The 111,950-nt window shown below is 70.7% G+C and carries 111 protein-coding genes and 3 tRNA genes (1 of these 114 running past the window's edge); 43 read left to right on the plus strand and 71 right to left on the minus strand.

All coding sequences use genetic code 11. The features are described from left to right. Positions 1-518: 518 nt before the first annotated feature. From tyrS to infC, 15 genes are all read right to left on the minus strand, one after another. A complete protein-coding gene (gene tyrS / locus EDF48_RS00005; RefSeq protein WP_123338478.1) occupies positions 519-1,832 on the minus strand; it encodes a tyrosine--tRNA ligase in 1,314 nt (437 codons plus the stop codon). Positions 1,833-1,959: 127 nt separating this feature from the next. After that, the gene (locus tag EDF48_RS00010) at positions 1,960-2,655 is read right to left on the minus strand and encodes a DNA-3-methyladenine glycosylase (protein ID WP_131877367.1); all 696 of its coding nucleotides are present in this window, start codon (positions 2,653-2,655) and stop codon (positions 1,960-1,962) included. Continuing rightward, positions 2,652-4,088: an argininosuccinate lyase gene (gene argH, locus EDF48_RS00015; RefSeq protein ID WP_131877369.1), complete on the minus strand. Its 1,437-nt coding sequence runs from the start codon at positions 4,086-4,088 to the stop codon at positions 2,652-2,654. Before argH ends, EDF48_RS00010 begins: the two co-directional genes overlap by 4 nt. Positions 4,089-4,130: 42 nt before the next feature. Beyond that, positions 4,131-5,327, minus strand: a complete 1,197-nt coding sequence (locus EDF48_RS00020; RefSeq protein WP_131877371.1) for an argininosuccinate synthase — start codon at positions 5,325-5,327, stop codon at positions 4,131-4,133. A gap of 9 nt (positions 5,328-5,336) precedes the next feature. Next, positions 5,337-6,287, minus strand: a complete 951-nt coding sequence (gene argF, locus EDF48_RS00025; protein ID WP_131877373.1) for an ornithine carbamoyltransferase — start codon at positions 6,285-6,287, stop codon at positions 5,337-5,339. After that, positions 6,284-7,507 (minus strand): acetylornithine transaminase, encoded by a 1,224-nt coding sequence (locus tag EDF48_RS00030; RefSeq protein WP_131877375.1) that lies wholly within the window; start codon positions 7,505-7,507, stop codon positions 6,284-6,286. Before EDF48_RS00030 ends, argF begins: the two co-directional genes overlap by 4 nt. After that, positions 7,504-8,556: an acetylglutamate kinase gene (gene argB / locus EDF48_RS00035; RefSeq protein WP_123293376.1), complete on the minus strand. Its 1,053-nt coding sequence runs from the start codon at positions 8,554-8,556 to the stop codon at positions 7,504-7,506. Before argB ends, EDF48_RS00030 begins: the two co-directional genes overlap by 4 nt. Beyond that, entirely contained in the window at positions 8,556-9,764 is a 1,209-nt protein-coding gene (gene argJ / locus EDF48_RS00040; protein ID WP_243649977.1) for a bifunctional glutamate N-acetyltransferase/amino-acid acetyltransferase ArgJ, read from the minus strand. The genes argB and argJ overlap by 1 nt, the downstream gene beginning before the upstream one ends. After that, the gene (locus EDF48_RS00045) at positions 9,761-10,858 is read right to left on the minus strand and encodes an NAGSA dehydrogenase family protein (protein WP_123293375.1); all 1,098 of its coding nucleotides are present in this window, start codon (positions 10,856-10,858) and stop codon (positions 9,761-9,763) included. Before EDF48_RS00045 ends, argJ begins: the two co-directional genes overlap by 4 nt. Before the next feature lie 78 nt (positions 10,859-10,936). After that, positions 10,937-13,429, minus strand: a complete 2,493-nt coding sequence (pheT, locus tag EDF48_RS00050; RefSeq protein ID WP_131877377.1) for a phenylalanine--tRNA ligase subunit beta — start codon at positions 13,427-13,429, stop codon at positions 10,937-10,939. Further along, complete coding sequence (pheS, locus tag EDF48_RS00055; RefSeq protein ID WP_111086283.1) at positions 13,429-14,469, minus strand: phenylalanine--tRNA ligase subunit alpha; 1,041 nt, start codon at positions 14,467-14,469, stop codon at positions 13,429-13,431. Before pheS ends, pheT begins: the two co-directional genes overlap by 1 nt. 92 nt (positions 14,470-14,561) lie before the next feature. Next, positions 14,562-15,425 (minus strand): RNA methyltransferase, encoded by an 864-nt coding sequence (locus EDF48_RS00060; protein WP_131877379.1) that lies wholly within the window; start codon positions 15,423-15,425, stop codon positions 14,562-14,564. Between the two features lie 65 nt (positions 15,426-15,490). Continuing rightward, positions 15,491-15,874, minus strand: coding sequence for a 50S ribosomal protein L20 (rplT, locus tag EDF48_RS00065; RefSeq protein ID WP_111086285.1), 384 nt, complete (start codon positions 15,872-15,874; stop codon positions 15,491-15,493). Between the two features lie 27 nt (positions 15,875-15,901). Beyond that, the gene (gene rpmI / locus EDF48_RS00070) at positions 15,902-16,096 is read right to left on the minus strand and encodes a 50S ribosomal protein L35 (RefSeq protein WP_111086286.1); all 195 of its coding nucleotides are present in this window, start codon (positions 16,094-16,096) and stop codon (positions 15,902-15,904) included. A 60-nt stretch (positions 16,097-16,156) separates the two neighbouring features. Further along, positions 16,157-16,852, minus strand: a complete 696-nt coding sequence (gene infC / locus EDF48_RS00075) for a translation initiation factor IF-3 (protein WP_123293372.1) — start codon at positions 16,850-16,852, stop codon at positions 16,157-16,159. 288 nt (positions 16,853-17,140) lie between these two features. Between infC and EDF48_RS00080 the strand changes: the two genes are divergently transcribed. Beyond that, positions 17,141-17,497, plus strand: coding sequence for a DUF1844 domain-containing protein (locus EDF48_RS00080; RefSeq protein ID WP_173170823.1), 357 nt, complete (start codon positions 17,141-17,143; stop codon positions 17,495-17,497). Positions 17,498-17,599: 102 nt separating this feature from the next. On the opposite strand, the gene EDF48_RS00085 is transcribed toward EDF48_RS00080, so the two are convergent. Continuing rightward, positions 17,600-18,952: a phosphotransferase gene (locus EDF48_RS00085; protein ID WP_131877381.1), complete on the minus strand. Its 1,353-nt coding sequence runs from the start codon at positions 18,950-18,952 to the stop codon at positions 17,600-17,602. A gap of 141 nt (positions 18,953-19,093) precedes the next feature. On the opposite strand from EDF48_RS00085, the gene EDF48_RS00090 reads away from it, so the two are divergent. The 4 genes from EDF48_RS00090 to EDF48_RS00105 all read left to right on the plus strand — a co-directional run bounded on the left by EDF48_RS00090 (position 19,094) and on the right by EDF48_RS00105 (position 24,390). Then, positions 19,094-20,554 (plus strand): CHAD domain-containing protein, encoded by a 1,461-nt coding sequence (locus EDF48_RS00090; RefSeq protein ID WP_131877383.1) that lies wholly within the window; start codon positions 19,094-19,096, stop codon positions 20,552-20,554. A gap of 49 nt (positions 20,555-20,603) precedes the next feature. Further along, complete coding sequence (locus tag EDF48_RS00095) at positions 20,604-21,059, plus strand: MaoC/PaaZ C-terminal domain-containing protein (protein WP_131877385.1); 456 nt, start codon at positions 20,604-20,606, stop codon at positions 21,057-21,059. Positions 21,060-21,146: 87 nt separating this feature from the next. Beyond that, positions 21,147-23,009: a glycoside hydrolase family 2 TIM barrel-domain containing protein gene (locus tag EDF48_RS00100; RefSeq protein ID WP_131877387.1), complete on the plus strand. Its 1,863-nt coding sequence runs from the start codon at positions 21,147-21,149 to the stop codon at positions 23,007-23,009. A gap of 151 nt (positions 23,010-23,160) precedes the next feature. After that, positions 23,161-24,390 (plus strand): hypothetical protein, encoded by a 1,230-nt coding sequence (locus EDF48_RS00105; RefSeq protein WP_207913206.1) that lies wholly within the window; start codon positions 23,161-23,163, stop codon positions 24,388-24,390. A gap of 61 nt (positions 24,391-24,451) precedes the next feature. Here EDF48_RS00105 and EDF48_RS00110 read toward each other — a convergent pair whose 3' ends face one another. Further along, complete coding sequence (locus EDF48_RS00110; RefSeq protein WP_243698000.1) at positions 24,452-25,501, minus strand: amidase domain-containing protein; 1,050 nt, start codon at positions 25,499-25,501, stop codon at positions 24,452-24,454. Positions 25,502-25,611: 110 nt separating this feature from the next. Here EDF48_RS00110 and EDF48_RS00115 point away from each other — a divergent pair, with 110 nt between their 5' ends. Continuing rightward, complete coding sequence (locus EDF48_RS00115) at positions 25,612-25,995, plus strand: hypothetical protein (protein ID WP_123293366.1); 384 nt, start codon at positions 25,612-25,614, stop codon at positions 25,993-25,995. An 87-nt stretch (positions 25,996-26,082) separates the two neighbouring features. Here EDF48_RS00115 and EDF48_RS00120 read toward each other — a convergent pair whose 3' ends face one another. The 5 genes from EDF48_RS00120 to galU form a co-directional block, all read right to left on the minus strand. Beyond that, positions 26,083-26,910, minus strand: coding sequence for a hypothetical protein (locus EDF48_RS00120; RefSeq protein WP_131877388.1), 828 nt, complete (start codon positions 26,908-26,910; stop codon positions 26,083-26,085). Between the two features lie 196 nt (positions 26,911-27,106). Beyond that, positions 27,107-27,182, minus strand: a tRNA-Ala gene (locus EDF48_RS00125). A 73-nt stretch (positions 27,183-27,255) separates the two neighbouring features. After that, a complete protein-coding gene (locus tag EDF48_RS00130) occupies positions 27,256-28,347 on the minus strand; it encodes a hypothetical protein (protein WP_131877389.1) in 1,092 nt (363 codons plus the stop codon). A gap of 99 nt (positions 28,348-28,446) precedes the next feature. Further along, a complete protein-coding gene (locus EDF48_RS00135; protein ID WP_111086296.1) occupies positions 28,447-29,106 on the minus strand; it encodes a GNAT family protein in 660 nt (219 codons plus the stop codon). A gap of 87 nt (positions 29,107-29,193) precedes the next feature. Beyond that, positions 29,194-30,084: a UTP--glucose-1-phosphate uridylyltransferase GalU gene (gene galU, locus EDF48_RS00140; protein ID WP_111086297.1), complete on the minus strand. Its 891-nt coding sequence runs from the start codon at positions 30,082-30,084 to the stop codon at positions 29,194-29,196. A 115-nt stretch (positions 30,085-30,199) separates the two neighbouring features. Here galU and EDF48_RS00145 point away from each other — a divergent pair, with 115 nt between their 5' ends. From EDF48_RS00145 to mscL, 3 genes are all read left to right on the plus strand, one after another. Further along, a complete protein-coding gene (locus tag EDF48_RS00145; protein ID WP_123293363.1) occupies positions 30,200-30,784 on the plus strand; it encodes a 5-formyltetrahydrofolate cyclo-ligase in 585 nt (194 codons plus the stop codon). Between the two features lies 1 nt (position 30,785). Beyond that, positions 30,786-31,070 carry an FmdB family zinc ribbon protein gene (locus tag EDF48_RS00150; RefSeq protein ID WP_131877391.1) on the plus strand — a complete coding sequence of 95 codons (285 nt, stop codon included), beginning with the start codon at positions 30,786-30,788 and terminating at the stop codon, positions 31,068-31,070. A gap of 71 nt (positions 31,071-31,141) precedes the next feature. Further along, complete coding sequence (gene mscL / locus EDF48_RS00155; RefSeq protein ID WP_123293361.1) at positions 31,142-31,642, plus strand: large conductance mechanosensitive channel protein MscL; 501 nt, start codon at positions 31,142-31,144, stop codon at positions 31,640-31,642. A gap of 141 nt (positions 31,643-31,783) precedes the next feature. Here the strand turns inward: mscL and EDF48_RS00160 are convergent, their stop codons facing one another. Continuing rightward, a complete protein-coding gene (locus EDF48_RS00160) occupies positions 31,784-32,368 on the minus strand; it encodes a CDP-alcohol phosphatidyltransferase family protein (RefSeq protein WP_131877393.1) in 585 nt (194 codons plus the stop codon). A 314-nt stretch (positions 32,369-32,682) separates the two neighbouring features. Next, positions 32,683-36,564 carry an ATP-binding protein gene (locus tag EDF48_RS00165; RefSeq protein ID WP_131877395.1) on the minus strand — a complete coding sequence of 1,294 codons (3,882 nt, stop codon included), beginning with the start codon at positions 36,562-36,564 and terminating at the stop codon, positions 32,683-32,685. 162 nt (positions 36,565-36,726) lie between these two features. Here EDF48_RS00165 and EDF48_RS00170 point away from each other — a divergent pair, with 162 nt between their 5' ends. From EDF48_RS00170 to EDF48_RS00185, 4 genes are all read left to right on the plus strand, one after another. Further along, entirely contained in the window at positions 36,727-37,599 is an 873-nt protein-coding gene (locus EDF48_RS00170; RefSeq protein ID WP_111086303.1) for a CoA ester lyase, read from the plus strand. 10 nt (positions 37,600-37,609) lie between these two features. Beyond that, entirely contained in the window at positions 37,610-38,077 is a 468-nt protein-coding gene (locus EDF48_RS00175) for a DUF6264 family protein (RefSeq protein ID WP_131877397.1), read from the plus strand. Positions 38,078-38,185: 108 nt separating this feature from the next. Continuing rightward, the gene (locus tag EDF48_RS00180; RefSeq protein ID WP_131877399.1) at positions 38,186-39,433 is read left to right on the plus strand and encodes an FAD-dependent oxidoreductase; all 1,248 of its coding nucleotides are present in this window, start codon (positions 38,186-38,188) and stop codon (positions 39,431-39,433) included. A gap of 145 nt (positions 39,434-39,578) precedes the next feature. Continuing rightward, entirely contained in the window at positions 39,579-40,457 is an 879-nt protein-coding gene (locus EDF48_RS00185) for an aldo/keto reductase (RefSeq protein ID WP_131877401.1), read from the plus strand. Between the two features lie 77 nt (positions 40,458-40,534). Here EDF48_RS00185 and EDF48_RS00190 read toward each other — a convergent pair whose 3' ends face one another. Both EDF48_RS00190 and EDF48_RS00195 read right to left on the minus strand, forming a co-directional pair. Beyond that, positions 40,535-41,020, minus strand: coding sequence for a hypothetical protein (locus tag EDF48_RS00190; protein ID WP_131877403.1), 486 nt, complete (start codon positions 41,018-41,020; stop codon positions 40,535-40,537). Continuing rightward, on the minus strand, positions 41,020-41,430 hold the full coding sequence (locus EDF48_RS00195) for a hypothetical protein (protein WP_123936814.1): 411 nt from the start codon (positions 41,428-41,430) through the stop codon (positions 41,020-41,022). Before EDF48_RS00195 ends, EDF48_RS00190 begins: the two co-directional genes overlap by 1 nt. Positions 41,431-41,544: 114 nt before the next feature. On the opposite strand from EDF48_RS00195, the gene EDF48_RS00200 reads away from it, so the two are divergent. Beyond that, complete coding sequence (locus tag EDF48_RS00200) at positions 41,545-42,510, plus strand: NAD(P)H-quinone oxidoreductase (RefSeq protein ID WP_131877405.1); 966 nt, start codon at positions 41,545-41,547, stop codon at positions 42,508-42,510. On the opposite strand, the gene EDF48_RS00205 is transcribed toward EDF48_RS00200, so the two are convergent. Then, positions 42,507-43,166 (minus strand): TetR/AcrR family transcriptional regulator, encoded by a 660-nt coding sequence (locus EDF48_RS00205; protein ID WP_134195304.1) that lies wholly within the window; start codon positions 43,164-43,166, stop codon positions 42,507-42,509. The two genes, EDF48_RS00200 and EDF48_RS00205, sit on opposite strands and share 4 nt — an antisense overlap. A 76-nt stretch (positions 43,167-43,242) precedes the next feature. Here EDF48_RS00205 and EDF48_RS00210 point away from each other — a divergent pair, with 76 nt between their 5' ends. Next, positions 43,243-44,694, plus strand: a complete 1,452-nt coding sequence (locus tag EDF48_RS00210) for a DHA2 family efflux MFS transporter permease subunit (protein ID WP_131877409.1) — start codon at positions 43,243-43,245, stop codon at positions 44,692-44,694. A gap of 66 nt (positions 44,695-44,760) precedes the next feature. On the opposite strand, the gene EDF48_RS00215 is transcribed toward EDF48_RS00210, so the two are convergent. From EDF48_RS00215 to EDF48_RS00225, 3 genes are read right to left on the minus strand one after another with little or no spacing between them, the layout of a single operon-like run. After that, positions 44,761-45,537, minus strand: a complete 777-nt coding sequence (locus EDF48_RS00215) for an amino acid ABC transporter ATP-binding protein (RefSeq protein WP_123936818.1) — start codon at positions 45,535-45,537, stop codon at positions 44,761-44,763. Continuing rightward, complete coding sequence (locus tag EDF48_RS00220) at positions 45,534-46,412, minus strand: amino acid ABC transporter permease (RefSeq protein ID WP_131877411.1); 879 nt, start codon at positions 46,410-46,412, stop codon at positions 45,534-45,536. The genes EDF48_RS00215 and EDF48_RS00220 overlap by 4 nt, the downstream gene beginning before the upstream one ends. 4 nt (positions 46,413-46,416) lie before the next feature. Beyond that, complete coding sequence (locus tag EDF48_RS00225; RefSeq protein ID WP_123293348.1) at positions 46,417-47,238, minus strand: ABC transporter substrate-binding protein; 822 nt, start codon at positions 47,236-47,238, stop codon at positions 46,417-46,419. A 465-nt stretch (positions 47,239-47,703) separates the two neighbouring features. On the opposite strand from EDF48_RS00225, the gene EDF48_RS00230 reads away from it, so the two are divergent. The 3 genes from EDF48_RS00230 (at position 47,704) to EDF48_RS00240 (ending at position 49,543) form a co-directional block, all read left to right on the plus strand. Further along, entirely contained in the window at positions 47,704-48,195 is a 492-nt protein-coding gene (locus EDF48_RS00230) for a hypothetical protein (protein ID WP_131877413.1), read from the plus strand. A gap of 152 nt (positions 48,196-48,347) precedes the next feature. After that, positions 48,348-48,971 carry a hypothetical protein gene (locus tag EDF48_RS00235; RefSeq protein ID WP_123312092.1) on the plus strand — a complete coding sequence of 208 codons (624 nt, stop codon included), beginning with the start codon at positions 48,348-48,350 and terminating at the stop codon, positions 48,969-48,971. Then, positions 48,968-49,543 carry a hypothetical protein gene (locus tag EDF48_RS00240; protein WP_123312089.1) on the plus strand — a complete coding sequence of 192 codons (576 nt, stop codon included), beginning with the start codon at positions 48,968-48,970 and terminating at the stop codon, positions 49,541-49,543. Before EDF48_RS00235 ends, EDF48_RS00240 begins: the two co-directional genes overlap by 4 nt. Before the next feature lie 42 nt (positions 49,544-49,585). On the opposite strand, the gene EDF48_RS00245 is transcribed toward EDF48_RS00240, so the two are convergent. The 3 genes from EDF48_RS00245 to EDF48_RS00255 are packed head-to-tail and all read right to left on the minus strand — an operon-like array spanning position 49,586 to position 53,201. Further along, on the minus strand, positions 49,586-50,083 hold the full coding sequence (locus tag EDF48_RS00245) for a cupin domain-containing protein (protein WP_235035774.1): 498 nt from the start codon (positions 50,081-50,083) through the stop codon (positions 49,586-49,588). Next, the gene (locus EDF48_RS00250; protein ID WP_347812841.1) at positions 50,080-51,516 is read right to left on the minus strand and encodes an amidohydrolase family protein; all 1,437 of its coding nucleotides are present in this window, start codon (positions 51,514-51,516) and stop codon (positions 50,080-50,082) included. Before EDF48_RS00250 ends, EDF48_RS00245 begins: the two co-directional genes overlap by 4 nt. Then, on the minus strand, positions 51,513-53,201 hold the full coding sequence (locus EDF48_RS00255; RefSeq protein ID WP_165932295.1) for an adenosylhomocysteinase: 1,689 nt from the start codon (positions 53,199-53,201) through the stop codon (positions 51,513-51,515). The genes EDF48_RS00250 and EDF48_RS00255 overlap by 4 nt, the downstream gene beginning before the upstream one ends. A 49-nt stretch (positions 53,202-53,250) precedes the next feature. On the opposite strand from EDF48_RS00255, the gene EDF48_RS00260 reads away from it, so the two are divergent. From EDF48_RS00260 to EDF48_RS00285, 6 genes are all read left to right on the plus strand, one after another. Continuing rightward, complete coding sequence (locus EDF48_RS00260) at positions 53,251-53,526, plus strand: glutaredoxin domain-containing protein (RefSeq protein WP_123340820.1); 276 nt, start codon at positions 53,251-53,253, stop codon at positions 53,524-53,526. Positions 53,527-53,913: 387 nt separating this feature from the next. Next, positions 53,914-54,753, plus strand: a complete 840-nt coding sequence (locus EDF48_RS00265; RefSeq protein ID WP_131877419.1) for an amidohydrolase family protein — start codon at positions 53,914-53,916, stop codon at positions 54,751-54,753. 42 nt (positions 54,754-54,795) lie between these two features. Further along, positions 54,796-55,665 carry a fumarylacetoacetate hydrolase family protein gene (locus EDF48_RS00270; RefSeq protein WP_131877421.1) on the plus strand — a complete coding sequence of 290 codons (870 nt, stop codon included), beginning with the start codon at positions 54,796-54,798 and terminating at the stop codon, positions 55,663-55,665. Further along, positions 55,665-56,450: an SDR family oxidoreductase gene (locus tag EDF48_RS00275; protein WP_131877423.1), complete on the plus strand. Its 786-nt coding sequence runs from the start codon at positions 55,665-55,667 to the stop codon at positions 56,448-56,450. The genes EDF48_RS00270 and EDF48_RS00275 overlap by 1 nt, the downstream gene beginning before the upstream one ends. 87 nt (positions 56,451-56,537) lie before the next feature. Continuing rightward, positions 56,538-57,215, plus strand: a complete 678-nt coding sequence (locus EDF48_RS00280) for a FadR/GntR family transcriptional regulator (protein ID WP_111086323.1) — start codon at positions 56,538-56,540, stop codon at positions 57,213-57,215. A 96-nt stretch (positions 57,216-57,311) separates the two neighbouring features. Beyond that, entirely contained in the window at positions 57,312-57,590 is a 279-nt protein-coding gene (locus EDF48_RS00285) for a GlsB/YeaQ/YmgE family stress response membrane protein (protein WP_123936825.1), read from the plus strand. Between the two features lie 91 nt (positions 57,591-57,681). Here the strand turns inward: EDF48_RS00285 and EDF48_RS00290 are convergent, their stop codons facing one another. The 9 genes from EDF48_RS00290 to EDF48_RS00330 form a co-directional block, all read right to left on the minus strand. Beyond that, positions 57,682-58,644, minus strand: a complete 963-nt coding sequence (locus EDF48_RS00290; RefSeq protein ID WP_131877425.1) for an aldo/keto reductase — start codon at positions 58,642-58,644, stop codon at positions 57,682-57,684. Beyond that, entirely contained in the window at positions 58,641-58,967 is a 327-nt protein-coding gene (locus EDF48_RS00295) for an L-rhamnose mutarotase (RefSeq protein ID WP_111086326.1), read from the minus strand. The genes EDF48_RS00290 and EDF48_RS00295 overlap by 4 nt, the downstream gene beginning before the upstream one ends. Next, positions 58,967-60,292: an alpha-L-fucosidase gene (locus tag EDF48_RS00300; RefSeq protein WP_131877427.1), complete on the minus strand. Its 1,326-nt coding sequence runs from the start codon at positions 60,290-60,292 to the stop codon at positions 58,967-58,969. Before EDF48_RS00300 ends, EDF48_RS00295 begins: the two co-directional genes overlap by 1 nt. A 34-nt stretch (positions 60,293-60,326) precedes the next feature. Further along, positions 60,327-61,244, minus strand: a complete 918-nt coding sequence (locus EDF48_RS00305) for a carbohydrate ABC transporter permease (protein ID WP_123936827.1) — start codon at positions 61,242-61,244, stop codon at positions 60,327-60,329. Further along, positions 61,237-62,214, minus strand: a complete 978-nt coding sequence (locus EDF48_RS00310) for a sugar ABC transporter permease (protein ID WP_123936828.1) — start codon at positions 62,212-62,214, stop codon at positions 61,237-61,239. Before EDF48_RS00310 ends, EDF48_RS00305 begins: the two co-directional genes overlap by 8 nt. 107 nt (positions 62,215-62,321) lie before the next feature. Then, positions 62,322-63,560 (minus strand): sugar ABC transporter substrate-binding protein, encoded by a 1,239-nt coding sequence (locus tag EDF48_RS00315; protein ID WP_235035775.1) that lies wholly within the window; start codon positions 63,558-63,560, stop codon positions 62,322-62,324. Positions 63,561-63,607: 47 nt separating this feature from the next. Continuing rightward, positions 63,608-64,945: an enolase C-terminal domain-like protein gene (locus EDF48_RS00320; protein WP_131877429.1), complete on the minus strand. Its 1,338-nt coding sequence runs from the start codon at positions 64,943-64,945 to the stop codon at positions 63,608-63,610. 263 nt (positions 64,946-65,208) lie between these two features. Beyond that, positions 65,209-65,793, minus strand: coding sequence for a TetR family transcriptional regulator (locus EDF48_RS00325; RefSeq protein ID WP_131877431.1), 585 nt, complete (start codon positions 65,791-65,793; stop codon positions 65,209-65,211). Between the two features lie 61 nt (positions 65,794-65,854). Next, a complete protein-coding gene (locus tag EDF48_RS00330; protein ID WP_131877433.1) occupies positions 65,855-67,909 on the minus strand; it encodes an MDR family MFS transporter in 2,055 nt (684 codons plus the stop codon). Between the two features lie 188 nt (positions 67,910-68,097). Between EDF48_RS00330 and EDF48_RS00335 the strand changes: the two genes are divergently transcribed. After that, the gene (locus tag EDF48_RS00335; RefSeq protein WP_131877435.1) at positions 68,098-69,057 is read left to right on the plus strand and encodes a phosphotransferase; all 960 of its coding nucleotides are present in this window, start codon (positions 68,098-68,100) and stop codon (positions 69,055-69,057) included. A 71-nt stretch (positions 69,058-69,128) separates the two neighbouring features. After that, entirely contained in the window at positions 69,129-69,518 is a 390-nt protein-coding gene (locus EDF48_RS00340; protein ID WP_123293330.1) for a hypothetical protein, read from the plus strand. A gap of 34 nt (positions 69,519-69,552) precedes the next feature. Here the strand turns inward: EDF48_RS00340 and EDF48_RS00345 are convergent, their stop codons facing one another. From EDF48_RS00345 to EDF48_RS18950, 3 genes are all read right to left on the minus strand, one after another. Further along, positions 69,553-71,010 carry an SPFH domain-containing protein gene (locus EDF48_RS00345; protein ID WP_123936833.1) on the minus strand — a complete coding sequence of 486 codons (1,458 nt, stop codon included), beginning with the start codon at positions 71,008-71,010 and terminating at the stop codon, positions 69,553-69,555. A 143-nt stretch (positions 71,011-71,153) separates the two neighbouring features. Continuing rightward, a complete protein-coding gene (nadE, locus tag EDF48_RS00350; protein ID WP_131877437.1) occupies positions 71,154-71,981 on the minus strand; it encodes an ammonia-dependent NAD(+) synthetase in 828 nt (275 codons plus the stop codon). Positions 71,982-72,021: 40 nt separating this feature from the next. After that, entirely contained in the window at positions 72,022-72,189 is a 168-nt protein-coding gene (locus tag EDF48_RS18950) for a hypothetical protein (RefSeq protein ID WP_159570252.1), read from the minus strand. A 410-nt stretch (positions 72,190-72,599) separates the two neighbouring features. On the opposite strand from EDF48_RS18950, the gene EDF48_RS00355 reads away from it, so the two are divergent. Then, positions 72,600-73,037, plus strand: coding sequence for a MarR family transcriptional regulator (locus EDF48_RS00355; RefSeq protein ID WP_123340836.1), 438 nt, complete (start codon positions 72,600-72,602; stop codon positions 73,035-73,037). Positions 73,038-73,154: 117 nt separating this feature from the next. Then, a complete protein-coding gene (locus tag EDF48_RS00360; RefSeq protein ID WP_123936834.1) occupies positions 73,155-74,594 on the plus strand; it encodes an MATE family efflux transporter in 1,440 nt (479 codons plus the stop codon). Between the two features lie 233 nt (positions 74,595-74,827). On the opposite strand, the gene EDF48_RS00365 is transcribed toward EDF48_RS00360, so the two are convergent. Both EDF48_RS00365 and EDF48_RS18955 read right to left on the minus strand, forming a co-directional pair. Beyond that, complete coding sequence (locus tag EDF48_RS00365) at positions 74,828-75,433, minus strand: copper resistance CopC family protein (protein ID WP_131877439.1); 606 nt, start codon at positions 75,431-75,433, stop codon at positions 74,828-74,830. Positions 75,434-75,474: 41 nt separating this feature from the next. Next, positions 75,475-75,642 carry a hypothetical protein gene (locus EDF48_RS18955; RefSeq protein ID WP_159570266.1) on the minus strand — a complete coding sequence of 56 codons (168 nt, stop codon included), beginning with the start codon at positions 75,640-75,642 and terminating at the stop codon, positions 75,475-75,477. 213 nt (positions 75,643-75,855) lie between these two features. Here EDF48_RS18955 and EDF48_RS00370 point away from each other — a divergent pair, with 213 nt between their 5' ends. Next, the gene (locus tag EDF48_RS00370; protein ID WP_131877441.1) at positions 75,856-76,587 is read left to right on the plus strand and encodes an alpha/beta hydrolase; all 732 of its coding nucleotides are present in this window, start codon (positions 75,856-75,858) and stop codon (positions 76,585-76,587) included. A gap of 109 nt (positions 76,588-76,696) precedes the next feature. On the opposite strand, the gene argG is transcribed toward EDF48_RS00370, so the two are convergent. Then, positions 76,697-78,139, minus strand: coding sequence for an argininosuccinate synthase (gene argG, locus EDF48_RS00375; RefSeq protein ID WP_131877443.1), 1,443 nt, complete (start codon positions 78,137-78,139; stop codon positions 76,697-76,699). A gap of 110 nt (positions 78,140-78,249) precedes the next feature. On the opposite strand from argG, the gene EDF48_RS00380 reads away from it, so the two are divergent. Together EDF48_RS00380 and EDF48_RS00385 are read left to right on the plus strand one after the other, a co-directional pair. Then, on the plus strand, positions 78,250-78,804 hold the full coding sequence (locus EDF48_RS00380) for an RNA polymerase sigma factor (RefSeq protein WP_123293323.1): 555 nt from the start codon (positions 78,250-78,252) through the stop codon (positions 78,802-78,804). Then, positions 78,801-79,679, plus strand: coding sequence for a hypothetical protein (locus EDF48_RS00385; RefSeq protein ID WP_131877445.1), 879 nt, complete (start codon positions 78,801-78,803; stop codon positions 79,677-79,679). Before EDF48_RS00380 ends, EDF48_RS00385 begins: the two co-directional genes overlap by 4 nt. Positions 79,680-79,699: 20 nt before the next feature. On the opposite strand, the gene EDF48_RS00390 is transcribed toward EDF48_RS00385, so the two are convergent. From EDF48_RS00390 to EDF48_RS00420, 7 genes are all read right to left on the minus strand, one after another. Then, positions 79,700-79,771: transfer RNA gene (locus EDF48_RS00390), tRNA-Arg, on the minus strand. A 13-nt stretch (positions 79,772-79,784) separates the two neighbouring features. Continuing rightward, entirely contained in the window at positions 79,785-80,888 is a 1,104-nt protein-coding gene (locus EDF48_RS00395; RefSeq protein WP_131877447.1) for an epoxide hydrolase family protein, read from the minus strand. Positions 80,889-80,949: 61 nt separating this feature from the next. Continuing rightward, on the minus strand, positions 80,950-81,624 hold the full coding sequence (locus EDF48_RS00400) for a cation transporter (protein WP_131877449.1): 675 nt from the start codon (positions 81,622-81,624) through the stop codon (positions 80,950-80,952). Beyond that, positions 81,621-81,974 (minus strand): metalloregulator ArsR/SmtB family transcription factor, encoded by a 354-nt coding sequence (locus EDF48_RS00405; protein WP_131877451.1) that lies wholly within the window; start codon positions 81,972-81,974, stop codon positions 81,621-81,623. The genes EDF48_RS00400 and EDF48_RS00405 overlap by 4 nt, the downstream gene beginning before the upstream one ends. Positions 81,975-82,141: 167 nt before the next feature. After that, positions 82,142-82,636 (minus strand): HNH endonuclease, encoded by a 495-nt coding sequence (locus tag EDF48_RS00410; RefSeq protein WP_111085210.1) that lies wholly within the window; start codon positions 82,634-82,636, stop codon positions 82,142-82,144. Positions 82,637-83,001: 365 nt separating this feature from the next. Further along, positions 83,002-84,045: a C40 family peptidase gene (locus EDF48_RS19510; protein ID WP_123293317.1), complete on the minus strand. Its 1,044-nt coding sequence runs from the start codon at positions 84,043-84,045 to the stop codon at positions 83,002-83,004. A gap of 177 nt (positions 84,046-84,222) precedes the next feature. Further along, positions 84,223-84,918 (minus strand): metal-dependent transcriptional regulator, encoded by a 696-nt coding sequence (locus EDF48_RS00420; RefSeq protein ID WP_111085212.1) that lies wholly within the window; start codon positions 84,916-84,918, stop codon positions 84,223-84,225. Between the two features lie 174 nt (positions 84,919-85,092). On the opposite strand from EDF48_RS00420, the gene serC reads away from it, so the two are divergent. After that, positions 85,093-86,208: a phosphoserine transaminase gene (gene serC, locus EDF48_RS00425; RefSeq protein ID WP_123340884.1), complete on the plus strand. Its 1,116-nt coding sequence runs from the start codon at positions 85,093-85,095 to the stop codon at positions 86,206-86,208. A gap of 96 nt (positions 86,209-86,304) precedes the next feature. Here the strand turns inward: serC and EDF48_RS00430 are convergent, their stop codons facing one another. Together EDF48_RS00430 and EDF48_RS00435 are read right to left on the minus strand one after the other, a co-directional pair. After that, positions 86,305-87,042, minus strand: a complete 738-nt coding sequence (locus EDF48_RS00430; RefSeq protein WP_131877453.1) for a DUF3027 domain-containing protein — start codon at positions 87,040-87,042, stop codon at positions 86,305-86,307. A gap of 4 nt (positions 87,043-87,046) precedes the next feature. Then, positions 87,047-87,424 (minus strand): cold shock domain-containing protein, encoded by a 378-nt coding sequence (locus tag EDF48_RS00435; protein WP_131846066.1) that lies wholly within the window; start codon positions 87,422-87,424, stop codon positions 87,047-87,049. A gap of 109 nt (positions 87,425-87,533) precedes the next feature. Between EDF48_RS00435 and EDF48_RS00440 the strand changes: the two genes are divergently transcribed. From EDF48_RS00440 to EDF48_RS00460, 5 genes are all read left to right on the plus strand, one after another. Next, entirely contained in the window at positions 87,534-87,779 is a 246-nt protein-coding gene (locus EDF48_RS00440; RefSeq protein WP_123340886.1) for a hypothetical protein, read from the plus strand. Between the two features lie 28 nt (positions 87,780-87,807). Next, on the plus strand, positions 87,808-89,571 hold the full coding sequence (locus EDF48_RS00445) for a helicase-associated domain-containing protein (protein WP_131877455.1): 1,764 nt from the start codon (positions 87,808-87,810) through the stop codon (positions 89,569-89,571). Between the two features lie 48 nt (positions 89,572-89,619). Further along, positions 89,620-91,317 (plus strand): DNA repair helicase XPB, encoded by a 1,698-nt coding sequence (locus EDF48_RS00450; protein ID WP_131877457.1) that lies wholly within the window; start codon positions 89,620-89,622, stop codon positions 91,315-91,317. A 51-nt stretch (positions 91,318-91,368) separates the two neighbouring features. Next, positions 91,369-92,064 (plus strand): response regulator transcription factor, encoded by a 696-nt coding sequence (locus EDF48_RS00455; RefSeq protein WP_017888045.1) that lies wholly within the window; start codon positions 91,369-91,371, stop codon positions 92,062-92,064. Positions 92,065-92,130: 66 nt separating this feature from the next. Further along, positions 92,131-93,855 carry a HAMP domain-containing sensor histidine kinase gene (locus EDF48_RS00460; RefSeq protein WP_123936847.1) on the plus strand — a complete coding sequence of 575 codons (1,725 nt, stop codon included), beginning with the start codon at positions 92,131-92,133 and terminating at the stop codon, positions 93,853-93,855. A gap of 179 nt (positions 93,856-94,034) precedes the next feature. Here the strand turns inward: EDF48_RS00460 and EDF48_RS00465 are convergent, their stop codons facing one another. From EDF48_RS00465 to EDF48_RS00495, 7 genes are all read right to left on the minus strand, one after another. Then, complete coding sequence (locus tag EDF48_RS00465) at positions 94,035-94,931, minus strand: hypothetical protein (protein ID WP_131877459.1); 897 nt, start codon at positions 94,929-94,931, stop codon at positions 94,035-94,037. Between the two features lie 314 nt (positions 94,932-95,245). Beyond that, a complete protein-coding gene (gene groL, locus EDF48_RS00470; protein ID WP_111085221.1) occupies positions 95,246-96,868 on the minus strand; it encodes a chaperonin GroEL in 1,623 nt (540 codons plus the stop codon). Positions 96,869-97,129: 261 nt separating this feature from the next. Beyond that, positions 97,130-97,333, minus strand: coding sequence for a cold-shock protein (locus EDF48_RS00475; RefSeq protein ID WP_111085222.1), 204 nt, complete (start codon positions 97,331-97,333; stop codon positions 97,130-97,132). 181 nt (positions 97,334-97,514) lie between these two features. Beyond that, entirely contained in the window at positions 97,515-98,120 is a 606-nt protein-coding gene (locus EDF48_RS00480; RefSeq protein WP_131877461.1) for a LytR C-terminal domain-containing protein, read from the minus strand. Beyond that, positions 98,117-98,473: a DUF3263 domain-containing protein gene (locus tag EDF48_RS00485; RefSeq protein WP_243698001.1), complete on the minus strand. Its 357-nt coding sequence runs from the start codon at positions 98,471-98,473 to the stop codon at positions 98,117-98,119. The genes EDF48_RS00480 and EDF48_RS00485 overlap by 4 nt, the downstream gene beginning before the upstream one ends. A gap of 96 nt (positions 98,474-98,569) precedes the next feature. Then, on the minus strand, positions 98,570-99,649 hold the full coding sequence (locus tag EDF48_RS00490) for a DUF2332 family protein (protein WP_131877463.1): 1,080 nt from the start codon (positions 99,647-99,649) through the stop codon (positions 98,570-98,572). Further along, positions 99,649-100,122 (minus strand): GNAT family N-acetyltransferase, encoded by a 474-nt coding sequence (locus EDF48_RS00495; RefSeq protein WP_165901127.1) that lies wholly within the window; start codon positions 100,120-100,122, stop codon positions 99,649-99,651. Before EDF48_RS00495 ends, EDF48_RS00490 begins: the two co-directional genes overlap by 1 nt. A gap of 65 nt (positions 100,123-100,187) precedes the next feature. Here EDF48_RS00495 and msrB point away from each other — a divergent pair, with 65 nt between their 5' ends. Further along, positions 100,188-100,595: a peptide-methionine (R)-S-oxide reductase MsrB gene (gene msrB, locus EDF48_RS00500; RefSeq protein ID WP_131846058.1), complete on the plus strand. Its 408-nt coding sequence runs from the start codon at positions 100,188-100,190 to the stop codon at positions 100,593-100,595. Between the two features lie 37 nt (positions 100,596-100,632). Beyond that, positions 100,633-100,708: transfer RNA gene (locus tag EDF48_RS00505), tRNA-Thr, on the plus strand. 104 nt (positions 100,709-100,812) lie between these two features. On the opposite strand, the gene EDF48_RS00510 is transcribed toward EDF48_RS00505, so the two are convergent. The 3 genes from EDF48_RS00510 to EDF48_RS00520 all read right to left on the minus strand — a co-directional run bounded on the left by EDF48_RS00510 (position 100,813) and on the right by EDF48_RS00520 (position 103,653). Beyond that, positions 100,813-101,520 carry a DUF3800 domain-containing protein gene (locus EDF48_RS00510; RefSeq protein WP_165932296.1) on the minus strand — a complete coding sequence of 236 codons (708 nt, stop codon included), beginning with the start codon at positions 101,518-101,520 and terminating at the stop codon, positions 100,813-100,815. A gap of 240 nt (positions 101,521-101,760) precedes the next feature. Beyond that, positions 101,761-102,792, minus strand: coding sequence for an aldo/keto reductase (locus EDF48_RS00515; protein WP_123936853.1), 1,032 nt, complete (start codon positions 102,790-102,792; stop codon positions 101,761-101,763). An 81-nt stretch (positions 102,793-102,873) separates the two neighbouring features. Beyond that, a complete protein-coding gene (locus EDF48_RS00520; protein WP_111085229.1) occupies positions 102,874-103,653 on the minus strand; it encodes an alpha/beta hydrolase in 780 nt (259 codons plus the stop codon). 34 nt (positions 103,654-103,687) lie between these two features. Here EDF48_RS00520 and EDF48_RS00525 point away from each other — a divergent pair, with 34 nt between their 5' ends. Beyond that, positions 103,688-104,386: an NAD(P)H-hydrate epimerase gene (locus EDF48_RS00525; protein ID WP_131877467.1), complete on the plus strand. Its 699-nt coding sequence runs from the start codon at positions 103,688-103,690 to the stop codon at positions 104,384-104,386. 26 nt (positions 104,387-104,412) lie between these two features. Here EDF48_RS00525 and EDF48_RS00530 read toward each other — a convergent pair whose 3' ends face one another. After that, on the minus strand, positions 104,413-105,555 hold the full coding sequence (locus EDF48_RS00530) for a glycerol dehydrogenase (RefSeq protein WP_131877469.1): 1,143 nt from the start codon (positions 105,553-105,555) through the stop codon (positions 104,413-104,415). Positions 105,556-105,667: 112 nt separating this feature from the next. Between EDF48_RS00530 and EDF48_RS00535 the strand changes: the two genes are divergently transcribed. Then, complete coding sequence (locus tag EDF48_RS00535) at positions 105,668-106,561, plus strand: neutral zinc metallopeptidase (protein ID WP_131877471.1); 894 nt, start codon at positions 105,668-105,670, stop codon at positions 106,559-106,561. Positions 106,562-106,564: 3 nt separating this feature from the next. Here the strand turns inward: EDF48_RS00535 and EDF48_RS00540 are convergent, their stop codons facing one another. Further along, on the minus strand, positions 106,565-107,515 hold the full coding sequence (locus EDF48_RS00540) for a thioredoxin domain-containing protein (protein ID WP_123293302.1): 951 nt from the start codon (positions 107,513-107,515) through the stop codon (positions 106,565-106,567). 264 nt (positions 107,516-107,779) lie between these two features. On the opposite strand from EDF48_RS00540, the gene ugpC reads away from it, so the two are divergent. Then, the gene (ugpC, locus tag EDF48_RS00545; RefSeq protein ID WP_123293301.1) at positions 107,780-108,880 is read left to right on the plus strand and encodes a sn-glycerol-3-phosphate ABC transporter ATP-binding protein UgpC; all 1,101 of its coding nucleotides are present in this window, start codon (positions 107,780-107,782) and stop codon (positions 108,878-108,880) included. 88 nt (positions 108,881-108,968) lie between these two features. Further along, on the plus strand, positions 108,969-110,279 hold the full coding sequence (locus EDF48_RS00550) for a DUF4032 domain-containing protein (RefSeq protein ID WP_123293300.1): 1,311 nt from the start codon (positions 108,969-108,971) through the stop codon (positions 110,277-110,279). Positions 110,280-110,718: 439 nt separating this feature from the next. On the opposite strand, the gene rlmB is transcribed toward EDF48_RS00550, so the two are convergent. Beyond that, positions 110,719-111,729 carry a 23S rRNA (guanosine(2251)-2'-O)-methyltransferase RlmB gene (gene rlmB / locus EDF48_RS00555; protein WP_123936859.1) on the minus strand — a complete coding sequence of 337 codons (1,011 nt, stop codon included), beginning with the start codon at positions 111,727-111,729 and terminating at the stop codon, positions 110,719-110,721. A gap of 28 nt (positions 111,730-111,757) precedes the next feature. Further along, on the minus strand, positions 111,758-111,950 hold the end of the coding sequence (cysS, locus tag EDF48_RS00560; protein WP_131877473.1) for a cysteine--tRNA ligase. The gene runs 1,217 nt beyond the window's last position; the window shows 193 of its 1,410 coding nt (coding positions 1,218-1,410); its start codon lies beyond the right edge, outside the window; its stop codon occupies positions 111,758-111,760.

A 111,950-nucleotide genomic window follows, 5' to 3' on the forward strand; every position in this document is an offset into this window, starting at 1 on the left:
CAAAGGGCATCAGACCGAGTTGATTCTGACTGTTGACTGTCTACTGACAATCTTCAATCCAAAAGGAATTGCATCATGACCTGAACAACCGAAGCTGCCCAGGCACGAGGTCAATCAATAAATTGGCATTGACAATGTGCACGCTGTTGAGTTCTCAAGGACCAGACGCACTCGCTCTTCGGCTCAGGTTCGAGCTCCAGCCACGAGGCTTGTGTACTTGGCTTGCCACCGGTGTGTCGTCGGACCCGGAGGTCCTGTGGCTCATCCCCGAGGGGAGAGAACCGGTGGGCTTGTCATCCTAGGCGTCGAAGCGATCGAGCACAAGGCGAGATCTGATCTTCAGTGGAGGATGGTCCCGCTTGAGGGCCGACGCGCTCTGGGCTTTCGCTCCAGCCGCTCCGCCGCACCTTTGGGGTGACGAGTAGGAACTTTACGCAGGCCTGGGCGAGTGTGCCAAGCCAGGCCCGATCCCGGGCGTGTCGCGTTGTGCAACACGCGTCGCCCGGGTGCCGGGGCGATCAGGCCAGCGTCACGCCGGCGAGGGTCTTCTTGCCGCGGCGGAGCACGAGGACTCCCCCGGGCAGGGCGAGGTCCGACAGCGGTGCGGTGGCGTCCTCGGCTCGGACGTTGTTCACGTACACGCCGCCCTGGTCGATCGCCCGCCGGGCTTCGCCGAGGGACTTCACGAGCTCGGTCTCGACGAGGGCCCGGGCCACGTCGGCGCCGGCCTCGATGGTGACCGACCCCGGCAGCTCCGCGATCGCCGACCGCAGGGTGTCCGGGTCAAGGGCACCGAGGTCCCCGTTGCCGAACAGCGCAGCCGCGGCGTCGATCGCGGCCTGGGTGGCGTCGACCCCGTGCACGAGCGAGGTGACCTCGAACGCGAGGGTCCGCTGCGCTTCGCGTCGGAACGGTTCGTCGGCGACCGCCTGCTCGAGTCGCTCGATCTCGGCACGGGACAGGAACGTGAACTCCCGCAACCGGGCGATCACGTCGGCATCCGCCGTGTTGAGCCAGAACTGGTACAGCGCGTACGGCGACGTCATCTCGGCGTCGAGCCAGATGGCGTTGCCCTCGCTCTTGCCGAACTTCGTGCCGTCCGAGTTCGTGATCAAGGGTGTCCCGAGCGCGTGCACCGTCGCACCCTCGGCACGACGGATGAGCTCCGTCCCCGAGGTCAGGTTGCCCCACTGGTCCGAGCCACCCGTCTGCAGCGTGCAGCCGTACTGCCGGAAGAGCTCGCGGTAGTCGAGGCCCTGCAGGATCTGGTAGCTGAACTCCGTGTAGCTGATCCCAGCGTCGGAGTTCAACCGCGCGGCGACGGCGTCCTTCTTGAGCATCGAGTTCACCCGGAAGTACTTGCCGACGTCGCGCAGGAAGTCGATGGCGGACATCGGCGACGTCCAGTCCAGGTTGTTCACCAGCCGGACGCCGTTGTCACCGTCCGGGCTCAGGAACCGTGACACCTGCCCCTGCAGACGCGCCACCCACTCGGCGACGGTCTCGCGGGTGTTCAGCGTGCGCTCCGCCGTCGGACGCGGGTCGCCGATGAGCCCCGTCGATCCCCCGACGAGCGCCAGCGGCTTGTGCCCGGCGAGCTGCAACCGACGCATGGTCAGGAGCTGCAGCAGGTTGCCGCAGTGCAGCGACGGTGCCGTGGGGTCGAAGCCGCAGTAGTACGTGATCGGATCACCGTCGAGGGCCTCTTGGAGTGCGGTCTCGTCGGTCGAGACCTGCACCAGACCGCGCCAGCGCAGTTCGTCCCACACCGAGGCGAAGGTGGGGTCGTTCTGCTGGCGCGTCAGGACGTCTTGAGCGGTATCACTGGACACCCCGCCATCGTAGCGGCGGCGCACCACCGACATCGCGCCGTCGACCGGGAGGCCCGTGGTGCGTCTGGGCCCACGCCGCCGGTTCCGGCGCGACGCGCCAGCGGCGGGCCGGCCGTGCCGGTGGGGATCAGTCGAGGGCACCCTTGTGCCGTCGGTACGTCGAGACCGTCGGGTCGCCCGTCAACCAGAAGCGCCAGGGGTACTGCGCACCGCCGGCGATGCCGCCGACGCCGGTGCGCGGTCCGCGCGAGATGCGCGGGACCGGACCCGTCCCGCCGGGGCCGGGTGCGGTCTCGGTCAGGAGTTCCTCGACGACCTGGGCCGGCGAGGCGGAGGCGAGCCGCGCCTCCAGGCCGGGTGCCAACGTGAGCACGAACGGACCGGACCCGTCGAGCAGCGAGGTGCCGTCGTCCTGTCCGAGCACCGCGCCGAGAGCACCACCGAGGTTGCCGGGGCCACGCGCCAACGCGACGTCGGCGACCGACGGGCCACGTCGTCCGCGTGCGGTGTCGACGCCCTCGATCACCTGCGCACCGCGGAGCAGGGAACCGGAGGAGGTGCCGGCCGGTGCACTCACGACGTTGACGCAGGTGTGGATGCCGTACGAGCGGTACGCGTACAGGGTGCCCGGCGAGCCGAACAGGTGGCGGTTGCGCTCGGTCGGACCGCGGTGGCCGTGCGAGCCGGGGTCGGTGGGGCCGAAGTAGGCCTCGACCTCGGTGATGCGCAGGGTCACGCCTCGGCCAGCGATCGTCGCACCGAGCAGCGCCGGTGCGATGCGCGGCGCCGGCTCGGCGAGCATCGCGAGCAGCCCCTCGGTCATCGCGTGAAGGGTGCGCCCTCGGCCAGGTCGTGGACGCGACGCGTGACGGACGCCAGCTGCTCGGCCACACGGTCCGGAGCGGTCCCGCCGACACCCGATCGGGACGCGACGCTGCCCTCGATCGTGAGCACGGCACGGACCCCGGGGGTCAGGTGCTCGGAGACCGACCGGTACTCGTCGTCGGTCAGGTCGTCGAGCTCGATGCCGCGCTGTTCGCAGTACCGGACCAGCGCACCGGACACCTCGTGCGCATCGCGGAACGGGACACCCTGGCGGACCAGCCACTCGGCCACGTCGGTCGCGAGCGAGAAGCCCTGCGGCGCGAGCTCGGCCATCCGGTCCGTGTCGAAGGTGAGCGTCGCGATCATGCCGGTGAAGGCTGGCAGCAGGACCTCGAGCGTGGCGACCGAGTCGAAGACGGGCTCCTTGTCCTCCTGCAGGTCACGGTTGTAGGCGAGCGGCAGTCCCTTCAGGGTCGCGAGCAAACCCGTCAGGTTGCCGATCAGACGACCGGACTTGCCGCGCGCGAGCTCGGCGATGTCGGGGTTCTTCTTCTGCGGCATGATGCTCGAGCCGGTCGAGAAGGCGTCGTGGAGCCGGACGAAGCCGAACTCCTTCGTGTTCCAGAGGATGACCTCTTCCGACAGACGCGAGACGTCGATGCCGATCTGCGCGAGGACGAACGCGAACTCGGCGACGACGTCGCGGGCGGCCGTGGCGTCGATCGAGTTGTCGGCCGGGCGGTCGAACCCGAGCTCCGCGGCGATCGCGGCGGGGTCGAGGCCGAGCGAACTGCCGGCGAGGGCACCGGCGCCGTACGGGCTCACGCTCGCGCGGCCCGCCCAGTCGCGGAGGCGCTCGAGGTCGCGGACCAACGGCCACGCGTGCGCCAGCAGGTGGTGCGCGAGGAGGACGGGCTGCGCGTGCTGCAGGTGCGTGCGACCCGGCATGATCGCTGCCGGGTGCTCGTTGGCCTGCTGGGTGATCGCGTCGACCAGGTCGATCACGAGCCGGCCGATGCGCCGCCCGTGGTCGAGCATGTGCATGCGGCCGAGCGTCGCGATCTGGTCGTTGCGGCTGCGGCCGGCGCGGAGCTTGCCGCCGAGTTCCGGACCGAGGTCGGCGATGAGGAGGCGCTCGAGGGCGCCGTGGACGTCCTCGTCGGACTCGTCGGGCTGCAGCGTGCCGTCGGCGTGCGCGGCCTCGAGCCGGTCGAGTCCGGCGAGCATGCGCTCGAGCTCGTCCGCCGTCAGGTACCCCGCCGTGTGCAGGGCCCGGGCGTGCGCGCGGGAGCCGGCGATGTCGTACGGGGCGAGCTGCCAGTCGAAGTGCGTCGACTTCGACAGCGCTGCCAGGGCCGCACTCGGGCCGTCGGCGAAGCGGGCGCCCCAGAGGGCTCCGGTGTTGGTGGCGTCGGTCTTCTCGTCGGTCATGTCGTCCTGCGTCGTTGTCGTCGGGCCGGGTGGCGGCGGGTGTCAGTTCGCCGCGTCGCGGCGGGCGGAGATCTTGCTGGGGAGCGACCAGAGTTCGATGAAGCCCTTCGAGAGGGACTGGTCGAACGTGTCGCCGGTGTCGTACGTGGCGAGGTCGAAGTCGTAGAGGCTCTGCTCCGAGCGACGGCCGGTCACCGTCGCCCGACCGCCGTGCAGCTGGAGGCGGACGTCGCCGGAGACGTGCTGCTGGGTGTGGTCGACGAAGGCGTCGAGGCTGCGCTTCAGCCCGCCGAACCACAGACCGCCGTAGACCAGGTCGGCCCACTCCGACTCGACACCGCGCTTGTAGCGGTTCACGTCGCGCTCGAGGGTGAGGCGCTCGAGCTCCTCGTGCGCCGTGATGAGCGCGATCGCCGCAGGGGCCTCGTACACCTCGCGCGACTTGATGCCGACGAGGCGGTCCTCGACGACGTCGATCCGACCGACGCCGTGCTTGCCAGCCACGGCGTTCAGCTCCTGCACGATCCGCAGCACGCTGAAGCGCTGCCCGTCGAGCGCCACCGGGACGCCGCGCTCGAACGTGATGGTCACCTCGTCCGGGTCGCGCGGGACGGCGGGGTCCTGCGTGTAGGCGTAGAGGTCCTCGGTCGGGGCGTTCCACGGGTCCTCGAGGAAACCCGTCTCGACCGCACGGCCCCACACGTTCTGGTCGATCGAGTACGGCGACCGCTGCGACTGCTGGATCGGCAGGGCGTGCTGCTCGGCGTACGCGATCGCCTTGTCCCGGGTCAGGGCGAGGTCACGCACCGGTGCCACGCTCCGCAGGTCCGGGGCGATCGCCGCGACCGCTGCCTCGAACCGAACCTGGTCGTTGCCCTTGCCGGTGCAGCCGTGCGCGACGCTGTCGGCGCCGAGCTGCTTCGCCGTCAGCGCGAGGTGCTTCGCGATGAGCGGGCGGCTCAGCGCCGACACCAGCGGGTAGCGCTTTTGGTACAGCGCGTTGGCCTTGAGGGCCGGCACGATGTACTCGTCGGCGTACTCGTCCTTGGCGTCGACCACGATCGACTCCACGGCCCCGCAGTCGAGTGCGCGCTGTCGGATCGCGTCGAGGTCCTCGCCGCCCTGGCCGACGTCGACCGCGAGTGCCACCACCTCTTTGCCGGTGGCGTCACGCAGCCAGCCGATCCCGACGGAGGTGTCGAGGCCGCCGGAGTAGGCGAGGACGACGCGGTCAGCCATGCGGTGCGCCTACGCGGTCGCGGCGGTCGCCGTCGCGCCGTTCGCGGCGAGGAGCCAGGCCAGCAGCGCCTTCTGGGCGTGCAGACGGTTCTCCGCCTCGTCCCAGATGATGCTGCGCGGCCCGTCGATGACGTCGGCGGTCACCTCGTAGCCACGGTCGGCGGGCAGGCAGTGCATGAACACCGCGTCGTCGGCAGCGTGCGCCATCAGGGCGTCGTCCACGCGGTACCCGGAGAAGGTGTCGAGGCGCGACTGCTTCTCGGACTCCTTGCCCATCGACACCCAGGTGTCGGTGACCACGACGTCGGCACCGGCGACCGCTGCCACCGGGTCGGTGACGACCAGGACGGAACCGCCGGTCTCGGCCGAACGGTGCTCGGCGTCGGTGACGACCTGCGGGGACGGCGAGAACTCAGCGGGAGCCGCGACGCGGACGTGCATGCCCGCGGTCGCGCCGGCGAGCAGGTACGACTGCGCCATGTTGCTCGCGCCGTCGCCGATGAACGCCACGGTCTGGCCCGCCAGCGTGCCGCGGTGCTCGCGGATGGTGAGCAGGTCGGCGAGCAGCTGGCAGGGGTGGAAGTCGTCGGACAGTGCGTTGACGACCGGGACGGTCGTGCCGGCGGCCATCTCCTCGAGACCGGCCTGACCGTAGGTGCGCCAGACGATCGCCGACACCATGCGCTCGAGCACGCGGGCGGTGTCCGACGGGGTCTCCTTGCCGCCGAGCTGGCTGTTCGCCGTCGAGATGATGAGCGGGCTGCCGCCCAGGTCGGAGATGCCGACGTGGAACGACACCCGGGTGCGGGTCGACGACTTGTCGAAGATGACCGCGACGCTCTGCGGGCCGGCGAGGGGCTTCGCACCCCAACGGTCGGCCTTCATCTGGTCGGCGATGTCGAGGATCGCGGACTGCTCGGCCTGGCTGAGGTCGTCGTCCCGGAGGAAGTGGCGGGTCATGCGGAGGTCTCCTGGGCGGCAGCGACGGCCGCGAGGCTCTGGGCGAGGATCGACACGAACTCGTCGATCTCGGCGTCGGACACGATGAGCGGCGGCGCGAGGCGCAGGCTCGACTCGTTCGGGGCGTTGATGATGAGGCCACGCTCGAGGGCGGCGGCGTTCACCGCGGCCGCGATCGGGCCGGTGAGCCCGACGCCGATGAGCAGACCGGTGCCGCGGACCTCTTCGACGAGCGGTGAGCCGATGCCGGCGATGCCGGTCCGGATCCGCTCGCCCTTGACCACGGCGGCAGCGACGAGGTCCGCGCGTTCGATCTCCTCGAGCACCGCGTTCGCCACGCGGGTGCCGAGCGGGTTGCCGCCGAAGGTCGAACCGTGCTGGCCGGCCGAGAACAGGTCGGACGCCCACCCGAAGGTCACGAGCGCACCGATCGGGAAGCCGCCGGCGATGCCCTTGGCCACCGTGACGGCGTCGGGGGTGAAGCCGTGGCCCTGGTAGGTGAACCAGTTGCCGGTCCGGCCGACGCCGGTCTGGATCTCGTCGAGGATCAGCAGCGCACCGTGCTCCTCGGTCAGCCGGCGCGCGGCGAGCAGGAAGCCCTCGGGCAGGTCGACGACGCCGGCCTCGCCCTTGATCGGCTCGATGACGATCGCCGCGACCGTGTCGTCGATGGACGCCTCGAGCGCTGCGACGGTGGAGTCGATGTGCTCGACGCCCGGGATCATCGGCAGGAAGTCCTGCTGCAGCGCGGGCTTGCCGGTGAGCGCGAGTGCCCCCATCGTCCGGCCGTGGAACCCCTGCTTCAGCGCGAGGATGCGGGTCTTCTGCCCGTCGGCGCCCTTGTTCAGGCGCGCGAGCTTGAACGCGGCCTCGTTCGCCTCTGCCCCGGAGTTGCCGAAGTACACCCGCCCGGCGTCGCCCGCACCGGTGATGCGCTTGAGGCGCTCCGCCAGCTCGAGCTGGGGCGGCGTCGCGAAGTAGTTCGACACGTGCACGAGCTTCGCGGCCTGGTCGGCGATCGCCTCGACCAGCACGGGGTGCGCGTGGCCGAGCGAGTTGACGGCGATGCCCGCAAGGAAGTCGAGGTACTCGTTGCCCTCGACGTCCCAGACACGGCAGCCCTGTCCGCGCTCGAGCATGATCTTCGGCGGGGTCAGGGATCGCATGAGCGACGCCCCGAACCGGTCGTTCCAGGTCTCGGTCTGCGTCTCGCTGCTCACGGCTGCTGCCCCTTCTCGGTCGTGCTGGCCACGTGTTGGCCGGTGCTGGTGCTCGTCGACGGTGCTGCGACGCGTCGGCCGATCTCGGCGTGGGTCATCTGGTTCTCGGTGCGTCGGCTCGGGTCCGGGATCACCTCGGTGCCCGCACCGCGCAGGGTGAAGACCTCGAGCAGGATCGAGTGCGGGATCCGACCGTCGATGATCGTCGCGCCGCCGACCCCGCCGACCACGGCGTCGAGGCACGCGGTCATCTTCGGGATCATGCCCGACTCGAGGGACGGCAGGAGCGCGCGGAGTTCCTCGACCGCGATGAGGTCGACGAGCGAGTCACGGTCCGGCCAGTTGCGGTACAGGCCGGGGACGTCGGTGAGCATGATGAGCTTCGACGCACGCAGCGCGATCGCCAGGGCACCCGCGGCTGCGTCGGCGTTCACGTTGAGCGCCTGGTCCGGGTGGGCGTCGTCGATCGCGATGCTCGAGACCACCGGGATGCGGCCGGCCTCGATCGCGGCGAGCACCCCTGACGGGTCGACGTGGGTGATGTCGCCGACGTGCCCGAGGTCGTACTCCTGCCCGTCGACGACCACGCCCTTCTGCTCGCCGGTGAACAGGGACCCGCCGTCACCGAACACGCCGACGGCCAGGCCTTCGCCGTGCTCGTTCATCAGGTCGACGATCTCGCGGTTGACCTCGCCAGCCAGGACGTCGCGGACGACCGAGATCGCCTCGGTGGTCGTGACGCGGTAGCCGCCACGGAACTCGGACTCGATGCCCTGTTCCTTGAGCGCGGCCGAGATCTGCGGACCCCCGCCGTGCACGACGACGGGGTGCAACCCGGCGTAGCGGAGGTAGACCATGTCCTCGGCGAACGCACGCTTGAGGTCCTCGTTCACCATCGCGTTGCCGCCGAACTTGACGACGACGACCTTGCCGGAGAACCGCTTGAGCCACGGCAGGGACTCGATCAGGGTCGCGGCCTTGACGGCGGCGAACTCGTGCTCTTCTTCCTTCGTGAGGGGCGTCCCGGCCCCTTCGGTGTCGTTCGCCATCAGCTGGAGTACGCGCTGTTCTCGTGCACGTAGTCGTGCGTGAGGTCGTTGGTCAGGATCGTCGCCGAGTGCGTCCCGACGCCGAGGTCGATGCGCACGTGGGTGTCCCGCGGCGTCAGGTCGACGGTGTCGCTCGGCTGGTCCGGGGCGCCGGCGTGGCAGACCCGGACACCGTTCATGCTGACGTCGACCGCGTACGGGTCGAAGTCGGCGTCCGTGGTGCCGATGGCCGCGAGGACCCGGCCCCAGTTCGGGTCGTTGCCGAAGACGGCCGCCTTGAACAGGTTGTTGCGCGCGACACTCCGGCCGACGGTGACGGCGTCGTCCTCGGTCGCGGCGTGCACGACCTCGATCGCGATGTCGTGGCTGGCACCCTCGGCGTCCTGCTGCAGCTGGCGGGCCAGGTCGGCGCAGACCGCGGTCAGGGCTTCCTGGAAGTCGCCGACCTCGGGCGTCACCCCGCTCGCACCCGACGACAGCAGCACGACGGTGTCGTTCGTCGACATGCAGCCGTCCGAGTCGACGCGGTCGAAGGTGATGCGGGTGGCCGCGCGGAGCGCCTGGTCGAGCTGGTCCGGGGTCTGCACGGCGTCGGTCGTGATCACGACGAGCATCGTCGCGAGCCCGGGCGCGAGCATGCCCGCACCCTTCGCCATGCCGCCGACGGTCCAGCCGTCCTCGGTCACCACGGACTGCTTCGCCCTGGTGTCGGTCGTCATGATGGCCGTGGCCGCGTCTGGGCCGCCATCAGCGGTGAGCGCAGCGCCCGCGAGGTCGACGCCCCGGAGCACGTTGTCGCGGAACGTCTGGTCGCCCACCCCGATGAGTCCGGTGGAGCAGACGACGACGTCGCCCGCACCGATGCCGAGGGCGTCGCCGACGGCTTCGGCGGTCAGGTGCGTGGTCTGGAAGCCGAAGGGGCCCGTGAAGCAGTTGGCGCCGCCGGAGTTCAGGACGACGGCGCGCGCGACGCCGTCACCGACGACCTGGCGGGACCAGATCACCGGGTGCGCCTGCGCGCGGTTGCTGGTGAAGACCGCGGCCACGGCCGCGTCGGGGCCGTCGTTGACGACGAGCGCCACGTCCGGCTTGCCGCTGGTCTTCAGGCCGGCGGTCACGCCGGCAGCGCGGAAACCCGCTGCCGCGGTGACGCCCTGGAGGCCCGGTTCGCCCTGGGTGGGCTCGCTCACGTCGGTGAGGTCGGTCACGGTGCGACTCCGTCCACGCTGAGGCCCAGGGTCTCCGGCAGACCCAGGGCGATGTTGGTCGACTGGACAGCGGCACCCGCCGTGCCCTTCGCGAGGTTGTCGAGAGCCGTCACGGCGACGACGCGGCCTGCGGCCTCGTCCACCGCGATGCCGACGAGTGCGGTGTTCGCACCGATCGTGTCCGCGACCCGGGGGAACTCGCCCTCGGGCAACAGGTGCACGAACGGCTCGTCGGCGTAGGCCTGCTCCCAGGCGAGCCGCACGTCGCGGGCGCTGACACCCGGGGTGAGCTTGGCCGTCGTCGTCGCGAGGATGCCCCGCGACATCGGGACGAGCACGGGCGTGAACGAGATCGTCACGTCGGCAGCACCCGCCACGACCAGGTTCTGCTGGATCTCCGGGACGTGCCGGTGCGTGCCGCCCACCGCGTAGGCGCTGGCGGAACCCATGATCTCGGACGCCAGGTAGGTGTTGGCGAGCTTCTTGCCGGCACCGCTCGGGCCGACGCTCAGCACGGCGACGATGTCGTCCGACTCGACGAGCCCGGCCTGGATGCCCGGCTGGATGCCGAGCGTCACCGCGGTGACGTTGCACCCGGGGACCGCGATCCGCTTGGTGCCGACCAGGGCCGAACGCTGCTTGCCCTGCGACGCGATGTCCTCGACCTCGCGCCACTCGTCGGCCGAACCCGGGGTCGGGGCGGCGAGCAGGAGCTCCGGCAGGCCGTAGGTCCAGGCGCCGTGGTAGTCACCGCCGTAGAACTGCTCCCAGGCTGCGGGGTCCGTCAGACGGTGGTCCGCGCCGCAGTCCACCACGAGGGCGTCGTCGCCGAGCTCCTCGGTGATCGCCCCCGACTGACCGTGCGGCAGCGCCAGGAACACGACGTCGTGCCCGCGGAGCGTCTCGGCCGTCGTCTTCTCGAGGGTCAGGTGCGACAGCGACCGGAGGTGCGGCTGGGTCGCGATCAACGGCTGTCCGGCGTTCGAGAACGCCGTCACCGTCCTGACGTCGAACTCGGGATGGGCGGAGAGCACGCGCAGGAGCTCACCACCCGCGTAGCCGGAGGCTCCCGCCACGGCGACGGATACGGACATGGGATTCCACCTTTGGTCGGACTGGTCGTCGAGAGAGTCGGAGGCGGCGACCCCGGGCGGTGCTGATCCCGTCGTGGGTCAGTCGCGCAGGGTCGCCCCGAATCGCTCGCCGGCACGTCGGACTGCGCCGTCACGGGCCTCGGTGGCCTCGGCAGCGGTCAGCGTGCGGTCCGTGGCACGGAAGCGCAGGGCGAACGTCAGGGACTTCTGTCCCTCGTCCACGCCGGAGCCCCGGTAGTCATCCACGAGCCGAGCATACTCCAACAGGTCTCCGGCACCAGAGCGGACCGCATCCAACACGTCACCGGCCGGCACCCCGGCGTCGACGACCAGGGACAGGTCCTGCGTCGCTGCCGGGTACGACACGATCGGCGCGACCGCGACGAGGTCGGGGGCCGCGGCCACCATGGCGTCGAGGTCGAGCTCGACCACGGCCACCACGCGGGGCAGCACCGCGGCGGCGGACAGCTCCGGCAGGAGTTCGCCGGCGACGCCCACGACGGTGTCGCCCACGAGCAGCGACGCCGCGCGGCCCGGGTGCAGGGACGGGTGGGTGGTCTGCGCGACGCGCAGTTCCACGCCGACGGCCCACGCGACCTGGCTGGCCGCGTCGATCGCGTCGGCGATGCCGTACGGCTCGGCCGCGACGCCCGCCTGCTTGCCGACGCGGTTGCCGGTGAGCAGGGCGGACACGTGGAACGGCTGTGCGGGCAGGGACGCGTCGAGCGCCTCGAGCGTCGCGCGGTCGGGCAGCGCGGCACCGGCCGGGACCTCGTCGGTGCCGAGCGTCACGCCCGTCACCGGCAGGAACACCCGCGAGGTCTCGTAGAGCGCGACGTCGAGCAGGCCGCGCGAGACGTTCCGGCGGGCGGCGTCGACGAGGGCCGGCACACCACTGCGGCGGAGCAGGTTCTGCTCGCTGTCGAGGGCGTTGGCGAGGACGACGCTCGGGCCGCCCTCCGGGTCGATCCCCGGGTAGGCGTCCTGCGTCGCGGCGGAGACGAACGGCGCCGTCACCGCTTCGACCAGACCCGCGGCGGCGAGGGCCGCGGAGACCCGACGGCGCGCCTGCTGGTGCGGGGTGAGTCCGCGTCCGGGCGGGGCCACGGGCAGCACGCTCGGGATGCGGTCGTACCCGACGATCCGCGCGACCTCTTCGACCAACGTGGTGTCGTCGGTCAGGTCCGGACGCCAGGTCGGCGGGGTGACGGCGAGCTGCGCGCCGTCGGCCTGCACCGTCGCGCCGATCGCACGGAGGGTGTCCACGACCTCGGCGTCGGTGTAGTCCACGCCGATGAGCTCGGCCGGACGCGAGGTCCGCATGGCGACCGTCGCACGGGGCTCGGTGTCGACGAGGGTGGAACCGAGGGCGTCGGCCGTGCCGCCGGCCAGCTCGACGAGGAGGTCGACGGCACGGTTCGCAGCAGCCTCGGCCACGAGCGGGTCGACGCCGCGCTCGAACCGACGGGAGGCCTCGCTCGGCAGCTTGTGGCGTCGAGCGGTCCGCGCGATCGAGACCTGGTCGAAGCCAGCGGCCTCGATCAGGACGTCGGTCGTGCTCGCCGAGATCTCCGTCCGGGCACCGCCCATCACGCCGGCGAGCCCGACGGGGCCGTCGTGGTCGGTGATGACGAGGTCCTCGGGGTCGAGCTTCCGCACGGCGCCGTCGAGGGTCTCGAGCGTCTCGCCTGCAGCGGCACGACGGACGCCCAGGCCACCGCGGACGGTCGACAGGTCGTAGCCGTGCAGCGGCTGGCCGAGCTCGAACATGACGTAGTTCGTGATGTCGACGGGCAGCGAGATCGAACGGACGCCTGCCAGTGCGAGACGCGACACCATCCAGGCCGGTGTCTTCGCGGTGGGGTCGATGCCACGGACGACGCGGGTGACGAAGGTGCTCGCGCCGACGCGACCGCGGATCGGAGCCTGGTCGTCGATCGTGACCGAGAAGCCCTCGGCCGTGCGGGGTGCGACGCGGTCGACGGGGTCGTGGAAGCTCGCGCCGGTGGCGTGGGCGTACTCACGTGCGACACCGCGCATGCTCAGCACGTACCCGCGGTCCGGCGTGACGTTGATCTCGACCGCCGCGTCGTCGAGGCCGAGGAGCGCGATGGCGTCCTGGCCGACGTCGGGCTCCATGTCGAGGTCTGCGAAGCGGAGGATGCCCTCGTGCTCGTCACCGAGACCGAGCTCGCGTGCCGAGGCGATCATGCCGTCGGAGACGTGGCCGTAGGTCTTGCGGGCCGCGATCGGGAACGGTCCGGGCAGCACGGCGCCGGGCAGCGTCACGACGACGAGGTCGCCCACGTCGAAGTTGTGCGCACCGCAGACGATGCCGCGGGGCTCGGGCTCGCCGACGTCCACCTGGCACCAGTTGATCGTCTTGCCGTTCTTCTGCGGTTCCGGGACGCGCTCGAGCACCCGGCCGACCACGACGGGGCCGGTCAGGTCGAAGGTGTGGACGTCCTCTTCCTCGAAGCCGACCGACACGAGCGCCGCGTGGACGTGCTCGAGGGTGACGTCTTCGGGGAGGTCGACGGACTCGCCGAGCCAGCGGAGTGGGACGCGCATCAGACCACCGTTCCGAACTGCTGCGAGAAGCGGATGTCGCCCTCGAGGAAGTCACGCATGTCGTTCAGGCCGTTGCGGAACTGCAGCGTCCGCTCGATGCCCATGCCGAAGGCGAAGCCCTGGTACTCGTCCGGGTCGATGCCGGCGGCACGCAGGACGTTCGGGTTGACCATGCCGCAGCCACCCCACTCGACCCACCGGGCGCCACCCTTGGCGTTCGGCTGCCAGACGTCCATCTCGGCGCTGGGCTCGGTGAACGGGAAGTAGTTCGGGCGCAGGCGGATCTGTGCTTCCGCGCCGAAGACCTGGCGGGCGAAGTGCTCGAGCGTGCCGCGCAGGTGCGCCATCGTCAGGCCCTTGTCGATCGCGATGCCCTCGACCTGGGTGAAGACCGGCAGGTGCGTGGCGTCGAGCTCGTCGGCGCGGTACACGCGGCCCGGGGCGATGACGTAGAGCGGGAGGTCGCGGGACAGCAGGGACCGCACCTGCACGGGCGACGTGTGGGTGCGCATGACCAGGTGCCGGTCGACGGGCTCGACGAAGATCGTGTCCGCCATGGCCCGGGCCGGGTGGTCCTGGTCGAAGTTCAGGGCGTCGAAGTTGAACCACTCGTGCTCGAGCTCGGGGCCCTCTGCCACTTCCCACCCCATGCCGACGAAGATGTCCGCGACGGCTTCGTTGAGCAGCGAGAGCGGGTGGCGCGAGCCGGTAGGGCGGTGGGTCGGCAACGCGGTGACGTCGACGCGCTCGGCCTCGAGCCGCGCGCGCTCTTCGGCCACGGCGAGGACCGACTCCTGCTCCGCGATCGCCGCGTTCAGCCGCCCGCGGGCCTGACCGACGAGCTTGCCCGCCGCGGCCTTCTGCTCCGGCGGGACGCTGCGCATCGACGCGTTCATCCGAGCCAGCGGCGACTGCTCACCGGTGTGCTCGGCCCTGGCCTGCTTCAGTTCGGCGACCGTCGTCGTGGCGCGGACGGCGGCGAGTGCTGCGTCCACGGCGTCGGCGACGGCCGATTCGCTGATCTCGAGAGGTTCTGACACGAGACCCAAGCCTACCGGCCGACGGGATACCACCCGCCTGCACCGGTCGGACTGTGGATGGCCGATGCCGACGACCGACCTGTGGAGGGAGGTCAGCTCCGGAGTGCGAACGCGGACTCGTACAGGCAGACCGAGGCCGCCGTCGCCAGGTTCATCGACTCCGCCTGGCCGTAGATCGGCACCTTCACCGCACGGTCGACGAGCGCGAGGTCCTCGGTGGTGAGCCCGCGGGCCTCGTTGCCGAACACCCACGCGGTCGGACCGTCGAGCATGCCCTCGGCCCGGACCACCGGCAGGTCGTCACCCGAGACGTCGGCCGCGAGCACGGTGTACCCGAGTGCCTTCGCCCGCGCGATCGTGTCGGCCAGGGTCACGCCGACCGACACCGGCACGTGGAACAGCGAGCCCGTGGTCGACCGGACGACCTTCGGGTTGTACGGGTCCACCGACCGCCCGGTGAGGACCACCGCGTCGGCGCCGGCGGAGTCGGCGGCGCGGATGATCGTGCCGGCGTTCCCCGGGTCCCGCACCTCTTCGAGGATGGCGACCAGCCCCGGCAACGCGGCCGGCTCGTCGGCGTCCGCACGGGCCTCCAGGTCGACGGCAGCGGCAGCGTCACCGACGCGACGGTCCGGGAAGACGTCCTTGACCGACGTCGGGAACTGCTGGCAGACGGCGACGACGCCCTGCGGCGTCACGGTGTCGGCCATCGCGTCGAGGACCTGCTCCGTCACGAACCAGGTGTCGACCGGCGCGTCGTCGAGGCCGTAGCGGGCTGCGGCAGTCGGCGTCACGTAGAGCTCGCGCAGGAGCTCCGGGGCGTACTCGAGTGCTTCACGCACCGCCTGCGGCCCCTCCAGCAGGAAGAGGCCCGTTTCGGCACGGACGTCCTTCTTCGACAGGGCCGCGACGGCCTTCACGCGTCCGGCACGGGGGTTCTCGAGGAGTTCGCTCACGACCCAAGTCTAGGAACGACGAAACCCCCGCCGTGCGGCGGGGGTTTCGCGAGCAGAAGAACTGACTACGCAGCCTTCGGGGCCGAGGTGTCGGCCGGGAGGGCCTTCTTCGCGGTCTCGACGAGCGCGGTGAAGGTCTCGGGGTTGTTCACCGCGAGGTCGGCGAGGATGCGACGGTCGACCTCGACACCGGCGAGACCCAGACCCTGGATCAGACGGTTGTAGGTCAGGCCGTTCGCGCGGGACGCAGCGTTGATGCGCTGGATCCACAGGCGACGGAACTCGCCCTTCTTCGCGTGACGGTCGCGGTACGCGTAGACCAGGGAGTGGGTGACCTGCTCCTTGGCCTTGCGGTACAGACGCGAACGCTGGCCGCGGTAACCCTCGGCGCGCTCGAGGATGACGCGGCGCTTCTTGGCGGCGTTGACCGCTCTCTTTACTCGTGCCATTGCACTATTCCTTTACGATCCGGGGGCTCAGTGGCCGAGGAGCTTCTTGACGTTCTTCGCGTCTGCCTTGGAGAGGACCTGGTCCTCGTTCAGGCGGGCCTTGCGCTTGGAGCTCTTGACCTCGAGGTTGTGACGCATACCGGCCTGCTGCTTCATGACCTTGCCGGTACCGGTGATCTTGAAGCGCTTCTTCGACCCGGAGTGGGTCTTCTGCTTGGGCATGGTGGTGCCTTTCCGTGGGATGGATGGGAGCCGCGTCGTTGCGGGGTCGGTCTGGGTGACCTACTCGGCGGGAGCGTCGCTCTTGGCCGGTGCCGTGTCCTGCGCGGGAGCCTCGGCCGGGGCCTCGGTCTCCGTCTCGGCGTCCGAGTGGTCCTTCGCAGCGTGCTCGGTGGCACGACGCTCGGCCTTCTGTGCAGCGCGCTTCGCGTTCTGCTCGCCCTTGACGTCGGACTTGTTCTTCAGGGGGGCGATGATCATCGTCATGTTGCGGCCGTCCTGGGTGGGACGGGACTCGACGACGCCGAACTCGGCGATCTCCTCCGCGAACTTGTGGAGGAGACGGACACCCTGCTCCGGACGCGACTGCTCGCGGCCACGGAAGAGGATCATCGCCTTCACCTTGTCGCCACCGAGGAGGAACCCCTCGGCGCGCTTGCGCTTCGTCTCGTAGTCGTGCACGTCGATCTTCAGGCGGAAACGGACCTCTTTCAGGTCCGTGTTCACCTGGTTGCGACGGGCTTCCTTGGCCTTCTGAGCGGCTTCGTACTTGAACTTGCCGTAGTCCATGATCTTGGCCACGGGCGGCTTCGAGTTCGGCGCGACCTCGACCAGATCCAGTTCGGCTTCCTGCGCGAGGCGCAGTGCCATGGCGATCGGGACAACGCCGACCTGCTCACCCTGCGGGCCGACGAGTCGGACTTCGGGAACGCGGATTCGGTCGTTGGTACGGGGATCGGTGATGCGGAGCTCCTTCAATCAGGTGGTGGTCGTCCGGGACGTTTGCCCTGGACGACAGCACGAGAGAGGAGATCTGACGCACGGATCGGAACCCGTTCGGCAGCCGCCCTGCGTCGGATCCGTGGACCCGACCGACGCGTGCACCCAGTTGCTGTGCACTCGCGGAGCGGTGGTGACCCGGTAGCCTGGTGGAACGCGGCCGCGGGTGGGAGAGACTCCTCTTTCGTGACACCGTCCGAGCGCTTCAGGAGAACCTGATGGCACACGGACAGCATCTGCCGCGAGCGAGTCTAGCAGAGGAGCACCGTGACCGACACCCCGATCGACGACGACGGCAGCGGCATCGACGCCGCCAGGGACATCTCGGAGGTGCCGGCCGTCGAACTCATCAACACCGTGGCCGTGCACCTGCTCAGTGCCGCCGCCGTGAAGGTCGGCCTGGCCGACGACCCCCAGGAGCAGACCGACCTGGACGAGGCGCGCAAGCTCATCACCGCACTGGCCGGACTGGTCACCGCCGCGGCGACCGAGATCGGCGACCACCACGCCCGTCCGCTGCGCGACGGGCTGCGCTCGGTGCAGCTCGCGTTCCGCGAGGCGTCGGCGATCCCGGACGCACCGGGCGCCGGACCGGGCGAGAAGTACACCGGCCCCGTCAACTGACGGCTGGCGGCTGACGCACGACGGGCGCTGTCCGTCACGGCGTTCGACGGGAGGCCCGTGGCGGGATCGCCACGGGCCTCCCGTCCGCCTTCGGGTGCGCGGTCAGGACCCGCTGCGGCCGACCAGGCGCGTGACGGCCGTGAGCGGGATGCCGACCCAGTCGGGTCGGTTCCGGGTCTCGTAGACGACCTCGTAGACGGCCTTGTCGAGCTCGAACGCATCCAGGAGCTCCCGGTGTGCGCCGAGGTCGGTGCCGGTCCCCCGCTGGTACCCGTCGAGGAACCGCACGCGTGCCTCGTCCGCCCAGCCCGCTGCGTCGACCGGTTCCGCGTCGTGCGCCAGGGCTCCGGCGACGTAGTCGAACGACCGGAGCATGCCGGCCACGTCACGGAGCGTGACGTCCGGCAACGAGCGTTCGGCCAGGGGGCGGAGCGGCTCCCCCTCGAAGTCGAGGAAGACCCACCCGCGCGGCTCGGGGGCAGCGAGCACCTGCCCGAGGTGCAGGTCGCCGTGGATGCGCTGCAGGTCCGGCCAGGGCGTCGCCGTCGCCGCCGCGTACACCGCTCGGATCGCGTCTGCGTGCTCGGCGACCGCCGGGGCCTCGCGCGCGGCGGTGTCGAGCCGCTCGTGCATCGTCGCGACGGCGGTCCGTCGTCGCGCCTCGTCGGCGGGCTCGGACGGTAGTGCCTCGGCGAGGGTGCGGTGGACGTCGGCGAGCGCCGCCCCGAGCTGCTCGGCCCGATCGCCGAAGGGCGTGCCGGCGTGCGCTTCCTCGAGGGCCACGCGCCAGGCGTCCTCGAGGCCCGGCAGGAACTCCTGCGCGAACGCGAGGTGACCGGTCGCCGTGCCGCTGCCCTGCCCGACGTCGGGCCAGCTGCCCCGCAGTGCGCCGTAGACCTGGGGGACGCGTGCGCTGCCGGCTGCGGACAACGCGAGCTGCGTCGTGACGTCGGGGTTGTCGCCGTGGTGCAGGACGCGGAACACCTTGATGATGACGCGGGCACCGGACTCGGTGTCGCAGATGACCGAGGTGTTGGACTGCTCGCCGGTCAGGACGCGGGCAGCCGTGACGGTGCCGATGGGGCGGAGGCTCTGCGGGTCCGCGTTGATGCGTGCGGCGAGCGCCGTGATCCACGCGTGGTCGGCGGTGGCGTCGGCGATGGTGCCGTCGGGGCCGCTGGTCACGGGTGACTGGTAGAGGACCGGAGCCGCGGGTGCTGCGGGGGCTTCGTCGAGGACGAGCCGGGTGCCGTCGGCGGTGGAGAGGGTGCGGAGGCGCGGCACGGACCCCTTCGAGGCGTACCACCGGCGGTCGGCGATCCAGGACTCGAGGTCGTGGTCGCTCGCGGCGGTGTCGGTCGGGGCAGTACTGCTCGGGGGTGCGGTGGCGCTCGTGGGTGCGGTGTCGCGGGTGTCGGGTGCGGTGTCGCTGGGGTGGCGGGCTCCGTCGCTCATGCAGCGGACCGTACGCGCCGAGTGCTGGCGAGGTGCCGAGTCCGTCACTCATCCCTGCACAGCTCGCGGTTCTGGGCCGCCCGTCCACAGAACGCGCCTGCGCTCGGACCGCACGGGTGCTGGCGGACGACACTTGCGGACATGCCGAGCCAGCACCCCGCCCCCGACACCGCCCGCACCGATCCCCGCCGGAGCTGGCGGATCCCCGACGACCGCCGACTGCCGGCACTCGAGCCCCTCGCACCCGCCGTCGAACGGCACGAGCCCGTGACGCTCCGCGAGACCGTGTGGGACTCCGACGAGCGCGTGCTCGCGGCCGAAGGGGTGACGCTCACCCGCGCCCAGGACGGTTCCTGGAGCCTCGACCACGGCGACGGCCCGGAACCGGTGGGCGCGGACCTCGATCGACCGGACGGCGAGCAGCCCCCGCGTGACGGGATCGAGGTGTTCCTGCGCGGGCGGGCGATGGCGACGGTCCGCGTCCGGGACACCACGACGACGCTCGTGACCCTGCGCGGCAAGGACGGTCGGGTGCGGGCCGAGATCGCCGACGTCCGCGTGGACGAAGGCGACCCGGACACCTCCGTGCTGCGGTCCGCACGGTGGTGGGCGCTGTCGGACGACGGGCGCGACGGCACCACGGCACGAGCGGCCGAGCGGGCCCTGGACGACGCGGCCACCGAGCCGCCGGCGACCTCGGCGGTCGCGGTCCCGCCAGCACCCGTGCTCGCACCGGAGCGGCGCGGCAACCGGGCGAAGCGACCCCGTTCGGGCACCGCTGCGGCGTTCGTGCTGCGGGTCCTCGAATCGCTGCGCGCCGACCTCGTCGCGGTCGACCCCCGGGTCCGCGCCGACGACCACGAGTCGGTGCACGACTTCCGGAAGGTCATCCGTCGGCTGCGGAGCGTGCTCGCGGCGTACCGCGGGGCGCTCGACCGTGAGGCGACCGAGGCGGTGCGGGCCGCCCTCGCCGAAGCCGGACGGGTCGCCGGTGTCGCCCGCGATGCCGAGGTCCTGCACGGCGGGCTGTTCCGGTCGGCGGCACGGGCCCCCGAGGGCTTCGTCGACGCGCCGGCGCTGGACCGGATCGGCGAGCAGGCGGCGGCACTCCGCAGCGCGGCCGCATCGGAACTCCGCCAGGCGCTGCGCTCGGACGACTGGTTCCGCACCCTCGACGCGCTCGACCAGCTGCTGCTCCGCGCCCCGGCCGGACCGCACGCCGACGACGCGGCCGCTGCCTTCGTGGCGAAGCGCATCGACCGCGAGCGCGCTCGGGTCCGACGACTGGTCGACGGTGGGGCGGCGGGCCTCGACGTCCTGCACGAGATCCGGAAGGCGGCACGGCGCCTGCGGTACGCACTGCAGGCAGCCGGTGACGTCGCCGACCTCGGGAAGCGGCGGCTCGGCCGGCTGCGGCGGGTGCAGGAGACGCTCGGTGACGCCCTCGACGCGGCTCACGCGGCAGATGCCTACCGGCGGCTCTCCGGGCCCGCGGCTCGGGACGGCGCCGACACCTTCGGGTACGGGGCGCTGGCGACGGCCGAGCACGCCGTGCTCGAGCGGGGGCTGCGACGTTCGCGGAAGGTGCTCGCCCGACTGTGAGCGCGGCCGGGCGTGAGGCTCGTCGCGCTCCTCTGCGAGAATCGCGGACGTGCCCCACTACCTCGAGGACCTCGCCGCCGGACAGACCTTCACGACCCCGGGTCGCACGATCACCGAGGCGGACGTCGTGTCCTTCGCCTCGTGGACGAACGACAACAACCAGGTGCACACCGACGTCGAGTTCGCCGGCAAGACCCGGTACGGCCAGCGGGTCGTGCACGGGCTGCTCGGCACCTCGCTCTGCCTGGGGCTGATCGCACGGACCGGGGTGTTCGAGGGGTCGGCCGTGGCACTGCTCGGGATCGACCAGTGGCGGTTCACCGCGCCGGTGTTCATCGGGGACACCGTGACCTGCGAGGTCGAGATCCTGTCGACGCGCCTGACGAGCTCCGGCACGACCGGCATCGTCGAGCGGACGGTCTCACTGCGGAACCAGCGCGGCGACGTCGTGCAGCAGGGACGCATGGACGTGATGGTCCTGACGCGCGGCGCCGCGATCGCCTGACGTCGCCCCGAGCACCCGCCGGGTTCTCCGGATGGCAATCGTTGCGACGCCCTTTACAACGATGTACCGGCGCGGGAGCATGGACCCATGAGCACGCTCGACGGCACCGTGGCCGCACCTGACACCGCATCCGCTCCCGCACTCCCCCTCGCCTCGCGGCAGGACGGCACCTACCCCCGGCCGCAGATGCTCCGCACCGCGTGGGCTGACCTCGACGGCACGTGGTCCTTCCGGAACGACGGCGACGACACCGCCTGGCGCACCGGGTTCCCCGACGCCCGCGACATCGTCGTGCCGTTCCCGCCCGAGTCGGTCGCCTCGGGCATCGACGAGCCCGGCTTCCACCCGGTGGTCTGGTACTCCCGTGCGATCACCCGCGCCGATCTCGAGGCCGCCGGTCTCGGCACCGCCGCACCCCGACTCGTCCTGCACTTCGGCGCCGTCGACTACCGCGCCCGCGTCTGGATCGACGGCCAGTTCGTCGGCGAGCACGAGGGCGGCCACACGCCGTTCTCGTTCGACGTGACCGACGCCCTCGCCACCGACCCCGACGCTGTCCACACCCTGGTCGTCCGCGCCGAGGACGACCCGCACGACCTGACCCAGCCCCGCGGCAAGCAGGACTGGCACGAGGACCCGCACGCCATCTGGTACCGCCGCACCACGGGCATCTGGCAGACCGTGTGGCTCGAAGCCGTGCCGACCGCCTCGATCGAGTACCTGCGTTGGACGAACGTCGACCACGCCACCGTCCGCCTGACGGTCCGGATCGCTGGCGGCCGCACCGGCGGCGAGCGCCTGCGCGTCGTCGCCCGGTGGGACGAGCGCGACGAGCACCTCGCCACCGTCGAGGCCACGCTCGGCGACACCTCGGACGAGTTCGACGTGGTCGTGCCGATCGCGCGCCAGACGAACGGGCAGGCCGAGGACGAACTGCACTGGACCCCGGACGCCCCGCGCCTGGTCGACGCCACGGTCTCGCTCCTCCCCCGTACCGGCACGACGCCGATCGACTCCGTCGCGTCCTACTTCGGGCTCCGCACCGTCGGCGTCGACGGCGGCACCTTCCTGCTGAACGGCCGCAGCTACGACGTCCGCAGTGTCCTGAACCAGGGCTACTGGCCGGACTCGCACATCGCCGCACCGTCGCGCGAAGCACTGCGCCGCGAGGTCGAGCTCATCAAGGAGCTCGGCTTCAACGCGGCGCGCAACCACCAGAAGATCGAGGACCCCCGGTTCCTGTACTGGGCGGACCGACTCGGCATCCTGGTCTGGGGCGAGGCCCCCGGCGCCTACGCCTTCTCACCGCGAGCCGTCCAGCGCCTGATGCGCGAGTGGATGGACGCCGTCGAGCGTGATGCCTCGCACCCGTCGATCGTCACGTGGGTGCCGGCGAACGAGAGCTGGGGCGTGCAGCACATCGCCACCGACCCGGCGCAGCAGGCCTACGCCCGGTCCCTGGCCGACGTCACGCGGGCGATCGACCCGACGCGTCCGGTGATCTCGAACGACGGGTGGGAGCACACCAACTCCGACATCGTCACGATCCACGACTACGAGGGTGCCGGCGACGCACTCGCCCGCACCTACGCCGACGACGCAGCACGCACGGCACTGTTCGCCCACTTCGGCCCGTCGGACCGCTGGGTGCTCGTGGGTGGCGCGCAGGACCTCGGCCAGCCGGTGATGCTCACCGAGTTCGGTGGCGTGAACTACCAGCCGGGTGCACAGCGCGAGGACGGCTGGGGCTACACCTCGGCCAGCGACGGCGACGACTGGGTCACCCGCATCACGGCGCTGTACGACGCGATCCGGGCGAGCTCGTTCCTGGCCGGCTCCTGCTACACGCAGCTGACCGACACCATGCAGGAGACGAACGGCCTGCTCAACGCCGACCGCTCCCCGAAGGTCCCGATCGAGCAGATCCGTCGCGCGGTCACCGGTCGCTAGCCGGGAGGCCCGCACTTCGTGAGCAGTAATGGTCGGGTCCGGTAGACGGACCCGACCACCGCTGCTCACCATGAGGGCAGGTCGGCGCGCAGCCGGACGCACGGCCGCCCGCTGACGCGGGCACGGGCCCTGGTCTGCGAGGATCGGGCGGGTGACGAGCGTGGCGGAGACGAGCCGGGCCTCCCGGTCGGGGGTGCGCAGCCTGCTGACCGGAGCCCGCAGTGCGTGGACCGCGCCCCTGCTCATCTGGGCCGCCTCGCGCCTGGTGAGCACGCTGCTGCTCGCCACGATGTACGTGCTGGCGACCGCGAACGACTGGACGTTCGCGTCGTACCGGCAGGACCCGTCGTTCTTCACGTTCTCCGGATCGTGGGACGCCTCGTTCTACCGGACCATCGCGGAGCACGGGTACCCGGCCACGCTCCCCCTCGACGATGCGGGTCACGTCGCGCCGAACGCCTGGGCGTTCCTGCCGGTGTTCCCGGCCATCGTGCGGGCCGTCATGACCCTGACGGGGGCCTCGTTCTGGGTCGCCGGCGTCCTCGTGGCGACGATCGCGGGAGCCGGGGCCTGCGTGCTGCTGTACCGGTTGGTGCTCGCGGTCGGGTGCTCGCACCGGGCCCGCTGGGCCACCGCACTGTTCGCGTTCGCGCCGACCGGGTTCCTGCTGCAGGTCGCCTACGCCGAGAGCCTGCTGCTCGTGCTGCTGTTCGGAGCGCTGCTGGCGCTGGTCCGGCGGCGGTACTGGCTGATCGCGCCGCTCGGGGTGGTCGCGGCGTTCACGAAACCCGGGGTCCTCGCGTTGGCCGTGGCGCTGGCCGTGCACCTGGTCGTCCGGTGGGTCGGGTCCCGCCGGTCTGCTCGACCTGCCGAGGTGTTCCCGTGGCGTGACCGCATCACGATCGTGGCGTCCGGGCTCGTCGTCGCGGCGGCGGGTCTGGCCTGGCCGGTGATCGCCTCGGCGGTGACCGGGCGGCCGAACGCCTACCTGGACACCGAACTGTCGTGGTGGGTGGGGTTCGTCGGGCGACGACACTTCGCCCCGTTGACGCCGTGGTTCACGATGGCATCGACGTGGCTCGGACCGCTCGGCATCGTGCTCGTCGTCGCGGTGCTCGTCGGCGCGGTGTGGTTCTTCTCTCGCAGGAGTACCCGGACCCTCGGACCGGACGTCCTCGCGTTCACGGCGTCGTACGGGCTGTACCTGGTCGCGGTGTTCCTGCCGCAGCAGTCGTTGCCGCGGCTGCTCATGCCGATGGCGCCGTTGCTCGGGTCGGACGTGTTCGTGCGGACGCGGCGGCGAGCGGTGACGTGGCTCGTGGTCGGGGTGTGCCTGCAGCCCGTCGCGATCGTGCTGCTCTGGTTCCTCGGGTACCCCTGAGGTGCTCGGGGTGTTCCTGAGCTGCTCGCGGTGCTCCTGAGCGCGGCGCGGGCCCGTCGGGCTACGCGTCGAAGGTGTGGAACCAGGCGCTTCCGCCCGGGTGCTGCACCGTGATCATCTCGTCGAGGTCGCGGTACGGGCCGTCCTGGTTGTGGCTCGCCGACTTGATGCGGATGGTGCCGTCGGACTCGGTGAAGACCTCGGACACGATGGTGGTGTGGTCCGGCGACCCGTTCGCGTTCCAGTCGTAGAAGACGATGTCGCCGACCTTGACCTTGTCGCGCTCGTCCGAGGAGCGTCGGGTGAGCCCGAACTCCGCAGCGTTCGTCTCGAGCCACGGGTCCATCGTCGGGCAGTACGTCCACGTGGCGCTGTGCTCGGCGCCGGCGGCCCGGTTGTACCAGTCGGAGCGCTGCTCCCAACCGCGGGCGATGAGCGTCTGGCTGACGTAGTTCGCGCAGTCGCCACCGATCGGGTTCATGGTGCCGTACTCGGACAGGTTGTAGTCCTTCCAGTGCGCCATCGCGTACTGGAGCTGCCGGTCGACGTCGGTCAACGCGACGTAGGCCATCGACGACGTCGCCACCGCGGTGGATGCATCGGGCACCGGCGCTGCCGTGGGGGTCGGCGTCGCAGTGGCCGAGTCCTGCGTCGCGCCGGTCTGCCCGTCGTTCGCGGCGCTGCCGTTGCCGTCGGACGACTGGTTGGCGGACGGGGTCGGCTCGATCGACTCGGTGAAGAGCGCGACGGCGGCGTCACCGGCGGTGTACATCGCCTGGTGTGGAGCCGTGAAGGTGACCTTCGACGCCGTCGCCGTGACGTCGCGGGCGGCGACCCCGCCGACGGTGACGCCCTTGACCGCGGCGAGACCGGTGCCCGCGACGGTGACCGTGACGCCGCCGACGAGCGGGACCTGCGCCGGGGTCAGGGACTTCGCGGCGGGCTTGGGGGTGGTCGTGCTCGTGCCGCCCTCGGCGTTGTCGTCCTTGCCGCTGCTGCCACTCTTCTTGCCGGCATCGTCGCTGCCGGACGAGCACGCGGCGACCGCGAGCCCGATCCCGGCGACACCGGCGAGGGACAGGAGTGCGCGGCGGTTCATCGAGGCAGTCATGACACAGCCAGCGTAAGCGACGCACCTGACGTTCCGACACGGCATGATCGTCTCCGGGGGGCGAGCGTCCTCCGCGTCCGCACGGACGCGTTCGAGAGGATCAGCAGACCATGCCCGAGAGCCACGACTTCTTCGTCGCCACCGACCCCGAGACCGCTCGCGGTCAGGTCCGACTCGCCCTCAGCCGCGAGGGCTACACGGTGGACGACGCCGAACAGGGAGCGCTCCGGGCCACCCGCGGCAGCATGGGCCTGACGCTGCTCATCGGCGGTCTCGCGAACGACCGCACCTTCCACACTCGGCTCGACGTGCAGATCATGGTCACCGCGGACGGCCGCACCGTCGCTCGACTGCTGCGCGGCTCCGGCAAGTCCGCGATCAAGGGCGGGGCGATCGGGATCTCGCGCGGCAACCGCGCGTTCGAGCAGGCCGCGAACGCGATCCACACGTCATTCGCGCAGGCGGGCGTCCTGACGGACAGCTTCGCGAGCTGACGCGGTCGCCGCGGGCGCTGGCACGCGTTTTCCGACAGAACACCCGACGAACGACTCGTGGATCGTCGCGAACCGCGTGTGGCCTCGTCAGGAGCAGGAGACGTTTCGGTCAATCGTGGCTGAGCCGTACCGCACCTCGACCTGCACCATCGCGATCTTGCCGCCGGGCAGCGGCGCGCCAGAGCATGCCTTTCGCGCCTTCGTGACGGTGCTCTTGCCGAGGGCAATCCAGTTCGATCGTCCGTAGAGCGGGCTGTTCGACTTGACCGGACCTGCGATGGTCTTCCACTGCGAGACCGTCGAGTACAGGCCGATCGTCCGGACCCCACCGGCCTTGAGTCCAGTGATCATGCCCTGCATCGCAGCGCGGTTCTGCGCAGTGTTCGACTGGTAGGACAGCCCAGTCTCGACGTCCAGCCACCATCGGTAGGCGGCCGGGCGCCCGGCACCACGGATGGTGACGTCGTCGTACGCCCTCGCGTACCCGTACATGTACGAGCACGCCAGGGTGAGCTGCTTCTTACCGCCCTTGGTCGCGCACCTTCCGAACGGGTTCGACGGCGTCTTGCCGCGGTAGGCGTTCGACGTCGGCCAGACCTTCGCCTTGAGTCCCGGGTTGGCGAACAACACGTACAGCTGTGTCTTGGGCTGAGTCGATCCGCCTACGGACTGTGCAGCCCAGCGAAGCTGTTCGGCGAGGCACGGGTTCGTTGAGTCACCGAGGGAGCCGTTCACCCCGACGATGGCGAAAGCTTGACCCGTCGGCACCTGAGCGCCGCACTGCGGCCAGGAGATGTCGACGCCCAGCGGCGTGACAGCGGCAGAAGCCCCCGAAGCCGGCCCTGCCACTGCGAGGCCCGCAGCCACGACGACGGCGGCCGAGATGGTCGCGACAAGACGACTGAGACGGTTCATGTTCTCCCCCTGACTGGACCTGCGCGTGGGCGGGCCGCGCCCCGTCGACGCACCGTGAGTCTAGAACGATGCGCTCAGCAACACACCACCCCTGTTCGCGAACTGTGCACGACGACACAGTGACGCGAGCCTGTGGAACTCACCGAACGCAGAACGGCCCGGAACCTGTCGGTTCCGGGCCGTTTCGGCATTGCCTTGGTGGAGCTAAGGGGATTCGAACCCCTGACCTTCTCATTGCGAACGAGACGCGCTACCAACTGCGCCATAGCCCCAAGTGCTCGACCACACTAGCACCACCGTTCGGCCGATCCGAAATCGTGGACAGCCGGTCGGGCGAGCCGCGACTCAGACCGCGCGGCGCCGACGCATGATCGCGTCGAGGTCGGCCTGCTGGTACGCGTCGTCGTCCAGGACACCCATGCCGGCCCACTTGCTCGGCGGACCCGTCGGCGTGGTCGGCTCGTCCGGCGTCTCCGCGACGAGCTCCGGTACTGCGGGAGCACGGAGCCCCAGCCGCTCGGCGAGACGCCCCTGGTCGTGGGCGGACAGCGACGCGGCAGCGTCCTCGAGCTCGGGCCGCATGCGTGACACCCGGGCGAGCGACGGGTCGGCCTCGCCCGCTCGGATGGCGGCGGCTTCGGCATCCGCCTCCGCCTTGGCCTCGGCGACGCGCTCCTTGAGTCGCGCAGCGAGCTCGGCGGACGACTCCGGTGAGGCAGCGGGCGCTGTCGGTCGCTCCACGTACAGCGGCTTCGGCACCCGGTTCGGGGTCCAGCTGCGGTCCTGCGCGGGTTCTGCGGACTGCTCGGTCGTCAGCGGCGGTGCCGGGTCCGTCCACGTGCTCGCAGGCCGGGAGGCACGGGTCGCGCCCGCCTCGGCCGCCGCGACACGGGTCTTCCGTGCCGTCGCCACCTGGTGCAGCTGGGCAAGGACGGCTGCGGACCCACCCGCGGCGAGGAGCCCGGCGACACCGACGAGCCACAGGGCGGGTGCTGCGACGAAGACGACGAGCGCGACGACGACGCCGAGCGTGCCGAACAGGGTGGCTCCGAGCCGGGAGCGTCGCATGCGCAGCGCGGTCAGTGCGGGCACCGACGACGCACGCTCGAGGACGGGGGCCTGCTCGGCAAGCCGACGGGTGATCTCGCGCTGACGTGCGGCCTCGTGGGCGCGGACGATCGCGGTGCGCTTGGCCTCTTCGGACCGGGCGACGCGCTGCGCCTCGGCCAGGGACTTCGCGTTCATCTCGACACGGACCTCGTCGGGCAGTTCAGCGGTCTGCGCCAGGATCCGCAGGGTCTGCTGCAGTCGGATCGCGTTGCGTTCGGTGGCCAGGTACTGGCGTCGGGCGGCCCACGACGGCATCAGGTAGACGAGCCAGAGGACGGCCGCGACGAGCAGGACGATGCCGCCACCCCACGAGCCGATTCCTGCCATGGGGACACGGTAGGGGCGGGGGTATCCCCGTCGCGTGATTGCGGAACGCGTGTTGCGCGTGTCGCGGCGGAATCCGTGGGACGTGCCACGGGCCTCCCGTCAGAGACGCGGCGTGGTGGTGATCGGCAGCGCCGCTTCGTCACGGGCCGCGAGCGGCACGGCACCGAGGCCGGGTGGCACCTGCCCGCGGACCCAGCGCTCGAGGACGCCCTCACGGACCTCCTCGGCCACGAGCGCGAAGCAGAAGTGGTCGCGCCAGTCGCCGTTGATGTGGATGTACCGGCGGCGCAGCCCTTCGTACCGGAAGCCCAGCTTCTCGACGACGCGCAGCGACGGGGCGTTCTCGGGCCGGATGCAGATCTCGATGCGGTGCACGCCGACCGCGCGGAAGCAGTGGTCGACGGCCAGGGCGACCGAGATCGGGGTCACGTTGTGTCCGGCGGCGTCCTCGACGACCCAGTAGCCGATCGAGGCACTGGCCAGCGACCCGTAGGTGATGCCGGAGACGTTCAGCTGCCCGACGAACCGGCCGTCGAGTTCCATCGCGAACGGCAGTCCGAGTCCCGCGCGGGCGTTGGCCTGGAGCGCGCGGATGCTGCCGCGGACGTCGGTGGAGACGTGTCCTGAGGGGTTCGTGGCCTCCCAGGTGCGGAGCCACGAACGGTTCGACGCGAGCGCGAGGTCGAGGTCGCGCGTGTCACGGAGCCGGAGGGGCCGGATGGTGACCCGCCCGTGGGACAGGGTCGGGATCGTCGTCATCGCTTGGTTCCTCCGGGATCCCGCCGCTGTGCGGGACGGGGTGTCCCGCCCGGGTCCGTGTGCACGGTCCCGGGCGGGATGGCCGACTCATTCGCCCGCGTTGAACTCCTTCAGCCACGACTTGAGGTCGGGGCCGAGGTCTTCGCGGTCCGAGGCGAGCTGCACGATCGCCTTGATGTAGTCGAGTTTGTCACCGGTGTCGTACCGGCGTCCACGGAACACGACGCCGTACACGCCGCCGGTCCACTCCTCGGCGCTCGCCATCTTCATGAGCGCGTCGGTGAGCTGGATCTCGCCGCCCTTGCCGGGCTCCTGCTTCTCGAGGACGTCGAAGACCTCGGGGCGGATGACGTAGCGGCCGATGATGGCCAGGTTCGAGGGCGCCTCGCCCTGCGGGGGCTTCTCGACGAGCCCGGTGATCTTCACGACGTCGTCGGTGTCGGTCGGCTCGACCGTGGCGATGCCGTACAGGTGTGTCTGCGACTCGGGGACCTCGAGCAGCGCCACGATCGTGGCGTTCTTCTCGCCCTGGACCTCGATCATGCGCTTGAGCAGCGGGTCGCGGGCGTCGATGATGTCGTCGCCGAGGAGCACGGCGAACGGCTCGCGGCCGACGTGCATCTTCGCGCGGAGCACCGCGTGGCCGAGGCCGAGCGGGTCACCCTGACGCACGTAGTGCATGTCGGCGAGGTCCGTCGACTGGTTGACCTTCTGCAGCTTCTCGTGGTCACCCTTCTTCTTCAGGGTCTCCTCGAGCTCCGACACGTGGTCGAAGTGGTTCTCGAGTGCGTTCTTGTTGCGGCCCGTGATCATCAGGACGTCGGTGAGTCCTGCGTCGACAGCCTCTTCCACCACGTACTGGATGGCTGGCTTGTCGACGACGGGGAGCATCTCCTTCGGCATCGCCTTGGTCGCGGGGAGGAAGCGAGTGCCCAGCCCTGCCGCTGGGATCACCGCCTTGGAAATCTGGAAGCCCATGCCCCAGACCGTATCCGATCCGGGTTTCCGGGGCATGTCATCGCTACTGGGGACACGGCATCAGCGCGTTTCCCGGCGGGAAGCCGCAACGGATGCGCTCGGTAGACTCCTGCGCATGATCGCTGATCTCGGGAACGAGAAGCGCGCCCTGCGAGCCGAACTCCGGCAGCGGCGGCGCACCCGGACCACGACGGAACGCGACGCGGACAGTGCGGCGCTCACCGCGACCCTGCAGCGCTTCGCCGAGGAGCGCCAGGTCACCTCGCTGGCGCTCTACCTGTCGGCGTCGGACGAGCCGAACGTCCGGCCGTTCCTGAACTGGGCGTTCGCGCACGACATCCGGGTGCTCCTGCCGGTCACGCGCGAGGACGGCCTGCTCGACTGGGCGGTCGGCGACGGTGAGAGCGAGACCGAGGGCATCTTCGGCATGCCCGAGGTCGTCGGCGAGGTCCTGTCCCCGATCGCCATCAACGACGTCGACGCGATCCTCGCCCCCGCGGCTGCGGTCGGGCACGACGGCGTCCGGATGGGATGGGGTCGCGGCTACTACGACAAGACCCTCGGGTCCATGGCGAAGCGCCCGCCCGTCTATGCTGTGATCTTCGACGCGGAGTACCTCGACGAGGTCCCGCGCGAACCCCACGACGAACCCGTGGACGGCATCATCACGCCGTCGCGCATCATCACGTTCCGGAGCTGACGTGCCCACCTACTCGTACCGTTGCACCGAGTGCGACAACGCGTTCGACATCAAGCAGTCGTTCTCCGACGCCACCCTGACCGAGTGCCCGGTGTGCGGCGGTGTCCTGCGCAAGGTGTTCTCCCCCGTCGGCGTGACGTTCAACGGCGGCGGCTTCTACCGCACCGACTCCCGCCCGGCGCCGAACTCCGAGGGCTCGTCGAGCACGCCGGCCAAGTCGGAGACGAAGTCCGCCCCGGCGAAGACCGAGTCGAAGCCGAGCACGCCGAAGCCCAGCGCCTCCTGACCACGAGCACTCCTCGCCGATAGGTTGATGGGGTCGCCGTCCGGCGACTGTCCTCGACCGGAAGGAGTCCCGTGAAGGGCTTCAAGGAGTTCCTGCTCCGCGGCAACGTCATCGACCTGGCCGTCGCAGTCGTCATCGGTGCTGCGTTCACCGCGATCGTCACCGCGATCGTCACCAGCCTCATCAACCCCCTGATCGGCGCGGTCTTCAACGCGTCGAGCCTCGACAAGGCGCTCGTCTGGTCCATCCCGACGGTGTCCGGCGGAAGCGCGAAGATCCTGTTCGGCGCGATCATCGGCGCGGTCATCAACTTCGTGATCGTCGCCGCGGTCGTGTACTTCGCCCTCGTCGTGCCCGTGAACCACCTGAAGAAGGTGGCGTTCGAGCGTGTCAAGAACGACGAGGAGCAGACCCCGCAGGACGTGCCCCCGACCGACGTCGAGGTGCTGCTCGAGATCCGCGACCTGCTGCGCTCCCAGAACGGCGTCTCCACGAGCACGGGAACCGGCGCGCACATCGCCCCGAACACCGCTCCCGAGGGACCCGGCATCGGCGGCTCGACGAAGCTTTAGCAGGGTCGTCCCCGCCGAAAGCGCCGCGATCGCGCCCCTCCACGGCCATCGCGCCCCGACTCTTCGGGGCGCGATGCCCGTTCGGGGGCGCGATCGTGCGCTACCGGCCGCAGCCGGCGTCACGCTGCGGCAGGGGGCGCGTCAGTCGGCCGTGACCGCTCGCCGCTTGGCGAACATCGCCGTCGCGTACTGGATACCCGCCAGGACGTGGCCCACGGTGCCGAGGTAGACGAAGACCAGTGCGACGACCCGCACCCACGGCGCGTTCTCGTCGACGGCGTGCACGGCCGAGAACAGCAGCACCGGCAGGCCCACGAAGAGCAGCGCGGAGCGGATCTTGCCGGTCCACGTGACGTCGAGGTCCGGGTTGCCGTGGAACAGCACGCTCGACAGCACCACCAGCACCAGGTCGACGAGCACGACGACGGCGACGACCCACCACGGCAGCAGGCCGGTCAGCACGAGCGACAGCACGATGGCGATGATGGCGAGTCGGTCGGCGACGGGGTCGATCGCCTTGCCGAGCTTCGAGCCCTGGTCGAACTTGCGCGCGATGAAGCCGTCCGCCCAGTCGCTCACGCCGATGACGACGAGTGCGACCAACGCCCAACCCGGGTGTCCGGCGACGACGAGCCACACGAAGACCGGGATCAGCAGCAGCCGGAACAGCGAGATCAGGTTCGGCCAGGTCTGCCAGTCGGGGCGCTCCCGCACGGTGTCAGTCATCGCAGGCCAGGCTACCTGCTACCAGTGGGGCGGGACGTCCGCCCGGAGACGGACATCGTTCTCGCCGGATCCGTGCCGCGCCGGCTCCGGCGCGGGGGTGGGGTCTGAACCCGGCACCGGCTGGGTGGTGACGCGTCTGCGGCGCCGCACCGGGCCTCCCGACAGGTCGTCCGTGGCGCGTTCCGGAGACGCTGACCGGACGGGAGGCGCGGCTGACGACGCGTCGTCGGCTCGCGTCCACGTGCCCACCAGCTGGTCCGTCTCCGGCGTCACCGGACCGGCGGGCCGGGAGGCCCGCCGACTCGGCCGAGGAGTCATCGGCGGACGGGGATCGGCGGGATCGAGATCTCCTGCGTGGCGCCACGGTCGACACCGAGCACGGCGGCGACGGTGTTCGCGACACGGTCCGGGTCGGAGAACAGCTGGAACGCGTGCACGCGGACGTAGTGCCATCCGAGTCGGCGCAGGACCTCGGGGCGCAGGCGGAGTGACTCGCGCAGCGATCCCTTGACCAGCGACGCGTCGGTCTCGATCGTGACGCAGACCCCGCCGTGCGCGGCCACCAGGCCGAGCTTGCCGCGGTGTCCGAGCGCGACCGGGATGCCGCGCATCTCGAGTCGGCGGGCCAGGTCGACGAGCAGCGGGTCGGAGTCGTCCGGCACGTACTCGGCGGTGGTGCGCGCACGCACCTCGGCCAGGATCTCGGCGAGGGCGACGGTGCCGTGGCCCATGCGCTCGGCCTCGATGTCGGACGGCTGGAAGCACGTCACGATCACCATCGAGCGGCGCGCACGGGTCATCGCGACCGCGAGCAGCCGCTCGCCGCCGGGCTTGCCGAGCGGACCGAAGTCGCGCAGGACGCGGCCGTGCGGGGTGCGGCCGTAGCCGATGGAGAACACGACGCGGTCGCGGCTCTGCGCGACCGACTGCTCGAGCGTCGCCACGATGAACGGCTCAGCCCGATCGCCGATGACGAACTCGGTCAGGTCCTTGTGGCCCTGCGCCGCGGTCAGCACGGCCTGCTCGACGCGCACGGCGTGCTTCGCCGAGGCGGTGATGACCATGAGCGACTCGGACGGGCGGGTGCGGGCGTGGTCGATGACGAGGCGGACGACGCGGTCCACCTCGGCGTCGACGCTCTCGACGGCGCCGGACTCGGGGTCGGGCACGGCCTTGCCGTCGCTGACGTAGTCGAGCGCGATCGAGCCGTGCCCGAGGAACGAGCCGGCCCACGGCAGCGACTCGATCTTGCCGCCGTAGAAGCGACGGTTCACGAGCTCGGCCAGGTCCTCGCCGCCGGCGCGGTACGACCGCGAGAGCGAGAGGGTCGGCAGCAGCGTGGAGAGCTTCGCCAGGGCGGAGTCGGCGTGGAAGGCGTCGAGGGTGCCCTCGTCGACCTGCAGCGCACGGTGCTCGGGGTCGACGGCGATGCGGAACGGCGACGGCGTCTGCGTGACCGGGTCACCGAAGACGACGGTCTGGCGCGCACGACGGACGGCTCCGACGGTCTCGGCGATGGTCACGGCGCCGGCGTCGACCAGGATCACGGTGTCGAACGGCATCGTGTCGGCGATCTGCGAGACCTCGTACGGGCTCGCGAGCCACACGGGTGCGATCGACCGGGACAGGTGCGGTGCGGAGTCCTGGAGCAGCCGCGAGGTGATCGCACCCTCGCGCAGCTGGGTCTTCAGCGCCGTGGCCTCTTCCGGCCAGTCGACGAGTCCGACCTTCCAGTTCTCGGCGAGCTGCCACGCCAGGCCCTGGGAGACCCCGGCCGCGTGGGCGTCGTCGACGAGGCGGAAGTCGGCCTCGACCCGGTCGAGCATGTCGGTGTTCGCGCCGAGCAGGGCCCGGTCGGACTCGAGCATCGTCTCGAGCGCGGACTGCCACCAGGCGAGTTCGAGCTCGGCCGGCACCTGCAGGTCCGGCACGTGGCGGTTCGCCAGGTCGGTGATGAGCGGCTCGAGCTGCAGGTCGCGCAGGGTCTGCATGAGTTCGGTGCGCTCCTGCAGGTTGTGCAGGACGTCGGACTCGGCTGCGAGCTCGGCGATGGTGGGGACGAGCTGGTCGACCGGGGTGTTCGCGAGCTGCCGGTCGCGCTCGGTCCGGCCGAGCGGCTCGTCGAGGCGCGCGAGGTCCTCGGCGACGTTCGAGAACAGCACCTGCACGTCCGCGATGCCCGTGGGCACCTCGGGGTTCACGCCGGCGGCGACGTAGCGCTGCCACAGCACGCGCTGCTGCTGCACCCGGGTCAGGGCCTCGTGCAGGTCGGAGACGTGCACGCCGGGGCGGACGTACTCACGAGCGAGCTTCTTCAGACGACGGCGGTTCGTCGACGACATCGGAGCGCCCTCGCCACGCGGGGCCGTGGCGGCGACGAGCTCGGACACCGAGCGGTCGAAGACCACCGGCAGGAAGCGGTCGAGGGTGTCACGGATCTCGGTGAGCAGGCGCAGGTAGATGCCGAGCTCGTTGATCGTCGTGAACTGGCGCATGTGTGTCGAGCTCACCAGGTCGTGCGCCCGGCGGAGCAGCGTCGGCAGCCCGTCGGAGTCGAGGTCCTTCGCGATGCGGTGGGCGCGCTGGGCACCGTCGCTGGTGGAGAACTTCGCGCCGTACCAGGGCGAGTCGTCGGGGCCGTAGCGGAACTCACCGAGGTTGGCCGCGCTGACCATCGTCTCGGCGACGCGCGAACGCCCCTCGACCATGGACGCCACGGACTGCTTCGACAGCCGCGCGGTCGTCGACGGCGGGACCGGCAGGAGCGACAGGCGCGAGAGCTCGACCAGGCAGTCGAGCACCGAGACGCCGAAGTCGGCGTCCTTGCGGGTGAGCGAACCGCGGTAGTCCTTCAGGACCTTGCGGAGCCGGACCAGGGCGTCGTCGACCTCGCGCAGGTTCGGACGGGCCGCCTTCTCGTTCCGGGCGATGGCACGGACGACGTCACGGCGCAGGGTCGACGGTGTGACCGCGACGCCGGGCAGCTGGACCTCGCCGAAGCGCGCCGCGATGCCCCGCAGGGTCGCACGGCGCGGGCTCACCACGAGGACGCGCTTGTTCGCGGCGACCAGGCCGCCCAGGGCGTTCACGATCGTCTGGGTGCCGCCGGTGCCGGGCAGGGTCTTGACGACGATGGAGTTGCCGGCCGCGATCTGCGCGATCACGTTCTCCTGCTCGTCGTCGGCGTCGAGCAGCAGGGTGTCGGTCTCCGGGCTGCGCTCGTCCGACGGGGTCTGCTCGACCGGGTGGTACGACTGCTCGACCTGCCACTTGGCGCTCGGGTTGCCGGCCAGGGCGTCGAGCACGGGGTGGGACAGGTCGCCGGTGTCCTCGACCAGACCGGTCGCGACCTCGGCGAACGTGGAGACCACGAGCCGGGCGTGCACGGAGAAGCCGGGGATGTGCGCGGTCAGGCCACGCAGGCGGTCGATGACGGGGTTCGGGGTGAACGAGCCGTCCTGCTGCGCGAGCGCCACGAAGGACTGCGCGTCGAGGATGACGCCGAACTGCTCGTGCAGGGCGTCGGCGAGACCCGGGTTGAGCACCGGTTCGCCGAGGAGCCGGACCTCGAAGTCACGGCCGTGGCGGCGGATCGCCAGCGGGCGCAGGAGCACCGGGCCGCGGAACTGCTCGTCGCCGTGCTTCCAGTCGGCCATGCCGATGCCGAGCTTCACGGCGTCGATCCCGCGCACGGTGGCGAGCTCGGTGCCCTTCGCCTCGACCTGGCCGGCGGCGACGCGGGCGGCACGGAGCGCCACCTCGTCGCGGATCAGGCTGGACAGCAGGGTGGTCTTGCCGGTGATGAACTGGGCGAGGCCGCCCGGGTGCGTCGTCGACAGTTCGATGCGCGCGCGGGGGTGGTCGCTGAAGTGGGTGAGCGGGCTCGTTCCGCCGACGCCGGTGAGCTGGCCGCGCCAGCCGTCCCACGTCGGTTCGGCCGCGTTGCCCGCCTGCAGCCGGGGATCGCCGAGGCTGATCGCCTGCGGGCTGGTCAGCTGCAGTTCCGGGCGGAGCGTGCGGTCCGGTTCGTCGTCGGTCCGGTCCTCGTCCACGTCCTGCTGCTCGTCTCGGTCGTCTCGCTCGTCGCGGTGGTCGCGGTGGTCGCGCTGACCGCGGTCGTCTCGCTCGTCGTCGGGGCGCTCGTGGGCACCCTCGACGGGGACGTCGTCGTTCACGTCGTCCTCACCGTCGGTCACCCTGTCCGCTCGCCACACATCCGACACTGTAGGCGGGAACGAGCGCCCTCTCTGGCAATGAACCGAGGTTTCGGGGTTTCCGACGGACGCACCGCACGTCAGATCTGCGGTGTGACGCGTCGGATCTGCGGTGCAACGCGTCCGATGTGGTACCAACGGGGCATGGCCATCGACGACCGCACCACCCCGTCCGCCCCCACGCCGAACCGGCGTCGATCGGTCCCCGCCGAGATCTCCCGCTCGTGGCTGCTCGTCTCCGGCACCGCGACCGACCGGTTCGAGAAGTCCCAGCGGTCCCGCGCCGACCAGATCATCCTGGACATCGAGGACGCCGTCGACCCCGCCGCCAAGCCCTCGGCACGGCAGGGCGTCGCCGCGTGGCTGGCCGGAGGCGGCGAGGCCTGGGTCCGGATCAACGACGTCACGACCGACTTCTGGGCCGACGACGTCGAGGAGCTCCGCGGCCTGCCCGGATTGCAGGGCGTGATGCTCGCGAAGACCGAGTCCCCGGCCCAGGTCACCGACACGTGGCACCGGCTCGGCGGCCAGACCCCGGTGATCGCCCTGGTCGAGTCGGCGCTCGGCATCGAGGAGTCCGTCTCGATCGCGCGGGCCCAGGGCGCGTTCCGGCTGGCGTTCGGCTCCGGCGACTACCGCCGCGACACCGGCACGAGCGCCGACACCCTGGCGATGGCGTACCCGCGGTCGAAGCTCGTCGTCGCCTCGCGCGTCGGCGACCTGCCCGGCCCGATCGACGGCCCGACGGTGGGGTCGTCGCACCCGATCCTGCGCGAGCAGTCCCAGGTCGCGGTGTCGCTCGGCCTGACCGGCAAGCTCTGCCTGGACACCGAGCAGCTGCCCGTCATCAACGAGGTCATCTCCCCCACGCCGACTGACGTCGCCTGGGCGCAGGACTTCCTCGACGACTTCGAGGCCCGCGGCAAGGTCATCCGCGACGGTTCCGACCTGCCCCGCCTGGGTCGGGCGCAGAAGATCCAGCGGCTCGCACAGGCGTTCGGCGTGGAAGCGCGGTAGGACTGCTCCCATGACCTGGTCCAACGTCCCCGGCGGTCCGCCGCAGTCCTCGCCCGGCCCCCAGGACCCGCAGCGCGCGGCCTGGGAGCACAGCGGCACCACGTTGTTCCCGCCGGCGAAGCTCGCCGACCGGATCTCCACCGTGCTGTTGCTGGCCTTCGGTGCCGTGATGACGATCGTCACCGCCGTCGTCGGCATCATCGCGGTCATCTCGGCGACCGCGACCTGCGATGCCTCGGCCGGGTGCTCGCCCGGCGGGTACATCGGCGGCACGGCCATCGCGGTCGGCGGCGCGTTCGTGATCGGCGTCGCCACGATCGTGCTGGCGATCGGCGCGTGGATCCGTCGGAAGTCGTCGTGGTGGATCGCCGCGGTCGGCTTCGTGCTCGCGATCGCCGTGATCACGTGGGGCGGGGTCGTCTTCGCGAACGCCGCCGACGACGAGACCGCGTCGTCCTCGGTGTCCGCGAGCGCCTAGCCCCGTCGCGCACCACTTCTCCGACAGGACACGAGGTGATCACCTCGTGTCCTGTCGCGTTGTGCGTGCGCACAGTGCGCGGGTCCGACGGGGCGTAGCGTCCACGGCATGGTGACGGTGTCGCGGGCGACGGTCGCGGTGGTCGGTGGCGGCCCCGCCGGGGTCGTCCTCGGCCTGCTGCTCGCCCGAGCCGGCATCGCGGTGCGCGTCATCGAGCAGCACGACGACTTCAACCGTGACTTCCGGGGCGACACCGTGCACGCCTCGACGATCCGGCTGCTCGACGAGCTCGGCCTCGGCGAGCGCTTCCGGGCCCTGCCGCAGTCACGGCTCGACGACTTCTCCCTGCCCATGCCCGACGGGTCACGGCTGCTGCTCGGCGACTTCTCGCGGCTCGATCCCCCGTACGACCACGTGGCGATGGTGCCGCAGTGGGACCTGCTCGACCTGCTCGTGACCGCTGCCCGGCAGGAACCGTCGTTCGACATCGCGATGGCCCGCGCGGCGACCGGGCTCATCGAGGAGAACGGTGTGGTCACCGGGGTCCACCTCCGCTCGCGCGACGGCAGCGGCGAACCCGAGGAACTCCGCGCCGACGTCGTGATCGCGTGCGACGGACGGAACTCGGTCCTGCGCCGGGCGGCGGGGCTCGTGCCGCGGGCGTTCCCGGTGCCGTTCGACACCTGGTGGTTCCGGCTCCCCCGTCGGTCGGGCGACGCGGCGAGCGCCCTGACCCCCGCGTTCTCGGGCAACGACGTGCTGCTGAGCTTCCCGCGGCCCGACTACCACCAGGTCGCGTACTTCGCTCCGAAGGGCTCGGACGCGGCGCTGCGGGCTGAGGGGATCGACGCCTTCCGGGAGCGGGTGGCGCGGCTCCGTCCGGACTTCGCCGACCGGGTCGACGCGATCGGGTCGATGGACGACGTGCACGTGCTCGACGTCCGGATGGACCGGTTGCGGCGGTGGTGGCTGCCGGGGCTGCTGTGCATCGGCGACGCGGCGCACGCGATGTCGCCCGCGGGTGGGGTGGGGATCAACCTGGCGGTGCAGGACGCCGTGGCGACGGCGGCGATCCTGGTGTCGGCGCTCCGACACGGGCTCCGAGGTGCGGGGCTGGACGGTGCGCTGGCCGCGGTGCGGCGTCGTCGGAGGCCGCCGGCAGTGATCGTCCAGTCGGCGCAGGCAGTACTGCACCGTGTCGTGTTCGAGCGGGCCTTCGCCGGACGGCTGCAGGACGGGCCACCCCTGCTGCCCGTGCTGCTCGCCCGGTACGTGCCGCCGTCGCGAAGCCTCTACGCCCGGGGCATCGCGTTCGGGCCGCTGCCGGAGCACGCGCCGAGCTGGGCGCGCCGCTGAACGGAGCGGGCGCGGTGGACGGGACCGGACGGCGGACGGGAGGCGCGGGGCGGAGCCGCCACGGGCCTCCCGGTCGGCGGGCGGTCACCACCACTGCGCGACGCACCCTGTGCGCGACCGCGCACCCCCGGCGCATGCTGGGGCCATGAAGCAACGAGTCATCGGAGACGTGTCGGTCAGCGCCATCGGTCTGGGCGGGATGCCCATGTCGATCGAGGGGCGCCCCGACGAACGACAGTCCATCGCGACCATCCACGCCGCGCTCGAGAACGGTGTCACGCTCATCGACACCGCCGACGCGTACCACCTGGCCGCCCACGACGAGGTGGGGCACAACGAGGAGCTCATCGCCCGGGCGGTCCGCGAGTTCCACGGCGACACCGAGTCGATCCTCCTCGCCACGAAGGGCGGACACCTGCGACCGGAAGCTGGCGCCTGGGCGCAGAACGGCCACCCGGAGTACCTGAAGCAGGCGGCGAAGGCGTCGGCGAAGCGCCTCGGCGTCGAGGCGATCGGCCTGTACCAGTTCCACCGTCCGGACCCCGCGGTCCCGTACGCCGAATCCGTCGGCGCGCTCGGCGAGCTGCTCGACGAGGGCGTCATCCGGATGGCCGGCATCTCGAACGCGGACCCCGACCAGATCCGGACGGCCAACGAGGTCCTCGACGGACGACTCGCCTCGGTGCAGAACCAGTTCTCGCCGAAGTTCCGGTCGAGCGAGCCGGAACTCGAGCTCTGCGACGAGCTCGGGATCGCGTTCCTGCCGTGGAGCCCGCTCGGTGGCATCGCGAGCGCCGCCGACCTCGGCACCGCCTACGAGGACTTCGCGTACATCGCACGCGACCGTGGCGTGACCCCGCAGGTCATCGCGCTCGCGTGGGAGCTGCAGAAGAGCGACGTGGTCGTCCCGATCCCCGGGGCGTCGCGGCCGCAGTCGATCCTCAACTCGCTGACCGCACCGACCGTGAAGCTGCGGCCGGAGGACGTCGCCCGTCTGGACGCGTCGCAGCCGGCGGCCGTCTGAGGCAACCCCTGACGACGACGCCCCGCAGTTCCGATCGGAGCTGCGGGGCGTCGTGGTGTCGGGGCCGGGTGTGGCGACTAGTTGCTCGGGCAGACCGCCGAGACCTCGTTCAGCGAGGACTGCACGTCGGTCTGGGCGTCCTTCGCCTCGGCGGAGTCGCTCGAGCCGCTGGAGGTGAGCGCCGAGGCGTACTCCTTCGCGTCCTCGGTGAAGTCCTCGAAGGCGTCGTGGACGTCGTCGTTGGTGACCTTCGGCAGCGCCGCGTCGAGACGGTCGGTGAACTCGCCGACCAGCTTCGCCCGCGCAGCGGGGCCCGCCGGCGCCGAGGACGACGTCTGCTCGGCGATGAACGACTTGAGCTCGTTCTCGACCAGGGCGCACGCCTCGGCCTTCGTCTGTGCGGGAGCGGCGGCCGAGGTCTTCGACGGCGCGGACGTCTTCGACGTCTCCGTCGAGGCGCCGTCGTCGGACGAGCCGCCGTCGCTGGACGAGCCGCCGGAGCAGCCCGCCAGCAGCGCCACGGCGATGAGCGCCGTGGTCACCGCGGTGAGGGTGCGGCGCATCAGGAGTTGCACTCCTTCTGGAAGGCGTTGCCGGCGTCCTGCACCTTGGTGCTGGACTTCGTGAGCGCCGAGACGTCCGCCGACTGCGGGTCCTTCGCGATGTCCTCGATCTGGTCGACGAGGTCGCCGTAGGCGTCCTCGAACGCCTCGCCCTTGTCCTGCAGGGCGTCGTCGGACAGGTCGTCGACGCCGTCGGAGATCTTCTCGTCGAGTTCCTTGAGCTTCGTGACGGCGGCGTCCGGGTCGGACTGGAGGTTCGCGGCCTCGGACTGCACGCCCTCGGCGGCGGACTTGACCGTCTTCTCGAACTGGGTGCACTGGTCGGCCTTCGACGGCCCGGTCGAGCAACCGGCGAGCAGGGTGAGCGCGAGGCCGGCGGTGGCGAGCGCGATGAACTTGTTCTTTGGCATGGTGGAGAGTCCCCCTCGATCGGTCCGCACTCCCCCGGATGAGGTGCAGATCCGTCATCGAGCGTACATGGGGCACTCACAGGATGACCGGCCGCCCGGCGTACCGTCGAGGGCATGCGCGCCATCACGTTCGACGACACCACCATGTCCGTGACCGATCTGCCCGACCCGGTGCCCGCCGCGGGCGAGGTGCTCATCGAGGTCGCCGCCGCCGGGGTGAACAACGCCGACCTGCAGCAGCGCGCGGGGAACTACCCGCCGCCGCCCGGGGCCTCGGAGATCCTCGGGCTCGAGGTCTCCGGCACCGTCCGGGCACTCGGCGACGGGGTGACCTCGGTGGCCGTCGGCGACCGCGTGTGCGCCCTGCTGTCCGGCGGCGGCTACGCCTCGCTCGTCGTGGCTCCCGCGACGCAGGTGCTGCCGGTCCCCGAGTCGGTCGACCTGGTCGAGGCTGCCGGCCTGCCCGAAGCCGCCTGCACCGTGTACTCGAACATCGGCATGCTCGCCGGGCTCCGCCCCGGGCAGACCCTGCTCGTGCACGGTGGCACCGGCGGCATGGGCTCGCACGCCGTCCTGTGGGCGAAGGCCCTCGGTGCCACGGTGATCGCGACGAGCGGCGGTGACCGCAAGGTCCAGGCGTCGCGTGACCTTGGTGCCGATCTGGTGGTCGACCACCGCACCGAGGACTTCGTCGAGCGCGTCCTCGCGTTCACGGACGGCGTCGGTGTCGACGTGGTGCTCGACGTCGTCGGACCGTCCTACCTGCAGCGGAACCTGCAGGCCCTCGCACCCAACGGGCACATCGCCGTCATCGCCTCGGGCAGCGGCAGCACCGCCGAGCTCGACCTCGGCGCGCTGATGCGCAAGCGGGCGTCGATCAGCGGGACGACCCTGCGCGCCCGGCCGCTCGCCGAGAAGGCCGCGATCGTCGCCGCCGTCCGCGAGCACGTCTGGCCCTTCGTCGCCGACGGCAGCGTCCGCCCGGTGATCGACACCGTCCTGCCGCTCGCCGAGGTCGAGGAGGCGCACCGGAAGGTCCGCGACGGCGAGGTCGTCGGGAAGGTGCTGCTGACGCTCTAGGCGCGTGGGCGGGCTGCGCCCGGGTGTCCTGCGCCCGGGTGCGCTGCGCCCGGGTCTGCCGCGCTCGGCCGCACCAGGTCCAGTACCTGCCCGCACTTCGCGCCGAACGTCGCACGGAGCAGGTCCGCCGCGTCGCGGTCCTCGTCGAACCGTGCGGGCATGTCGATCGCGAGCATGATCGCGAAGATCATCCCGCTGCCGAGGAAGCCCTGCACCTGGTCGTCCGGGATCCCCGCCTCGTCCCGCAGGAACCGGTAGATCTCGAGGAAGCCGTCGCGTGCGGCCGCACCGATCGCGGGCTCGGCACCGGAGACGAACCCCTGCAGCAGCACGGTGTGCAGGCCCTGCTCGGCAGCGAGGTCGACGAACTGCTCACCGATGACGTGCGCCGGCACGTCGTCCGGGCCGAGGGTCGTCAGGGTCTCGCGCCAGGCGTCGAGCAGGATGCCGAGGGTGTCGCGGAAGACCTCGAGGAACAGCGCTTCCTTCGACCCGAACATCCGGACGACGTACGGCTGGCTGATGCCCGCCGCCGAGGCGATCTGGTCGGTGGTGGTGCCGTGGTACCCCTGGCGGCCGAACACCCCGCGTGCGGCTTCGAGGATCATCGCGCGACGCTGCGCTGCCGGCATCCGGACGGCTGTCTCCGTGCTCATGGTTGACATGTTATCAGTCGATTACTACAGTCTGTCGAGACAAGTAATCATCGGATTACCAACGACTGGAGACACCATGTCCCGACGCATCCCCGTGTGGCTCGCGATCGCCGCCGCATCCCTCCCGATGTTCATGGCGACGCTCGACAACCTCGTCGTCACCAGCGCACTCCCCGCCGTGCACGCCGACCTCGGCGCCTCGGTCGAGGAGCTGCAGTGGATCACCAACGCCTACACGCTCGCCTTCGCCGCCCTGATGCTGCTGGCCGTCGGCCTCGGCGACCGCATCGGCCGCCGCCACCTGTTCATCGCCGGCATCGGCGTCTTCACCGTCTCGTCGGCCTTCGCGGCGATGAGCACCGACCCGACCGCCCTCATCGTCTGGCGCGCGGTCGAGGGGGCCGGCGCCGCGGCGATCATGCCCCTGTCGCTGACCCTGCTCGTCGGCAGCGTCCCGGACCGCCTGCGGACCGTGGGCATCGGCGTCTGGGGCGGCATCTCCGGCCTCGGCGTCGCGCTCGGCCCGCTCATCGGCGGAGCCGTCGTCGAGAGCTGGAGCTGGGAGGCGATCTTCTGGCTCAACGTCCCCGTCGGCGTGATCGCGATCCCGCTCGCCCTGTTCGCCCTGCCGAACACCCGTGGCGCCCGGGTCCGGACCGACGTCCTCGGCGTCGTGTTCGCGGGTCTCGGGGTGCTCGGCGTCGTGTTCGGCATCGTCCGCGGCAACGACGCGGGCTGGACGAGCACCGAGGTGCTGGTCGGCCTCATCGGTGGCGGCGCACTGCTCGTCGCGTTCGTCGTCCGCCAGGCCACGACGGCCGCACCGCTCCTGCCGCTCCGGTTCTTCCGCGACCGCAGCTTCACCCTCGCCAACCTCGTCGCCATGACGTTCTCGTTCGGCGCGTTCGGGTCGGTCTTCATCCTGATCCAGTTCCTGCAGGTGGTGCAGGGCCGGTCACCGCTCGAGGCCGGCGTCTGGACGATGCCGTGGACGCTCGCACCGATGATCGTCGCGCCGCTCGCCGGGATCATCGCACCACGGGTCGGCACCCGGGTGCTCATCGCCGGCGGCATGGCGTTCCTGTCCGCCGGACTGTTCTGGATCGCCGCCACGATGTCCGCCGACGTCACCTTCACAGGCCTCCTGCCCGGCTTCCTGCTCGCCGGCATCGGCATGGGCGCCGTGTTCGGGCCGATCTCGACCGCCGTGCTCGCGCGGATGCCGCAGGACGACCACGCGAAGGCCTCCGGCGCGAACTCCACCCTGCGCGAGATCGGCGTCGCACTCGGCATCGCGGTGCTCACCGCCGTGTTCACCGGTGCCGGCGGCCAGCTCACGCCCACCGGCTACGTCGACGCGGCACAGCCCGCCGTGCTGGTCGGAGCGGCCGTCGTCGCAGCCTCGGCGCTCGTCGCCGTGTTCCTGCCGGCGGGTCGCGGATCCCACGTCCCCGACGTGGTCGCCGATGACGACCTGGGCCCACGCCGCCGGTTCCGGGTCGACGCGCCAGCGGCGAGCCGGCCGTGACGGTGGGGAGAGGCCCGGCCCACGCCCGCTGTCCCGGCTCCCGTCGTGTAGTCGCCCGGTCTGGTCCTAGGCGTGGACGCGGGAGAGGAACTCGACCAGCGCCGGGTGCTGCGGGGCGTCGAGGACCTCGGCGGGGACGCCCTGCTCGACGACCTCTCCCCGGTGCAGGAACACGATCCGGTCGGCCACGTTCCGCGCGAAGTGCATCTCGTGCGTGGTCATCAGGATCGTCGACCCCTGCCGCTTCAGCTCGGTGACCAGGTCGAGCACCTCGCCGACGAGCTGGGGGTCGAGGGCGCTCGTGACCTCGTCGAGCAGCAGGAGCTCGGGGTCGGACGCGATCGCCCGGACGATGGCCACACGCTGCTGCTGGCCGCCGGAGAGCCGGTCCGGGTAGGCGTCGGCGAACTCCGCGAGCCCGATCCGTTCGAGCAGCCGACGCGCGGTCGCCTCGGCCTCGGCCCGGCCGACGCCGTGCACCTGCCGTGAGGCGAGCGTCACGTTGTCGAGCACGCGCATGTGCGGGAACAGGTTGAACTGCTGGAAGACCACGCCGATCCGCGCCCGGACGCCGTCGACCGCGACGCGGGGATCGGCGATGTCGGTACCCTGCAGCAGGATCTCGCCGTCGTCGATGCCCTCGAGCAGGTTCACCGTCTTGAGCAGGGTCGACTTGCCCGAGCCGGACGCCCCGATGACGCAGATGACCTCGTGGCGGTGCAGCGTCAGGTCGATGCCGCGCAGGACCTCGTGCTCGCCGAAGGCCTTGCGCAACCCGCGCAGCTCGAGGACCGCAGCGTCCGCACCCGACGCACCACGGGCCTCCTGGCCGACCTCGCTCATACGGTCCCTCCGATCTGCTCGCGCCGCTGCTGGCGGCGCGCGATCGCGTCCGTGACGCGGATCAGCGGCAGGCTGATCACCACGAACAGCAGCCCCGCGACGAAGTACGGCGTGAAGTTGTAGGTCTCCGCCTGCGCGATCTGCGCCGAACGGACCGCGTCGACCGCGCCGAGGATCGACACCAGGCCGACGTCCTTCTGCATCGAGACGAAGTCGTTCATCAGTGCCGGCGTGACCTTGCGGATCGCCTGCGGCAGCACCACGAGCCGCAGGGTCTTGGCGTGCGAGAGCCCGAGCGACCGGGCGGCCAGACGTTGCGAGGGGTGCACGGCCTCCATGCCGGCGCGCAGGACCTCGGCGATGTACGACGAGTACGTCAGGACGATCGCGATGGTGCCCCAGACCTCGGCGGGCAACCGCGGGAACACCCCGAGACCGGGGATCCCGTAGCCGACCAGGTAGAGCACGATGATGAGCGGCAGGCCGCGGAACAGGTCCGTGTAGCCGGTCGCGAGCATCCGCAGCGGGAAGAAGACCGGGTTCCGCAGCCCCCGCACCACTGCGAGCAGGGTGCCGAACACGGCGACGCCGATGGCGCTGAAGAACAGGATCCGGACGTTCAGCCAGAGGCCCAGCAGGATGTCCGGGAACGTGTCGATCGCTGTCTGCGGGTCGAAGAACGACTGCTGGACCGCTGCCCAGCCGGGGGTGTTCACGACGCCGAAGTAGGCGATCGCGATCACCACGAGCGTCGACACCACCGACACCACGATCGACCGGCGTCCGCGCTGCCGGCGGTAGAGCCGACGTTCGAGCTCGACCTGGCTCGGCGCGGCTGCGGCGACCGGGGTCCCGGCGCCTGCTGGCACGGTCATGCGGTTACTTCAGGACCGGGGTGTTGGTCTCCGAGGAGAGCCACTTGGTCTGCAGGTCCTCGAGCGTGCCGTCGTCCGTCAGCGACTTGAGTGCCTTGTCCACCTTGCTCGTGAGCTCCGAGCCCTTCGGCAGGACGAAACCGAACTGGTCGCCCTTGCCGTCCGACGGGAACTGCGCCGACACCGTGCCGTCGTCGAGCTGCGCTGCCGCCATGTAGAACGCCGTCGGCAGGTCGGTGACGATCGCGTCGATCTGGCCCGACTTCAGTGCGAGGACGGCGTCGTCGTTCGAGTTGAAGACCTGCGGGGTGATCCCGAGCACGCTCTTCACGCTCGCGATCGACGTGGACCCGGTGGCGACGCCGATGGCGTCCTTCTTGAGCGCGGCGATGCTCGTGTCGTCGACGGCCTTCGAGGTGCTGGTCGTCACCACGGCCTGCGTGGTCGTGTAGTACGCGCTCGACATGTCGACGGCCTTCTTGCGCTTCGCGTCGATCGAGAACTGCTGGACGTTGAGGTCCCAGTCCTTCGGGCCCGGTGCGATCGCGCTGTCGAAGGTGCTGCGCTTCCACACGACGTCGGACTTGGCGTAGCCCATCTCCTTCGCGACCGCGTAGGCGACGGCGGACTCGAAGCCCTTGCCGGACTCCGGCTTGTTGTCCTCGATCCACGGCGAGTACGCCGGCTCACCGGTGGCGACCGTCAGCTTGCCGTCGGTGACGGTGCCGTCTTCGTTGCTGCCGCTGCCGGCGGCGCACGACGTCAGGGCGAGGGCGGCGACCGCGGCTGTTGCGACGGCGAGGGTGAGGCGGAGGGATCGGGTCACGGTCGGGCCTTCGTGCGAGGGGGGTGGGGGCAGGTCGAAGTGTACTTCGCGGTGGGATACCAACGCGACTCCGGGCGCTCCTCGTGACCCGGTCTCGTGTCACACACCAGTCGACGGGTCGACGTCTGGCTGGTAATCTGGCGACGCGGGCTGAACCGAGCGCATGCTCGGCTGAGGTCTGAGATCAAGGGGCGTCCCAGCACGGGGCGCCCCCTTTCTGCGCTCTGGACCTCCTCCGCTCTGTCCCGCAGAACGACGGCGTCGTGCCGAGCGCACCAGGCGATCAGCCGAGATCTGCAGTCACAGCCGGTCGCGCATCAGCCTCCGATGCCAACCCAACGTCGACGACGCGGGAGGTCACGGCAACGACTTCCCGTCCGGCCAAGAGACGGGTTGCCTAGATCGCTGTCGCCGTGCAGTATGTGTGCATCCGGTAACACTTCACCGGCTACTCAAGGGTGAGAGATGACCAAGAAGAACACATTTTGTGCTGTACTCGTGTCGACCGCGGTCGCGGCTTCAGTGCTGGCACCCGCCGTCCCGGCACATGCAAGCGATGAACTCCTACGGGCCGCGATCCCGCCGCACGTCGTGGTCGATGGGAGCTTTGATCCCGACAGTGAGGTCGTAATGGTCGGCGACGGCCCCACGACCCAGTCCGGTAACTGTAAGGACCGCGCCTTCACGGTGCTACCGGTCATGGGCCAGTCCGTCAACGGCTGCAACGTGATCGGCTGGAACGCCGCAGCGCGGGCCCCGTACAAGTGGTACAAGCACATGGGTACCACCAACCCCTGCATCTGGGGCAAGGGGTTCAACTCCAAGCACGCACCCACCTGGACGGCGATCGGCTGTGGCTCGGGGCAGACGAAGACCGTTCCGTGGGGCAATGTTGCCGGCACCAAGAAGATGAAGGGGCTCACCGCGGTCGGCTGGGCCGGCGTGCAGTGGCAGTGACACGGCACAGCATGCGGCGACGCGGGCTCGGGGTCATCGCCTCGAGCTGCGTCGCCGCAGCTCTTCTGTCGGGTTGCGCATCCGGCGAACTTCGAGCGGCTCCTTCCGGCCCGGCGCCCCGGCCCGACGAGCCTGCGCTCGACGTGGCTTCGATGCAGTCGATCGCTGATCAGCTCCGCGATTCCGTGCCGTGCGACGACGCCGACGCGTTGCTCGATGACCTTGCCTTCTGGGACGCGATGCGGGGATTCGATTGCTTCAACGGTGGTGATGCAACGTTCGTCCGCGCCTACGCTCACACCGCGTCCGTTCCGCAGACGCTTGAGGACTGGGCCGACACGTTCAACGGGGAACGTGCCGTCGCTCGCGGTGAGAACTGGTACGTGATCGGACCACCTGCCATCGTCGCGGCGTTGGACGCTCCTCCAGACGCGCCGAAGATCGCCGGGGATGCCGGGTCCCCCACGAAGCTGACAGCGGAGCAGGACTACCTCACCACCTGCACGCAGTTCGTCGCGAGCGAGGGAGAGCGGTACGTGAACCATCCGAGTGGGCGCAACGAGACAGCGGCCCAGTACGACAGGTTGTTCCCGGCCGTCACTGCCGAAGTGCACGCAGCAGTCGACAGCCTCGGCAGGGACCGCATCCGCAAGGTCCCGGACACGGAGCGATGGGTAGCAGCGCTCTCACCGATCGGTCCTCGCCTCAAGGCGAAGTGCGCGACCGCGTACGAGAAGGTGGCCGCCACCGTGAGTCCAGTCGAGGGAAGCCCATGACGAGCACGTCCAGGCCTGCTTCGGAGCGCACCGCGGTCGCGACCACCGGAACGATCGCATCACTCAGCAGCACCGTCCTGTCCGTCGACAACCTGCTCGGCTTCGGTGGCTCCCACCTGTTCGGCTTCGGCGCGGCGGCGTTCTTCGTCGCGTTGGCCGTGCTCGGTGGATCGGCCTGCATGGTGTTCGCAGTGCGTGGACGTGATCTCGCACCCGGCGTCGCCGCCGCATCCGTGGCGGGGTTCGTCGTGACACAGTCGCCAGCTCTCGGCACCGATCTGTGGCTCCCGCTGTCGACCGCGTTGCACGCGCTCGTGCCGCTGGCGTTCGCGGCCTCCGCGCTCGTCACATGGAGCAGATCTCCGATGAAGGTGCTGCGCGTGGGGTCGTCGCTCACGGCGATCCTGGCGGTGTCGTGGGCGGTGGGCGGGTTCGTGCCGCTGTGGCTCGAGTTGTTCCTGGCCCTGCAGGCGGCAACGCTGCTCGCAACCACGGCCCTCATGGCCGGCCCGTTGCTTCCACGTGTTGCTGGCTTCGTGCGCAACATCTGGGACAACGCAGCAATCCGCTGACCAACCTTCACCACTCGACGCCGCGGTCACGCAAGTGATAGGTCAGTCGGCCATCGTGAAGTCCTCGAACGAGAAGCCCGGCGACACCAGGCAGCTCAGCAGCACCTCGCCGTCGTTCGGGATCGTCCGCTGCCACACGCCGCCGCGCACGAACGCCTGTGCGTCGTTCACCCGGTCACGTCCGGCGTCGGGCCCGAGGGTGATCCGCGCGCCGGGCTCGGGAGCATCGCCGGAGCCGCCGAGTTCGAGCTCCACGGTGTCCGGACCGTGCCACATCCAGATCTCGTCGCTCGTCACCCGGTGCCAGGCCGAGGCCTCGCCCGGGGGCAGCAGGAAGTGGATCAGGGTCGCGGCGGGGCGGTCCCCCGCGGGCGTCGTCACCGTGGCCGGCGAGGTCCAGGTGCGGACGTACCAACCGCCCTCGGGGTGCGGTTCCATGCCGAGGGCGATGGCGCGCTTCGGCACGTCGAGCCACTCGATCAGTTCGCCGTCGACGGTGCGACGGGCGGCCATGCCGGGGCGGGGTGCGGTCTCGGTCATGATTCCTCCACAGGGATGACAGGGCGAGCGGGGCGGTCGGGCGACGACGTGGGCACGCCGGTCAGTGCTCCGTCGACGGCGCGGACGACCCCACGGATGACGGTTGCGGACGCACGCCCGGCCCCGTCCTCGACGAGCTCGGCGAGTGCGTCGGGCACGGTGCGGGCATCGACGTCGAAGGCGGCCAGGTCGGCGCGGGCCCCCACGGCGAGGTGGCCGATGCGGTCCGGCCCGACGGCGAGTCCCATGGCGTGCGCACCACCGAGCGTCGCCGCCGACAGGAGCCGCTCGTGCAGGTCGCGGTGGCCGTACCCCTGAGCACGGGCGATCCGGTGCAACGCCGTGACGTCGGCCATCAGGTCGAGGGACGGTGACGACGACAGCGAGTCGGTGCCGATGGCGATCGGGCTGCCCTCGCGCAGGTAGTCGGCGACCGGTGGCGGATCGAGGCCGATGACGGCGTTCGAACGCGGGCACAGTGCGACTGCGGTGCCGCGAGCGCGCAGGAGCGCCCGGTCGGCAGCGGTCATGTAGACGCCGTGCGCGATGTGGCAGTCCGGGCCGAGCACCCCGAGCCGGTCGACGAACGCGGTGGCGCTCGCCCCGAACCCGAGTGCCCGGAGCGCCCGGAACGAGGGCACGTTCGCCAGGTGCCAGTCGTTGCCGTGGCCGACGCCGTCGACGCCGTCGAGTCCGGGGACCGGTCCGAGGGCGATGCGCTCACCTTCGAAGGCGGCCTCGCCGAGGTGCAGGTGCAGGCGGAGCCCACGCTGCCGGACGATGTCGGGGAGTTCGAGGAGGGGCGCGACCTCGAGCGAGTACGGCGCATGCGGCGACAGACCGGCGCCGGGGTTCGTCGGGATCCGGGCGAGTTCGTCGAGCACCTGGTCGCGGCCGTGCGACTGCCAGGCGTCGTTCTCCCAGTCCATCACCTCCCAGTAGGCGATGCCGCCGAGCCCGGCATCCTCGAGCGCGGTGGAGGCCTCGATGTCGGTGACGATGTCCGCGATGCTCGTGACGCCCCCGCGGATCGAGGCGGCGGCACCAGCGGCTGCTTCGGCCCGCCAGTCGTGCGGTTCGGCGTAGTCCTGGTTGAACGCGGACGCCCAGTCCTCGAAACCGTTGTACTGGCCTCGGCCGACACTGGCCATGCCGGTGTACTGCAGGTGCGAGTGCGCGTTGACGAGGCCCGGCAGGAGGGCTCCGCGCCACTGCCGTTCGGTGAACGTCGCACCCGAGCCGGCGAGCTGGTCGACGACCCAGGACCGGTCGCCGACGTGCAGGATGCGGCCGTCCTGCACGGCGACGGCACCGTCGGCGATCGGGGGCGCGGTCATCGGCACGACGACGCGCGCCGAGTGCACGACGACGGAGTGGTCGGCACGCGGGTGCGTGGCGCTCGGGGGCGCGGTGCTCGGGCGCGACTCGCTCATGCGGGGTCTCCGAAACGGCGCGTCCGGACGTCCGGCTCGCGGTCCGCAGGGTGTTCGGCTGGAAGGCCGGGAGGAACGGGGCGCGCTCCGAACGCGGCGAGCGCCGTGCGGGCGGTCGCGTCGTCGACCGCGGGATCGATGGGCACGACGGCTCGCTCCAGTTCGTCGCCGCGCTCCAGCAGCATGCGGACGGCCCCGAGCTGCGCGGCGAAGGACAGGTCCATGATCTCGATCGGGTTGCCCTCGGCCGCCGTGATGTTGATGCAGCCGCCGCGGTCGAGCACGATGGGTCCGCCCTCGGCGTCGGGGAACACGAGGCGCTCGGCCTTCGGACCCACCGGCCGCAGTTCGGCACCGGCGGCGCGGGCGTCGTCGAGCGCGACCTCGTGGTCGACCCCGCCCGCGACGGCGACGACGGCCCCGTCCGCGCACGAGCGCAGCACGCGCAGGTCGATGGTGTCGGCGACCCCGGTGGCGCTCACCACGAGGTCGGCGTCCTGCACCGCCTCGGCGAGCGGTGCGACGGCGTGGCCGGCGAACAGCGCCTGCAGGGCGCGCACCGGGTCGGTCTCGGCGACCGTGACCCGGAACCCGAGGGCGGAGAGCACCAACGCGACCCCCTCGCCGACGTGCCCGAACCCGGCGACGACCGCCGCGCCTCCCGAGATCGCTCGGTGCGTACCGGACGGGAGCCCGTCGACCAGGTCGAGCATCGCGAACACCGTCGACTGCCCGGTGCCGTACCGGTTGTCGAAGAACGTCTTGGTGCGGGCGTCGTTGACGGCGACCACGGGGATGCCGAGCTCGCCCCGCGACGCCATCACGCGCAGGGGTCGGAGGCCGCTCGTGGTCTCCTCGGCCGCGCCGAGCATCGTCGGCAGCAGGTCCGGACGCTCCTGGTGGGCGAGCCGGATGACGTGGGAACCGTCGTCGAGCAGGATGTGCGGCCGGGTGTCGAGCATCGCGAGGGCGAGCGCCTTCTGCTCCGGCAGCGAGGCCGTGCTGCTCGCGTGCACCGTGAGCCCCGCTGCCCGGAGCGACGCGGCCACGGCGTCGTCGGTCTCGTCGGCGTGCGCGTAGACGACGACCTCGGCACCGGCGTCGCGGAGGAGCAGGCTCAGCACCGCCGTCTTCGGCTCGAGGAACATCGCGACGCCGATGCGGGTGCCGCGCAGGAGTCCGCCGTCGCGGAGTTCGGCGGCGACCGCGCGCGAGACGGGCATCGAGCGCCGTGCCCAGCGCAGCCGGGCGTCGGCGGCCGGGTCGTCCTCGGGGTCGCGGCCGGTGGAGACCAGGAAGACGTCGTCGGAGAGCATGGGGACGCCGAGCACGCCGGGGCGGGCGGTGACGACGGGGCCGAAGGCGTCCTCGTCGACCGCGGGCAGGTGCCGGCCGGCGTCGATCACGATGAGCGTGGCGCCGCGGGGGCGGTCCGCCTCGCGCTCGATGACGGGGGTGGAGTCCTCGGGGGAACCGAGGCACCAGAGCTGGTCGATCGGTTCGTGCTCCGCGGCCGGGCGCGCACCGAGGCCGGTCAGCAGGCCGTCCAGCGCCGACGCGTCGCGGGGGTCGCCACCGACGATGCGGAACCGACGGGCTGCGACGAGCAGGTTCGTGACCGCGGCGAAGCGCCGGACGTCCGCCGACGCCCAGGATCGCGTCTCGGGGTCGGGTCCTGGCGGCATGCCCCAATCGTAGGGAATGCGCGGGGGTCCGCCGACGTACTCTCTGGGCATGAGCGATGCATCCACGACCGAAGTGTTCGACAAGGTGACGATGTTCGGCGCGGACTGGTGCCGCGACTGCCGCCGGTCCAAGGCGCTGCTCGACACCCTCGGCGTCGACTACGAGTACGTCGACGTCGAGCAGGACCTGTCGGCGGCCGACCGTGCCGAGGCGATCAGCGGGCGGAAGAACATCCCCGTCGTGGTGCTGCCGAACGGCAAGCACTTCGTCGAGCCGTCCGACGCCGAGCTGCGCGCCGAGCTCGAGGCCTCCGGCGCCGTCTGAGCCGCGGGCGGCTCGGCCGGCCGGCCGCTTCCGCGAAAGCGACAGTCTGTCGCCGAACATCGGCGGCAGCCTGTCGCGCTGGCGGCACCGACCGTGCGACGGGACGAGATCTGTCGCCTTCGCGGGATGCTCTGGGATCAACCCGGCCGGGAGGCGCGGTGCGCGCCCGACGCGCACCGTGCCTCCCGGCCGTGGTCGTGTCCAGAGCCCACCTGTCGCCGTCGGGCGCGGGTGACGCTTTCGCGAAAGCGACAGTGTGCCGCCGAACATCGGCGGCACACTGTCGCTCTGGCGGACCGGACCGGCAGGTGCGGCGACTTCTGTCGCTTTCGCACCAAGCACATCGAGCACCGGGCGGACATCGGATGAATCGGGCATCATGAGGGCGTGATCATCGACGCTCACCACCACCTCTGGGACCCCGCCGACCGGCCGTACCCCTGGATGGACGACTCCGTCGCCCCGATCCGCCGCCGGTTCGACGTGGACGACCTCCGCGCAGCGACGCAGGACACCGGCGTGACGCGGACCATCGTCGTGCAGGCCGTGCACGATTCCGACGAGACGGCCTGGCTCCTCGAGCAGCCCCGACCGGTCGCGGGCGTCGTCGGCTGGGTGGACCTGACCGCGCCGGACGTGGCGGACCGGATCGCCGCCGTCCGTGCGCTCCCCGGCGGTGATCGCCTCGTCGGCATCCGGCACCTGGCACAGGACGAGCCGGACCCCGGCTGGCTCGGCCGCCCCGACGTCGCCCGCGGGGTGCGAGCCCTCGCCGGTGCCGGCCTGGTGTTCGACTTGCTCGTCCGCGCCCGAGAGCACTCGGCCGCGCTGGCCCTGGTCGACGCCGTCCCCGACGCATCGTTCGTGCTGGACCACGCCGGCAAACCATCGATCGACACGGGTGACCCGGCCTGGCTCGGACGGATGGCCGACTTCGCCGCACGCCCGAACGTCACGTGCAAGGTCTCCGGCCTGCTCACCGAGGCCGGACCGGACTGGCGCGACCGCCCGGTCGGCCGGTACGCCCGCGAGGTCGTGGAGCAGTTCGGCCCCGAGCGGTCGCTGTTCGGCTCGGACTGGCCGGTCTCGACCCTGGCGACCGGGTACGCGGCGGTCGTGCAGCGGACGACGGACGCACTCGCCGACCTGTCGACGACCGAGCACGACGCCGTCTTCGGCGGCACCGCGGCGCGCATCTACCTTGTCCCGAGGACCACGCAGACATAGGATGTTTCTGGTTGCACTGGCGCAGCCGGAGAGCGAGGAACGATGCAGTTCGCACGACTCGGCCCGGCGGGGAGCGAGATCCCCGTGGCCATCGACACCGACGGCGAGGTCTTCGACCTCCGCTCGATCACCAGTGACATCAGCGGGTCCTTCCTGGCCTCGGACCCGGTCGGCCGCGTCGACCACGCCCGCAGCGCCGGCGACCTGACGATCATCGGCCGAGACCGGGCCGACGGCATGCGCCGCGGGGCACCGATCGCCCGCCCCGGCAAGGTCGTCTGCATCGGCTTGAACTACCGCGACCACGCCGCCGAGACCGGTGCCGACATCCCCACCGAACCGATCGTGTTCATGAAGGACCCGATGACGGTGATCGGCCCCGACGACGAGGTCCTGATCCCCCGGAACAGCACGAAGACCGACTGGGAGATCGAGCTCGCGATCGTCATCGGCCGCACGGCTCGGTACTGCGAGACCGATGCGGACGCCGAGGCCTCCATCGCCGGCTACGCCATCGCGAACGACGTGTCCGAGCGGGAGTTCCAGCTCGAACGCGGCGGGCAGTGGGACAAGGGGAAGTCCTGCGAGACCTTCAACCCGCTCGGACCGTGGCTGGTGACGCCCGGGTCGCTCGCCGCCGCCGGCCTCGACCCCGCGGCACTCGCGCTCCGGCTGACCGTCAACGGCGAGGTCCGGCAGGACGGCACCACCGCCGACATGATCTTCCGTCCTGTGGAGATCGTCCGGTACCTGTCGCAGTTCATGGTGCTGTACCCCGGCGACGTCATCAGCACGGGGACCCCGGCGGGCGTCGCGCTGGCCGGACACGCGCCCTACCTGCAGCCCGGCGACGTCGTCGAGCTCACCGCCGACGGGCTCGGCTCGCAGCGCCAGACGGTCGGAGCAGCCTGATGGCGGACGCAACCGGCAGCGCCGGCGGCGCTCGCAGCGCCGGCAGCCACGACGGCGTCCGGGCCATCGTCACCGGGGGCGCGTCCGGCATCGGCGCAGCGATCGCCGCCGCCCTGCGGGATCGCGGTGCGACGGTCGCCGTGCTCGACCTGCAGCCGTCGACCGCAGAGGGGTTCCTCTCCATCACGTGCGACGTCAGCGACGACGCCTCGGTCCGCGCCGCCGTCGCCACCGCCGTCGAGCAGCTCGGCGGCCTCGACGTCCTGGTCAACAACGCCGGCATCGGCGCCCAGGGCACGGTCGAGGACAACGACGACGACGAGTGGCGCCGCGTGTACGAGGTCAACGTCCTCGGCGCCGTCCGGCTGTCGCGGGCCGCGCTCCCCCACCTGCGGGCGTCGGGCAACGCGAGCATCGTGAACACCTGCTCGATCGCCGCCACCGCCGGGCTGCCCCAGCGGGCGCTCTACTCGGCGACCAAGGGTGCGATCGCCGCCCTCACCCGCGCGATGGCCGCCGACCACATCCGCGAGGGCATCCGCGTCAACGCCGTCAACCCCGGCACCGCCGACACCCCCTGGGTCGCGCGGCTGCTGTCCACCGCGGGCGACCCGGCCGCCGAACGCGCAGCGCTCGAGGCCCGGCAGCCGCACGGCCGGCTCGTGCAGGCGGAGGAGGTCGCCGAGGCGGTCGCCTACCTGACGAGCCCGCTCGCCCGGTCCACGACGGGCGTCGACCTGGCCGTCGACGGCGGGATGCAGGCCCTCCGGCTGCGGCCCGCCTGATGGTCGGGCCGTGACGACCGGGAGGCCCGGCTATCGTCGACCTGTCGGCTCGCGTCCGCGAGCTGGCCGGGATCAGGAGGTGGTGACGTGGCGTCGCTGACCGACGATGCGATCGCACGCATCCAGCAGATGATCGTGAGCGGTGAGCTCCAACCCGGGCAGCGCCTCCCGCCCGAGAAGGAACTGAGCGAGTCGCTCGGCCTGTCCCGGAACAGCCTGCGCGAAGCGGTGAAGGCCCTCGAGCTCATCCGCGTGCTCGACGTCCGCCGCGGCGACGGCACCTACGTGACGTCGCTGGAACCCGGCGTGCTGCTCGAGGCGGTGTCGTTCGTCGTCGACATGCACCACGACCGGTCCCTCGTCGACCTGCTCGAGGTCCGCCGCATCCTCGAGCCCGCGTCCGCCGTCCTGGCGACCGCGCGGGCCTCGGAGCAGCAGATCGACGAGCTCGCCACGCTGATGCAGTCCGTCGGCGAGGACACCGGCGTCGAGGACCTCGTCGCGCACGACCTGCTGTTCCACTCGACCATCGCGGGCATCGGCGGCAACCAGTACCTGTCCGGACTGCTCGACGCCCTGTCGAGCAAGACCGTGCGGGTGCGGGTCTGGCGGGGACTGACGCAGAACGGCTCGGTGCAGCGCACCCTCGACGAGCACGCCGCCATCGTGGACGCCATCCGACGCCGGGATCCGCAGCTCGTGCAGGCGCTCGTGGTGTCGCACGTCGAGGGCGTCGAGCGCTGGTTGCGGCGCTCACTCGACTGAAACCGAGAACGCGTGCAGCCGAGTGGGTGTTGTGTCGGTCGTCGGCCCTGACTCCGGCAACCATGCCGCGGCAACCGCACCCACGAGGAGGAAACCGTGCTCGGTCTCATCATCAGCTTGATCATCGTCGGACTCATCGCCGGCGCCATCGCCCGGCTCGTCGTCCCCGGCAAGCAGCACATCTCGATCCCCATGACCATCCTGCTGGGCATCATCGGCTCGTTCGTGGGCGGGTTCCTCGGGTTCCTGATCTTCCAGCACGACCCGATGGACGGCTTCTTCCAGCCGGCCGGCATCATCGGTTCGATCATCGGCGCCATCATCGTGCTGATCATCTACATCCGCTTCTCGGGTCGCAGCGCCAAGACCCGCTAGGCAGGTCTCGGCGGGTACGACTCGCTGCACAACCAAAGTCACCCCGAACCGCGCATCCGTGCGGTTCGGGGTGATTTTGGTTGTGCGGGGCTCAGGCGGTGAGCAGGCCCGCGGCGCGGAGGTCGTCCCACAGGGTCTCCGGAACGACGGCCGCAGCCCGCTCGACGTTCGAGCGCACCTGCTCGGCGGACTGCACGCCGAGGGCGATCGCGGCGACCGCAGCAGCACGACGCGGGAACGCCAGCGCCGCCTCGGGCAGCGTGACCCCGTGCCGCTCGCAGACGTCGGCGATCGCGTTCGCCCGCGCGACGAGTGCCGCCGGTGCCGTGGCGTAGTCGTAGGTCGCCGTGGCGTCCGGCCGGTCCCGCCCGAGCAGTCCCGAGTTGTAGACCCCGACCGCGACGACCGCGACGCCGAGCGAGGCGCACCGGGCGACGAGCTCCGCCGCCGGCTGCTCCAGGAGCGTGTACCGGCCCGCGAGCATGACCACGTCGCACAGCCCGGTGGACACCGCGGCGTCGAGGGCCTCGACCGAGTTCGACCCGACGCCGACGGCCCGGACCACGCCGTCGTCCCGCAGCTCGGCGAGCGTCGGCAGCGCCTGCGTCAGGCCGTCCTCGAGCGAGTAGACGTCGGGGTCGTGCAGGTACGCGACGTCGACGTGGTCGAGCCCGAGCCGTCCGAGCGACTCGTCCAGTGACCGCCGCACGCCCGACGGCGACGGGTCCCACTGCCGCACGGTGTCGTTCGGCACCGCGAACCCGCCGGAGGCCAGGTCGTCCCCGTCGCCACGCCCGGGGACGAGCAGCCGCCCGACCTTCGTCGACACCAGGAACGAGTCGCGCGGACGGTCGGCGAGCGCCGCCCCGAGTCTCCGCTCCGACAGCCCGAGGCCGTAGTGCGGCGCGGTGTCGAACCCGCGCACGCCGGCGTCCCACGCCGCGTCGACGGTGGCACGGGCGTCGTCGTCGGACACCGGGCGCAGCAGGTTGCCGATGCCGGCGCCGCCGAACCAGAACGGGCCGCGGTCGAGGTCGAGGTCGAGGTCCGTCATGCGTCCACCTGGTCCGCCAGGGACCAGACCCGCGGCACGCCGTCGTCGTTCCCCGAGTAGTCGTCGTCGGCCTCGAGCAGCGGGTTGATGGTCTCCTGCCATTCCGCGTTGACGGGGTCGTCGGCGAGCGCCCGGCGCATCGCGCGGTAGTCCTCGACCTCGATGAGGTGGACCAGGTCCTGCCCGTCGCGCCACACCGTCCAGTCGTGCACCCCGGCATCACGCAGCCGGGCCGCGAGCGCGGGCGGGATCGACGCGTGCACGGCGTCGTACGCGGCCTCGTTCCCCGCCCGCAGTCGGGTCCTCGACAGGATGCGCTGCATCAGTCGCGCAGGAACAGCTCGACGACCGGCACGGCGACGTCGGGTCGCACGATCGGCAGCGTGAGCGTCAGCGTCCCCGCCGGCTGCCCGCCGAGCCCGGTGTTCTGCGCACGGGTCCCGGGCGGGATCTCGCGGAAGTGCAGCTCCGACGCATCGTTGAGCAGCTGGGCGTAGGCGACTCGGCCGGCCAGGTCGGGAAGGTGCACGTGCTCGAACGGCCACGCGAACAGGTGCAGGTACAGGCGGTTGCCGTTCTGCGTGTACACGCTGTTGCGCGGTGCGACGAACGACGACGGCCCGGCGCCGTAGACGGAACGGGCGTGCTGGTGCATCCACGTCCCGATGCCGTCGAGGGTCTGGCGCGAGACCCCGTCGAACTCGCCACGACCGGTGGGGCCGATGTTGAGCAGCATGTTCCCGTTGTTCGAGACGCCGTCGACGAGCATGCGGACGAGCAGGTCGACGGGCTTGAGGTTCACGTTGTCGCGGTCGTAGCCCCACGATCCGTTGAGCGTCTGGCAGGCCTCCCACGGCACCTGGGCGCCGTCGACCTCCATCGGCTTGTCGGGCTGGTACTGCTCCGGGGTGACGATGTCGCCCGGCAGGTCGAGCCGGTCGTTGACGATGATGCCGGGCTGGAGCCGTCTGGTCAGTTCGAGCAGCTCCGAGGATCCCCAGTCGTTGCGACCCTTGCCGCCCCAGATGTCCTCGTGGTCGTTGTCGCGGTACGAGAAGTCGTAGAACAGGTAGTCGACCTGCCCGTAGTCGGTGAGCAGCTCCTCGACCTGCCCGTGCAGGTACTCCCGGTAGCGCGACATGTCGCGGCCCTGGTTGAACGCCTCGATCTCCTCGGGCGAGTCGTCGCGCCGGGGGTGCACGCCGTCGACGGTGAAGTCCGGGTGGTGCCAGTCGATGAGCGAGTGGTAGAAGCCGACCCGCAGTCCCTCGGCCCGGACGGCGTCGACGAACTCGCGCACGATGTCGCGGCCGAACGGGGTGTTCGTGGACTTGTAGTCGGTGAGCTTGCTGTCCCAGAGGCAGAAGCCCTCGTGGTGCTTCGTGGTGAGCACGACGTACTTCATGCCGGCTTCGCGAGCACGGCGGGCCCAGTCGGCGGCGTCGAACAGGTCGGGGTCGAAGTGGTCGAAGTACTTCTGGTAGTCGGCGTCGGTGATCCGTTCGCGGTTCTTCACCCACTCGTGCCGTGCCGGCAGGGCGTACAGCCCCCAGTGGATGAACATGCCGAACCGGTCGTGGGTGAACCAGGCGGGCAGGCCGCTCGCGTCGGTCGCGGTCTGCGGCTCTGCAGGTGCGGTGATGGTCATGAGGCCAGTGTTCCTTTCAGAGGGGGGAGGGGTGTCACCGGCCGCCGAGGCCGCTGGTGACGATGCCCTTGACGAGGTGCTTCTGCAGCAGGACGAGCAGGATCACGGTGGGCAGCATCGAGATCACCGAGGCCGCCATCACGAGGTTCCACTCGGAGCCCTGCTGGCCGAAGAACTGCTGCAGGCCGAGTGGGATGGTGCCCCGGGCCTCGACGTCGTTGACGATGACGAGGGGCCAGAGGAACGAGTTCCAGTACGAGATGAACGAGAACACCGCGAGGACGGCCATGGTCGGTCGGGCGAGCGGCATCATCACCGAGAAGAAGGTCCGGATCGCGCCGGCTCCGTCGACCCGGGCGGCGTCGTCGAGTTCCTGCGGCACGGTCAGGAAGAACTGCCGGACCAGGAACGCGCCGAGGGCCGTGAACGCCCACGGGATGATGAGTGCCTGGAACGTGTCGACCCAGCCGAAGCCCTGCATCATCACGTACATCGGGATGACGAGGACGTCCTGCGGGATCATCAGTGTGACGAGGAACAGCAGGAACACCGTGTTCCGGCCGCGCCAGCGCAACCGTGAGAACGCGTACCCGGAGAGCACGGCCACGGCGACGTTGATCGCCGTCCCGACCGCCGCAACGAAGACGCCGTTGAGGATGAAGCGGGCGAACGGCAGGTAGGTGAACGCCTGCACGTAGTTGTCCCACTCGAGCGAGCGACCCCAGAGCGTCGGCGGGGTGGTGAACACCTGGTCGGCGGGCTTGAGGCTCGTCGCGACCATGTAGATGAGCGGCGAGACGAACAGGAGCGTGACGAGGCAGAGCAGGGCGTACCCGATCGCGTGCCGGACCCGCCCCGGTCGTGGCGCGGACTTCGTCCTGGCGACGGCACGGGGGTTGACCGTCCGGTTCGACGTGGTGGCACCGACGTGCCCGCGGACCGCTTCACTCATAGTGCACCCACCGCTTCTGCCCGAGGAACTGGACGGCCGTGATCCCGAGGATGATGACGAACAGCACCCAGGCGCCGGCCGAGGCCAGACCGAGCTGCTGGTTCTGGAAGCCGGTGTTGTAGATGTACTGCACGAGGGTCTCCGTCGCGGTGCCCGGCCCGCCCTTGGTGAGGACGAACGGCTGCACGAACACCTGGAACGAGGTGATCAGCGTCATCATCGTCGCGAAGAACACGGACGGCGAGATGAGCGGGAACTTGATGGCCCAGAAGGTCTGCCAGGCGTTCGCGCCGTCGAGCTGCGAGGCCTCGATCTGGTTCTCCGGCACGGCGTCGAGCGCCGCCGAGAAGATCAGCATGTTGTAGCCGAAGCCTTGCCAGACGCTCATCGCGACGATGGCGAGCATCGCCCAGTGCTCGTCGGCGAGGAAGTTCGGCGCGTGCACGCCCACGGTGGACTGCAGTGACGCGTCGATCGCCCCACCGGGCTGGTACAGCATCCGCCACACCACGACGTTCGCGACGATCGGCGTGATGGTCGGGATGAAGAACAGGACGCGGAAGACGTGCCGGCCGGCGATCCGCGGCGTCAGCCAAGCGGCGAGCCCGAGCGACACGACGAGGTTGAGGGGCACGTAGAGCACCACGAACAGCGCCGTGTTGAGGGCGACGGTGCGGAAGACCGGGTCGGCGAAGAGCCGGGCGTAGTTCTCGATGCCGGCCCAACTGCGCTCGCCGAGCATCGGCCAGTTCATGAAGCTGACGACGAGTGAGGCGACGATCGGGAACGCCGTGAAGACGACGAGTCCGATCGAGTGCGGTGCCGCGAACGCGGCGCCCCACCAGGAGCGGCGCCCGAGTGCGCTCGTGTCCTCGCCGTCCTTCCGCCGCGGGGTGGCGGCTCCGACCGCGATCGCGGTCGCGACCGCGGGGACGGCCGCTTCGGCCGGTGGGTCCTGGATGGTGGTCATGCGACGACCTCCTCGTCGTTCGCGCGGTCCTGAACAGGGGATGGATCGGACGGGAGGCCCGTGGCGGGGCCGCAACGGGCCTCCCGTCCGATCACTGGTTCAGCTGGTCACTGCGTGCCGAGCTGGCCGGCGATGGAGGACATCGTCTCCTTGCCGGAGGTCTGCCCGTTCACCGCCTGCAGCGCGTACTGCGTGAACAGCTGGGAGAGCTGGTCGCTCTGCTTGTTCCCGAGGAGCGGCGAGGACTTCGCGAGCCCTGCCTTGAGCGCGGCCTCGGCGCCGTCGATGCCGGCGCTGGAGTACCACGCCGACTGGGCCGCGGTGCGGCCGGGGAAGGCTCGTCCCGCTTCGGCGAGCGAGGTCAGGACCTTCTCGCTGGTCATCGTCTGGACGGCCTTGAACGCCTGCTCCGGGTACTTGCACTGCTTCGAGACACCGAAGCCGGAGCCGGCGGCGAAGGTCGACGGACCGGACGTCCCCGCGGGGAGCGTCGTGACCCCGAGGTCGAACTTCACCTTGGCCTTCTGGCTGATGAGCGACCACGGACCGTCGGTGTACATCGCGACCTTGCCGGCGGCGAAGTCGTTGCCCGGCGTCGACGCGTCCGACGACGCCTGCGTCGCGTAGCCCTTCTCCACCAGTGTCGAGAGCCAGTCGAGGCCGTCCGCGAACTTCGCGTTCGACGCGTCGAGCTCGCCGTCGGACGTGATCACCCGGCCACCGTTGTAGCCGTAGACCATCGACTCGAGGTTGAGGTCGCCCACCGTCGAACCGAACATGGTGACGCCCTTCGCCTTGAGCGCGGCGCCCGCCGCCTCGAAGTCGTCGACGGTCCATCCCGGCTTCGGCTCGGCCACGCCGGCCTTCGTGAAGACGTCCTTGTTGTAGAACATCATGATGGGGCCGGTGTCGTAGGGCAGGCCGTAGAGCTTCCCGTCGACCTTCATGCCGTCGAGCGCGGTGCTGTCGAACGCGGACAGGTCGGTGCCGTCCTGCTTCGCGAGGTCGTCGAGCGGCAGCAGCGACGACGTGTAGTTCGCGGTGCGGAGCGACTGCATGCTCACGACGCACTGGGCGCCGCCTGCACTCAACTGCGTGCTGAGCTTCGTGAAGTAGTTCTCGAACGGCGCGCCCTGGATCGTCAGGGTGATGTCGTCCTCGCTCTTCACGGTGTCGGCGACCTTCTGCCAGGCGGCCTTGTCCTCCTTCCCGGCGATCCACATGGACCAGGTCAGGGCGTCCTTCGACTGGCTTCCACCGGCACTGCTGCCGGAGGAACAGCCGGTGAGCACGAGGGCCGCGGCAGCTGCTGCCGCGAGCCCGGTGATGATGCGTCGTCGTTGCATCGGAGTCTCCACTTCGTCGTGGTGATGGGGTGTGTGGGGTGGTGGGATCAGGCGACGCGGACCGCGTCGGGGACCGTCTCCGTGTCGACCACGGCCCAGGCCGGGCCGTCCGGGAACGCGTAGGCGTCGAGGGAGTCGGCGAGCATCTCGGTGCCGGCTCCCGGAGCGGTCGGCGGCCAGTAGCGGCCGTCGTGGACGTCCACCGGGGTCACGAAGTGCTCGTGCAGGTGGTCGACGAACTCGATGCAGCGGGTGTCGAGGTCGCCGGTCAGCGCGACGGCGTCGAACATCGACAGGTGCTGCACCGCCTCGCACAGGCCGACCCCGCCGGCGTGCGGGCACACCCGGACGCCGTGCTTCGCGGCGAGCAGCAGGATCGCGAGGTTCTCGTTGACCCCAGCGACCCGGGTGGCATCGATCTGCAGCACGCTCATCGACCCGGCCTGGATGAGCTGCTTCGCGATCACCCGGTTGGCCATGTGCTCGCCGGTCGCGACCGGGATCGGGGCGATGCGCCGGGCGATCTCGGCGTGCCCGAGGACGTCGTCGGGGCTCGTGGGTTCCTCGACCCAGGCAAGGTCGAACGGGCTCAGCCGTTCGATCCAGGTGACGGCCTCGTCGACGTCCCACCGCTGGTTGGCGTCGACCGCGATGCGGATGTCGGGGCCGACCGTGGCGCGGGCGATGCCCATTCGGCGGACGTCCTCGTCGAGGTCGCCGCCGACCTTGAGCTTGATCTGCTCGAAGCCCTCGTCGACGGCCTCGCGGCAGAGCCGGGCGAGCTTCTCGTCGTCGTAGCCGAGCCAGCCCGGGGTCGTCGTGTACGCCTGGTAGCCCTGCGCTTCGAGCCGGGCCCGACGGGTCGCGCGGTGCGGTTCGGCAGCCCGGAACAGCTCGAGCGCCTCGTCCGGGGTGATCGCGTCGGTGAGGTACCGGAAGTCCACCAGGTCGACGAGTTCCTCGGGGCTCAGGTCCGCCAGCAGCGCCCACAGCGGCTGTCCCGCGCGCTTGGCTCGGAGGTCCCAGAGCGCGTTCACCACGGCGCCGATCGCCATGTGCATGACGCCTTTCTCCGGGCCGAGCCAGCGCAGCTGCGAGTCGTGGACCATCGCGCGCCAGGTGCCGCCCATGTCGGCGAGGACCGCTTCGGCGTCGACGCCGACCACGTGCCCGCGCAGGGCGGCGATCGCGGCTTCCTGCACCTCGTTGCCGCGGCCGATCGTGAACACGAAGCCCGTGCCGACGTGTCCGTCCAGGGCGTCGGTCGTGATCTCGACGTACGCGGCGGAGTAGTCGGGCGCGGGGTTCATGGCGTCGGATCCGTCGTGCTCCCGAGAGGTCGGGAAACGGATGTCGCGCACGTGCAGACCGGTGATGCGGCTCATTCGTGTCTCCTGCCGTCCGGTCTCCGTCGACCGAACGAGGCAATCAAAACATCGGATGTCTCGCGCGTCAAGAGAACTCTTCGTCACGTTCTGGTCTCGAACGGGGCCGAGTCGTCGGATGGCTGCGCGGCTTGCGCTTGCGTGGCCGATCCGCCAAAGCGACAGATCCCCGCCAACTGTTCGCGGAGATCTGTCGCTTTCGCGAAACCGTCGACAGCGGAGCACGCGCATCTGTCGCTTCGGCGGGGGCGACCGGTCGCGCCTCAGGCGGAGGCGAGCCGGCCCATCTCGGCCACCACGCCGCGGAGGCGGTCCGCCAGCTCGTCGCGCGAGCCGTCGGCGAAGCGGTGTGCCGACTCGATGAGCGCCGCCATGACGAGCGTCACCGCGGTCCGCGCGGAGTCCACGTCGGTGCGCTCGGCGGCGACCGTGAACACGGCGAGCCGGGCACGCGCCATCCACTGCAGCATCGCGGGCACCATCTCCGGTCGCGCCTGCACGAGTTCCTTCATGCGACGGCGGTCCGCCGGCAGTGTCACCGTGCGGGCGACGAGGTCGCAGAGGTCCGACACGAGCGGGCCCTCCGCGGTCAGGAACGCCTGTCGTGCCACCTCGGGCACCGAGCTCTCGGGGAGCCCGAGTGCCGCGTCGCCCTTCGACGGGAAGTAGTTGAAGAAGGTGCGGGGCGAGACGCCGGCGTCGGCGCAGATCTCCTCGACCGTGACGCCGGCCAGGCCCCGGTCGGAGACCAGGGCCAGCGCGGCCTGGTGGATCGCGTGCCGGGTCTGCTGCTTCTTGCGTTCCCGCAGGCCACTGTCGCCTGCCGGGTGCGATTCGATCGTGCTCACTGCTGCTCCTGGTGCGGGTCGGGGCCTCCCGTCTGGTGACGAGAGGCCCCGGTGGCCAGTCCTACGCGCGGTCCCGCTGCACGGGGATCGATCCGGTGACGGGCGCCGTGGGCGACCCCATCGTGTCGGCCGCCTTGACGGCCTGCACCTCGAGGTCATCAGCGGTGCCGGCCTGGTCGGCCTGCTCCTGCAGGGCCGAGCTCTTGCGGAGCGGCGGCGCCTTGAAGAACCAGCTGAGGATGAACGCCAGCAGGATCACGGCGAAGCCGACCCAGTAGACGGTCACGGCCGACGCGTTGAAGCCGGTCATGAACGGCTTGGTCAGCGCCGGGGTCGCACCGTTGAGGTAGGACGTGTCGCTCGTCTCGCTGCTCGAGCTGCTGCCGTCGCCGGCTCCCTTGTCGATCTGCTTCGACAGTTCGGGGGCGAGCTCGCCGACCCAGTACGAGCGCTGCGAGGCGTCCGACCAGTCGACCACGAGCTTGCCGTCCTGCACGCTGGCGTGCGCCTTGTCGGCTGCGGCGGTGAGGGCCTGCTGCTGCGCGGCCTCCGGGGCGCCGGTCGTCGCAGCGTTGACCTGCGCGGTGGCCTGGTCGAGGCCGGACTGCACCTGCGACTTCACCGGGGTGACGATCGGGTTCCAGATCTGCTCCATGACGCCCGCGTTCGCCTTCGCCGTGGCGACGGTCGGGTTCAGGGCGGCGTCGAGCGCACCGGACAGGTTCTTCTGGTCCGCGGTGGCGTGCAGGATGTTCGCCGGCATGATCGAGAACAGGATGCTGAGCAGCACCGCCGTACCGAGCGTTCCACCGATCTGGCGGAAGAACGTGGCGGACGACGTCGCCACACCCATGTCCCGCGGCTGCACGGAGTTCTGGGAGGCGAGGGTGATGCTCTGCATGAGCTGCCCGAGGCCGAGGCCGATCAGGAACATGCCGATCATCAGGAACCAGAGCGGCTTGTCGATCGTCATGAACGTCAGGACGACGTAGCCGACCGAGACCAGGGCCGTGCCGATCACCGGGAAGATCCGGTAGCGACCGGTGCGGGCGACGATCTGCCCCGAGGCGATCGAGGCGATCATCAGACCACCGATCATCGGCAGGGTCGCGAAGCCGGACTCCGTCGGGGTCAGCCCCGTGACGATCTGCAGGTACAGCGGGATGGTCAGCATGGCGCCGAACATCGCGAAGCCGACCAGGAACCCGAGGATCGTGGCCATCGAGAAGGTGCCCGAGCGGAACAGCTTGAGCGGGATGATCGCGTCGTCCTTCATCAGGGTCTCGATCACCAGGAAGGCGACGAGCCCGAGCGCACCGATCACGTAGCAGGCGATGGCGCCGGCCGAACCCCACCCCCAGGTGCGGCCCTGTTCGGCCACGAGCAGGAGCGGGACGAGCGTCGCGATCACCGAGGTGGCACCCCACCAGTCGATGCGCGGCTTCGCCTTGGCGTCACCGAACTTCGGCAGGTGCAGGAAGGCGATGACCATCAGGAGCGCCGCGACGCCGATCGGCACGTTGATCAGGAAGACCCAGCGCCAGCCGGTGACACCGAGGATCGTGCTCGCGCCGGCGAACAGGCCACCGATGAGCGGCCCGATGACGGACGAGATGCCGAAGACCGCGAGGAAGTAGCCCTGGTACTTGGCACGCTCACGCGGGGCGAGGATGTCACCCATGATCGCGAGCGGCAGCGACATCAGCGCACCGGCACCGATGCCCTGGAAGGCACGGAACGCGGCGAGCATGATCATCGAGGTCGACATCGTCGAGAGCAGCGAGCCGAGGATGAAGACCGCGATGCCGAAGATGTAGAGCGGGCGGCGCCCGAAGACGTCGGAGAGCTTGCCGTAGATCGGCGTCGTGATGGTCGACGCGATGAGGTACGCGGTCGTGACCCACGCCTGCTGGTCGAGGCCGTGCAGGTCGTCGCCGATGGTGCGGATCGCGGTGCCGACGATCGTCTGGTCGAGCGACGACAGGAACATGCCGGCCATGAGGCCGTAGATGACGAGCAGGATCTGACGGTGCGACATGATCGGCTTGCCCGGCGTGCTGGCCGGGGAGTCGTGTCGTCCGCGCGACACCTCGACGGGTGCGGTGGCAGTAGACATGGGGGTCCTTCAGGGGTGCGTGGTGGTCGTCGTGCGGGCAAGGGACGCCGGAGCGTGTGTGGCGGGCCGTCGAACGGCGGGTCAACCTTGCAGACGCTGCAACTTTACATCATCAGCACGTTTGCTGCCAACGCAAACTTGCCGTCCGTGCACGTTCGTGAACGGCTTCTCAGGTAGCGTCGTCGGCCATGGGGCGAACTGCGTGGACGGACGTGCCGGTGATCCTGCGCGACCGGGTGGAACAGATCCTCGGCGGAGCGGTGACGACCACCGAGTCCCAGACCGCCGGGTGGTCGCCGGGGAGTGCCGACCGTGTGGTCACGGCGACGGGGCGACGGGCGTTCGTCAAGACGGTCTCGCGATCGCGGAACGCCGATGCCTTCGCCCTGCACCGCCGGGAAGCCCGCGTGGTGGCGCAGCTGCCGTCGACCGTGCAGGCACCACCCCTGCTGGACGCCTTCGACGCCACCGTGGACGGCGACGAGTGGGTCGTCCTGGTCCTCGACGACATCGAGGGCAAGCACCCCGGGGCAGCACTCGACGGCAGCGACACCGCGGCGGTGCTCGATGCGCTGGACACCCTGCCGCCGGCGACCGGCGACCTCGGCACGCTCCCCCGGATCGCCGACGACCTGCGCCACGAGTTCGGCGCCTGGGACCGGATTCTCGGCGACCCGACCCTGGCCGACCGGGTGGCCGAGGTCGTGCCGGCACACGTCCTCACCGCCGGACCCGCGATCGCCCGAGCCGCCGACCGAGCAGCGGCACTCGTCGACGGCGACCACCTCGTGCACGCCGACTGCCGCGCCGACAACCTGCTCGTCGACGGTTCCGGGGTCGTCTGGGTCGTGGACTGGCCGTGGGCGAGCATCGGCGCGCACTGGCTCGACCCGCTGACCTACCTGATCGACACACTCGTCCGCGGCGAGGACACCGACGTCGAGCACCACCTCGCCACCCATCCGGTGTTCGCCGGCGTGCCTACCGCTACGGTCGACGCCGTGCTCGCCGGTCTCGCCGGACTGTTCTTCGAGCACGCACTGCCCCCGGCACCGCCGAACATGCCGACCATCCGTGACTTCCAACGGCGCGAGGGTCTCGCCGCGGCGGAGTGGTTGCTCCGCCGGTGGGACACGACACCGCACTGACGACGGGCGACAGGCGTCGGGTACCCCGTCTGTCCAGCAAGCGCGGCGCCCCGGAGCGTACGGTCCCCCGCATGACTGATGAGCACCGCACTCCGCGTCCCGAAGACGACGCAGCGCGCCTCGGTCTCGTCGTCGTCGGAGAAGCAGCAGCGCTGCACTCCGGTGACGAGGCGGCACTGGACGCGAGCGAACAGAACATCCGCGACACCATCGACGAGATGATCGACGAGCCCCTGACCCCACGCCAGGAGCAGGTGATCGAACGTCTGGCGTCCGCCGGCGGGACCCTCACCGCCGGACTCAGCGGTGCGCTCGCGGCGCAGACCGGACGGAGCGTCGACGACATCCTCGAGGGTGCGGCCCGCAGCGTCGTGTGGCAGCAGCGGCTCGCTGACCAGCGCGAGGACGCCGGTGGCCAGCAGCGCGAGCGCCGGGACGAGAACGGGCGCGACGAGGACTGATCCTCGCCACGCCCGCCCAGGGTACCGCTGAGGACTACTCGGTCGGCTCCGCGACAGCGGTGGACTGCTCACGCACGACGGCCCGAGCGGCAGCCTGCCCCGTCGTCGAACTCTTGACGATGTCACTCAGGGTGAACCCGGCGGTCGTCCCGAGCAGGGCGTCGACCTCGCTGAACTGGCTCACGATGCTCTTCGACAGGGCGCCGGCGCCGTCGGAGGACACCACGGTCAGCTTGTCGATGTTGCCCATCGGCGCCGCGAGCTCGCGGGCGATGCTCGGCAGGGTCTCGATGGCCTTGACGCGCAGGACGGCCTCGGAGTGCTGTGCGAGCGCGTCGGCCTGGGCCTTCGTGGCGTCCGCCTCGGCCTGACCCTTGGCGCGGATCGCGTCGGCCGCTGCCTCACCTTCGGCACGGGAGGCGTCGGCGGCGAGCTTGCGCGCCTCGGACTCGGCCTTCGCCTCGGCGGCGATCGCTTCGGCGGAGATCCGACGGGCCTCGGCCTGGGCGCGGGCCGTCTCGACCTGGGCACCGGCGGCCGCCTCGGCCTCGACGCGGGTCTTGCGCGCCTGCGCCTCGGCGACGGCGGAGACCTCGGACTCGAGCTCGGCACGGCGCAGCTCGGCACGCTTCTGCGCGGTGATCTGCTCCTGCTCGACGACGCCCTGCGCCGCACGGGCCTGGGCGAGCGGACCAGCGGCTGCGGCCTCGGCCGATGCCCGGTCGGCGTCGAGCTGCAGTGCGGCGCGGCGGATCGCCAGGGTGTTCTCGGCTTCGGCGATGGCCTGGTCGGCGGTGGCACGGGCTTCTCGCGCTTCGCGGTCGGCCTGCGCCTCGGCGTTCTCCGCCTCGAGCCGGACGCGGGCGCGCTCGGCACGACCGAGGTCGCTGATGTACTCGTTGCGGTCCGAGATGCCCTTGATCTCGAAGGAGTCGACGTCGAGCCCCTGGCTGTGCAGGGCCTCCTTCGCCACGTCGAGCACCGCGACGGTGAGCTGGTCGCGGTTGCGGATGATCGTGGACACGTCGGTCGCACCGATCGACGCACGGAGCGATCCCGACAGGACCTCGCGCGCGAAGTCGTCGATCTTCTTCTCCTGCCCGAGGAACCGCTGCGCGGCCGCCCGGATCGAGGCGTCGGTCTCGCCGACCTTGACCAGCGCGACCGCTTCGACGTCGATCGTCACGCCGCGGGAGTCCTGCGCGTTGACGTTGATGTCGATCGCCCGGGAGCTGAGCGAGAGCTTCGCGACCTTCTCGAAGAACGGTCGGACGAGGACGCCGGCGCCGAGCACGACCTTGATGCCGGACTCGACGGTCTCGGTGCCGTCGTCGTTCTTGACCTTGCGCGAGCGCTTGCCGGTGATGATGAGCGCTTCGTCGGCGCCGGCGTTGCGGTACACGACCTTCGCGTAGATCAGTGCGATCACGGCGAGGACGATGATCCCCACGATGATCAGCGGGATGGCTCCGAGTGCGAACAGGACTTCCATGACTCCCCCTCCGGACCAGGCGCCAGCCTGGATTCCGCATCTGTTGTTCCGTCGGCTCCCATCCTAGGAGATCGCGCGGACGGACAGGAGGCGCGGTGCAGGATCACCTGCAGCGCGCCTCCTGTCGATGGTCGCGTCTGCGCCTACGCGCCCGCACGCCACCAGTCGTCGAACGGCGTCGCCGGCACCTGGCGCTTGTGCTCGGTCGCGCGGTACCGCGACTCGATCGCCTCGGCGACCTCGAACGGCACGTCGTGCCCCTGCAGGTAGGCGTCGATCTCGGCGTAGGACAGCCCGAGGTTCGCTTCGTCGGTCTGGCCGGGCGTCTCGTCGAGCAGGTCCGCGGTGGGGGCCTTCTCGTACAGGCGGGCGGGCGCTCCGAGGTGCTCGAGCAGCTGCCGCCCCTGGCTCTTCGACAGGCCGGTGAGCGGCGTCAGGTCGACCCCGCCGTCGCCGTACTTCGTGAAGAAGCCGGTGACCGCCTCGGCAGCGTGGTCGGTCCCGACGACGAGCAGTCCGCGCTGGCCGGCGACGGCGTACTGGGCGACCATGCGCATCCGGGCCTTGACGTTGCCCTTCACGAAGTCGCTCAGCTCGACGCCCGAGGCAGCGGTATCGAGCATGACGCCGTCGACGCCGTGCTCGATGTTGACGGTGATGCCCGGGTCGGCTGCGATGAACTGCAGGGCGAGCTGGGCGTCGTCCTCGTCGGCCTGCACGCGGTACGGCATGCGGACGGTCGTGAACTCGGCGGGGTGGCCCTCGGCGCGGAGGGACTCGACCGCGAGCTGGGTCAGGCGCCCGGCGAGCGTGGAGTCCTGGCCGCCGCTGATCGCGAGCAGGAACCCCTTCGCGCCGGTCGTGAGCAGGTAGTCACGGAGGAACCCGACACGGCGGGCGATCTCCTGCTCCGGCTCGATGGTCGGCTGGACGTTGAGGTCCGCGGCGATGGCGGCTTGGAGTTCACGCACCACCCCAGTATCCCGCTGCACCCGCCGGAGTGCACAGCGTTCAGCGGACGGGTTCTGCGTGCACCGGCCGGATCGTGTTGTCGTGGTCGACGCCGATCGCGCAGGTGCAGACGACGCCGAGCGTCTCGGCGCTCTGCGTCAGTCGGAACCGCTCGACGTGCGGCGGGCCGACTCGACGGTCGAGCGGGTGGGTGTCGTGATCGTGCACGGTGGTCCTCACTGACTCGTGGTGGTGCGGATGTCCGGTGCGGTGGCGGTCCGAACCGCCACCGCACCGGAGGGCCCGAGGCGACCCGAACGCCGCGGCCCCGTGGAGACGCACGCCGGTACCCGCCGGCGCGCGTCGGAGTTCATGGACGCCGGCGGCGTCGCGCTCGGAGCGCAGTGCGAGTCATGGGTCCCTTTCCCGGGCGGAGGTCCGCCGCTGCTGATCCGTCCCCCGGCGGTTCGACGGGAGACCCGAACGGTCCGGTACCGGACCGAGGACGACGGCTGGTGAGGCCGTCTTCCTGTGCAAGCTACCAGCGCCACACCCCGAGGCCATACCCCCGTTCCGGGGCCGAGCCACGGGTCGGACCCTCGTTGACAGTTAGAGATCAAACAGTTAGAGTTCTGATCATGCAGGCACCGGATCTCACCACCCCGCTCGAACTCATGCGGTGGATCGGATGGGCACAACGCAAGGCGGCTGACGAGTGGGTCCGTGATCGGGACCTCACCCGCGAGCAGAGCTTCGTGCTCGGGTACCTGCAGCAGAACCCCGGGGCGATCCAACGCGACATCGCCGAGATCACCCGGACCAGCGCGGCCAGCGTCTCGAGCCTCCTGCAGGGCCTCGAGCGGCGCGGCCTCGTCGAACGGCGACCCGACGCCACGAACGGTCGGACGAAGACGGTGCACGCCACCCCGGCGGGCATCGACCTCATCGCCGGCTTCACCGACGCGATGGTCGCCCTCGACGACACCCTGCTCGCACCACTCGACACGGACGAACGCGCCACCCTGCGGCACCTGCTGCAGAAGGTGACCGCGGAGCTCGCACCGCCGACGCGGTAGCGCCGCCCCGGCACCGACGTCACCGGCGCGCTCGACGCGCCACGGGCCTCCCGGCCCCACCCCCCGCACGCGACGGCATCCCGTCGCGCCCTCAGCCCTGCCCACGAGGAGGCAGTCATGACCACCACCACCCCCGAGAACACCGCCGCGGCCACCAACCGCTGGTACCTCTCCGCCGCCCCGATCGCCCGGGCCCTCGTGCACCTGTGTGTGCCGATGGCCGCTGCGATGGTCGTCAGCGCCCTGTACAACGTCATCAACGCCGGCTTCATCGGCTCGCAGCACGACACGTCACTGCTCGCCGCGATCACCTTCGGCACCCCGCTGCTCGGCATCGTCATGGCCGTCGGCGGCGTGTTCGGCGTCGGCGGCAGTGCCCTGATGTCCCGTCTGCTCGGCGCCTCGGAGCACGACCCCGCCAAGGCGCAGGACATCAAGCACGTCGCCTCGTTCGCGCTGTGGGGAGCCGTCGTCACCGGTGCGGTCCTCGCCGTCGTCGGGCTCGTGCTCCTGCGCCCCCTGGTCGCCGTGCTCGGTGCCGACGCAGCAGCTGTCCCCGCCACGAGCGAGTACGTCGCCGTGATGCTCGCGTTCGTCCCGGTGCTCGCCTCGTCGTTCGCCCTCGAGCAGATCGTCCGCTCCGAGGGTGCTGCACGCCAGGCGATGATCGGCCTGGTCCTGTCGACCATCGGGAACCTGGTGTTCGACGTGCTCTTCATCCTCGTGCTGCACTGGGGCGTCGGCGGCGCAGCGCTGGCGGTCGGACTCGCGAACGTCGTGTCGATCGCCTACTGGGTGACCTGGCTGCAGCGGAACAGCGAGAACGTCAGCTTCGCGCCGAAGTGGTTCACGCTCCGTGCCGACATCCTGAAGCCCGTCTTCGGCATCGGCGTCGGCGAACTGCTGCAGTCCGCCTTCCTGATCGTCACGACGCTCGTGCTCAACAACCTCGCCGCCGCCTACGGCGACGACCCGCTCGCCGCCATGGGCGTCGCGGTCCGCATCGCGCAGGTGCCGGAGTTCCTGGTGATGGGCGTCACGATCGGCGTACTGCCCCTGCTCGCCTACGCGTTCGGCAAGGGCGACGCCGCACGTCTCCGGGCCGCCCTGCGCGGAGCCGCCTTCACGGTCGGCGCGATCGTCCTCGTGTTCTCCGGCGCGGTCTTCACCTTCCGCGAGCAGGTGTTCACGATCTTCTCCGGCGACCACTCGGTCCTCGCGATCGGCCTGACGATCCTGACGGCGCAGCTCGTCGCCGCCATCGTGAACGGGTTCACGGGGTTGCTCACCTCGCTGTTCCAGGCGACCGGCATGGTGCTGCCCGCGATGGTGCTGTCGCTGGCGCAGGGCGTGCTGTTCATCCCGATCGTCATCGTCGGCAACCTGTGGTTCGGACTCGCCGGGATCATCTGGGCGCTGACCGTCACCGAGGTCATCGTGTTCGTCGCCGCGGTGGTGCTGTGGCTGGCGTCGCGCGGGAAGATCGCGCGCGGCCTGGCCGCCGGCAGCGAGGAGCGGGCGGACGCCGCACTCGAGGAGGCGCCCGCCGCCGCGTAGCGCGGTGCGCGGTGCGGTGCGGCGCGCTCGCATGGTGAGCAGAAGAGGTCGGGTCCCGTTCCAGGACCCGACCTCTTCTGCTCACCAAGCGGGGGTGAACGTGGCCAGCGTCTGACGGGAGGCCCGTGGCGGCCGGGTGGCGGGCCTCCCGTCCGGCGCGTGGCCGGGTGGCAGGCACGGCGCATGGTGCGCAGGAATGGTCGCGTGGCGCTCGGCCACCCGACCATTCCTGCTCACGAAGTGCGTCGGGTGCGGCGCAGGAGGAGCACGACGACGGCCCCGGCTGCGAGGACCGTGCCGGCGCCGAGCGCGACCCAGACGCCCGGGGCGATGCCGGGCGCCGAGTCGGGCGCGCCGTCGGATGCCCCGGTGGCGGTCGCCGTCGACGTCGGAGTGGGGGTGACGGGGTCCGACGTGGGCACCGTCGTCGCCGGAGTCGTCGCGGATGGTGCCGCGACCGCGGCCCGGTACTCGAACCCGTACGAGCCGTCGATCGGGTGGCCGTCCGGCGACACGTACCGCCAGAGCACCGTGTACGCGCCGTTCTCGAGGTCGACGGCCTTGCCCATCGTCATGCCGGAGACGGTCACCTCGCCCGTCGACACGTCGGTGCCGTCGGCGTCGGTGACCTGGATCCGCAGTCCGGCGTCGAGACCCGCGAGCGGTGCCTCACTGAACGTCAGGTCGACCCGGTCGAGCGGTTCGGTGACGACCGCGCCGTCAGCGGGCGAGCTGCCGATGAGCGCCGAGTGCGCCGAGGCCGGTTGAACCCCGACGAGCGCCAGGAGCCCTCCGATGACGATCGCGAGGGAAGCTGCCGTCGTTCGTCCTGTCCGCATGCACAGACTCTACAAGCCGTAGAGCAGCGGACCGGGACGGATCAGATCTGCTCGCCGAGGAAGTCGGCGTAGGACGGCTCGCGCCGTGCGTCACCCGTGCTGGTGGAAGCGTGACCGGTTCCTTCGAGGCGCTCGGCCACGAGGGCTTCGAGGTCCTCCGGCGACCGGAGGCCGTGGCGGTGCCAATCGTGCTGCATCCTGGCGGTCATGACGACCAGCCCTTCGTCGAGATGATGCGCATCTCGGATTCGTCCGGATCGACCCGCTGTGCCAGACCCCACATCTGTGAGGAGCATCGTGACGACGGGTCCCTGATGACCGATCCAGTTCCTCCACGGTAGGGGTTGCGTCCGACGCCGTCGAGCGCGGTGCGCTTCTCGGCCGATCGCACGCCGCCGCCCGGATCGCCGTAGCGTCGGGGCATGGAGATCCTGTTCATCCACGGCGCCCTGGTCCGCGACGGTGCCTGGTGGTGGCAGCCCACCGCCGACCTGCTGCACAGTCGCACCGGAACCCGCGGCCGCACCGGCATCCGCAGCCGAGCGGTCTCGTTGCCGTCCTGCGGCGAGGGGCAGTCGGGACACCCCGACGGTGGGCTCGCCGAGGACGCAGCCGCCCTGCGCGCCGCCCTCGACGACAGCGACGGGGCGATCGTCGTCGGGCACTCCTACGGCGGCACCGTCATCGCCGAGGCCGGACGGCACGGCGCCGTCGCTCACCTGCTGTACGTGTCCTCGTACCTGCCCGACGTCGGCTCCGCGCAGGCCGGCATCATGGCCGACGAGCCGGTCCCCGTGTCGATCGGCCCGGCCGGTGAAGGAGTCCTCGCCGTCGCCGGGTACGACGCTGGGTCCTTCGGTGCCCGCTTCCTGCAGGACGCCGACACGAGCACCCAGCAGGCCGCCTGGGACCGGGTGACCGCCCAGTCGGCGGGGGCGTTCGTGACGCCGACGACGGCAGCAGGGTGGCAGGACGTCGACTCGACTTATCTCGTCTGTACCGAGGACCGCAGCACCACCGTGGGGCTGCAGCGCGCGCACGCGGCGCGGGCGACGCGGAGCGTCGACGTGCCGACCGGGCACCACCCGTTCATCACGCGGCCCGACCTGGTCGTCGAGCAACTGGAGCTGCTGCTCGGAGGCGCCGCGGCCTGAGCCGGGGCAAGACGACGGACGGGAGGTGCGGTGCCAGCTGGCACCGCGCCTCCCGTCCGTCGGGTCCGTGCCATCAGGGCACGTGACCAGTCGCGTGGTCTCGCTCTGGTCAGTCGGTGCCGGAGTCGAAGGCTGCGCCCTCGGAGGCGAGGTCCGTCCGGCGTCCGAGTGCGTCCTCGGCGTCCGAGGCGATGACGGCGCCACCGAGGATCTCCTCGGACTCGCCCGCCTCGAGCTCGCCGACGAGCTCGGCCGTCGCACCGCCGATGAGACCGGCGGCCGCGTACTGCTCGAGCCTTGAGCGGGAGTCCGCGATGTCGAGGTTGCGCATCGTCAGCTGACCGATGCGGTCGTCCGGACCGAAGGCGGCGTCGCCGACCCGCTCCATCGAGAGCTTGTCGGGGTGGTACGACAGCGCCGGACCCGTGGTGTCGAGGATCGTGTAGTCGTCGCCGCGGCGCAGGCGCAACGTGACCTCGCCGGTGACGGCCGAGGCGACCCAGCGCTGCAGGGACTCGCGGAGCATGAGCGACTGCGGGTCGAGCCAGCGGCCCTCGTACATCAGGCGCCCGAGGCGGCGGCCCTCGTTGTGGTACGACGCCACGGTGTCCTCGTTGTGGATCGCGTTGAGCAGCCGCTCGTACGCGATGTGCAGCAGGGCCATGCCCGGTGCCTCGTAGATGCCGCGGCTCTTCGCCTCGATGATGCGGTTCTCGATCTGGTCGGACGCGCCGAGGCCGTGTCGACCGCCGATCGCGTTCGCCTCGTAGACGAGTGCGACGGCGTCCGTGTACTCCTGGCCGTTGATCGCGACGGGGCGTCCGGCCTCGAAGCGGATGCTGACGACCTCGGTGGCGACCTCGACGTCGTCACGCCAGGCGGCGACGCCCATGATCGGCTCGACGATGTCCAGGCCGCTGGAGAGCTCTTCGAGGCTCTTCGCCTCGTGCGTGGCACCCCAGATGTTGGCGTCGGTCGAGTACGCCTTCTCGGTGGAGTCGCGGTACGGGAAGCCGCGGGCGACGAGCCACTCGCTCATCTCCTTGCGGCCGCCGAGCTCCTCGACGAACTCGGAGTCCAGCCACGGCTTGTAGACGCGCAGACGCGGGTTCGCCATCAGGCCGTAGCGGTAGAACCGCTCGATGTCGTTGCCCTTGTAGGTGGAGCCGTCGCCCCAGATGTCGACGCCGTCCTCCTTCATCGCGCGGACGAGCATCGTGCCCGTCACCGCACGACCGAGGGGCGTCGTGTTGAAGTACGTCTTGCCGCCGGAACGGATGTGGAACGCACCAGTCTGCAGGGCGACGAGGCCCTCCTCCACCAGGGCGCTCTTCGCGTCGACCAGGCGGGCGATCTCGGCACCGTACTCGTGCGCGCGGCTCGGGACGGCGTCGATGTCCGGCTCGTCGTACTGACCGATGTCAGCCGTGTACGTGCAGGGGATCGCCCCCTTCTCGCGCATCCAGGCAACGGCGCAGGAGGTGTCGAGACCCCCTGAGAACGCGATGCCGACTCGTTCGCCGACGGGGAGACTGCTCAGGACCTTGGACACGGGGTCAATCGTACGGGGAGACCGGGGCACACTACCGTCCAGCGCGACGGTTGTGGAGAACTCGTCCCGCGAACCGGGAACCGATCCGCTGCGCCCGGACAATACAGGGCATGAACCAGATCACGGGGGACCGAGCGGACTGGGCGCTGGGCATCGCCGGCGACGGCCGAGCGGTCGGACGCGTCTTCGACCGCCACGCCCCACGCCTGCGCCGGCACGCCGTCGGCCTCGTCCCCACACCGGCCGACGCCGACGACGTCGTGGCCATCGCGTTCCTCGAGGCCTGGCGGAAGCGCGAACGCGTCCGCTTCGTCGACGACTCCATGCTGCCCTGGCTGCTCGTCACGGCGACGAACACCGCGCACAACCTGACCCGCGCCACCCGCCGTCACCGGCTCTTCCTCGGGAGGTTCCCGGTCGACGACCCCGCTCCCGACCCCGCAGAGTCGTTCACCGACGCCGAAGCGGTCGCAGCATTGCGCGGGCTCCCGATCGCAGACCAGCGGGTCCTCACTCTCTGCGTGCTCGAAGGCCTCGGCGAACGCGAAGCGGCCGCAGCCCTCGGGGTCGCACCGGGCACCGTGAAGTCCCGGCTCCACCGGGCGAAGGCACGACTCCAGCAGCAGTACTCGACGTCAGCGGAACCCCTCGGAGGCACACTGTGAACGACCACATCTCCCCTCGTCTCGCCGCGATGCGCGACGCCCTCGTCGCCGACGTCGACGCAACGGCCCACCCCGCGCGTCCGCGGCGACGACGACCCACTCGCGGCACGGTCGCCGCGGTCGTGACGGCCTTCGCCGTCGGCGCCGGACTCACCGGAGGGATCACGGCTGCGGCGCTCCCCGGCGCCACCGCGGACGCCGCACGCGAGGATCTGCTCGCGACGACGACCCGCTACGGGACGGTCGAGGTCAACCACGCATCGATGCTCGGCTCCCCCGCGTTCACCGTCACCCACGGCGACGCCTCGTTCTCCCTCGGCGCTCGGCCGGAGGGAGCCGACCGGGTGACGCTCACGTGGGAGTGTCTCGACCCCGGCACCTTCACGGTCGAGGTCGGCGGGACGACCGTCGCCGACGCCGTCGCGTGCACGCCGGGTTCCATGCCGCGATGGAGCCTCTCCCCGCTGACCGGATCCGGAGCGGCCGCCGTGTCGGTCTCCGGTGGCGGCGGTGCCCGCTACGCCGTGTGGGCGTCGTGGGCCCGGTCGGCACGGATCGCGCAGCCCTCGCCCCAGCAGCAGGCTGCGATCGCCGACGGGACCATCACCCTGGCCGAGTACACCGCCGCCTTCGACCGGCTCGCGGCCTGCATGGCGCAGGCAGGGCACCCGATCGGCGACGTGGCGCCGTCGTGGTACGCCGACGGCTTGTGGTCGAGCACGGGCCCCGGCGCCGGCCCGTGGTACATCTGGTCGACGCCGACCGAAGCCGTCGACGTCCTCGACACGCAGTGCGCACCGCGCGAGTTCGAGCAGGTCGACACTATTTGGCAGGGCGAGCACCCGATCCCGGAGGACCCGCCGGCCGCGGGGTGATCCGCGGCGCCCGGCTTCGGTGCCCCTGGAGGGACTCGAACCCCCAACCGTTTCCTTAGGACGGAACTGCTCTTCCATTGAGCTACAGAGGCTGGCCCGTCCACTCTAGCGGCGGAACGGCTCCAGGAAGGTCGTCAGCTCGTCGACGTACAGCGCCGGTTGCTCGAACGGCGCGAAGTGCCCGCCGCGCGGCATCATCCGGTACGACACCAGGTTCGTCGTGCGCTCGAGCCACGCCCGCGGCGGCTCCACCAGGTCGCCGGGGAACAGCGAGAAACCGGAGGGCACCTCGACCCGTCGGGCCGACTGCTCCGGCGGGATGGCGGCGTTCGCGTGGTACATCCGCATCGCCGAGCCGATCGTGCCGGTGGCCCAGTACTCGGTCAGGAGTGCGAGCACCTCGTCCTGTGTGTACACGGACCACAGGTCACCGTCGCAGTCGCTCCACGACCGCAGTTTCTCGACGATCCACGCGGCGAGCCCGGCGGGTGAGTCGTTCAGGCCGACCGCGACGGTCTGCGGCTTGGTGCGGTGCATCATCGCGTAGGCACCCTCGGCGTCGCGCCACCGGGCGGTCGCGGCGACGAACCCGCGTTCCTCCGGCGACAACGTGTCGAGGTCGATGCCGGGCCAGGCCAGCCCGCCGTCGATGCGGTGCACGGCGACCACCCGGTCGGCGTGGTCGAGCGCGAGGTAGCGGGCGACGTGGGTCCCGATGTCCCCGCCAGCGACGGCGAACCGTCCGTAGCCGAGCTCGGTCATCAGCTCGGCCCACATGCCGGCGACCGCGCGGGCGTCGATCGGCTGCGGCGGGGCGTCGGAGAACCCGTACCCGGGCATGTCCGGCACGATCACGTCGAAGCCGGCCTCGACGAGCATCGGCAGGACCTTGCGGTACCGCCACCCGGAGTCCGGCCAGCCGTGCGCGAGCAGGAGCGGCAGCGCGTCGGGCGTGCCCGCTCGGGCGTGCAGCACGTGGATCCCGGTGCCGTCGATCGTCAGCCGTCGGCTGGGCAGTGCGGCGAGCTCCGCTCGGTGCGCGTCGAAGTCGAAGCCGTCGGCCCAGTACTCGATGAGCGACCGGAGCTCGTCGACGTCCGCCCCGAGGGACCAGCCAGCGCCGGCGGGTGCGTCCGGCCAGCGCGTGGCCCGCAGTCGCGCGCGGAGGTCCTCGATGGTCGCGTCGTCGATCTGCGGTGTCTCGCCCATGCCCGCGACGCTACTCAGCGGGACCGACACGTGGACGGCGGTCACCGCCCCCGAGCCCGCGTCAGCAGCAGTCGCAGGCGTCGGCCGCGCGCTCGCCGGTCAGGGCGGCGACCGGCTGCTTGCACGCGTCGCCGCGCCAGGCCTCGAGCCCCTCGCGCACCGCGAACACGACGACCACCAGGCCGGCCACCGGATCAGCCCACGACCACCCGAACAGTGTGTTCAGGAGCAGCCCGACCAGCACCGCGGCGGACAGGTAGCTGCACACCAGGGTCTGCTTGGAGTCCGCGATCGCCGACGCCGAACCGAGTTCCTTGCCGGTCCGCCGTTCGACCAGGCTGAGGAACGGCATCACGGCCAGGCTGACCGCCGCCAGCACGATACCGACGGTGCTGTGCTCCGGCTCGCGCACCCCGGTCAGGGTCAGCACCGCGTCGACGCTGACGTACAGCGCCAGTGCGAAGAACGACACCGCGATGACCTTGAGCGCGACGCGCTCCCGCGCCTCGGGGTCCGGCCCGGCGAACTGCCACGCGACCGCCGCGGCGGACAGGACCTCGACGACGGAGTCGAGTCCGAAGCCGATCAGGGCGGTCGACGATGCCACCGAACCGGCGGCGATCGCGATGACCGCCTCGATGACGTTGTACGTGATCGTCGCGGCGACGATCCACCGGATCCGTCGCTGCAGCACCCGTCGACGATCGGGCACGACCGGAGCCATCACCCCGGTCATGCGCCGGGTCCGCAGCAGAGCGGGACGTCGCAGTCCTCGTCGGTGCACGCCTCACCGTCGTCGCTGGCGAGCACGACCTCGAGGAGCGAGCGGATCGCAGCCCCGAGGTGCGGGTCGGCGATCTCGTAGCGGGTGGAGCGCCCCTCGGGCACCGCGACGACGATGCCGCATCCGCGCAGGCAGGCGAGGTGGTTCGAGACGTTCGAGCGGGTGAGCCCCAGGTCGGTCGCGAGCCGGCCCGGGTAGACCGGCGCTTCGAGCATCTCGAGCAGAATCCGGGAGCGCGTCCGATCCGCCATCGCCCGGCCGAGCCGGTGCATGACGTCGAGCCGCGGGGCTATGGTCAGCATGCGCTGACCATACAGCGTTCACTGACCTGTTGCGAGCGAACGGCGGACGGGAGGCCCGTGGCGGGCCCGCCACGTGCCTCCAGTCCGTCATCGAGTGAGCACAAGACGACGGGTCGCCGCCCGCGACCCGTCGCCTTCTGCTCACTGGGCGCCTGCAGCGCAGGCCGCTACGCGGCCACGAGGTACTCGTCCCACTCCGCCTGCGGACGCTCGATGCCGCGGACGACCCACGACGAACCGTGCGGGATCTTCGGACGGAAACGCAGCCGCCACCCCATCTCCTGCGGGGTTCGGTCACCCTTCTCGTTGTTGCACGCCAGGCAGCAGGCCACGAGGTTCTCCCACGAGTCCTGCCCACCGCGCGACTTCGGCTGGACGTGGTCGATGGTCGTCGCGTGCCGGTCGCAGTACGCGCACCGGTTGGCGTCGCGGCGCAGGACTCCGCGGCGCGACACCGGCACGAGTCTCGAGTGCGGGATGCGCACGTACCGGGTGAGGATGATGACGGACGGCCGATCGAAGCTCGAGGTCGACCCGGTGACCGGGTGCTCGAGGTCGGCTGCGACGACGGAGGCCTTCTGGTTCATGACCAGCACGAGGGCTCGTCGGAACGAGATCACCGCGAGGGGCTCGTAACCGGCGTTGAGGACGAGAGTGCGCATTGGTTCCCTTCCGACGTGCCTGGACGGCTTCCAGGCGCTGCGGGTGCGTCGGACCGGGGTCCTTCGCAGGTGACCGTCGCTCGCGCACACGTCCCCTGAACCACGAAGAGCACCACCCGGATGGGCAGTGCTCTGGTCATGCAGGGGCGTGCTCGTGCACGCAGGCGGTGGTCGACCGTATGTCGATGCGCGCGCGCCGACCCATGGTGCGGGTCGTGCGGAACAACGACATGGGGTCTCCCTGCTCGGGGCCTTGCGGACCGGTGCAGCGCCAGGCTACGTCAGAAACCGGCCCGGCACGAGGGTGCACGGGCCGGTTTCGGCGATGTTCACGGGTTCGATGCCCCGCGGTCGGGTCTGATGCCTCAGATGCCGAAGCGGACGATGTGGTAGTCGCTGGTCCAGATCGGACGGATCGACACGGAGCCACCGGGCTTCGGGGCGTCCATGATCATGCCGTTGCCCATGTAGAAGCCGTCGTGCGCCTCGTTGTTGAAGATGACGACGTCGCCGGGCTGCGCCTCGGACTCGGGGATCGTGGTGCCGGCCTGGTCCTGCAGCGGCACGGAGTGCGCGAGGTTGATGCCGTACTGGGCGTAGACGAACATGACATAGCCCGAGCAGTCGAAGCCGGACGGGTCGGCGCCGCCGAAGACGTACGGGGTGCCGATGTACTGCTTGGCGGTGGCGACCACGGCCGGCAGCGAGAACGGGGTGTCCGCGGCACTGGAGCTGGCCACGTAGTCGGCGGCGGACGGGCCGGTGTACGAGGCGTACTGCTCGGCGGTCTGGGCACGCGCCGCCTGCGTGGCCGATGCTGCCTGCTCGGCCTGCTCAGCGGCTGCCTCGGTCGCTTCGGCCTGGTCGGCTGCAGCCTGCTTGGCCGCTGCGCGTGCGTCGAGCGTCGCGGTCGACGTGGCGCCGTAGCCGTCACGGCTGGTGCCGGCCAGCGCGACGGCGTCGGACACCGAGAACTCCTGGCTCTCCGTCGCACGGACCTGACGCTGCGCGTTCGCCGCCTCGGTGCCGGTGGAGGTCTGCGCGGCGAAGGCCGGCGCGACCGCCACGGTGCCGAACATGCCGGCGGCGACCGTCAGGACGATGGGGGCGAGGAACTTGCGCTTGCGCGACGACGAGCTCGCCTTGGCAGCGGTCGCGGTGGCTGCGGCCTGTGCGGCACGACGGCCACCGGGGAGCGGGGCGGAGCGGACCGGGACGACCTTGCGGGTCGGGCGCGCGTCCGCCTGGCGGACGGACCGCCGGGTGAGCGGTGCGTCGGTGGCGTTCTCGGTGTTCGTCGGGTTGGCGGGCGTCTGGTCGTCCGCGGCGGAACCGGTCTGCGTCAAGGGTGTGGTCTCCGGCGTCTCGTCATCACGCTGCCGTGGGTGTCCGGCGACGTGCAACCCCATCCGTTCGTCATCGTTTCCGATCGAGGCAGGAGACGGGTTCGAGACGTCCTGCCACGGGTCTCCGGCTCAGGCGCAGCGCGGGGACTCGACGAGTGTACGGGGCCGTCGTTACCTTGTCGAGATGAAACGGGCCGTTTGTAACGAAACGGTAAAGAAGCCCTGGTCAGGGCCCTGAAATCAGTCCCGCTCGATGTACACGTGCTGCGCGACCTCGACGGGGAGCTCGATGCCCGAGTCCTCACCCTCGACGCGGACGGCGACGTAGGCCCCGGCGCGCTGCACGCTCGCCAGACGACCGGGCATGACGCCGGCCGTGCGGAGCTGGTGCAGGAGCTCGGGCTCGAACTGCACGGGCTCGCCCAGACGACGGATCACACCGGTCGCGACGGCGTCGGTGCCCTCGGTCGCGGCGACGATGTTCTGCACGCCGTCGAGGAACCCGGCGGCTGCGGGGCCGCCGATCTCGGCCAGGCCGGGGATCGGGTTGCCGTAGGGCGACTCGGTCGGGTTGCCGAGCATCTCGAGCAGGCGGACCTCGACCTGCTCGCTCATGACGTGTTCCCACCGGCAGGCCTCGTCGTGGACGAACGCCCAGTCGAGTCCGATGACGTCGGCCAGCAGGCGCTCCGCCAGACGGTGCTTGCGCATGACGTGGGTGGCCCGGGAGCGCCCTTCGTCGGTGAGCTCGAGGTGACGGTCGCCGGAGACGACGACCAGGCCGTCGCGCTCCATGCGGGCGATGGTCTGCGAGACCGTCGGGCCCGAGTGGCCGAGGCGCTCCGAGATGCGAGCGCGCAGCGGAACGATCGCCTCCTCCTCCAAGTCGAGGATGGTGCGAAGGTACATCTCCGTGGTGTCGACGAGATCGGTCACGGTCCGCCTCTCATGTCTGGGCCCAGCGGCCACCACCCTACTTGTTCGGACCGACGAACTCCGACCGACACTTGCACGGGGCAAGAAGAGGGCCGTGGCCGCAGCGCTCCAGGCCTCCCCGTCCGGCCGGTACAGGCGCACCAGCACTGGGATCGCGCTCGGTAGGATCGGTGCATGGCAGACATCGTCATCCCCGCCGAACTCCTCCCCACCGACGGCCGCTTCGGCTGCGGACCGTCCAAGATCCGCGGCGCGCAGCTCGAGTCCCTCGTGACGCGCGGGGCCACGATCCTCGGCACGTCCCACCGCCAGAAGCCCGTGAAGGACCTGGTCGGCAGCGTCCGCTCCGGGCTCGCCGACCTGTTCCAGGTCCCCGAGGGCTACGAGGTCGTCCTCGGCAACGGCGGCTCGACCGCGTTCTGGGACGCCGCCGCGTTCGGCCTCATCGAGCGTCGCGCAGAGAACCTGTCCTTCGGCGAGTTCGGGTCGAAGTTCGCCAAGGCCGCCGGCGCCCCGTGGCTCGAGGCACCGCACGTCGTCGAGGCCCCCGGCGGATCGCTCGCCGCGCTCGAGCCCGTCGACGGCGTCGACGTCTACGCCTACCCGCACAACGAGACCTCGACCGGTGTCATGGCCCCGGTCGTCCGCGCCGCCGGTGACGCCGGAGCACTGACCGTCGTCGACGCCACGAGCGCCGCCGGTGGTGCCGCGTTCGACGTGGACGCCACTGACGTCTACTACTTCGCCCCGCAGAAGAACTTCGCCTCCGACGGCGGCCTGTGGCTCGCGCTGTTCTCCCCCGCCGCGATCGAGCGCGTCGAGCGCATCGCAGCGAGCGGTCGGTACATCCCCGAGTTCCTGTCGCTCAAGAACGCCGTCGACAACTCGCGCCTGAACCAGACGCTGAACACCCCGGCGATCTCGACGCTGCTGCTGCTCGACGACCAGGTCCGCTGGATCAACGAGTCCGGCGGCCTGGCCTGGGCCGACACCCGCACGAAGACCTCGTCGTCGACGCTGTACGACTGGGCCGAGTCGGTCGACTACGCGACGCCGTTCGTGACCGACCCCGCAGCCCGCTCGCAGGTCGTCGCCACGATCGACCTCGACGACTCGATCGACGCCAAGGCCGTCGCCGCGACCCTGCGCGCGAACGGCATCGTCGACACCGAGCCGTACCGGAAGCTCGGGCGCAACCAGCTGCGCGTCGCGACGTTCACCGCGATCGACCCGGACGACGTCGCGAAGCTCGTGCAGGCGATCGACTTCACGGTCGACGCCCTGCGCTGACCCGTCCGTCGCGCGGGCCAGCGCCGGCGACGAACACCACGGAAACGACGAAGCACCACGGGATCCCGTGGTGCTTCGTCGTTGTTCGGGTGCGTGTCAGGAGCGGTGGAAGTCCGGGTCGACCTCACCGGCATCGAGCTGGGCGCCGTCGAGGTCGGCGTCCGGGTCGACGGGCTGCACGCGCTGCGCGCGACGACGGCGAGGGGGCTGCGGGGCGTCGTCGACGTCCTCGTCGTCCGCATCAGCGGTGTCGGCGAGCGCATCGACGTCCACACCATCGATGTCGTCGTCGTCCGGTTCGTCGAGGTCGTCCTCGTCCGCTTCGAACTCGGAGTCCTCGTCGTCCTCGTCGTCATCCGACTCGTCGTCGGCTTCGTCGTCGTCCGAGTCGTCGTAGTCGGCGTCCTCGTCCGACTCGTCATCGAAGTCGTCGTCCTCGTCGTCCGACTCGTCGTCGTCGCCCTCGTCGTCGTCGCCCTCGTCGTCGGACTCCTCGTCGGACTCGTGGTCCTGCGCCGCCCGGTACTCGGCCAGTCGCTCAGACCACGGCACCCACTCCGGTGCCACGAGCGAGCCGTCGCCGGGCATCAGCTCGACCTCGAGCACGGTGGGGTCCTCGTCGCCCACCTTCGCGACGCTGACGGTCCAGCGCCAGCCGGGGTAGCCCGGCATGCGGTTCGCGAACAGGACGGAGACGACGCCGTCGCCCTCGTCCACGGTGCCGACGGGCGCGCCGATGCTCGACTCGGGGGTCACCTCGAGCAGCGCGGTCCGCGCCAGGTCTGTGTAGTCAACGGGTACTGCGTCCACAGGTACTGCGTCGCTGTCTGTCATGGCGTCACGCCTCCAACTGGTCTGCGACGTGCCGCAGGATGGCGGCGAGTCGATCGCCGTTCTTCGGGTAGCGGCCGTGGCGGAGGTCTCCGCTGATCCGGTCGAGTTCCTTCACCAGGTCCTCGACGATCACGGCCATGTCGTCTGCGGAGCGACGGGTCATCCGGGACAACGACGGCTGCGGGTCGAGGAGCCGCACGGACAGTGCCTGCGACCCCTTCTTCCCCTGCACGACGCCGTACTCGAGCCGGGATCCCGCCTTCACGGTCACGACGCCTTCGGGCAGCGAGGACGCGTGCAGGAACACCTGGTCGCCGTCGTCTCCGGTGATGAAGCCGAAGCCCTTGTCGTCGTCGTAGAACTTGACCTTGCCGGTGGGCATGCGTGGACTCCTCGAGGTCGTGGTACGGCCGTGGTGCGTCGGATATCCTGGGTCGATGGCCAATCCGACCCGATCAACCGGGAACCCGCAGGATTCCGCAGAACCCCCGGTGACGTTCAATCGTACCGAACGCGCTCTGGCGTTCATGGTCGGTGGCATCTTCATCGCTGCGTTCCTCTGCATGGCGGCGATGATCGTCATGTGGCTGACGGTCCCGAGCGCGCAGGGCTCCATGCCGTGGCCGGTGATCATGGCGATCCCGCTCGTCGGTTTCCCGATCGGCATGGTCCTGGTCTTCACGCTCCTCGCCATCACTTGGACGCGCCGCGCACGAGCCAACCGGACGGCTCGCTGACGTCCGCCCCGGACGCTGGCACCGGACGATGACGACCACCGCCGACCTGGCCGCCCGACTCCGGGCGTTGCCGGACGACTCCCTCGAACGACTCGTCGCTGCGCGGAGCCTGCCCCCGGCCGCCCTCGGCGAGACCGGTCCGCAACGGATCACCGACTTCTTCGACCTGGCCGAGGCGCTCCGCACCGACGACGCGGTCGACGCCGCCGTCGAGCACCTGCCCCGCGCCACGATCCTGGCGCTCCGCGACGGCGGGGACGCCGACCGCCTCGGTCCGGCGATCACGCTCGGCCTGGCGGACGAGGACGGCGCCGTCGACGACGCGGTCGCCGCACGCGTGGCCGCCCACCCCGACCTCGTGGCACTGCGATCGACGGGAGGCCCGGATCGCCCCGACCGCGCCGCCCACGCCGACGACGTGGCCGGCCAGGACCGCGCGCGCACCACCGGCGCGGAGCAGGCGTTCTCGAGCATGACCGTGCTCGCCGAGCTGCTGCGTGCGGTGGACGCCGGCACCGTCCGCGAACTCGTCAAGGGCGGCATCGGGACGCCGCTCGCGAAGACCCTGGCCGAGCGCATCGGCACCGACGCCGACGTCGTGCCCGGCCGCCTCGCACTGCTCGACCGGGTCGGGTTCGCCGACCCGGGCTCCGGCCGGTGGACGGTCACCGACGCCGGACAGGACTGGCTCGTCGCCGACTGGCCGGACCGCTGGGCGACCCTCGTGTCGGCCTGGGCGGACACCCTCGGCCCCGCGGTGCACGAGGTCCTCGCACTCGCCGACGACGACCTGCGCGACCTCGTGGCACTCGGCCGCTGGGCGTACCCGGCGGGCTCCCGCTGGCTCGACGCCGTGCTGCTCGACGCGGCCGGCACCGCCGCGTCGCTCGGACTCGCGGTCGACGGCATCGTCACGAGCACCGGCCGCGCGCTGCTGGACGGTGACGCCAGGCCTGCAGCGGACGACCTGCCCGGCACCGTCGGCCAGGTGTACCTGCAGCACGACCTGACGGTGATCGCCCCCGGGCCCCTCGCCCCGGTCGACGACGCCGCCCTGCGCACGGTCGCCGTGCTCGAGGCACCCGGTCTGGCCGCCCGCTACCGCATCTCCGAGGACACCCTGCGCACGGCGTTCCGTGCCGGGCACTCCCGTGACGACGTCCTGGCGCTGCTCACCCGGCTGTCGTCGACCGGTGTCCCGCAGCCCCTCGCCTACCTGGTCGACCAGGTCGCCGGACGCGACGGCAGCATCGTCGTCGACCGCGGCGAGGGCGGGGTCGGCACCGTCGTCCGCGGCACCGCGGACCAGCTCGACCTGATCGGTGTCGACGCCGAACTCCGGCAGATGGCGTGGGAGCGCAGCGACCTGACGACGCTCACCACCCGCTACCCGGCGCACGTCGTGCACACCGCGCTCGAGGACCAGCGCTACCCGGCCGTGCTCGCGACCGGCGCCCGCCCCGAGACGCACCACGGGCCTCCCGGTCGGCGCAGCCCCACCGGACGCTCGCCGGAGCAGGCGGCGCACGCACTCGTGGAACGGCTCCGCCTGACCACCCAGCGCGGCGATGCGGAACCCGAGCAGGAGTGGCTCGGGCGGCAGATCGACCTGGCCGTGCGCGGACGCACGCCGATCCGGCTGACAGTGCGGATGCCGGACGGCTCCGAACGGCCGTTCTCGATCATCCCGACCTCGGTCGCCGCCGGACGCGTCCGAGGGCGCGACACCAGCGTCGACGTCGAGCGCACGTTGCCGCTGTCGCTCGTCGTGGCGGTCGAGAGCGACGCCTGAGGTGCACGGTCACCCGAACGCAGGTGACGACGGCTAAGCTGGCAGGTCATGAACGGACCGCTGATCGTGCAGAGCGACCGCACCGTGCTCCTCGAGGTCGCACACCCCGACGCCGAGGACGCACGCCACGAGCTCGCGGCCTTCGCCGAACTCGAACGCGCCCCCGAGCACGTGCACACCTACCGCATCACCCGCCTCGGCCTGTGGAACGCACGGGCCGCCGGACACGACGCCGAGGAGATGATCGCCACCCTCGAGCGCTTCGCGAAGTTCCCGGTGCCGCAGAGCGTAACCGTGGACATCCGCGACACGGTGTCCCGCTACGGCCGACTCGTCATCCGGCGTGAGGAACGCGACGACGCCCCGGTCATCGCGAACTCCCCCGCCGAGGAACTCGAGCGCCTGCCCGTCCTGCTCCTGACCGCCGAGGACCCGTCCGTGCTGGCCGAGGTCATCCGGTCGAAGCGGATCAAGCCACTGCTCGGCAACATGCGGACCCCTTCCGAGGTCGAGCTGCAGCCGTGGGCACGCGGGCAGATCAAGCAGGAACTCGTGAAGCTCGGCTGGCCGGCCGAGGACCTGGCGGGCTACACCCCGGGGCAGCCGCACCCGATCGACCTCGACACGGCCGAGTGGCACATGCGCCCGTACCAGGAGCAGGCCGTCGACACCTTCTTCGCGCAGGGGTCCGGAGTCGTCGTGCTGCCCTGTGGCGCCGGCAAGACCCTGGTCGGCGCCGGGGCGATGGCGACCGTCAAGGCGACCACGCTCATCCTCGTGACGAACACCGTGTCCGCACGGCAGTGGCGCAGCGAGCTCCTCAAGCGCACGACTCTGAAGGCCGAGGACATCGGCGAGTACTCGGGCAGCGTCAAGGAGATCCGGCCGGTCACGATCGCGACCTACCAGATCCTGACCGCCCGTCGGAAGGGCGAGTACACGCACCTGTCCCTGCTCGACGCCCTCGACTGGGGCCTCATCGTCTACGACGAGGTCCACCTGCTGCCGGCCCCGGTGTTCAAGCTGACCGCCGACCTGCAGGCCCGCCGACGCCTGGGCCTGACCGCGACGCTCGTGCGCGAGGACGGCCGCGAGGGCGACGTCTTCTCGCTCATCGGCCCGAAGCGCTACGACGCTCCGTGGAAGGAGATCGAGGCCCAGGGCTACATCTCCCCGGCCGAGTGCTACGAGGTGCGCATCGACCTGCCGCACCAGGAACGCCTGGAGTACGCGGCCTCGAGCGACGACGAACGGTACCGGCTCGCCGCCACCTCGCCCGCGAAGACCCCGGTCGTCCGCGAGCTCATCGAGAAGCACCGCGGCGAGCAGATCCTGGTGATCGGGCAGTACATCGACCAGCTCGACGCACTGGCCTCGTCCCTCGACGCGGCCGAGATCACCGGTGCGACGCCCGTCGACGAGCGCGAGCGGCTGTACGACGCGTTCCGTGCCGGCGAGGTGGACGTGCTGGTCGTGTCGAAGGTCGCGAACTTCTCGATCGACCTGCCCGACGCCACCGTCGCGATCCAGGTCTCCGGGTCGTTCGGGTCACGACAAGAAGAAGCGCAGCGCCTCGGTCGACTGCTCCGCCCGAACAAGGACGGCCTGCCCGCGTCGTTCTACACGCTCGTCGCCAGGGACACCGTCGACCAGGACTTCGCACAGAACCGGCAGCGGTTCCTCGCGGAGCAGGGGTACTCCTACACGATCCTGGATGCCGACCAGGTCCAGGCGCCCGTGGGCTGACGTACGCACCGCTCTCAGGAAACCATTAGGGAACGGTCAGAAGATAGGACCATGAGCGATGGCCCCAAGATCCTGATCGTCGACGACGAGCCGAACATCCGCGACCTCCTGACGACCTCGTTGCGCTTCGCCGGGTTCGCCGTCCGTGCCGTCGGCAACGGCGCACAGGCGATCTCGGCCGTGCTCGAGGAAGAACCCGACCTGATCATCCTCGACGTGATGCTCCCCGACATGAACGGCTTCGGCGTCACCAAGCGCCTGCGGTCGTCCGGGTACACCTCGCCGATCCTGTTCCTCACCGCGAAGGACGACACCGAGGACAAGATCACCGGCCTCACCGTCGGCGGCGACGACTACGTCACCAAGCCGTTCTCCCTCGACGAGATCGTCGCTCGCATCAAGGCCATCCTCCGTCGCACCATGAACGACGAGGAAGACGCGATCATCCGCGCCGGCGAGCTCACCATGGACCAGGACACGCACGAGGTCACGATCGGTGACGCGCAGATCGAGCTCTCCCCCACCGAGTTCAAGCTGCTCCGCTACCTGATGCTCAACCCGAACCGCGTGCTGTCGAAGGCGCAGATCCTCGACCACGTCTGGGAGTACGACTTCAACGGCGACGCCGGCATCGTCGAGAGCTACATCTCGTACCTGCGTCGCAAGCTCGACCAGTACTCGGCCGAGCCGATCATCCAGACCAAGCGCGGGTTCGGGTACATGCTCAAGGCGTCCAAGGCCTCGTAGCCCGTTCCGTTCTTCACGGCGGTCGTCCGGTTTCACCGGGCGGCCGCTGTCTATCGTTGGGGCAGCATGCACACGCGAATGAGCCGCTGGTGGGACGGGATCTCCCTGCGCACCAAGATCACCGGGATCACGGTGCTCCTGGTCGCGCTCGGCCTGCTCGTCGCCGGGCTCGGCACGATGACCGTCCTGTCGACGTACCTGATGGCGCAGCTCGACAACAACGTCAAGGGCACCACGGAGCAGCTCGAGGGCCAGAACATCAGCGACGGCGAGCAGTACTGCAAGCTGTCGGTCGTGCTGTCGCAGAGCGCCTACGTGGCCGCGTACGACGCCGACGGCGACCAGATCTGCCAGACGAAGGCATCGAGCCGTCCGGACATCCGCGAACTGGACTTCTCCGCAGCGGCGCAGAACGGCGCGCGCTTCTCGCTCTACGACAGCCAGCACAACCACGAGTGGCGTGCTCAGGTCATCCCGGCGTCGCTGCAGAACCAGACGAGCGGTTCCACCGAGACCGGCTTCGTGCTCGTCGCGGTGTCGAGCGCCGACACCGACCAGACCATCGCCCGGTTCACCGTCATCTTCCTGGGCTTCGGCATCTCGGTGATCCTGCTCGGCGCCATGCTCACGCGGCTGCTCGTCACCGCCACGTTCGACCCGTTGCGCGACGTCGAGGACACCGCTGCACGCTTCGCCGCCGGGGACTTCAACCAGCGCCTCGAGGCCGACACCCCGAACACCGAGGTCGGGCGACTGAACCGCTCCCTCAACGTCATGCTCGAGCGCATCGACACCGCGTTCGAGGACCGCCAGCGCACCATCGACCAGATGCGGCGGTTCGTCGGCGACGCCTCGCACGAACTCCGCACCCCGCTGGTGTCCCTGCGCGGGTACGCCGAGCTGTACCGGATGGGCGCCCTGCGCAAGGAAGAGGACGTCGCCCAGGCGATGGAGCGCATCGAGAAAGAGGCGAAGCGGATGGGCCTGCTCGTGCAGGACCTGCTCCAGCTCGCCCGCATCGACGAGTCCAAGCCGCTCGAGCTCGGCCCGGTCGACCTCGTCGCCATCGCCCGTGACTCGGCGCTCGACACCATGGCGTCCAACCCGGACCGCGAGATCCAGGTCCTGGTCGAGGACGCCATGACGGGCGAGAGCGTCCCCCAGGCAGTGCGGCCGCCCGCTTCGTCGTCCTCGCTCTCGTCGGGGTCGTCGGACTCGTCGGGCTCCTCGTCCGACACGGGCGAGGTCCCCCCGGCATCGCCCACGTCGGCGAACACCACGGGTCCCATCGCATTCTCGCGGCAGACGATCGCGCGGCTGCGTGCTCGGCGCACCCGGGCGATGGACATCGAGGCCGGTGCCGCTCCCACCGACGAGACCACGCCGCTTCCGACGGTCGTCATGCCCCAGCGTCCCCCGATCGTGCTGGCGGAGGAGAACAAGATCCGCCAGATCGTCACGAACCTGATGGGCAATGCCATGCGGTTCACCGAGCACGACGACCCGATCGAGATCGGCGTCGGGGTGGACGACGACCGCGGCATGGCCCACATCGACGTCATCGACCACGGTGAGGGGATCCCGGCGCAGCTGCGCGACAAGATCTTCCAGCGGTTCTGGCGTGCCGACACCTCGCGTGCACGGGACACCGGTGGCTCGGGCCTCGGGCTCGCGATCGTGTCGGGCATCGTCGCGGCGCACCACGGCTCGGTCGAGGTCTTCGACACCGAGGGTGGCGGCGCGACCTTCCGCGTCTGGCTGCCGCTGCTGCCGCGCGACTACGCCGCCTGACGCGGGCGCGCGGCGCGGCCGTGGCCCGTGCGGTCGCAACACCCCGTCCGACGCCGCCGAGTGGTCACGGGCCGTCGTCTGCGCCCCCGCTGACCGACAGTTCGTGACCGGTCGGCGCGCAACCGACGGCATGTCGTGACCGCCCGGCGAAGAGATCTTCAGCGTGGCGGTCACGGCCGTCACGCTGACCGCCGACGACTTCCGGCCGCTCGGACCTCGAACGCCTGGCGGAGTCGCTCGAACAACACCGCGGGTCGGTGTGCGTCCGATGCCGTCGCGTGGATCACGAGCCAGTCGTTCACCACGAACCCGTTGTCCCGTCGTTGATCGTGTCGGAAGGTGTCGCGCTCCCGGTGGTGATCGCCGTCGTACTCCAACGCGATGCCGAACTCCGACCACGCCATGTCGACGCGCCCGAGGAACCGCCCCGCACCGTCGTGCACGTCGACGTTCAGCTCCGGCTCGGGGAACCCCGCTTCGACCACGGCCAGGCGGAGCCAGGTCTCCTGCGGCGACTCCGCCCCGGCTCGGACGAGGTCCAGCGCGCGCCGAGCAGCGAGCGCGAAGCGTGTGCCGGGGCGGATCGACGCACGGAGGTCATCCGCCGTCGCCAACCCGGCTGATCCGACGAGATGATCTCCGATCGCGACGAGCGCGTCTTGTCCGAGCACGCCGACACACTCGAACCACATCTGCGCTGGGACACTGACCAGGAACCCGCGGTGTTCGACCGTCCTCGGCCGGTCCAGGCGGTGTGCGACCACGCCGGGCCGACGCATCCGGCTCCCGTCCCTCGTGGTCGAGACGTGCACCGGCCCGACCGAGCGCACCGACAGCGGAAGTGGCGCACCCCAGATCGCGGCGGCGGTCGTGTGGCTGAAGAACTGATCGGGACGCATGACCAGGGCGACGGCGTCGACGAAGTCCACCGAGCCGATCGGGGCACGGACACCGTGGACCGGGGCTGCCAGGTCGGCTCGTCTGACTCGTTCCGGATCGATGCCGTGCCCCACCGCATCGGCCACACGGAAGGTGGATCGGTCGAACGGAGCAGGGAGGCGACGGGCAGCTGGCATGCCGTCATGGTCGTTGCGGGGCACGCGAGCCGACCATGAGCGCTCGAGACCTGTGAAGAACGAGGTGAGCCGGGCCTCCTGTGCGGGAGAGAAGACCCCATATACGCGCAAGCCGCACACACGAGCCGGCCACGACTCCCCGCTCCTGCGCCGGCCAACGGTCACGATGCGTCGACTGGGACGGGCACAACCGACGGCTCGTGACCGCTCGGCGGACCTGAGCGGGGTGTTGTGACCTCCCGACCCACCCCGCCGGCCCCGCACGCGGAAGGGCCCCGCACGCGCAGCGTGCGGGGCCCTTCGAACAGGACTGCTTAGAAGTCCATGCCACCCGTCGGGTCGCCGGCCGGAGCGGCCGCGGCACGCTCAGGCTTGTCGGCGACGACGACCTCGGTCGTCAGGAACAGACCAGCGATCGACGCAGCGTTCTGCAGCGCCGAACGCGTGACCTTGGCCGGGTCGATGATGCCCGCGGCGATGAGGTCGACGTACTCGCCGGTCGCGGCGTTGAGGCCCCAACCTGCTTCGAGCTCGCGGACCTTGGCGGCCACGACACCCGGCTCGAGACCGGCGTTCAGCGCGATCTGCTTGAGCGGTGCGTCGATGGCGACGCGGACGATGTTCGCACCGGTCGCCTCGTCACCCTCGAGGGTGAGTGCGTCGAGCGCGACCTTGCCGGCCTGGATGAGGGCGACGCCACCACCGGCGACGATGCCCTCTTCGACGGCAGCCTTCGCGTTGCGGACGGCGTCCTCGATGCGGTGCTTGCGCTCCTTGAGCTCGACCTCGGTCGCGGCACCCGCCTTGATGACGGCGACGCCACCGGCGAGCTTCGCGAGGCGCTCCTGGAGCTTCTCGCGGTCGTAGTCGGAGTCGGTCGCGTCGATCTCGGCGCGGATCTGACGGACACGGCCGGCGATCTGCTCGGCGTCGCCGGCACCCTCGACGATCGTGGTCTCGTCCTTGGTGATGACGACCTTGCGGGCACGACCGAGCAGGTCGAGCGTCGCGTTCTCGAGCTTGAGGCCGACCTCTTCGGAGATGACCTGGCCACCGGTCAGGATCGCGATGTCCTGCAGCATGGCCTTGCGGCGGTCACCGAAGCCCGGGGCCTTGACGGCGACGGACTTGAAGATGCCGCGGATCTTGTTCACGACGAGCGTGGCCAGGGCCTCGCCGTCGACGTCCTCGGCGATGATCAGGAGCTGCTTGCCCGCCTGGATCACCTTGTCGACGACCGGCAGGAGGTCCTTGATGTTCGAGATCTTCGAGTTGACGATCAGGATGTAGGCGTCCTCGAAGACGGCTTCCTGACGCTCGGGGTCAGTGACGAAGTACTGCGACAGGTAGCCCTTGTCGAAGCGCATGCCCTCGGTCAGCTCGAGCTCGGTGCCGAAGGTGTTCGACTCCTCGACGGTGACGACACCTTCCTTGCCGACCTTGTCGATGGCCTCGGCGATGAGCGCGCCGATGGTCGGGTCTGCAGCCGAGATCGACGCGGTCGCGGCGATCTGGTCCTTGGTCTCGATGTCCTTCGCGTTGGCGAGGAGCTGGTCGGAGACGGCGGAGACGGCCTTCTCGATGCCGCGCTTGAGCGACACGGGGTCGGCGCCAGCGGCGACGTTGCGCAGGCCCTCGCGGACGAGTGCCTGGGCGAGGACGGTCGCGGTGGTCGTACCGTCGCCGGCGACGTCGTCGGTCTTCTTGGCGACCTCCTTGACGAGCTCCGCACCGATCTTCTCGTACGGGTCGTCGAGCTCGATCTCCTTGGCGATGGAGACACCGTCGTTCGTGATCGTGGGGGCGCCCCACTTCTTCTCGAGGACGACGTTGCGGCCGCGCGGGCCGAGCGTCACCTTCACGGCGTCGGCCAGCTGGTTCAGGCCGCGCTCGAGGCCACGGCGGGCCTCCTCGTCGAAAGCAATGATCTTAGCCATGTGAGTTCTCGTCCCTCCCGGACGTCGTGGGGTCGTGCTGGCACTCAACGTGAGCGAGTGCCAACGCCGATTCTGGCACTCGCCCGGTGCGAGTGCAACACGATCGGGAGGCTCGTCACGTCTTCCCAGGACACGCCCCGCCAACAGCGCACCCCGACCACCGCCGCGGACCGCCCGCCACGCACGTCATGCAGCGCGGGCCACGCACGACGAACGCGCCGCCCCTGACGGGACGGCGCGTTCGCGATGAGTGTCGTGCGTTCAGGCCGGTCGGACTGCCTCCGCCTGCGGGCCCTTCGACCCGGTGCCGACGTCGAACACCACTGCCTGGCCCTCCTCGAGGACCTTGTAACCCGACATGTCGATGGCCGAGTAGTGCACGAACACGTCCTGGCCTCCTCCATCGACGGTGATGAAGCCGAAGCCCTTTTCAGCGTTGAACCACTTCACGGTTCCGTTGGCCATGATCTCTTGCTCCCTGGTACTGCCGTGCGAACGACGTGTTCGCCGTCTGCAAGGGACTCTGCTCGAAGCGCGCCGATCAGGCAAGAGGTGTGACGTTGTTTCACGTCGATTCCGTCAGAAATCAACGTGCCCGAAACACGACCGTCACAAATGCGGGTGGAAAGCGCCCGCGGAATGCGGATCAGCCGGTGTAGTCGGCCCCGAGCACGACGCTCACGTCGGCGTTCGGGAACGCTGCCGACTGCTGCACGGCTGTGACCCCGAGCTGCTTCGCGATGCCCTGCGCGACCGCCGCCTGTGCGGCCTGCTGGTAGTACACGACGGTCGAGGTCGACCCGGTCGTGCCGGCGTCCCCGGTCGAGGCGACCTGCCAGCCGGCACCGGTCAGCGTGGCGCTGGCGCGGGCGGCGAGACCGGTGGTCGTCGTGCCGTTCAGGACGACGACGGTGGTCGTGCCCTGCTGTGCCGGCGTCGCGGCAGCGGCTCCGGAGTCGGCACCCGACCCGGCCGACGACGACGCCGAGGGCTTCGAGGTGGCGGACGCGGACGGCTTCGACGTGGCCGACGAGCTCGACGACGCCGAGGGCGAGTCCGAGCCGCTGAACGAGTAGCTGCCGTTCAGGAGCGCGAGGACGAGCACGCCGATGCCGACGAGCACACCGGTGGCGAGTGCCGCCCAGGCGAACGCGATCCAGCCACGGCCGCGGCGCTGGGCACCGCGGTGTGCGCCGACCCGGGGGCCGTCGGCGACGTCGTCGAACCGGTCACGGGGGAATCTGGTGCTCATCGTTCCTCTTCACGTCCTTCGGGAGCGGCACCGGGCGCGACGAAGCTGCGCGTCGCCCGGGCGCTGGTGCGCGCGTGCCGGAGCCGCTGCAGCCTGGTGACGAGCTGCGGGTCGTACGCGAGTGCCGCGGGCGAGTCGATCACGCGGTTCAGCACCTGGTAGTAGCGCGCCGCCGACATCTCGAACTCGACCCGGATCTCCGCTTCCTTCGTGCGGTCGTGCCGTGCCCGGTCGTGCTCGAACGACAGCACACGCTGCGCGAGCTCGCTGAGCTGGTCAGCGCGGCGCTGGTCAGCGCGGCGCTCGTCAGCGCGGCGCTCGTCAGCGCGGTGCTCGTCGGTGGAGCTGGTCACGGCGGTTCCGATCACGGTCGGGTAACGGGTCTCGCACATCGTAGGGGCGGAGAGCATCCGGACCCTGGCACGGCGCTGGACTGTCGCGAACACCGGTCACAGGTTCAGGTCGCGGAACCAGCGCACACGCGTGCCGAACGGGTCCGAGACGGCGACCGCGGTGCCGTCGATCGAGGCCGTGGCGAAGGCGTCCGGATCCGCCGCGTCGACGTCGTCGGGCAGCGTCGCCGCCACACCGCGCAGGATCCCGGTGCGTTCGAGCGCGATCCAGTGCACGCCGCGTTCGCGGACGCGGTCCACGAACCGCTGGCGCTCGGCACCCGGCACGTAGACCAGGGTGCCGGTGGTCAGCACGACCGGCTCCACGTCGTCCGGCAGGGCGTCCAGTGCGCGGTCGAGGTCGCCCGGCAGCGTGCCCCGGATCCGCACGGGAGGCACGGCGAGCGTCGCGCGCGCCGCCTCGCGCATCAGGGCGGTCCGGTCCAGGGCCTCTGGTGGGACCGCTTCGACCAGACGGTCGAACGCGCCCGGTACGGCGAGGTCGATCGGGTTCGGGTCGAGCAGCACCCGCGCACCGACGCGGATCGGCGCGCGGGCCGGAGCCGGCACCGTCCCCGAGGCCTCGACGACGAGACGGACCGCGGGTTCGTCGACCGCCGTGTGCATCCGGACGAGCTCGGTGCGCACCCCGCTGTGGTCGTCGCGCCCCGAGGAGTCGGGGCGCGACGACAGCACCGGGGCGCGATCCGCCGGCACCCGGGACTCCGACTTCCGGTGGTCGAGCGTGACCCGGTCCGGGATCGAACAGAGCCCGGCGGCGCCCCCTGCGTCCACCAACCCGAGCGGCCGCGAGGCCCGCTCGGCGAGCGCCGCGAACAGCGGGACGACGGGACCGAGCCGCCGCGGGTCGTTGGCCTGCACCGTGGCGGAGGCGAGGGCCGTGACCAGGGCGGGGCGGGCCTCCCGACCGATCGCGCGCAGCGCACCGGGGTCCGACGGATCCGCGCCGAGCCGCCGCGCGACCGCGAAGAAGAGTTCCGGCTGCCGCTGCTGCTCGGCGACCTCGTCGAGGAGCGCGACCAGCGAGTGGTCCAGCGACCGCGCCCAGGCGGCGTAGGACGGCGACACGGCCTCGATGCGGTCGGCGTAGGCGGCGTACCGGCCGAGGGTGTCCATCAGCGCCCCGGGCGGTGCATGCCGACGTGCCGGATGCCGGCTTCGTCGTAGGGCGTCCCGAACCGGACGAAGCCGTGGCGTTCGTAGAGCGCAGCGACGTACTCCTGGGCGTGCAGGACGACGGGTTCGTGCCCGTGGGCCGCGAGCACGGCGGCGACGAGCCGGCCAGCGATGCCCTGCCCACGGTGGTCGGGGTGCGTCGCGACCCGGCCGATCACCCAGGACGGCGGCGGTGCGTCCGCCGGGTGTTCCTCGTCGGCAGCCGGTCGGATCAGGCGCAGGTACCCAACCGCTTCGGTGTCCGTACCGAACCACCAGTGCTCGGTCTCGGGCTCGCGGTCACGGCCGTCGAAGTCCTCGGCCGTCACCCGTTGTTCGAGTGCGAAGACGCGGTTCCGGAGCACCACGATGCCGTACAGTTCGTCCGTCGTCAGACGGGTCCAGCGGGCGTGGTGCACGGAATGCTCGGACATCGTCGCGAGTTTACTGAAGTGGTCGGGAGTGCCCGGAAGAACCCGACCGGAAGCAGGAGGAAACAATGGCATACAACGTCGACAAGTCCGACGCCCAGTGGCGCGAGGACCTCTCCCCGGACCAGTACGCCGTCCTGCGTCAGGCGGGGACCGAACGGCCGTGGACCGGTGAACTCCTCGACGAGGAGCGTGCCGGCGTCTACACCTGTGCGGCCTGCAACGCGGAGCTGTTCAAGAGCGGCACGAAGTTCGACTCCGGCTGCGGCTGGCCGTCGTTCTACGAGTCGGTGAACCCCGACGCCGTGCAGCTGATCGACGACAAGTCGCTCGGCATGGTGCGCACCGAGGTCCGTTGCGCGAACTGCGGTTCGCACCTGGGCCACGTGTTCCCCGACGGCTTCGGCACGCCCACCGGCGACCGGTACTGCATGAACTCGATCTCGCTGAACTTCTCGGAGAAGCCGGCCGAGTGAGACCCCGACGCCCTCACCGGTAAGATGAGCGGCGTCAGCCGGCATGGCGCAATTGGTAGCGCACCGTACTTGTAATACGGGGGTTGCGGGTTCAAGTCCCGCTGCCGGCCCCATATACTGGATTCGCAGGCCGCGACCTCTTCGCCGCCCGCACCGCCTTCAGCCCCGCCGCGAGCGGGGCTGTCGTGCGTCCGGGGCTTCTCCCACTCCGCACTCGTCAGGGCCAGACCCCCGCGCTGTACGCGCAGCTCTCGATGTCCGAGACGAGTGCGGAGAGGACCCGCGCCTGACGATGATCCCGTTCGTCGACGGTCTGGGACCGCACCCAGACGAACGCGACGAGATCAGCGACCTGCAGCATCCTGGAGTAGTGGCTCGGCGCGAAGTGCACCGTGTCGAGAAGCCGTTCAAGCCGGGTTTGCATGTACGTTCCCGGGGCCCCGTAGGCCTGGTACACCGCGAAGCGCTCACGATGACGGTCCCGATCCGACCGTTCGTCCGCGATGACCAGGGCGTGCATCTCCAGGTCACCGGCCCTCCTGTCCACCCGTTGCAGCAGGTGCTGGAACGCAACCTGCTCCGGAGTGTGCCGATCGCGGAAACCACGCGTGTCCTGGTAACGGCGGAGTTGCTCCGGTCGAGCGCCGCGGAGCAACACCGTCGCGCCGGAGGCAACCACGGCTTCGACGACGTCGAGGAACACCTTCACGCGCACGCGCGGAGGCACCCCGCTCCATGCTCCCTTTCCGTGGAAGATCGGATGGGCGTGGAGCTCCGTCTGCGGCTCGACGCCGTACTCCTGGAGCGCGGCGACGATCTCGTGCATGCGTTGCGTGAGCCAACGGGTCTGCGAGGCATCCGCCATCACGGCGCCGAACCCGTAGAGGTCCGGTTTGAACGATTCGTCGACGAAACAGAGCAGCACGCTGGAATACTGCCGTACACGATGCGCGGCAGGGATCGCGACGCACTGCCGAGCACGAAGCGATGCCCCGGGTGATCACTCACCCGGGGCATCGGCGCGTGTGGAACACGGATCAGGGAGTGTTCCGGGCGCTGGACGCGGTAACCAGCCGGTCGTGCGACGAGGATGACACCTCACCGAACCGTGCGTCCACACCCGGAGCCCACATCAGCGCGAATCCGCACGAACGTGCACGGGTCTTCAGCGCCCGCCGGTGATCTTGCGCCCCCGCTGGGCGACGCCCGCGGTGCCGTACGGGTAGTCGTCGATGCGCGGTGCGCTGGCGTCGGTGAGCTGCGTGAGCTCCGCGTCGGTCAGCACGAGGTCGGCCGCACCGAGGTTGTCCTCGAGCTGGGACACGGTCCGGGCGCCGAGGATCACGCTCGTCACCGCCGGCCGGGCGAGCAGCCAGGCGAGGGCGACCTGCGACCGCGAGGCGCCGTGCGCGTCGGCGACGGCGGACACCGCGTCGAGGACGGCCCAGGTGCGCTCGTCACCGTTCCGCGCTTCCCAGGCCTCCATGCCGCGTGCCGGGTTCTCGCCGAGGCGGGTGGAGCCGGTGGGCGCTTCGTCGCGCTGGTACTTGCCGGACAGCCAGCCGCCGGCCAGGGGCGACCAGGGCAGCAGGCCGATCCCGGCGTCGAGGCTGGCGGGGACGATCTCGTGCTCGATGTCGCGGACGAGCAGGTTGTACTGCGGCTGCAGGGTGACCGGCGGGGCCCACCCGTGCGCCTTCGCCTCGTACACGGCCTTCGTGATCTGGTACCCGAGGTAGTTGGAGAACCCGTACGAGCCGATCTTGCCGGCGGAGACCGCGTCGTCGAGGAACCGGAGCGTCTCCTCGATCGGCGTCAGGGCGTCCCAGGCGTGCATCTGGTACAGGTCGATGTGGTCGACGCCGAGGCGCTCGAGCGAGGCGTCGAGCGCGACCCGGAGGTGCCGGCGCGACAGGCCGACGTCGTTCGGGCCGTCACCCTGCGGGAAGCGGCCCTTGGTGGCGAGGACGACCTGCTGCGCCTCGGTGGGGTGCGCCGCGAGCCAGCGACCGATGATCCGCTCGGACTCGTTGCCCGAGTAGACGTCGGCCGTGTCGATCAGGGTGCCGCCGGCCGCGACGAACGTGTCGATGATGGTGTGGGAGGTGGGTTCGTCGGCTTCGCTGCCGAACGTCATGGTGCCGAGGGTCAGCGTCGACACCGATGTCCCGCTGTTGCCGAGGAGTCTGTAGTCCATGGCGGGGACGGTACGCGCGGTGTCCGGCGACAGCGAGGACCTACGAGTACCCCTCAGCGCGGGGCGGACAACGCGCCGCGGTCAGGAACGCAGGAACGCCAGCGCGGCTTCGCGGAACGCCCGCGACGTCGGCGCGTTGAAGTGGTTGCGCCCCGGGATCTCGAAGAACGACGCGTCCGGGGCAGCCTGCGCCAACCGCACGGCGCTGTCGCGGATGCCGTCCTCGCTGCCGGCGGCCATCAGGATCGGCTGCGCGGGGGCGTTGTCGGGCGTCGGCTCGATGCTGTTCCGCATCCCCTCGACCATCGCCACGAGCGCCGCGAGGTCGTTCCCCTCGACGTTCCCCGCCATGGTCAGGTAGCCGTTGGTCACGCGGTCCTCGATCGGTGTGCCGTCCGCCAGGTACGCCTTCGCCTGGTCGACCCGCACGCGGCGCATCGGGTCGGCGTCGGGGATCCCGCCGAACACCGCGCGGGTGATGCGGTCCGGCAGCCGCTCGGCGGTGTGCCAGCCGACGCGGGCGCCGAGCGAGTACCCGAGGAACGCCACCTCGTCGAGCAGGTACGTGTCGATCACGGTGGTGACGTCCGCCACGAGCAGGTCCATCGAGTACGCACCGGGGTCGCGCGGCTTCGCGCTCGCTCCGTGCCCGCGCTGGTCGAACGCCAGCACGCGGTACCCGGCGCGGACGAGGTCGCGGGTCCAGCCGGAGGCGTGCCAGTTCAGCACCGCACCGGAGGCGAACCCGTGCACCGCGACGACCGCGGGGGCGTCGGGATCGCCGAAGTCGTAGGTCGCGATCCGGAGGCCGTCGGGCGACATCACGATGCGGGGACGGGGCGCTTCGGGGACGAGTGACATGTCCCCTCCAGGGTACCGGGGCACTGTGGTCGCCATGGACGGCTACGGCGGTGACCAGATCCGGGCGGCAGAGCGGCCGCACCTCGATGCGGGTGAGCCCCTCATGCAACGAGCGGCCGATGGGCTGGCCCACATCGTCGGCGACCTGCTCGACGATCCGGCCGTCCGGCCGGGCGACGGACCGGGGTCCGTCCTGCTGCTGGTGGGCAGCGGCGACAACGGTGGTGACGCCCTGTTCGCGGGTGCGCGGCTGGCGGCGGCCGGGAGGCACGTGGCGGTCCTGCGCGTCGGCTCACGCGTGCACGAGGCGGGCCTGGCAGCGGCGCTGGACGCCGGGGCTCACCTCCTGGACAACCCGGCCGGACCGGAGGCTGCGGTGACGGACGCGGCACTCGACGCCGACCTGGTGCTCGACGCGATCCTCGGGATCGGGGTGCGGGGGCCTGCGGCCCTCCGCTCCCCCGCCCGCGAGGTCGTCGACGCCATCCGTGAGCTCGCCCGCGACCAGCGCGCACCGTTCGTCGTCGCCGTCGACGTGCCGAGCGGCATCGACGTCGACACCGGTGGCATCGCGGACGACCACGTCCTGCACGCCGACGTCACGGTCACGTTCGGCGGGGTGAAGGCCGGGTTGCTGACGGGGCCCGCCGCCACCCTCGCGGGACGGATCGAGCTGGTGGACGTCGGGATCGGTGCGGACCTGGCGACGATGGAGCCGCTGGTCCGCACCTGACCCCGACCCGTCAGCGCAGCCGTCCCTCAGTGGTGCTGGTACAGGACCGGCTCCGGCAGTCCGTGCTCGGCGCGGATGCTCCGCGCGATGCCCTCGACGGCGATGAGCGCGTCCACCACGAGCTCCGGCGTGACCGGGAACGGCATGTTGTGGATGGTCTCGCCCTCGACGGTCGCGGCCTCGGCCACGGCGCGGAGTTCCGTCGTGTCGTCCACGGTCAGGCCGATCTCGGTCAGGGTGTTCGGCAGGCCGACCTTCGTGGTGAAGACGACGAAGTCCTCGATCTCCTCGGCCGGTGCACCCTCGAGCACGAGCTGCGCGATCGTGCCGATGTTGACCTTCTGCCCGTGCGCCAAGCCGTGCGCCTGCGGAGCGGCTGTCAGTCCGTTGTGGATCGCGTGCGCTGCCGCCAGTCCGCCGGACTCGAACCCGAGGCCCGACAGCAGAGTGTTCGCCTCGACGACCTTCTCGAGCGCGGGCGTGACGACCCCGGCCTTCACGGCCTCGATGGCCTGCAGGGCGTTCTCGTGCAGCAGCTTCCAGGACAGCTCGGCGAGCGCGACGCCGGTCTCGGTCTGCAGCCCGCCGGCCATGGTGTCGGCGTTCGCACGCTTGGCGGCACGGGCCTCGACCCAGGTGGCCAGGGCGTCGCCGATGCCCGCGACCAGGAACTGGACGGGAGCGTTCGCGACGAGCTTCGTGTCGATGAGGACGAGGTCGGGGTTGTGCGGGAAGAACCGGTACTCGATGAACTCCCCTTCCTCGGAGTAGATCACCGCGAGCGCCGAGGTCGGGGCATCGGTGCTCGCCGCCGTCGGGACACTCGCCCAGCGGATGCCGGCCAGGTGTCCGGAGGCCTTGGCCGCGTCGATCGCTGAACCGCCGCCGAGCCCGACGATGACGTCCGCGTCGGTCGACCGGATCTGCTCGACGAGGTCGTCGACCGCCTTCGGCGTCGCGAAGCGACCGAAGCCGACCCGCTCGACCCGCAGGTCGGCCGCCTGGAAGCTCGTCGTCACCGCGGCCTCGACGATGCCCCACACGACGTCGTCGGCGACGATCAGGGGGCGCTGGCCGATGGGGGCGACGAACTCGCCGACGCGGGTGATCGCGTCCTTGCCCTGTACGTAGCGGGCGGGGCTCATCACGGTGCTGATGGGAGTGGCCATGGTTGCGGTTCCTTCCGGTTGTACGACACGTGTCGGGGTCGCCGACGTCCCAGACGGTACGCGCGGGGCATGCGTGCGGCGTGCGAGTCCCGTGGGCCGTACATTCGGGGTCATGACGTTCAACGACGATTCGCAGCTCAAGGGCGGCAGGGTGAAGCGCCGGGGTCGGACGGCCGCGGTCGGCGGCGGTGCCGTCGGCGTCACGGCGATCGTCGTCTTCCTGATCGCGCAGTTCACGGGCTTCGACCTCAGCGGGTTCGTCGTCGGCGGCAGCGGCACGACGCAGATCCAGCAGCAGGGCGAGACCGTCGACGCCGCCCCGGAGTGCCGCACCGGGCGTGACGCCAACCTCAAGGTCGAGTGCCGGATGGAGGGCGCCGCGGAGTCACTCGACGGCTACTGGACGGCCGAGGCCCGGAAGCTCGGGATCTCGTACACGGCGCCGGACTTCTTCCTGTTCGACGGCTCGACCGACACGTCGTGCGGTCAGGCGTCCGCTGCAACCGGGCCCTTCTACTGCCCGCCGGATCGCGCGATCTACCTCGACACCGCGTTCTACGACGACCTGCAGTCGAAGTACGGGTCGTCGGGCGGGCCGCTCGCGCAGATGTACGTCGTCGCGCACGAGTGGGGCCACCACATCCAGCAGCTGCAGGGTGCCTTCGCGAGCACGGACCGATCGGGCACCGGGGCGTCGTCCGGCAGTGTCCGCGTCGAGCTGCAGGCCGACTGCTACGCCGGCGCCTGGGTCGGCGACGCGGCGAACACCGAGGACGCGAACGGCGAGACCTTCTTCGAGCCGATCAGCCGGTCCGAGATCGCCGATGCCCTGTCCGCCGCGAGCGCCGTGGGCGACGACAGCATCCAGGAGCGCTCGAGCGGCCGGGTCGATCCGGACTCGTTCACGCACGGCTCGAGTGAGCAGCGCCAGAAGTGGTTCGTCCGCGGCTACCAGCAGGGCGCGACGAGCTGCGACACGTTCAGCGTCCCTGGTTCGTCGCTGTAGCGATCAGCCCTTCGTCGGCGTGGGCGTCGGTGTCGCGCTCCGCGTGCGGGACGGCGTCGCGCTCGGCGTGGGGGTCGGGGTGGGCGTCGCCTCGGTGGCACCGGCCGCGGTGACCACGAAGGTGCGGAAGTCGTCGTTCGTGATCGGCGACGTGAGCTCGTACTGCTGCCCGTTGACGAGCACCAGCGGCGTGCCGGGGAAGTCGCTCAGGGTCGACCCGGGGATGTCGCCGCCGGACACCGCGGTCGTCTGCTCGTCGACCCACTTGCTGTAGTCCTGGTCGGCGATGCAGCTCGTGACGGCCCGGCGGTCCTGCAGGCCGGAGACCCCGGTGACGACCTTGGTGAGCTGCGCGTCGGTGAGCCCGGGTGTGCCTTCTTCCGGCTGCTCGGCGTAGAGCGCCTTGTTGACCGCGTAGAACTGGTCCGGCGAGTGCTCGGCGACGCAGGCCGCGGCGTTCGCGGCGCGCAGTGAGTACTTGGTGCCCTGCGACCGGTTCGACAGGACCGCGAGCGGGTGGATGTCGACGGTGGCGGCGCCGGAGTCGACGAGGCTCTCGATGTAGTCGCCGTTGGCCTGTTCGAACTCGCCGCAGGTCGGGCAGAGGTAGTCGACGTACAGCGTGATGCGCACCGTGCCCGCACCAGCGGTAGCCGAGGCGCTCGGCGACGCACTGCGCGACGCGGTCACGGGCTTGAGCCCCTCGCCGAGGGTGATGCCGCCCTGCGACATGGTCGAGGGCCCGGGGCCTGCTGGCTTCACGGAGTCGACCAGGACGAGCGTGACGACGGCGGCCGCTGCGAGCAGCACGACACCGAGTCCGATCTGGAGTCCGAGCCGGGTGCCGCGCTGGCGGCGCTTCTGCTGTGTCCTGTGGCGCTGCGCTCGCTGTCGGGCGGCTTCGCGGCGCTCGTTCCGCGCGGCGCGGGCGTCACCCTCGGGGCGGTTGGTCATCGGTGCGTCGTCCTCCTGATCGGCGTCCGCACGACCTACCCCCGCTCGGCGGACGGACCCGGCGATTGTAGTGGGCCGCTCTGGGAACCACCCAACCACGCTCTGGGAACCGACCGGCCAGGGGGAAAACACTGGCGCACCCGCGAGAACTCGTGTTGTATGAACCTCGATGGTCGACGACGACCATCCGGGGCCCTCGCGGGCTGACCGCTTCACTCGGATCGTCCGGCACGTACCTGCCGGTGAAGAAAGGACCGAACGCTCATGGCGTCCGTCACCTATGACAAGGCAACCCGTCTCTACCCCGGAGGCAACCGTCCCGCGGTCGACTCCCTCGACCTGGACGTCGCCGACGGCGAGTTCCTCGTCCTCGTCGGCCCCTCGGGTTGTGGCAAGTCCACCTCGCTCCGCATGCTGGCCGGCCTCGAAGAGGTCAACTCCGGTCAGATCCGCATCGGCGACCGCGACGTCACGGACGTCCCGCCGAAGGACCGCGACATCGCGATGGTGTTCCAGAACTACGCGCTGTACCCGCACATGACCGTCGCCGAGAACATGGGCTTCGCGCTCAAGATCGCCGGTGTCGGCAAGGACGAGCGCGCCACCCGCGTGCAGGAAGCCGCGAAGCTCCTCGACCTCGAGGACTACCTCGGCCGCAAGCCGAAGGCGCTCTCCGGTGGTCAGCGTCAGCGCGTCGCGATGGGCCGTGCGATCGTCCGTCAGCCGCAGGTGTTCCTCATGGACGAGCCGCTGTCGAACCTCGACGCCAAGCTCCGCGTCCAGACCCGTACGCAGATCGCGTCGCTCCAGCGCCGTCTCGGCGTCACCACGGTCTACGTCACGCACGACCAGACCGAGGCACTGACCATGGGTGACCGCATCGCGGTGCTCAAGGACGGCATCCTGCAGCAGGTCGGCACGCCGCGCGACCTGTACGAGAAGCCGAACAACGTCTTCGTCGCGGGCTTCATCGGCTCGCCGGCGATGAACCTGCTGCCGGCTGACGTCGTCGAGGGCGGCATCAAGTTCGGCACGCTCAACCACGCGATCGACCGCGACACGCTCTCCAACGCGCGTTCCGCCCAGATCACCGTGGGCATCCGCCCCGAGGACGTCGTCGTGGCGCAGTCGGGCGAGGGCCTGCCGGTCACGGTCGACGTGGTCGAGGAACTCGGCGCCGACGGCTACCTCTACGGTCACGCCGACGTCAAGGGCACGCGCGTCGACATCGTCGCCCGCGTGGACGGCCGTTCGCACCCGTCGATCGGTGACACCATCGTGGTGACGCCGAAGTCGGGCCACGTGCACGCCTTCGACACCGAGTCGGGCGAGCGCCTGGACGACAAGGCCGTCGTCAGCGCGTAACCGAAGCGCACTCCCCGAGAGCCCGCGCCGCCTCACAAGGGCGGGTCGCGGGCTCTCGGCTGTCCCCCACGACACCGAAGGATCCACCGTGCCCGACTCGATGTCCATCACCGCAGCCACCGTCGACCCCGGCCTGCTCGACCTGCCGTGGGACCTGCCGCTGGCGGACTGGCCGGACGAGACCATCGTGGCCCTGCCGAAGGGCATCTCGCGGCACCTGGTGCGCTTCGTGCACCTGAGTGGGTACGTCGCCGCCGTGAAGGAGACGGGCGAGGAAATCGCGCGCTCCGAGTACGAGATGCTCCGCACGCTGCAGCGCATGGACGTGCCGTGCGTCGACCCCGTCGCCGTCATCACCGGTCGGGTCGACGCGGACGGCGAGCAGCTGCACCCCGTGCTCGTGACGCGGCACCTGCGCTTCTCGCTGCCGTACCGCGCGCTGTACTCGCAGACCCTGCGCCCGGAGACCGCGACCCGTCTCGTCGACGCCCTCGCGTTGCTGCTCGTCCGGCTGCACGTCATCGGCTTCTACTGGGGCGACGTGTCGCTCTCGAACACGCTGTTCCGTCGCGACGCGGGCTCGTTCGCCGCGTACCTGGTCGACGCCGAGACCGGCAAGCTCTACCCCGGCGGGCTGTCGAACGGGCAGCGCGAGAACGACCTCGAGGTCGCGCGCGTGAACATCGCCGGCGAGCTCCTCGACCTCGAGGCCGGCGGCCGTCTCGACGAGAACGCCGACCCCGTGGACGTCTCCAACCGGATCGTGGCGCAGTACCGGACGCTCTGGACCGAGCTCACGGGCACCGAGCAGTTCGACATCAAGGAACGCTGGCGGATCAACGACCGCGTCGAGCGGCTCAACGAGCTCGGCTTCGACATCGAGGAGCTCTCGATCCACACGACCGAGGGCGGTTCGCAGGTGCGGATCCAGCCGAAGGTCGTCGACGCCGGACACCACCAGCGACGCCTGCTGCGGCTGACCGGCCTGGACGCCGGCGAGAACCAGGCCCGACGCCTGCTCAACGACCTCGACTCGTACCGGGCACGCAACGGCCGCGACGAACTCGACGAGGAGATGGTGGCGCACGAGTGGGTCTCGCGGGTCTTCGAGCCCGTCGTCCGCTCGATCCCCCGTGACCTGCGCGGTCGCCTCGAACCCGCGGAGGTCTTCCACGAACTGCTCGAGCACCGCTGGTTCATGTCGCAGGAAGAGGAGCGGTCGGTCTCGCTGCCCGAGGCCACCACGGCGTACATCAACGACGTGCTGCGCCACCGCCGCGACGAGCGCCTGCTCATCAATCCGCCGACTTCGTCGATGACGCTGCCGATCCCCGTGGTCGACGACGCGGAACCCGCAGACGACGACGCCGACGTCCAGGACTGGCGCACCACCGTCTGACGCGGTCCCCGGTCGGTCACGACACCCCGCCGGGTGGGTGCCGACTGGTCACAGACCGTCGCCGGCGGCGTCGCGCAGCGACGACTCGCGACCACCCGGAGGACACCGGCCGACGCGTCGTGACCGTTCGGGGCCCGTGAACGCGACCGCCTGGAGGCCCGGCGCGCGTCCCGGAGACCGGCGCCGGCCCTCCAGACCGTCACGCCTGCACCGCCGGTGAATGCCGTTGGACGTCGAGCGGTCACGACACCCCGCCAGGTGCACGTCGGCCGGTCACGGACCGTTGCCTACGGCGTCGCGCGGCGACGACTCGTGACCACAAGGCGGGCATCATCCGACGTGTCCTGACCCGTCCGGCCTGACCCGGCCGGCACCGCACGCAGGAACGGCCGCCTCCCACGAGGGGAGGCGACCGTTCCTGCGGACGAAGCGCCGGGGCTTACTCGGCGCGACGGCGCCGGGCGACCTCCCACAGGGTGACGCTCGCGGCGATGCCGGCGTTGAGGGACTCGGTCGCACTCGAGATCGGGATCGACACGATCGCGTCGCAGGTCTCGGTGACCAGGCGCGACAGGCCCTTGCCCTCGGAACCGACGACGATCACGATCGGGCGGTCGGCGAGCGCGAGGCCGTCGAGCTCCACGTCGCCGTCGCCGTCCAGACCGAGGACGAACAGGCCCATCGACTTGAGGGACTTCAGCGTCTGGGTGAGGTTCGGGGCCATCGCGACGGGCGTGCGGGCCGCGGCGCCGGCCGAGGTCTTCCACGCCGACGCGGTGACGCCGACCGAACGACGCTGCGGCACGATGACGCCGTGTCCGCCGAACGCGGCGGTCGAGCGGATGATCGCACCGAGGTTGCGGGGGTCGGTGATGCCGTCGAGCGCGACGAGCAGCGGGACCTGGTCGCGCGAGAAGGCCTGCTCGACGATGTCCTCGGACACGGCGTACTGGTACGCGGGCACCTTGAGCGCGACGCCCTGGTGCACGCTGTCGTGGCCGGTGATGCGGTCGAGCTCGGGGCGCATGAGCTCGATGATCGGCACGCTGCGGTGGTTCGCGAGCGTCAGGATCTCCTTGACGCGGTCGTCGACCTCGATGCGCGACGCGATGTAGAGCGTCGTCGACGGGGTCTTCGTGCGCAGCGCCTCGAGCACGGAGTTGCGTCCGGTCACGAGCTCGGAGTCATCGGTCTTCCGGGCCGGCGGGCGACCGGTGCGGCCCTGCGGGGTGCTCGAGGAACCGTGACGGCCCTTGGCTGCCTCGAAGCGGTCCTTCGCCGCCTTGCGCTTGCCGGCGGGGTGGTACGGCCGGTCCTCGGCCTTCGGGGTCGGCTTGCGACCCTCGAGCGCCTGGGCACCCTGACCACCGGAACCCACCTGCTTGTTGCCCTTGCGACCGGTGCGGACGGCGCCGGGCCGACCCTTCTTGCTTCCCGAGACGTTCTTCATGCGTAGCTCCTGTTCGGCACTGCCGTGTTCAGGCGATGCTCCAGCGTGTTCCGGACGGCGTGTCCTCGATCGTGATGCCCGCGGCGGCGAGGTCGTCGCGCACGCGGTCGGCCGCAGCGAAGTCCCGTGCTGCCCTGGCGTCCGCGCGCTCCTGCACGAGGCGTTCGACGAGAGCGGCGAGCGGGCCTGCCGAGGTGTCCTGACCGCCCCCCGACCAGTGG

It is taken from the genome of Curtobacterium sp. PhB191 (assembly GCF_004346515.1).
Lineage (GTDB): Bacteria > Actinomycetota > Actinomycetes > Actinomycetales > Microbacteriaceae > Curtobacterium.

Bases quoted from the DNA above. Each gene is read 5' to 3' on its own strand.
- EDF48_RS00330 (WP_131877433.1), bottom strand. From the start codon at position 67,909: ATGTCTACTGCCACCGCACCCGTCGAGGTGTCGCGCGGACGACACGAC.
- EDF48_RS00450 (WP_131877457.1), top strand. From the start codon at position 89,620: ATGAACGGACCGCTGATCGTGCAGAGCGACCGCACCGTGCTCCTCGAG.
- EDF48_RS00245 (WP_235035774.1), bottom strand. From the start codon at position 50,083: ATGACCGAGACCGCACCCCGCCCCGGCATGGCCGCCCGTCGCACCGTC.
- EDF48_RS00295 (WP_111086326.1), bottom strand. From the start codon at position 58,967: ATGCAGCGCATCCTGTCGAGGACCCGACTGCGGGCGGGGAACGAGGCC.
- EDF48_RS00085 (WP_131877381.1), bottom strand. From the start codon at position 18,952: ATGAGCGACGGAGCCCGCCACCCCAGCGACACCGCACCCGACACCCGC.
- EDF48_RS00190 (WP_131877403.1), bottom strand. From the start codon at position 41,020: ATGCGCCGCACCCTCACCGCGGTGACCACGGCGCTCATCGCCGTGGCG.
- argH (WP_131877369.1), bottom strand. From the start codon at position 4,088: ATGACCGACGAGAAGACCGACGCCACCAACACCGGAGCCCTCTGGGGC.
- rlmB (WP_123936859.1), bottom strand. From the start codon at position 111,729: ATGAAGAACGTCTCGGGAAGCAAGAAGGGTCGGCCCGGCGCCGTCCGC.
- EDF48_RS00260 (WP_123340820.1), top strand. From the start codon at position 53,251: ATGAGCGATGCATCCACGACCGAAGTGTTCGACAAGGTGACGATGTTC.
- EDF48_RS00250 (WP_347812841.1), bottom strand. From the start codon at position 51,516: ATGAGCGAGTCGCGCCCGAGCACCGCGCCCCCGAGCGCCACGCACCCG.
- EDF48_RS00200 (WP_131877405.1), top strand. From the start codon at position 41,545: ATGCGCGCCATCACGTTCGACGACACCACCATGTCCGTGACCGATCTG.
- serC (WP_123340884.1), top strand. From the start codon at position 85,093: ATGGCAGACATCGTCATCCCCGCCGAACTCCTCCCCACCGACGGCCGC.
- EDF48_RS00255 (WP_165932295.1), bottom strand. From the start codon at position 53,201: ATGCCGCCAGGACCCGACCCCGAGACGCGATCCTGGGCGTCGGCGGAC.
- EDF48_RS00540 (WP_123293302.1), bottom strand. From the start codon at position 107,515: ATGACCAACCGCCCCGAGGGTGACGCCCGCGCCGCGCGGAACGAGCGC.
- EDF48_RS00220 (WP_131877411.1), bottom strand. From the start codon at position 46,412: ATGACCGTGCCAGCAGGCGCCGGGACCCCGGTCGCCGCAGCCGCGCCG.
- msrB (WP_131846058.1), top strand. From the start codon at position 100,188: ATGGCATACAACGTCGACAAGTCCGACGCCCAGTGGCGCGAGGACCTC.
- galU (WP_111086297.1), bottom strand. From the start codon at position 30,084: ATGGGCTTCCAGATTTCCAAGGCGGTGATCCCAGCGGCAGGGCTGGGC.
- EDF48_RS00370 (WP_131877441.1), top strand. From the start codon at position 75,856: ATGGAGATCCTGTTCATCCACGGCGCCCTGGTCCGCGACGGTGCCTGG.
- pheT (WP_131877377.1), bottom strand. From the start codon at position 13,429: ATGCGCGTCCCACTCCGCTGGCTCGGCGAGTCCGTCGACCTCCCCGAA.
- EDF48_RS00490 (WP_131877463.1), bottom strand. From the start codon at position 99,649: ATGGACACCCTCGGCCGGTACGCCGCCTACGCCGACCGCATCGAGGCC.
- EDF48_RS00430 (WP_131877453.1), bottom strand. From the start codon at position 87,042: ATGACAGACAGCGACGCAGTACCTGTGGACGCAGTACCCGTTGACTAC.
- EDF48_RS00045 (WP_123293375.1), bottom strand. From the start codon at position 10,858: ATGTCCGTATCCGTCGCCGTGGCGGGAGCCTCCGGCTACGCGGGTGGT.
- EDF48_RS19510 (WP_123293317.1), bottom strand. From the start codon at position 84,045: ATGGGGTTGCACGTCGCCGGACACCCACGGCAGCGTGATGACGAGACG.
- EDF48_RS00365 (WP_131877439.1), bottom strand. From the start codon at position 75,433: ATGCGGACAGGACGAACGACGGCAGCTTCCCTCGCGATCGTCATCGGA.
- EDF48_RS00345 (WP_123936833.1), bottom strand. From the start codon at position 71,010: ATGGAAGTCCTGTTCGCACTCGGAGCCATCCCGCTGATCATCGTGGGG.
- EDF48_RS00360 (WP_123936834.1), top strand. From the start codon at position 73,155: ATGACCACCACCACCCCCGAGAACACCGCCGCGGCCACCAACCGCTGG.
- EDF48_RS00515 (WP_123936853.1), bottom strand. From the start codon at position 102,792: ATGGACTACAGACTCCTCGGCAACAGCGGGACATCGGTGTCGACGCTG.
- EDF48_RS00100 (WP_131877387.1), top strand. From the start codon at position 21,147: ATGAGCACGCTCGACGGCACCGTGGCCGCACCTGACACCGCATCCGCT.
- EDF48_RS00465 (WP_131877459.1), bottom strand. From the start codon at position 94,931: ATGCCAGCTGCCCGTCGCCTCCCTGCTCCGTTCGACCGATCCACCTTC.
- EDF48_RS00340 (WP_123293330.1), top strand. From the start codon at position 69,129: ATGACTGATGAGCACCGCACTCCGCGTCCCGAAGACGACGCAGCGCGC.
- EDF48_RS00235 (WP_123312092.1), top strand. From the start codon at position 48,348: ATGCAGTCGATCGCTGATCAGCTCCGCGATTCCGTGCCGTGCGACGAC.
- EDF48_RS00405 (WP_131877451.1), bottom strand. From the start codon at position 81,974: ATGCTGACCATAGCCCCGCGGCTCGACGTCATGCACCGGCTCGGCCGG.
- rpmI (WP_111086286.1), bottom strand. From the start codon at position 16,096: ATGCCCAAGCAGAAGACCCACTCCGGGTCGAAGAAGCGCTTCAAGATC.
- EDF48_RS00290 (WP_131877425.1), bottom strand. From the start codon at position 58,644: ATGACGGACCTCGACCTCGACCTCGACCGCGGCCCGTTCTGGTTCGGC.
- EDF48_RS00160 (WP_131877393.1), bottom strand. From the start codon at position 32,368: ATGACTGACACCGTGCGGGAGCGCCCCGACTGGCAGACCTGGCCGAAC.
- EDF48_RS00130 (WP_131877389.1), bottom strand. From the start codon at position 28,347: ATGGCAGGAATCGGCTCGTGGGGTGGCGGCATCGTCCTGCTCGTCGCG.
- EDF48_RS00335 (WP_131877435.1), top strand. From the start codon at position 68,098: ATGGGGCGAACTGCGTGGACGGACGTGCCGGTGATCCTGCGCGACCGG.
- EDF48_RS00525 (WP_131877467.1), top strand. From the start codon at position 103,688: ATGGACGGCTACGGCGGTGACCAGATCCGGGCGGCAGAGCGGCCGCAC.
- EDF48_RS00530 (WP_131877469.1), bottom strand. From the start codon at position 105,555: ATGGCCACTCCCATCAGCACCGTGATGAGCCCCGCCCGCTACGTACAG.
- EDF48_RS00215 (WP_123936818.1), bottom strand. From the start codon at position 45,537: ATGAGCGAGGTCGGCCAGGAGGCCCGTGGTGCGTCGGGTGCGGACGCT.
- EDF48_RS00445 (WP_131877455.1), top strand. From the start codon at position 87,808: ATGACGACCACCGCCGACCTGGCCGCCCGACTCCGGGCGTTGCCGGAC.
- EDF48_RS00145 (WP_123293363.1), top strand. From the start codon at position 30,200: ATGATCGCTGATCTCGGGAACGAGAAGCGCGCCCTGCGAGCCGAACTC.
- EDF48_RS00320 (WP_131877429.1), bottom strand. From the start codon at position 64,945: ATGAGCCGCATCACCGGTCTGCACGTGCGCGACATCCGTTTCCCGACC.
- EDF48_RS00520 (WP_111085229.1), bottom strand. From the start codon at position 103,653: ATGTCACTCGTCCCCGAAGCGCCCCGTCCCCGCATCGTGATGTCGCCC.
- groL (WP_111085221.1), bottom strand. From the start codon at position 96,868: ATGGCTAAGATCATTGCTTTCGACGAGGAGGCCCGCCGTGGCCTCGAG.
- EDF48_RS00535 (WP_131877471.1), top strand. From the start codon at position 105,668: ATGACGTTCAACGACGATTCGCAGCTCAAGGGCGGCAGGGTGAAGCGC.
- argF (WP_131877373.1), bottom strand. From the start codon at position 6,287: ATGACCCGCCACTTCCTCCGGGACGACGACCTCAGCCAGGCCGAGCAG.
- rplT (WP_111086285.1), bottom strand. From the start codon at position 15,874: ATGGCACGAGTAAAGAGAGCGGTCAACGCCGCCAAGAAGCGCCGCGTC.
- EDF48_RS00210 (WP_131877409.1), top strand. From the start codon at position 43,243: ATGTCCCGACGCATCCCCGTGTGGCTCGCGATCGCCGCCGCATCCCTC.
- EDF48_RS18955 (WP_159570266.1), bottom strand. From the start codon at position 75,642: ATGACCGCCAGGATGCAGCACGATTGGCACCGCCACGGCCTCCGGTCG.
- EDF48_RS00310 (WP_123936828.1), bottom strand. From the start codon at position 62,214: ATGACCACCATCCAGGACCCACCGGCCGAAGCGGCCGTCCCCGCGGTC.
- EDF48_RS00195 (WP_123936814.1), bottom strand. From the start codon at position 41,430: ATGCCAAAGAACAAGTTCATCGCGCTCGCCACCGCCGGCCTCGCGCTC.
- EDF48_RS00400 (WP_131877449.1), bottom strand. From the start codon at position 81,624: ATGACCGGGGTGATGGCTCCGGTCGTGCCCGATCGTCGACGGGTGCTG.
- argB (WP_123293376.1), bottom strand. From the start codon at position 8,556: ATGGCGAACGACACCGAAGGGGCCGGGACGCCCCTCACGAAGGAAGAA.
- EDF48_RS00205 (WP_134195304.1), bottom strand. From the start codon at position 43,166: ATGAGCACGGAGACAGCCGTCCGGATGCCGGCAGCGCAGCGTCGCGCG.
- EDF48_RS00110 (WP_243698000.1), bottom strand. From the start codon at position 25,501: ATGACTGCCTCGATGAACCGCCGCGCACTCCTGTCCCTCGCCGGTGTC.
- EDF48_RS00455 (WP_017888045.1), top strand. From the start codon at position 91,369: ATGAGCGATGGCCCCAAGATCCTGATCGTCGACGACGAGCCGAACATC.
- EDF48_RS00275 (WP_131877423.1), top strand. From the start codon at position 55,665: ATGGCGGACGCAACCGGCAGCGCCGGCGGCGCTCGCAGCGCCGGCAGC.
- EDF48_RS00010 (WP_131877367.1), bottom strand. From the start codon at position 2,655: ATGACCGAGGGGCTGCTCGCGATGCTCGCCGAGCCGGCGCCGCGCATC.
- EDF48_RS00175 (WP_131877397.1), top strand. From the start codon at position 37,610: ATGACCTGGTCCAACGTCCCCGGCGGTCCGCCGCAGTCCTCGCCCGGC.
- EDF48_RS00305 (WP_123936827.1), bottom strand. From the start codon at position 61,244: ATGAGTGAAGCGGTCCGCGGGCACGTCGGTGCCACCACGTCGAACCGG.
- EDF48_RS00240 (WP_123312089.1), top strand. From the start codon at position 48,968: ATGACGAGCACGTCCAGGCCTGCTTCGGAGCGCACCGCGGTCGCGACC.
- EDF48_RS00435 (WP_131846066.1), bottom strand. From the start codon at position 87,424: ATGCCCACCGGCAAGGTCAAGTTCTACGACGACGACAAGGGCTTCGGC.
- EDF48_RS00170 (WP_111086303.1), top strand. From the start codon at position 36,727: ATGGCCATCGACGACCGCACCACCCCGTCCGCCCCCACGCCGAACCGG.
- EDF48_RS00380 (WP_123293323.1), top strand. From the start codon at position 78,250: ATGAACCAGATCACGGGGGACCGAGCGGACTGGGCGCTGGGCATCGCC.
- EDF48_RS00135 (WP_111086296.1), bottom strand. From the start codon at position 29,106: ATGACGACGATCCCGACCCTGTCCCACGGGCGGGTCACCATCCGGCCC.
- ugpC (WP_123293301.1), top strand. From the start codon at position 107,780: ATGGCGTCCGTCACCTATGACAAGGCAACCCGTCTCTACCCCGGAGGC.
- EDF48_RS00230 (WP_131877413.1), top strand. From the start codon at position 47,704: ATGACCAAGAAGAACACATTTTGTGCTGTACTCGTGTCGACCGCGGTC.
- EDF48_RS00120 (WP_131877388.1), bottom strand. From the start codon at position 26,910: ATGAACCGTCTCAGTCGTCTTGTCGCGACCATCTCGGCCGCCGTCGTC.
- EDF48_RS00480 (WP_131877461.1), bottom strand. From the start codon at position 98,120: ATGAGCACCAGATTCCCCCGTGACCGGTTCGACGACGTCGCCGACGGC.
- EDF48_RS00115 (WP_123293366.1), top strand. From the start codon at position 25,612: ATGCCCGAGAGCCACGACTTCTTCGTCGCCACCGACCCCGAGACCGCT.
- EDF48_RS00395 (WP_131877447.1), bottom strand. From the start codon at position 80,888: ATGGGCGAGACACCGCAGATCGACGACGCGACCATCGAGGACCTCCGC.
- EDF48_RS00355 (WP_123340836.1), top strand. From the start codon at position 72,600: ATGCAGGCACCGGATCTCACCACCCCGCTCGAACTCATGCGGTGGATC.
- EDF48_RS00495 (WP_165901127.1), bottom strand. From the start codon at position 100,122: ATGTCCGAGCATTCCGTGCACCACGCCCGCTGGACCCGTCTGACGACG.
- EDF48_RS00020 (WP_131877371.1), bottom strand. From the start codon at position 5,327: ATGGCTGACCGCGTCGTCCTCGCCTACTCCGGCGGCCTCGACACCTCC.
- EDF48_RS00410 (WP_111085210.1), bottom strand. From the start codon at position 82,636: ATGCGCACTCTCGTCCTCAACGCCGGTTACGAGCCCCTCGCGGTGATC.
- EDF48_RS00475 (WP_111085222.1), bottom strand. From the start codon at position 97,333: ATGGCCAACGGAACCGTGAAGTGGTTCAACGCTGAAAAGGGCTTCGGC.
- EDF48_RS00185 (WP_131877401.1), top strand. From the start codon at position 39,579: ATGAAGCAACGAGTCATCGGAGACGTGTCGGTCAGCGCCATCGGTCTG.
- EDF48_RS00300 (WP_131877427.1), bottom strand. From the start codon at position 60,292: ATGACCATCACCGCACCTGCAGAGCCGCAGACCGCGACCGACGCGAGC.
- EDF48_RS00270 (WP_131877421.1), top strand. From the start codon at position 54,796: ATGCAGTTCGCACGACTCGGCCCGGCGGGGAGCGAGATCCCCGTGGCC.
- EDF48_RS00315 (WP_235035775.1), bottom strand. From the start codon at position 63,560: ATGCAACGACGACGCATCATCACCGGGCTCGCGGCAGCAGCTGCCGCG.
- EDF48_RS00460 (WP_123936847.1), top strand. From the start codon at position 92,131: ATGCACACGCGAATGAGCCGCTGGTGGGACGGGATCTCCCTGCGCACC.
- EDF48_RS00180 (WP_131877399.1), top strand. From the start codon at position 38,186: ATGGTGACGGTGTCGCGGGCGACGGTCGCGGTGGTCGGTGGCGGCCCC.
- EDF48_RS00090 (WP_131877383.1), top strand. From the start codon at position 19,094: ATGCCGAGCCAGCACCCCGCCCCCGACACCGCCCGCACCGATCCCCGC.